The sequence below is a fragment of the Cellulomonas sp. NS3 genome (assembly GCF_024757985.1).
Lineage (GTDB): Bacteria > Actinomycetota > Actinomycetes > Actinomycetales > Cellulomonadaceae > Cellulomonas_A.
Window position 1 is genome coordinate 2506706 of the sequence record NZ_CP103289.1, and the last position, 111944, is coordinate 2618649.

The 111944-nt window shown below is 74.1% G+C and carries 108 protein-coding genes and 6 pseudogenes (1 of these 114 cut by a window edge); 62 read left to right on the forward strand and 52 right to left on the reverse strand.

The window, feature by feature from the left end:
• Positions 1-186: 186 nt before the first annotated feature.
• Positions 187-1161 (reverse strand): helix-turn-helix domain-containing protein, encoded by a 975-nt coding sequence (locus tag NXY84_RS11445; RefSeq protein ID WP_258723228.1) that lies wholly within the window; start codon positions 1159-1161, stop codon positions 187-189.
• 234 nt (positions 1162-1395) lie between these two features.
• On the opposite strand from NXY84_RS11445, the gene NXY84_RS11450 reads away from it, so the two are divergent.
• From NXY84_RS11450 to NXY84_RS11465, 4 genes are all read left to right on the forward strand, one after another.
• Positions 1396-2121 carry an alpha/beta fold hydrolase gene (locus NXY84_RS11450; RefSeq protein ID WP_258723229.1) on the forward strand — a complete coding sequence of 242 codons (726 nt, stop codon included), beginning with the start codon at positions 1396-1398 and terminating at the stop codon, positions 2119-2121.
• Between the two features lie 50 nt (positions 2122-2171).
• Positions 2172-3005, forward strand: a complete 834-nt coding sequence (locus tag NXY84_RS11455; RefSeq protein ID WP_258723230.1) for an alpha/beta fold hydrolase — start codon at positions 2172-2174, stop codon at positions 3003-3005.
• A 16-nt stretch (positions 3006-3021) separates the two neighbouring features.
• Positions 3022-3834, forward strand: coding sequence for an alpha/beta hydrolase (locus NXY84_RS11460; protein WP_258723231.1), 813 nt, complete (start codon positions 3022-3024; stop codon positions 3832-3834).
• A 1303-nt stretch (positions 3835-5137) separates the two neighbouring features.
• A complete protein-coding gene (locus tag NXY84_RS11465) occupies positions 5138-5815 on the forward strand; it encodes a hypothetical protein (protein WP_258723232.1) in 678 nt (225 codons plus the stop codon).
• Here NXY84_RS11465 and NXY84_RS11470 read toward each other — a convergent pair.
• Complete coding sequence (locus NXY84_RS11470; RefSeq protein ID WP_258723233.1) at positions 5800-5994, reverse strand: hypothetical protein; 195 nt, start codon at positions 5992-5994, stop codon at positions 5800-5802. The genes NXY84_RS11465 and NXY84_RS11470 overlap by 16 nt on opposite strands.
• Positions 5995-6101: 107 nt before the next feature.
• Between NXY84_RS11470 and NXY84_RS11475 the strand changes: the two genes are divergently transcribed.
• The 4 genes from NXY84_RS11475 to NXY84_RS11490 all read left to right on the forward strand — a co-directional run bounded on the left by NXY84_RS11475 (position 6102) and on the right by NXY84_RS11490 (position 11401).
• The gene (locus tag NXY84_RS11475) at positions 6102-6716 is read left to right on the forward strand and encodes a TetR/AcrR family transcriptional regulator (RefSeq protein WP_258723234.1); all 615 of its coding nucleotides are present in this window, start codon (positions 6102-6104) and stop codon (positions 6714-6716) included.
• 565 nt (positions 6717-7281) lie between these two features.
• Complete coding sequence (locus tag NXY84_RS11480) at positions 7282-8880, forward strand: DHA2 family efflux MFS transporter permease subunit (RefSeq protein WP_258723235.1); 1599 nt, start codon at positions 7282-7284, stop codon at positions 8878-8880.
• A complete protein-coding gene (locus NXY84_RS11485) occupies positions 8877-10220 on the forward strand; it encodes an NtaA/DmoA family FMN-dependent monooxygenase (RefSeq protein ID WP_258723236.1) in 1344 nt (447 codons plus the stop codon). The genes NXY84_RS11480 and NXY84_RS11485 overlap by 4 nt, the downstream gene beginning before the upstream one ends.
• An 80-nt stretch (positions 10221-10300) precedes the next feature.
• On the forward strand, positions 10301-11401 hold the full coding sequence (locus NXY84_RS11490; protein WP_258723237.1) for an alkene reductase: 1101 nt from the start codon (positions 10301-10303) through the stop codon (positions 11399-11401).
• Between the two features lie 221 nt (positions 11402-11622).
• Here the strand turns inward: NXY84_RS11490 and NXY84_RS11495 are convergent, their stop codons facing one another.
• Together NXY84_RS11495 and NXY84_RS11500 are read right to left on the reverse strand one after the other, a co-directional pair.
• On the reverse strand, positions 11623-11874 hold the full coding sequence (locus NXY84_RS11495; protein ID WP_258723238.1) for a hypothetical protein: 252 nt from the start codon (positions 11872-11874) through the stop codon (positions 11623-11625).
• 43 nt (positions 11875-11917) lie between these two features.
• Positions 11918-12874, reverse strand: coding sequence for an NAD(P)/FAD-dependent oxidoreductase (locus NXY84_RS11500; RefSeq protein WP_396126398.1), 957 nt, complete (start codon positions 12872-12874; stop codon positions 11918-11920).
• A 41-nt stretch (positions 12875-12915) separates the two neighbouring features.
• Here NXY84_RS11500 and NXY84_RS11505 point away from each other — a divergent pair, with 41 nt between their 5' ends.
• The 3 genes from NXY84_RS11505 (at position 12916) to NXY84_RS11515 (ending at position 14187) form a co-directional block, all read left to right on the forward strand.
• On the forward strand, positions 12916-13530 hold the full coding sequence (locus NXY84_RS11505) for a helix-turn-helix domain-containing protein (RefSeq protein WP_258723240.1): 615 nt from the start codon (positions 12916-12918) through the stop codon (positions 13528-13530).
• Between the two features lie 76 nt (positions 13531-13606).
• Positions 13607-13888 carry a hypothetical protein gene (locus NXY84_RS11510; protein WP_258723241.1) on the forward strand — a complete coding sequence of 94 codons (282 nt, stop codon included), beginning with the start codon at positions 13607-13609 and terminating at the stop codon, positions 13886-13888.
• A gap of 32 nt (positions 13889-13920) precedes the next feature.
• Positions 13921-14187, forward strand: coding sequence for a hypothetical protein (locus tag NXY84_RS11515; RefSeq protein WP_258723242.1), 267 nt, complete (start codon positions 13921-13923; stop codon positions 14185-14187).
• A gap of 13 nt (positions 14188-14200) precedes the next feature.
• Here the strand turns inward: NXY84_RS11515 and NXY84_RS11520 are convergent, their stop codons facing one another.
• From NXY84_RS11520 to NXY84_RS11540, 5 genes are all read right to left on the reverse strand, one after another.
• Positions 14201-14485 carry a hypothetical protein gene (locus NXY84_RS11520; RefSeq protein ID WP_258723243.1) on the reverse strand — a complete coding sequence of 95 codons (285 nt, stop codon included), beginning with the start codon at positions 14483-14485 and terminating at the stop codon, positions 14201-14203.
• Between the two features lie 68 nt (positions 14486-14553).
• Complete coding sequence (locus NXY84_RS11525; RefSeq protein WP_258723244.1) at positions 14554-15012, reverse strand: hypothetical protein; 459 nt, start codon at positions 15010-15012, stop codon at positions 14554-14556.
• An 868-nt stretch (positions 15013-15880) separates the two neighbouring features.
• A complete protein-coding gene (locus NXY84_RS11530; protein WP_258723245.1) occupies positions 15881-16402 on the reverse strand; it encodes a hypothetical protein in 522 nt (173 codons plus the stop codon).
• A gap of 87 nt (positions 16403-16489) precedes the next feature.
• Positions 16490-16630, reverse strand: coding sequence for a hypothetical protein (locus NXY84_RS11535; RefSeq protein ID WP_258723246.1), 141 nt, complete (start codon positions 16628-16630; stop codon positions 16490-16492).
• 1 nt (position 16631) lies between these two features.
• Entirely contained in the window at positions 16632-16895 is a 264-nt protein-coding gene (locus tag NXY84_RS11540; protein WP_258723247.1) for a glutaredoxin family protein, read from the reverse strand.
• 451 nt (positions 16896-17346) lie between these two features.
• Between NXY84_RS11540 and NXY84_RS11545 the strand changes: the two genes are divergently transcribed.
• Positions 17347-17691 carry a hypothetical protein gene (locus NXY84_RS11545; RefSeq protein WP_258723248.1) on the forward strand — a complete coding sequence of 115 codons (345 nt, stop codon included), beginning with the start codon at positions 17347-17349 and terminating at the stop codon, positions 17689-17691.
• 34 nt (positions 17692-17725) lie between these two features.
• Positions 17726-17995 (forward strand): hypothetical protein, encoded by a 270-nt coding sequence (locus NXY84_RS11550; RefSeq protein WP_258723249.1) that lies wholly within the window; start codon positions 17726-17728, stop codon positions 17993-17995.
• Positions 17996-18285: 290 nt separating this feature from the next.
• On the opposite strand, the gene NXY84_RS11555 is transcribed toward NXY84_RS11550, so the two are convergent.
• Positions 18286-18879 carry a hypothetical protein gene (locus tag NXY84_RS11555; protein WP_258723250.1) on the reverse strand — a complete coding sequence of 198 codons (594 nt, stop codon included), beginning with the start codon at positions 18877-18879 and terminating at the stop codon, positions 18286-18288.
• 137 nt (positions 18880-19016) lie between these two features.
• Positions 19017-19421: a DUF6573 family protein gene (locus NXY84_RS11560; RefSeq protein WP_258723251.1), complete on the reverse strand. Its 405-nt coding sequence runs from the start codon at positions 19419-19421 to the stop codon at positions 19017-19019.
• 366 nt (positions 19422-19787) lie between these two features.
• Between NXY84_RS11560 and NXY84_RS11565 the strand changes: the two genes are divergently transcribed.
• Positions 19788-19949: a hypothetical protein gene (locus NXY84_RS11565; RefSeq protein WP_258723252.1), complete on the forward strand. Its 162-nt coding sequence runs from the start codon at positions 19788-19790 to the stop codon at positions 19947-19949.
• A gap of 160 nt (positions 19950-20109) precedes the next feature.
• On the opposite strand, the gene NXY84_RS11570 is transcribed toward NXY84_RS11565, so the two are convergent.
• The gene (locus NXY84_RS11570) at positions 20110-21612 is read right to left on the reverse strand and encodes a ParB/RepB/Spo0J family partition protein (RefSeq protein WP_258723253.1); all 1503 of its coding nucleotides are present in this window, start codon (positions 21610-21612) and stop codon (positions 20110-20112) included.
• Between the two features lie 467 nt (positions 21613-22079).
• On the opposite strand from NXY84_RS11570, the gene NXY84_RS11575 reads away from it, so the two are divergent.
• On the forward strand, positions 22080-22505 hold the full coding sequence (locus NXY84_RS11575) for a hypothetical protein (protein ID WP_258723254.1): 426 nt from the start codon (positions 22080-22082) through the stop codon (positions 22503-22505).
• Between the two features lie 16 nt (positions 22506-22521).
• On the opposite strand, the pseudogene NXY84_RS11580 reads toward NXY84_RS11575, so the two are convergent.
• Positions 22522-23424 (reverse strand): annotated as a pseudogene (locus NXY84_RS11580) (IS5 family transposase).
• A gap of 153 nt (positions 23425-23577) precedes the next feature.
• On the opposite strand from NXY84_RS11580, the gene NXY84_RS11585 reads away from it, so the two are divergent.
• From NXY84_RS11585 to NXY84_RS11605, 5 genes and pseudogenes are all read left to right on the forward strand, one after another.
• The gene (locus NXY84_RS11585) at positions 23578-24543 is read left to right on the forward strand and encodes an IS481 family transposase (protein ID WP_258723255.1); all 966 of its coding nucleotides are present in this window, start codon (positions 23578-23580) and stop codon (positions 24541-24543) included.
• A 325-nt stretch (positions 24544-24868) separates the two neighbouring features.
• The gene (locus NXY84_RS11590; RefSeq protein ID WP_258723256.1) at positions 24869-25408 is read left to right on the forward strand and encodes a sigma-70 family RNA polymerase sigma factor; all 540 of its coding nucleotides are present in this window, start codon (positions 24869-24871) and stop codon (positions 25406-25408) included.
• On the forward strand, positions 25405-26826 hold the full coding sequence (locus NXY84_RS11595; RefSeq protein ID WP_258723257.1) for a hypothetical protein: 1422 nt from the start codon (positions 25405-25407) through the stop codon (positions 26824-26826). The genes NXY84_RS11590 and NXY84_RS11595 overlap by 4 nt, the downstream gene beginning before the upstream one ends.
• A gap of 83 nt (positions 26827-26909) precedes the next feature.
• Positions 26910-27075 (forward strand): annotated as a pseudogene (locus tag NXY84_RS11600) (integrase core domain-containing protein); the annotation flags it as partial.
• 255 nt (positions 27076-27330) lie between these two features.
• Positions 27331-28665 carry a S1 family peptidase gene (locus tag NXY84_RS11605; protein WP_258723258.1) on the forward strand — a complete coding sequence of 445 codons (1335 nt, stop codon included), beginning with the start codon at positions 27331-27333 and terminating at the stop codon, positions 28663-28665.
• Positions 28666-28705: 40 nt separating this feature from the next.
• Here the strand turns inward: NXY84_RS11605 and NXY84_RS11610 are convergent, their stop codons facing one another.
• Positions 28706-29047, reverse strand: coding sequence for a hypothetical protein (locus NXY84_RS11610; RefSeq protein WP_258723259.1), 342 nt, complete (start codon positions 29045-29047; stop codon positions 28706-28708).
• 474 nt (positions 29048-29521) lie between these two features.
• Here NXY84_RS11610 and NXY84_RS11615 point away from each other — a divergent pair, with 474 nt between their 5' ends.
• Entirely contained in the window at positions 29522-29911 is a 390-nt protein-coding gene (locus NXY84_RS11615; protein WP_258723260.1) for a hypothetical protein, read from the forward strand.
• Here NXY84_RS11615 and istB read toward each other — a convergent pair.
• The 4 genes from istB to NXY84_RS11635 all read right to left on the reverse strand — a co-directional run bounded on the left by istB (position 29901) and on the right by NXY84_RS11635 (position 33295).
• Positions 29901-30542, reverse strand: a complete 642-nt coding sequence (istB, locus tag NXY84_RS11620) for an IS21-like element helper ATPase IstB (protein WP_309484988.1) — start codon at positions 30540-30542, stop codon at positions 29901-29903. The genes NXY84_RS11615 and istB overlap by 11 nt on opposite strands.
• A complete protein-coding gene (locus NXY84_RS11625; RefSeq protein ID WP_258723261.1) occupies positions 30532-31326 on the reverse strand; it encodes a hypothetical protein in 795 nt (264 codons plus the stop codon). Before NXY84_RS11625 ends, istB begins: the two co-directional genes overlap by 11 nt.
• A gap of 121 nt (positions 31327-31447) precedes the next feature.
• Positions 31448-31684: a hypothetical protein gene (locus NXY84_RS11630; protein ID WP_258723262.1), complete on the reverse strand. Its 237-nt coding sequence runs from the start codon at positions 31682-31684 to the stop codon at positions 31448-31450.
• 180 nt (positions 31685-31864) lie between these two features.
• The gene (locus NXY84_RS11635) at positions 31865-33295 is read right to left on the reverse strand and encodes an ATP-binding protein (RefSeq protein WP_258723263.1); all 1431 of its coding nucleotides are present in this window, start codon (positions 33293-33295) and stop codon (positions 31865-31867) included.
• Between the two features lie 201 nt (positions 33296-33496).
• On the opposite strand from NXY84_RS11635, the gene NXY84_RS11640 reads away from it, so the two are divergent.
• The 3 genes from NXY84_RS11640 (at position 33497) to NXY84_RS11650 (ending at position 37940) form a co-directional block, all read left to right on the forward strand.
• Entirely contained in the window at positions 33497-35344 is a 1848-nt protein-coding gene (locus NXY84_RS11640) for a SpoIIE family protein phosphatase (RefSeq protein ID WP_258723264.1), read from the forward strand.
• Positions 35345-35626: 282 nt separating this feature from the next.
• Positions 35627-37087, forward strand: a complete 1461-nt coding sequence (locus tag NXY84_RS11645) for a glycoside-pentoside-hexuronide (GPH):cation symporter (protein ID WP_258723265.1) — start codon at positions 35627-35629, stop codon at positions 37085-37087.
• A gap of 25 nt (positions 37088-37112) precedes the next feature.
• A complete protein-coding gene (locus tag NXY84_RS11650) occupies positions 37113-37940 on the forward strand; it encodes a sugar phosphate isomerase/epimerase family protein (protein ID WP_258723266.1) in 828 nt (275 codons plus the stop codon).
• A 138-nt stretch (positions 37941-38078) separates the two neighbouring features.
• On the opposite strand, the gene NXY84_RS11655 is transcribed toward NXY84_RS11650, so the two are convergent.
• On the reverse strand, positions 38079-39251 hold the full coding sequence (locus NXY84_RS11655) for a Gfo/Idh/MocA family protein (RefSeq protein ID WP_258723267.1): 1173 nt from the start codon (positions 39249-39251) through the stop codon (positions 38079-38081).
• 293 nt (positions 39252-39544) lie between these two features.
• On the opposite strand from NXY84_RS11655, the gene NXY84_RS11660 reads away from it, so the two are divergent.
• The 9 genes from NXY84_RS11660 (at position 39545) to NXY84_RS11700 (ending at position 50576) form a co-directional block, all read left to right on the forward strand.
• Positions 39545-40645 (forward strand): Gfo/Idh/MocA family protein, encoded by a 1101-nt coding sequence (locus tag NXY84_RS11660; RefSeq protein ID WP_258727192.1) that lies wholly within the window; start codon positions 39545-39547, stop codon positions 40643-40645.
• Positions 40646-40741: 96 nt separating this feature from the next.
• Complete coding sequence (locus NXY84_RS11665) at positions 40742-41599, forward strand: sugar phosphate isomerase/epimerase family protein (protein WP_258723268.1); 858 nt, start codon at positions 40742-40744, stop codon at positions 41597-41599.
• Between the two features lie 84 nt (positions 41600-41683).
• Positions 41684-42613, forward strand: coding sequence for a threonine/serine dehydratase (locus NXY84_RS11670; protein WP_258727193.1), 930 nt, complete (start codon positions 41684-41686; stop codon positions 42611-42613).
• Positions 42614-42819: 206 nt separating this feature from the next.
• Positions 42820-43221 carry an ArsR/SmtB family transcription factor gene (locus NXY84_RS11675; protein ID WP_396126201.1) on the forward strand — a complete coding sequence of 134 codons (402 nt, stop codon included), beginning with the start codon at positions 42820-42822 and terminating at the stop codon, positions 43219-43221.
• Complete coding sequence (locus tag NXY84_RS11680) at positions 43218-43874, forward strand: cation transporter (protein WP_258723269.1); 657 nt, start codon at positions 43218-43220, stop codon at positions 43872-43874. Before NXY84_RS11675 ends, NXY84_RS11680 begins: the two co-directional genes overlap by 4 nt.
• A gap of 150 nt (positions 43875-44024) precedes the next feature.
• Positions 44025-44636, forward strand: coding sequence for a TetR/AcrR family transcriptional regulator (locus tag NXY84_RS11685; protein WP_258723270.1), 612 nt, complete (start codon positions 44025-44027; stop codon positions 44634-44636).
• A gap of 120 nt (positions 44637-44756) precedes the next feature.
• Positions 44757-45998 carry an alpha-amylase family protein gene (locus tag NXY84_RS11690; protein WP_258723271.1) on the forward strand — a complete coding sequence of 414 codons (1242 nt, stop codon included), beginning with the start codon at positions 44757-44759 and terminating at the stop codon, positions 45996-45998.
• A gap of 137 nt (positions 45999-46135) precedes the next feature.
• Complete coding sequence (locus NXY84_RS11695; protein WP_258723272.1) at positions 46136-48436, forward strand: glycoside hydrolase family 3 N-terminal domain-containing protein; 2301 nt, start codon at positions 46136-46138, stop codon at positions 48434-48436.
• A gap of 79 nt (positions 48437-48515) precedes the next feature.
• Positions 48516-50576, forward strand: a complete 2061-nt coding sequence (locus tag NXY84_RS11700) for an HD domain-containing phosphohydrolase (RefSeq protein ID WP_258723273.1) — start codon at positions 48516-48518, stop codon at positions 50574-50576.
• Between the two features lie 3 nt (positions 50577-50579).
• On the opposite strand, the gene NXY84_RS11705 is transcribed toward NXY84_RS11700, so the two are convergent.
• The 8 genes from NXY84_RS11705 to NXY84_RS11740 all read right to left on the reverse strand — a co-directional run bounded on the left by NXY84_RS11705 (position 50580) and on the right by NXY84_RS11740 (position 59806).
• Positions 50580-51248, reverse strand: a complete 669-nt coding sequence (locus NXY84_RS11705; protein WP_258723274.1) for a LutC/YkgG family protein — start codon at positions 51246-51248, stop codon at positions 50580-50582.
• Positions 51245-52807, reverse strand: a complete 1563-nt coding sequence (locus tag NXY84_RS11710; protein WP_258727195.1) for a lactate utilization protein B — start codon at positions 52805-52807, stop codon at positions 51245-51247. The genes NXY84_RS11705 and NXY84_RS11710 overlap by 4 nt, the downstream gene beginning before the upstream one ends.
• 14 nt (positions 52808-52821) lie before the next feature.
• Positions 52822-53619 (reverse strand): (Fe-S)-binding protein, encoded by a 798-nt coding sequence (locus tag NXY84_RS11715; RefSeq protein ID WP_258723275.1) that lies wholly within the window; start codon positions 53617-53619, stop codon positions 52822-52824.
• A 44-nt stretch (positions 53620-53663) separates the two neighbouring features.
• Positions 53664-53816 carry a hypothetical protein gene (locus NXY84_RS11720; protein WP_258723276.1) on the reverse strand — a complete coding sequence of 51 codons (153 nt, stop codon included), beginning with the start codon at positions 53814-53816 and terminating at the stop codon, positions 53664-53666.
• Between the two features lie 33 nt (positions 53817-53849).
• Complete coding sequence (locus tag NXY84_RS11725; RefSeq protein WP_258723277.1) at positions 53850-55337, reverse strand: rhamnulokinase; 1488 nt, start codon at positions 55335-55337, stop codon at positions 53850-53852.
• A 3-nt stretch (positions 55338-55340) separates the two neighbouring features.
• Positions 55341-57395: a bifunctional aldolase/short-chain dehydrogenase gene (locus NXY84_RS11730; protein WP_258723278.1), complete on the reverse strand. Its 2055-nt coding sequence runs from the start codon at positions 57393-57395 to the stop codon at positions 55341-55343.
• A gap of 83 nt (positions 57396-57478) precedes the next feature.
• Positions 57479-58690, reverse strand: coding sequence for an L-rhamnose isomerase (gene rhaI / locus NXY84_RS11735; protein WP_258723279.1), 1212 nt, complete (start codon positions 58688-58690; stop codon positions 57479-57481).
• Positions 58691-58774: 84 nt separating this feature from the next.
• Positions 58775-59806, reverse strand: coding sequence for a LacI family DNA-binding transcriptional regulator (locus NXY84_RS11740; RefSeq protein WP_258723280.1), 1032 nt, complete (start codon positions 59804-59806; stop codon positions 58775-58777).
• Positions 59807-60023: 217 nt separating this feature from the next.
• Here NXY84_RS11740 and NXY84_RS11745 point away from each other — a divergent pair, with 217 nt between their 5' ends.
• Complete coding sequence (locus NXY84_RS11745; RefSeq protein ID WP_258723281.1) at positions 60024-60434, forward strand: TIGR03618 family F420-dependent PPOX class oxidoreductase; 411 nt, start codon at positions 60024-60026, stop codon at positions 60432-60434.
• 139 nt (positions 60435-60573) lie between these two features.
• On the forward strand, positions 60574-61047 hold the full coding sequence (locus NXY84_RS11750; RefSeq protein WP_258723282.1) for a pyridoxamine 5'-phosphate oxidase family protein: 474 nt from the start codon (positions 60574-60576) through the stop codon (positions 61045-61047).
• An 85-nt stretch (positions 61048-61132) separates the two neighbouring features.
• Here NXY84_RS11750 and NXY84_RS11755 read toward each other — a convergent pair whose 3' ends face one another.
• The 3 genes from NXY84_RS11755 to NXY84_RS11765 are packed head-to-tail and all read right to left on the reverse strand — an operon-like array spanning position 61133 to position 63767.
• A complete protein-coding gene (locus NXY84_RS11755) occupies positions 61133-62317 on the reverse strand; it encodes an acetyl-CoA C-acetyltransferase (protein WP_258723283.1) in 1185 nt (394 codons plus the stop codon).
• Positions 62314-62982, reverse strand: coding sequence for a 3-oxoacid CoA-transferase subunit B (locus NXY84_RS11760; protein ID WP_258723284.1), 669 nt, complete (start codon positions 62980-62982; stop codon positions 62314-62316). Before NXY84_RS11760 ends, NXY84_RS11755 begins: the two co-directional genes overlap by 4 nt.
• The gene (locus NXY84_RS11765; protein ID WP_258723285.1) at positions 62979-63767 is read right to left on the reverse strand and encodes a CoA transferase subunit A; all 789 of its coding nucleotides are present in this window, start codon (positions 63765-63767) and stop codon (positions 62979-62981) included. Before NXY84_RS11765 ends, NXY84_RS11760 begins: the two co-directional genes overlap by 4 nt.
• Positions 63768-63929: 162 nt before the next feature.
• Here NXY84_RS11765 and pdhA point away from each other — a divergent pair, with 162 nt between their 5' ends.
• The 4 genes from pdhA (at position 63930) to NXY84_RS11785 (ending at position 68498) form a co-directional block, all read left to right on the forward strand.
• Positions 63930-65195 (forward strand): pyruvate dehydrogenase (acetyl-transferring) E1 component subunit alpha, encoded by a 1266-nt coding sequence (pdhA, locus tag NXY84_RS11770; protein ID WP_258723286.1) that lies wholly within the window; start codon positions 63930-63932, stop codon positions 65193-65195.
• Positions 65192-66199, forward strand: a complete 1008-nt coding sequence (locus tag NXY84_RS11775) for an alpha-ketoacid dehydrogenase subunit beta (protein WP_258723287.1) — start codon at positions 65192-65194, stop codon at positions 66197-66199. Before pdhA ends, NXY84_RS11775 begins: the two co-directional genes overlap by 4 nt.
• Before the next feature lie 22 nt (positions 66200-66221).
• On the forward strand, positions 66222-67715 hold the full coding sequence (locus NXY84_RS11780) for a dihydrolipoamide acetyltransferase family protein (RefSeq protein ID WP_258727196.1): 1494 nt from the start codon (positions 66222-66224) through the stop codon (positions 67713-67715).
• An 81-nt stretch (positions 67716-67796) separates the two neighbouring features.
• Positions 67797-68498, forward strand: a complete 702-nt coding sequence (locus NXY84_RS11785; protein WP_258723288.1) for a hypothetical protein — start codon at positions 67797-67799, stop codon at positions 68496-68498.
• A 78-nt stretch (positions 68499-68576) separates the two neighbouring features.
• Here the strand turns inward: NXY84_RS11785 and NXY84_RS11790 are convergent, their stop codons facing one another.
• On the reverse strand, positions 68577-69206 hold the full coding sequence (locus NXY84_RS11790) for a TetR/AcrR family transcriptional regulator (RefSeq protein ID WP_258723289.1): 630 nt from the start codon (positions 69204-69206) through the stop codon (positions 68577-68579).
• Positions 69207-69443: 237 nt separating this feature from the next.
• Here NXY84_RS11790 and NXY84_RS11795 point away from each other — a divergent pair, with 237 nt between their 5' ends.
• Genes NXY84_RS11795 through NXY84_RS11815 form a run of 5 tightly spaced genes read left to right on the forward strand, consistent with a single transcriptional unit; the run spans position 69444 to position 75619 of the window.
• Complete coding sequence (locus tag NXY84_RS11795; RefSeq protein WP_258723290.1) at positions 69444-71051, forward strand: carboxyl transferase domain-containing protein; 1608 nt, start codon at positions 69444-69446, stop codon at positions 71049-71051.
• A 5-nt stretch (positions 71052-71056) separates the two neighbouring features.
• Positions 71057-73144, forward strand: a complete 2088-nt coding sequence (locus tag NXY84_RS11800; RefSeq protein ID WP_258723291.1) for a biotin carboxylase N-terminal domain-containing protein — start codon at positions 71057-71059, stop codon at positions 73142-73144.
• Positions 73141-74313: an acyl-CoA dehydrogenase family protein gene (locus tag NXY84_RS11805; protein WP_258723292.1), complete on the forward strand. Its 1173-nt coding sequence runs from the start codon at positions 73141-73143 to the stop codon at positions 74311-74313. The genes NXY84_RS11800 and NXY84_RS11805 overlap by 4 nt, the downstream gene beginning before the upstream one ends.
• Positions 74313-74786 carry a MaoC family dehydratase gene (locus NXY84_RS11810; protein ID WP_258723293.1) on the forward strand — a complete coding sequence of 158 codons (474 nt, stop codon included), beginning with the start codon at positions 74313-74315 and terminating at the stop codon, positions 74784-74786. The genes NXY84_RS11805 and NXY84_RS11810 overlap by 1 nt, the downstream gene beginning before the upstream one ends.
• Entirely contained in the window at positions 74762-75619 is an 858-nt protein-coding gene (locus NXY84_RS11815) for an HpcH/HpaI aldolase/citrate lyase family protein (RefSeq protein WP_309484989.1), read from the forward strand. The genes NXY84_RS11810 and NXY84_RS11815 overlap by 25 nt, the downstream gene beginning before the upstream one ends.
• Positions 75620-75836: 217 nt before the next feature.
• Here the strand turns inward: NXY84_RS11815 and NXY84_RS11820 are convergent, their stop codons facing one another.
• Positions 75837-77225 (reverse strand): UTP--glucose-1-phosphate uridylyltransferase, encoded by a 1389-nt coding sequence (locus NXY84_RS11820; protein ID WP_258723294.1) that lies wholly within the window; start codon positions 77223-77225, stop codon positions 75837-75839.
• 197 nt (positions 77226-77422) lie between these two features.
• Between NXY84_RS11820 and NXY84_RS11825 the strand changes: the two genes are divergently transcribed.
• The 5 genes from NXY84_RS11825 to NXY84_RS11845 are packed head-to-tail and all read left to right on the forward strand — an operon-like array spanning position 77423 to position 85239.
• A complete protein-coding gene (locus NXY84_RS11825) occupies positions 77423-78751 on the forward strand; it encodes an SWIM zinc finger family protein (protein ID WP_258723295.1) in 1329 nt (442 codons plus the stop codon).
• Positions 78748-80508 (forward strand): DUF5691 domain-containing protein, encoded by a 1761-nt coding sequence (locus tag NXY84_RS11830; RefSeq protein ID WP_258723296.1) that lies wholly within the window; start codon positions 78748-78750, stop codon positions 80506-80508. Before NXY84_RS11825 ends, NXY84_RS11830 begins: the two co-directional genes overlap by 4 nt.
• Positions 80505-81629 carry an ATP-binding protein gene (locus tag NXY84_RS11835; protein ID WP_258723297.1) on the forward strand — a complete coding sequence of 375 codons (1125 nt, stop codon included), beginning with the start codon at positions 80505-80507 and terminating at the stop codon, positions 81627-81629. Before NXY84_RS11830 ends, NXY84_RS11835 begins: the two co-directional genes overlap by 4 nt.
• Complete coding sequence (locus tag NXY84_RS11840; RefSeq protein ID WP_258723298.1) at positions 81626-84034, forward strand: DUF5682 family protein; 2409 nt, start codon at positions 81626-81628, stop codon at positions 84032-84034. Before NXY84_RS11835 ends, NXY84_RS11840 begins: the two co-directional genes overlap by 4 nt.
• On the forward strand, positions 84031-85239 hold the full coding sequence (locus tag NXY84_RS11845) for a vWA domain-containing protein (protein WP_258723299.1): 1209 nt from the start codon (positions 84031-84033) through the stop codon (positions 85237-85239). The genes NXY84_RS11840 and NXY84_RS11845 overlap by 4 nt, the downstream gene beginning before the upstream one ends.
• 208 nt (positions 85240-85447) lie before the next feature.
• Here the strand turns inward: NXY84_RS11845 and NXY84_RS11850 are convergent, their stop codons facing one another.
• Positions 85448-87292 (reverse strand): S8 family serine peptidase, encoded by a 1845-nt coding sequence (locus NXY84_RS11850; RefSeq protein WP_258723300.1) that lies wholly within the window; start codon positions 87290-87292, stop codon positions 85448-85450.
• Positions 87293-87655: 363 nt separating this feature from the next.
• Between NXY84_RS11850 and NXY84_RS11855 the strand changes: the two are divergent.
• The 3 genes and pseudogenes from NXY84_RS11855 to NXY84_RS11865 all read left to right on the forward strand — a co-directional run.
• Positions 87656-88966, forward strand: a pseudogene (locus tag NXY84_RS11855) (thiamine pyrophosphate-binding protein); the annotation flags it as partial.
• Between the two features lie 86 nt (positions 88967-89052).
• Positions 89053-89457 carry a thiamine pyrophosphate-dependent enzyme gene (locus tag NXY84_RS11860; protein ID WP_258723301.1) on the forward strand — a complete coding sequence of 135 codons (405 nt, stop codon included), beginning with the start codon at positions 89053-89055 and terminating at the stop codon, positions 89455-89457.
• A gap of 57 nt (positions 89458-89514) precedes the next feature.
• The gene (locus tag NXY84_RS11865) at positions 89515-90270 is read left to right on the forward strand and encodes a ZIP family metal transporter (RefSeq protein WP_258723302.1); all 756 of its coding nucleotides are present in this window, start codon (positions 89515-89517) and stop codon (positions 90268-90270) included.
• A gap of 170 nt (positions 90271-90440) precedes the next feature.
• Here the strand turns inward: NXY84_RS11865 and NXY84_RS11870 are convergent, their stop codons facing one another.
• The 4 genes from NXY84_RS11870 to NXY84_RS11885 all read right to left on the reverse strand — a co-directional run bounded on the left by NXY84_RS11870 (position 90441) and on the right by NXY84_RS11885 (position 93415).
• Entirely contained in the window at positions 90441-90620 is a 180-nt protein-coding gene (locus NXY84_RS11870; RefSeq protein WP_258723303.1) for an Rv0909 family putative TA system antitoxin, read from the reverse strand.
• Positions 90621-90724: 104 nt separating this feature from the next.
• Positions 90725-91600 carry a DNA/RNA non-specific endonuclease gene (locus NXY84_RS11875; RefSeq protein ID WP_258723304.1) on the reverse strand — a complete coding sequence of 292 codons (876 nt, stop codon included), beginning with the start codon at positions 91598-91600 and terminating at the stop codon, positions 90725-90727.
• A 97-nt stretch (positions 91601-91697) separates the two neighbouring features.
• Entirely contained in the window at positions 91698-92495 is a 798-nt protein-coding gene (locus tag NXY84_RS11880; protein ID WP_258723305.1) for a glycosyltransferase family A protein, read from the reverse strand.
• 62 nt (positions 92496-92557) lie between these two features.
• Positions 92558-93415, reverse strand: a complete 858-nt coding sequence (locus NXY84_RS11885) for a UbiA family prenyltransferase (RefSeq protein ID WP_258723306.1) — start codon at positions 93413-93415, stop codon at positions 92558-92560.
• Between the two features lie 76 nt (positions 93416-93491).
• Here NXY84_RS11885 and NXY84_RS11890 point away from each other — a divergent pair, with 76 nt between their 5' ends.
• From NXY84_RS11890 to NXY84_RS11900, 3 genes are read left to right on the forward strand one after another with little or no spacing between them, the layout of a single operon-like run.
• Positions 93492-94598 (forward strand): type III polyketide synthase, encoded by a 1107-nt coding sequence (locus NXY84_RS11890; RefSeq protein WP_258723307.1) that lies wholly within the window; start codon positions 93492-93494, stop codon positions 94596-94598.
• The gene (locus tag NXY84_RS11895) at positions 94589-95185 is read left to right on the forward strand and encodes an isoprenylcysteine carboxyl methyltransferase family protein (RefSeq protein WP_258727198.1); all 597 of its coding nucleotides are present in this window, start codon (positions 94589-94591) and stop codon (positions 95183-95185) included. The genes NXY84_RS11890 and NXY84_RS11895 overlap by 10 nt, the downstream gene beginning before the upstream one ends.
• Entirely contained in the window at positions 95182-96225 is a 1044-nt protein-coding gene (locus tag NXY84_RS11900) for an NAD(P)/FAD-dependent oxidoreductase (protein ID WP_258723308.1), read from the forward strand. Before NXY84_RS11895 ends, NXY84_RS11900 begins: the two co-directional genes overlap by 4 nt.
• A gap of 69 nt (positions 96226-96294) precedes the next feature.
• Here the strand turns inward: NXY84_RS11900 and NXY84_RS11905 are convergent, their stop codons facing one another.
• Positions 96295-96921: a uridine kinase gene (locus NXY84_RS11905; protein WP_258723309.1), complete on the reverse strand. Its 627-nt coding sequence runs from the start codon at positions 96919-96921 to the stop codon at positions 96295-96297.
• A gap of 128 nt (positions 96922-97049) precedes the next feature.
• On the opposite strand from NXY84_RS11905, the gene NXY84_RS11910 reads away from it, so the two are divergent.
• On the forward strand, positions 97050-97634 hold the full coding sequence (locus NXY84_RS11910; protein WP_258723310.1) for a M15 family metallopeptidase: 585 nt from the start codon (positions 97050-97052) through the stop codon (positions 97632-97634).
• A gap of 164 nt (positions 97635-97798) precedes the next feature.
• Here the strand turns inward: NXY84_RS11910 and NXY84_RS11915 are convergent, their stop codons facing one another.
• Positions 97799-97993, reverse strand: coding sequence for a hypothetical protein (locus NXY84_RS11915; RefSeq protein WP_258723311.1), 195 nt, complete (start codon positions 97991-97993; stop codon positions 97799-97801).
• 51 nt (positions 97994-98044) lie between these two features.
• On the reverse strand, positions 98045-99043 hold the full coding sequence (locus NXY84_RS11920) for a DNA-3-methyladenine glycosylase family protein (protein WP_258723312.1): 999 nt from the start codon (positions 99041-99043) through the stop codon (positions 98045-98047).
• Positions 99044-99179: 136 nt separating this feature from the next.
• Here NXY84_RS11920 and NXY84_RS11925 point away from each other — a divergent pair, with 136 nt between their 5' ends.
• The 3 genes from NXY84_RS11925 (at position 99180) to NXY84_RS11935 (ending at position 100115) form a co-directional block, all read left to right on the forward strand.
• On the forward strand, positions 99180-99419 hold the full coding sequence (locus tag NXY84_RS11925; RefSeq protein ID WP_258723313.1) for a hypothetical protein: 240 nt from the start codon (positions 99180-99182) through the stop codon (positions 99417-99419).
• 59 nt (positions 99420-99478) lie between these two features.
• Positions 99479-99721, forward strand: coding sequence for a hypothetical protein (locus NXY84_RS11930; RefSeq protein WP_034625562.1), 243 nt, complete (start codon positions 99479-99481; stop codon positions 99719-99721).
• Between the two features lie 184 nt (positions 99722-99905).
• Positions 99906-100115: a hypothetical protein gene (locus tag NXY84_RS11935; RefSeq protein ID WP_258723314.1), complete on the forward strand. Its 210-nt coding sequence runs from the start codon at positions 99906-99908 to the stop codon at positions 100113-100115.
• 143 nt (positions 100116-100258) lie between these two features.
• Here NXY84_RS11935 and NXY84_RS11940 read toward each other — a convergent pair whose 3' ends face one another.
• The 8 genes and pseudogenes from NXY84_RS11940 to NXY84_RS11975 form a co-directional block, all read right to left on the reverse strand.
• Positions 100259-101287 (reverse strand): sigma-70 family RNA polymerase sigma factor, encoded by a 1029-nt coding sequence (locus tag NXY84_RS11940; protein ID WP_258723315.1) that lies wholly within the window; start codon positions 101285-101287, stop codon positions 100259-100261.
• A gap of 139 nt (positions 101288-101426) precedes the next feature.
• The gene (locus tag NXY84_RS11945; RefSeq protein ID WP_258727199.1) at positions 101427-101822 is read right to left on the reverse strand and encodes a VOC family protein; all 396 of its coding nucleotides are present in this window, start codon (positions 101820-101822) and stop codon (positions 101427-101429) included.
• 91 nt (positions 101823-101913) lie between these two features.
• Positions 101914-102318, reverse strand: a complete 405-nt coding sequence (locus tag NXY84_RS11950) for a nitroreductase family deazaflavin-dependent oxidoreductase (protein ID WP_258723317.1) — start codon at positions 102316-102318, stop codon at positions 101914-101916.
• A gap of 94 nt (positions 102319-102412) precedes the next feature.
• Positions 102413-103012, reverse strand: a complete 600-nt coding sequence (locus tag NXY84_RS11955) for a DUF2231 domain-containing protein (protein ID WP_258723318.1) — start codon at positions 103010-103012, stop codon at positions 102413-102415.
• A 1-nt stretch (position 103013) separates the two neighbouring features.
• Positions 103014-103442: a DUF4383 domain-containing protein gene (locus tag NXY84_RS11960; protein ID WP_258723319.1), complete on the reverse strand. Its 429-nt coding sequence runs from the start codon at positions 103440-103442 to the stop codon at positions 103014-103016.
• A gap of 208 nt (positions 103443-103650) precedes the next feature.
• A complete protein-coding gene (locus tag NXY84_RS11965) occupies positions 103651-104304 on the reverse strand; it encodes a DUF3618 domain-containing protein (protein WP_258723320.1) in 654 nt (217 codons plus the stop codon).
• Positions 104301-104727 (reverse strand): annotated as a pseudogene (locus tag NXY84_RS11970) (phage holin family protein). The gene NXY84_RS11965 and the pseudogene NXY84_RS11970 overlap by 4 nt, the downstream one beginning before the upstream one ends.
• Positions 104728-104798: 71 nt before the next feature.
• Positions 104799-105629: a hypothetical protein gene (locus tag NXY84_RS11975; RefSeq protein WP_258723321.1), complete on the reverse strand. Its 831-nt coding sequence runs from the start codon at positions 105627-105629 to the stop codon at positions 104799-104801.
• A 339-nt stretch (positions 105630-105968) separates the two neighbouring features.
• Here NXY84_RS11975 and nhaA point away from each other — a divergent pair, with 339 nt between their 5' ends.
• A complete protein-coding gene (gene nhaA, locus NXY84_RS11980; RefSeq protein WP_258723322.1) occupies positions 105969-107285 on the forward strand; it encodes a Na+/H+ antiporter NhaA in 1317 nt (438 codons plus the stop codon).
• A gap of 7 nt (positions 107286-107292) precedes the next feature.
• Here the strand turns inward: nhaA and NXY84_RS11985 are convergent, their stop codons facing one another.
• The 4 genes from NXY84_RS11985 to NXY84_RS21865 all read right to left on the reverse strand — a co-directional run bounded on the left by NXY84_RS11985 (position 107293) and on the right by NXY84_RS21865 (position 109909).
• Positions 107293-107685: a hypothetical protein gene (locus NXY84_RS11985; protein WP_258723323.1), complete on the reverse strand. Its 393-nt coding sequence runs from the start codon at positions 107683-107685 to the stop codon at positions 107293-107295.
• A gap of 52 nt (positions 107686-107737) precedes the next feature.
• The gene (locus NXY84_RS11990) at positions 107738-108022 is read right to left on the reverse strand and encodes a hypothetical protein (protein WP_258723324.1); all 285 of its coding nucleotides are present in this window, start codon (positions 108020-108022) and stop codon (positions 107738-107740) included.
• 918 nt (positions 108023-108940) lie between these two features.
• Complete coding sequence (locus NXY84_RS21860; RefSeq protein ID WP_396126206.1) at positions 108941-109468, reverse strand: hypothetical protein; 528 nt, start codon at positions 109466-109468, stop codon at positions 108941-108943.
• 177 nt (positions 109469-109645) lie between these two features.
• A complete protein-coding gene (locus NXY84_RS21865) occupies positions 109646-109909 on the reverse strand; it encodes a hypothetical protein (RefSeq protein ID WP_396126207.1) in 264 nt (87 codons plus the stop codon).
• A gap of 527 nt (positions 109910-110436) precedes the next feature.
• On the opposite strand from NXY84_RS21865, the pseudogene NXY84_RS12000 reads away from it, so the two are divergent.
• A pseudogene (locus tag NXY84_RS12000) lies at positions 110437-111519 on the forward strand (YihY/virulence factor BrkB family protein); the annotation flags it as partial.
• Positions 111520-111646: 127 nt separating this feature from the next.
• Positions 111647-111944, forward strand: a pseudogene (locus NXY84_RS21870) (hypothetical protein) (its annotated part continues 71 nt past the right edge of the window); the annotation flags it as partial.

A 111944-nucleotide genomic window follows, 5' to 3' on the forward strand; every position in this document is an offset into this window, starting at 1 on the left:
CGTCTCGGTTAGCGTCCGACTCCAGGACTACGTCCGCGCTGCTGGTCGCGGCGGCGCTGCTCCGCCCGCAGGAGCCTCACACCGAGCGACGACCGGTCGATCGCGAACGGCTGCCATCGGCTTCTAGCCGCGCGATGGTGAGATCGAGGGTCTCGGGCGTCGCACCGGGTCGTTTGCCCGGCGCGGTCAGGCGTCGGCAGACCCGGAGAGTGCGATACGGCGCCAGTCCCGCGGGGTGATCCCGTAGGTCGCCTTGAAGCGACGCGTGAAGTGCGCAGGGTCGCGGAATCCCCAGCGGCGGGCGATCGACGCGATCGGAACCATCACGTTCGAGGCTCGGGCGAGCTCTTCGTGCGCGCCGACCAGGCGTCGGCGGATGATCCACTGCTCCAGACTGAAGTCCGCTGAAGCACAGACTCTGAAGAGATGCCGCTCGGAGATGTTGTGCGCCCGTGCGACCGTGGCAGGAGTCAGGTCCGGTTCGCGCAGGTGCTGCTGAACGTACGCCCGAACCTGGACGAGCAGCGTCGCCGCCATCGTGCTCCGTTCGAACCGGACGTCATGCGCGGCGGACGCGAGCAGAGCACGCAGCAGTTCCACCGAGGCACTGGCGACCCCGGCGGCGGCCGGGTCGGCCGTGACCGCGTCGGTGTTGTGCGCCAACCCGAGAAGGTGCCGTTGGAACAGGCCGTACAGCGGGCTGGTCCTGAGCTGGCGGGAGGCGGTGCGGACGACGTGCGCCGGCAGCCCGACCTGCTCAGCAGGTACCGAGATGCAGAACGCCGAGCCCAGTCCCCGCCACGCGTAGTCGTACGGCTTCGTCAGGTCGACGCAGATCAGACCACCGATGCCCGCGCGAGCGTCGGGGTCGGTGTCGTCGTAGTTGATCAGAGACTGACCCGCCTCTTGGACGGCGATGGCCACCCGACCGTCCGGGTCGACCCGGAGGTGACGGCTCTCCCGGGTCATCCGCATCCCGGAGGCCTCGTTGCGCCACACGTCCAGGTCGCCCAGCCGCCACGCCTCGATACGCGTGAAGACGCGCTCCGGAGCGTCGTCGTAGCGGACCTCGCACGGAGCGGTGGTGCCCTCCAACGCGGCCGAGATCGCCGGCAGCCGTTCCATGGACGCGACGGTCCGGGTGTCCAGCAGCACCACCATGCCGCCCGCCCCTTTCCTTCGAGGCCCGCGTGGATCGCGCAGCCGTGGGCATCTTCGCGCGTCGCGGGAGTGAGCCGCCCCGCTGGCTTGACTGTGGCTGCCAACGGCAGGTCTGTCGCTGACCTGCGCGCGTCAGAAGCTCCCCGCGAGACCAGTGTGGACCCCGTCGAGGCCCGACCGGAACCGGGCCGACGCAAGCTCCGCCGGCCACACCACACCGCCCCGGGAGCAGTCATGTCCACGACCTCCACACCCACGATCGTGCTCGTCCACGGCGCCTTCGCCGATGCCGGAAGCTGGGCACCCACCACCGCGCTCCTCATCGAAGCGGGCACGGAAGTCACCGCGATCGCCAACCCCCTGCGTGGACTGCACTGCGACGCCGCGTACGTCGCCAGCGTGATCAACCAGATCCCCGGACCGGTCCTCGCCGTCGGCCACGCGTACGGCGGTTCCGTGATCACCCATGCCTGCGCCGCGACGCCCAGCGTCGTCGGTCTCGTCTACGTCGCTGCCTTCGCTCCTGACGAGGGCGAAAGGCTCATCGACGCCGTCGGCAGCTCGCACGACAGCGTCCTGACCGCAGCGCTCGTGCGAACCGAGTACCCAACCGGGGGCGGTGACGCGACGGCTGCCGAGGTGGTGATCGACCCCGAACGCTTTCATGCCGTGTTCGCCGCCGACCTGCCTCCGTTTCAGTCGGACGTGTTCGGCCACTCACAGCGTCCGGTCGCCGTTCAGTCCTTCACCGAGGAGACCGGAACGCCGGCGTGGAGGACTCTCCCCGTCTGGGCGGCGGTCCCCACCGCCGACGCCGCCGCGGGCAGCGACCTCGTCCTGTCCATGGCCCAACGCGCCGGCGCGACCATCACGGAGATCGACGGATCCCACGCCATCTCAATCTCCCAACCGGAGGCCGTCGCGGAGGTCATCCTCAGCGCCCACCGAGCAGTGAGCTGACCCACTCCGCAAACGCGGAGCGAACCACGATTCACACTCAGGAGGTGCTCATGCCTTACGTCATCGCCGATGACGGCGCGCAGATCTTCTACAAGGACTGGGGAGCCGACGGCACGCCGGTGCTACTCAGCCACGGCTGGCCGCTCAACGCGGACGCGTGGGACGCCGCAGCGCTGTTCCTCGCCGAGCACGGCCACCGGGTGATCGCCCACGACCGGCGCGGGCACGGCCGCTCCAGCCAGACCTGGGCCGGCAACGACATGGACACCTACGCCGACGACCTTGCCCGTCTGATCGACCACCTCGACCTGACAGACATCACCCTCGTCGGCCACTCGACCGGCGGCGGTGAAGCCGTGCACTACATCGGCCGGCACGGCACCGCGCGCGTGGCCGGACTCGTCCTCGTCTCGGCGGTGCCGCCCCTCATGCTCGACGGCGCGGACAACCCCGGCGGGCTTCCTCTCGGGGTGTTCGACCAGATCCGGGCGGGCGAGAACGCCGACCGCTCCCAGCTGTACCGGGACCTGGCCGACGGGCCGTTCTTCGGTCACAACCGCAACGGCGACGTCTCGCAGGGCGTCCGCGACACGTTCTGGCTCCAGTCCATGGCCAGCGGCCACCGTGGCGCCTACGAGTGCATCGCGGCGTTCTCGGCCACCGACTTCCGTCCGGACCTGGAGAAGGTCGACGTCCCGACCCTCGTGATCCACGGCTCAGACGACCAGATCGTGCCCTTTGACGTCGGCGGCAAGCGATCCGCCGCGGCGATCGTCGGCGCGACCCTGACCATCTACGAGGGCGGGGCACACGGCCTGCCCGACACCGAGCGCGACCGCCTGCACACCGACCTGCTCACCTTCATCGACTCACTGACCGCCTGAGAGAAAGGAACCGATCATGACCACCATCGTGCTCGTGCACGGCCTATGGATGACGCCCCGCAGCTGGCGCGGCTGGAAGGACCGCTACGAGGCCGCAGGCCACACCGTCCTCACGCCCGCCTACCCCGGATTCGAGATCGAGGTCGAGGCGCTGCGCGAGAACCCTGAGGTCATCGCCAAGATCACGGTGCCCGAGACCGTCGACCACCTCGCCGCGCAGATCACGGCGCTCCCCGAACCGCCGATCATCATGGGCCACTCCTTCGGCGGCACCCTGACCCAGCTCCTCCTCGCGCGCGGTCTGGGCTCGGCGGCCGTCGTCGTGGACTCCGCACCGACCGAGGGCGTCCGCGTCACCCCGCTGTCGCAGGCCAGGTCGCTGTTCCCGGCGCTGAAGAACCCCGCGAACTTCCACCGAGCCGTGGGGTTCACACCGGAGGAGTTCCACTACGCGTTCGCGAACACGCTCTCGCGCGAGGAGTCCGACGCGGTCTGGCGGGAGTTCGCCATCCCCGCGCCAGGCAACTGGGTGTGGGCCTACGGCCTGATCGCGAACTTCAAGCCGGGCAAGCAGGAGACCTGGGTGGACTACGACGCCGATCGCGCGCCGCTGCTGTTCATCGGCGGCGAGAAGGACCACATCATGCCGCCGTCGGTGAACAAGTCCAACGCCAAGCACTACGCCAAGTCCCCCGCCCTCACCGAGTACCACGAGTTCCCCGGCCGCTCGCACTGGATCTGCGCCGAGCCCGGCTGGGAAGAGGTCGCGGACTACGCCCTAGCCTGGGCGCTCGAGCACGCCCGCACAGCCCCGATCCCCGCCCCGTAGACCCGGATCCAGATCCAGATCCAGATCCACTGTCGGCCCCCGATTCGTGGAGCAGCACGCACGTGACACGAATCGGGGGCCCGGCAGTCGACGCTTGGGAGTTTCACATTCTGGCCCCGATCACCGTCGCAGCCCTCGGTCAAGAGCCCATGAGCCTGTCCGCCGCCTCGCCGGCGAACCTGTGCCGCTCTACCCGCTCGATGGAGCCGCGGGCCGCAGCGAGAACCTTGGACCTGGCACATAACTCGTGCCGCCCGGCCTGCCGCGGCCAGACGATAAGTACGCGAGTTCTAAGCACTCCAGCCGTACGGCGACCCGTCGCGCGAGCGCGCACGCTGCCACGACGCACGGGCCGCCTGGAGCGCCTCGGCCGCGCGGCGCTGGACCTCGAGGACTCAATGCGCCCGAGCCCCGCGAGAACGGTCAGGGCAGAGGAGCGCTGCTCGCTGCGCCCGCGCAGTACATGCACCTAACCTGTACGAGGATTCAAACGCAGGACGAGCCGCGTCAGTCGTCGCGCCGGCTGAGGCCCGTTCATGACTGGGGCCAGCGTCGCTGCGGTGACGCTCACCCAGGTGTTGACGGTGATCCTCCTCCGCACGCGGCGCGATAGGCCTCGGCCTCGTCGGCGCGCGTGAGTGATCGAGCGACACGGGTACCGCCCCTACCTCAACAGTCGACGCTCCGTCTGGCGCACAACCGTCGGTAGGCGGGGCACGACGTCCACATCCATCCCGCGCTGTATTCGCACGGCCGGGGCGGGACATCCTTCTGGCCCTGACTTCCGAACACCCAGCCCCGCTGCGTCCGGGCGCCGCTCGCCGCCACTTAGCGACGTCCCAGTTCCTTGGAAGCGGGACGGTCCTGCATCCCACGCAAGGAGGCCCCGCTGCACGGGGAAGAGCAGCGGGACCTCAATTGCACGCTAGACCCCGGCGCGGACGAGCCGCTCCCCCCGCGAGTGCCTCGGCTGGGACGCGCCATGCGCCGAGTTCCGGAGGCGGCCACCTAGACCCGCGTCCTCGTGACCCACGACCTCGATGGCACCGAAGGTGCCCGCACGTACGCACACTTGCGCGGCGCGGGAGGTCCGAGATCTTCCATCCTGTCCGGATCATCCCTATATCGCTACGGTCAGAGCGGACAGGGTCCAGCTGCGGACGGGGAAAGTATGACGCGCCCATAGATCTCTGCGGAGATACAGCGGGAGGTACGTCAGCGATGCGCTTTCGGCTGCGTATTCTGCGGGCTCCCTCTTTACGACTACGACCATATCATCGGCTGGGCTGAAACCCAGCAACACGTGGCAGACGAGTTGACGCTCCTCTGCAGCGAGCACCACCGCATGAAAACAAACGGCTCGATCTCCCGCGGCCAGGTCGAACAAGCAAACTTCGACCCCATCAATCGAAAGCGAGGCGTCACCAAGCCATTCGGTTTGATGTTCGGCGCAGAGGCGGCCGAGATGGTGGTCGGAACGGACACCTTTCGAGCGACGCCAGGGGAAGGTCATCTGATCCCGCTGGTGATCGACGACGAGCCGGTGATCGCCTTCGAGCGCTCGGTCGACGACGAGCTGCTGGTGCACCTCACGCTGCGCGATGCGTACAACCAACCGGTGCTCCATGTCGACAGAAACGTAATGCAGATTGTCCCGGGGATGTGGGACATCACTTTCGAAGGTCAGGCCCTAACCCTTGGAAGCGGCCCAGGGAACATCTTCCTTCGAATTCGATTCGATCCGCCGTCGCGTGTAGTGATCGACAGTGCACGCATAATGAGCAACGGCGTCCTAGTGCGAATACAGCCCAGCGGCATCACGGTTAACGGGAGTGCGGCCAGCTTCGCCGGAAATCGTTGGAGTGGAGGGCTCGGACTCACCTTCGGCCATTGCCCCAGGTTCTATAACCCGATCAATCTGCTGCGGATTGAGGTGAACCGGTACGAATGGGCGCAAGATGGCGGTCAGTTGCCCGAGTGATGGGGCCTCTGGGCGCCACGGAGGTCCGGCGGCTTCACGGCGACCGCGGACAGCGGGACGGTGCGCCCGACGACCTTGAGCTCTCCGTCGAGCGGGAGCCCGGCGACGACGACGGTGGGCCGGGTGATCGGGCCGATGACCGCGGCGCAGATGACGTCGAGCTCGCGGTGCCGCTTCACCTTGGCCCTGACCTGCACTACGCCGCACCGAGCCAGAGCCGGACGCATGGTCCCTTTGTCCTGACCGGACATGTGGACGTATCCTCCGGTTCTGATGAGGAGGTCGAATGGCGGTCCACCAAGAGGAGACGCCGCGGAAGCCACGTGCCGACGCGGAGCGCAACCGACTGCACATCCTTGACGTCGCGGAGGGCTTCTTCGCCGAGCACGGCGTGAGCGGTGCTATGCAGGACATCGCCACGCGAGCCGGCCTCGGGCCGGGCACCCTGTATCGCCACTTCCCGACACGAGAGTCTCTCCTCGCAGCACTCTTGCAGGCGCGCTGGGAGGAGCTGGACGCCCGCCGGGCCGCGATCGAGGCCGAGCAGAGCGACCCTCTCGCAGCACTGGAGCTGTGGTTGACCGCACTCGGTGACTACGTGACGGTCTTCGACGGACTGCCCGGCCCGCTCCGCGAGGCTCTCAGGGAGACCACCTCACCGCTGGCCATCACCTGCGAATGGCTCGTCGAGTTCACCGGGCAGTTCCTCTCCGCTGCGCAGGCGGCCGGGTGCGCCCGTCCGTGGGCGCGCGACCGGGACCTCGTCCTCACCGTGCTGGCCTCCGCATGGGTCAGTGATGCGCAACTGGCGGACACACGGTCCGGAGACTCCTTGCGCGCCCTCGTGCGAGAGGGATGGCACATGCCGCCCGCAACTGGGAGCTCCTCCCGGAGTTCGTGACCGGAGGGCCGGGCGAGCCCGGGACCATTCCTGCCGGGTGAGCTGCTGAGGCAGCTCCCGGACTCGGCAGTCCTGGTGGCACCTGAGCGCGACGGCCACATCGACGCACGCGACGAGGACGAGAGCCATTCCGTCGTCCAGCAACCGGTTGGCCAACCACTGGCCACGATGTGGAGCGCCCACGGCCGGCTCCACCTCACCGACGCGCGCACGAGCGCGATGAGCTGATCGCCGCCAGCTGGGTCTCCAGCGCGCGCATGAGCCGGCCTGCCTCCAAGCCTCTTCTGTTGCCTCAATCACATCCACGCGCGCGTCGTTGACGTACCGGACACCGGCTCCGTATCGTCGGCGACAGCGAACGGAGGGTGCATCCGTTTCCGAAGAACCGGGCGACGCTTTCGTGGTACCCCCCGCGAATCGACAGTGACTCGTTGCCAGCCGACGACCGTCGCGCATGCCGGGTGCCGACGTGTCCGCCGGCCCCGATCTGACCCTCCCCCGTCGACGGCCACGCGCGTCGCACTGACTGACCTTCCCCAGACCTCACGAGACGGCGAGCACGTACATGACCACCCCCTCGGTAACTGATGTCGCATCTCCGGCATCGACGACCTCCTCCGGCGACCGGCTCCCCCCGGGTGTCGCCCTGGTCATCGGGATCCTGATCGTCTCGACGTTCATCGTGTTCCTCAACGAGATGCTTCTCGGCGTCGCCCTTCCGACGCTGATCGCGGAGTTCGGAGTCAGCCCGAGCACCGGGCAGTGGGTCACGACCGGCTTCCTGCTGACCATGGCCGTGCTGATCCCGGCCAGCAGCTTCGTGATGCGACGTTTCCACCTGCGGACGATCTTCCTGGTCGCCTTGTCACTCTTCATCGTCGGGACGACGCTCGCCGCGATCGCGCCGACGTTCGGCGTCCTGGTGGTCGGCCGGGTCATCCAGGCGTCCGGCACCGCCGTCTTTCTGCCCTTGCTGATGACCACGACCCTGCGCCTGGTCCCGGCCGGTCGCCGCGGCCAGATGATGGCGATCACGACGGCCGTCCCGTCCGTGGCGCCGGCTCTCGGCCCGGCGCTGTCCGGTCTCGTGCTGTCCGCGCTGAGCTGGCGCTGGCTGTTCATCCTGATGCTGCCGATCGCCATCGTTGCCCTGGCGCTGGGGGCGTGGAAGCTGCGCAACATCACCACCCCGGAGCCGGTGACCCTGGACCTGCCGTCGCTGCTGCTGTCCGCGGTCGGGTTCGGCGGCCTGGTCTACGGACTGTCCCTGCTCGGCGAGGCGTCCTCCGGGCATGCCCCGATCTCGCCGTACCTGCCGATCGCGGTGGGCCTGGCGGGCCTGGTGGCGTTCGTTCTCCGACAGGCCCCGCTGCAGCGTCGCGACAACGCATTCCTGGACATGCGGATCTTCCTGCGGAAGTCGTTCACGCTGCCGCTCCTCATGATGGTCTTCGTCGCCGGCAACGGGATCGGCCTGCAGGTCGTGGTGCCGCTGATGCTGACCAACGTCACCGGCCTGAGCACCCTCCAGCTCGGCCTCTTCCTGATCCCGGGCGGCGCCGCGATCTCGATCATGGCGACGCTGAGCGGCCGGGTGTACGACCGCGTCGGACCGCGCCCGCTGGTGATCCCGGCTGCGATCGTCTGGTTGGTCGTCCTGTGGTTCTTCAGCCGGGTCGACGCGACCACGAGCGTGGTCACGCTGATCATCGCCTGGCTGGTGTTCACCAGCGCGATGGCCACGATGTGGGCGCCCCTCACGACGAGTGCGATGGGCGCCCTGCGCCCCGAGCTCTTCCCGCACGGCTCCGCCGCCTTCTCCACCGTCCAGCAGCTCGCCGGCGCCGGCTTCGGAGCGGTGTTCATCTCGGTCTACACCATCGGTTCCGGTGCCCGCGACGCCGGCGTGCTCGACACAGCCCAGTCCACGTCCGCCGCGAACGCCGCCTTCCTGACCGCCTTTGCCATCGGCCTGGTCGTCCTGGTGGGCGCCTTCTTCATCGGCCGGGGACAGAGTCCCGCCGACGACGGCACAGCCGTGGACGGAACGGTCGCTGCCGCGGTGAGCGTCGCCGCCCCGGTCACTGCCGCGCCGGTCAGCGGCGAGGCGGTCGCCGACGCGTCGGCCATCGAGGAAGCGGTCTGCGAGCCGGTGGCCCGATGACCGCGACGGACAAGAAGCTCATCCTGGGGATGGGCCTGATCGACGGATACGGCGGCCTCCACGGCGCCTGGCGAGCCCCGCACGTAGATCCCGGGACCTACGCCGACGTCGACGCCACTGTGCGTCATGCCCGAGCCGCCGAGCGCGGCAAGTTCGCTTTCCTCTTCGCGCCCGACTTCCCCGCCGTGCGCGGTGACGTCGAGCACTCGCCGATCAGCAACCTCATGGACCCGCTGATCCAGCTGGCCGCGGTCGCGCGCGAGACGACGAACATCGGCTTCGTCGCGACCGGGTCGACAACTTTCCAGGAACCGTTCAACACAGCACGCCAGTTCAAGGCCCTGGACGTCCTGAGTCATGGCCGCGCAGGCTGGAACGCCGTCACGACCAGCGATCCCGCCGTCGCCGCCAACTACGGACGACCCGTCGCCGACCGCGCGGAGCGCTACCAGCGCGCGCACGAGGCGATCCAGATCGTCCAGGCGCTCTGGGGCAGCTGGCAGCAGGACGCGTGGCTCAAGGACCAGGCGGCCAACCGCTTCATCGACCCGTCGAAGCTGCAGCCCATCAACCTGCAGGGCCAGTACGTCGCCTCCCGAGGCCCTCTGGCGATCCCACCGTCGGAGCAGGGTCAGCCCGTCGTGTTCACGGCCGGCGGGCCCAGCCCGCACCTTCTGTCGATCGCGGGCCGCTACGCGAACGGCTTCATCGCCGAGGTGTGGACGATCGAGGAGGCGCGCGCCCAGCGCGAGCTCGTGCGTGAAGCCGCGCGCGAAGCCGGCCGCGACCCCGACGAGATCAAGTACATCGCCGGCATCATGACGACCGTCGCGCCGACCGTGCGCGAGGGCCTCGACCGGCGCCTGAGGTACGCGGGCGACGTCATCGAGGCCCGTCTGCCCCACCTCGGCGCCATGCTCGGGATCCAGGTCCATCCCGATCGGTTCGACGAACCCCTCACGCCGGATCAGCTGGCGTCCGCGCACGCCTCACCGATGGACCCGCGCTCGTCGAACGCTCTCGCGGTGGCCCGCGAGGGGTGGTCCCCACGCGACGTCCTCGCCCATGGCGTGATCGACTTCCATCCCACGGTCGTGGGCCCGGGCAAGCTTCACGCCGACCACCTGCAGGAGTGGTTCGAGGCCGGAGCCGCCGACGGCTTCTGGGTGACACCCGACATCTACGAGGACGGCGTCGACGCATTCGTCGACGAGGTCGTCCCCATCCTGCAGGAACGCGGGATCTACCCCACCGAGTACCCCGGCACGACCCTGCGCGCGAACCTCGGCGTCCCCCACCAGTACGGACTCGACCCGCGCGTCACCCGAGCCGGGCAGTGACACAACCGCCGCCGGGTCGTGTCCCGCGCGGTGCTCGACGGCGACCATCCCCTCCCCCGAACTCGACGAACGGATCCCACGTGCCCGACCTTTTCTCCCCCCTCGTGGCCGGTGACCTCTCGCTGACCAACCGCATCGTGATGGCACCTCTGACCCGCACTCGCGCGGGCGCCGACGGCGTTCCCACCGACGTCATGGTCGAGCACTATGCGCAGCGCGCCGGCGTCGGTCTCATCGTCAGCGAGGGCACCTTCCCGAGCGCCGCGGGGAAGGGTTTCGACGGCCAGCCCGGCCTCGTCACCGCCCCACAGCTCGCCGGCTGGCGGAGGGTCACCGACGCCGTGCACGCGGAGGGAGGGCTGATCGTCGCCCAGGTCATGCACGCCGGGCGCGCCACCCATCCCGACATCACCGGACTGCCTGTCGAGGCACCGAGCGCGCTCGCCATCGACGGGGAGACCCGCGCGGCCGGCACGAAGGTGGCCTACCCCGCTCCACGCGCGCTCGACACCGACGAGCTGCCCGGCATCGTCGAGGTTTTCGTGCGCGGCTCGCAGAATGCTGTGGACGCCGGATTCGACGGTGTCGAGCTGCACGCCGCCAACGGGTACCTGCTGCACGAGTTCCTCGGTGCCACATCGAACGTGCGCACCGACGCCTACGGCGGAACTCCCGAGAATCGCATCCGGTTCGTCGTCGAGGTGGTCCAGGCCGTCGTCGCCCAGCTGGGTGCGGGCCGCGTCGGGATCCGCATCTCGCCGGAACGCAACATCCAGGGCCTGATCGAGGACGATCCGGCAGACGTCGAGGCGGTCTACGGAGGCCTGATGGATGCCCTCGCACCTCTCCGCCTGGCGTTCGTGAGCGTTCTGCACCCCGAACCTGCCGGTGCCCTGGTGCAAGGACTCCGCTCTCGATTCGGCGGAGCCTTCCTCGTGAACACCGGATTCGCGGACGCCACCACCCGCGACGAGGCGGTCGCCCTGATGGCAGACTCCCTGGCCGACGCGGTCGTGGTGGGGCGTGCCGTCATCGCGAACCCCGACCTCGTTCGCCGCTGGAGGGATGGGCTCGAGGAGAACGAGCTCGACTTCTCGACCCTCTATGCAGACGGGGCGATCGGCTACACCGACTACCCGACGCACGACCAGGCACAGGAGCAGGCCCGCGTGGCAAGTTGACCGGTCGGGCGGCTCTCGTAAGCGTCGAGCCGCTCCCCCGCGCCCGTCGCGCCAGAACCCGACCGCCCACTTGGTTTCACCCAGTCGGCCGCTCGCCCGCGCTCGACACGCACCCGGCGACGCTCGAACATCGGTTCGCTGAGGTCGATGTCCTGGTTGCCACACGTGACCTGCAGCGTCTCGTCGAGGGCGCGTCCTGGACGCGCCACAGGCATGACCTACTACCGGGTGCGGGTGAGCACGTAGACGCGGAGCCGATGCAGTTGCGGCATGAGCCCGTAGATGACGATCGGCACCGCGATTGTGGCGAGTACGAAGGTGCGCATGACAGGGGCCAGGGTCTGCAGCCAGTCGCCGAGGGCGATGTTGAGCACGGTGAGCGTGGGGAAGACGGCCAGCCAGATCATCAGCGCGAGCTGGTGTTTGGTGGGTGGTCCGGCGGACGTGGTGCGCGGTGCGGGCTGGGTGGACATGGTTCCTCCAGGGTGGTGTCGGTGGTGGGTCCGGCTCGACGGATCAGGCGACAGGGCCGCGGTGACAGGCTTCAACCGCGTCTTGCACGTCTTCCTCGACGAGGTGGGCGTTGATGGCCAGGGCCGCGGCGGACCCCTCGCCCGCAGCGGTGATGACCTGGGCGCGCGGGTTGGCGATGTTGCCGGCGACCCACACGCCGGAGACGGTCGTGTGTCCGTCGTCGTCCTTGACCGGCCAGCCCTGCTCGTCGACGCGGCAGCCGAGGCCCACGAGCAGGTCGCTGTTCGGTACGAACCGCGGGGGCACGAACAGAGCATCCCGGGGGATGACGCGGTCGCCGTCCAGCGCGATCCCTCGCAACTGGTCGTCGTGGACAACGACGTGTTGCACGTCGCCTTCGACGATCCCGACGGCGCGGGCGGTCAGCTGCGCCCGCTCCAGGTCGGTGAGCCGCCCGCGGGACGTGAAGTACACGACGTCAGGGCTCCACTGGCGCACGATCTGGGCGTAGCGGACCGCCCCGGGGGTTCCTCCCAGGACGCCGAGCTGCTTGCCTCGGACCTCGTGGCCGTGGCAGTACGGGCAGTGCAGGACGTCGCGCGCCCATCGGGCGCGCAGCCCGGCGACGTCAGGCAGGTCGTCGCGTAGACCGGTCGTGACCAGCAGGCGCCGTGCCGAGATCTGGCGGCCGTCGGCGAGCAGAACCTCGAATCCGCGGCCGTCCGTGGCGAGCCGGCTGACGGTGCCGTCCACGATCGCCCCGCCGTAGCCGGTCACCTCGGCACGGCCCATCGCCAGCAGCTCTGCGGGTGGAAGGCCTTCTCGGGACAAGAACCCGTGCATGTGGGTCGCGGGTGCGTTGCGCGGGGTTCCGGAGTCCAGCACCGTGACCCGCCGTCCCGCTCGGGACAGGACCAAGGCTGCGGACAGCCCCGCAGGACCGCCCCCGATCACGACGACGTCGACTTCGCTCATGCCATGAGCCTGATCCGATGCCATGAATGCACCAAGGTGAGTTGCCGTTCCTGGGAACTGTTTCAATGACGTCCGTGGACGCTCGGGCAAGCACGATCGCAGCCGCGATGGAACAGGTAGCGCCCAGGTTGAGGCGGCTACGGACGCTACGCGGCGTCACCCTGACGGCCCTCGCGGCCGAGACAGGAATCTCCAAGAGCACCTTGTCCCGGTTGGAGACCGGGCAGCGTCGGCCCACCCTCGAGCTCCTCCTCGCGCTGTCCCTGGCGTACCGGGTGCCGCTGGACGACCTCGTCGGCGCACCCGACGTCGCAGATCCGCGGGTCCGCCTCAGGCCCCGTCGAGTCAAGGGGCGCACCGTCATCCCGCTGTCGCGTCAGCCCGGAGCTGCCCAAGCGTGGAAGATCCTCATCCCGACGTCGAAGAGCACGCCCGAACCCCGGACCCACGACGGCCAGGAGTGGCTCTACGTCCTGTCCGGTCGTATGCGCCTCGTGCTCGGTGACCAGGACGTCGTCCTGAGCCAGGGCGAGGTGGTCCAGTTCGACACCCGAGTGCCCCACTGGTTCGGGAGCACGGGAGAGGAACCCGCTGAGGTCTTGAGCCTTTACGGCCGGCCAGGCGAGCGCATGCGTCGGCACGCGCTGGGAGAAGACCACGTCGAGGCCAACCTGAGGTAACACCGAGGGCCCGCGCGAGGACCTACGTCGGCGGCTCGAGCACGCGCTCGGGCTAACTCAGGGGAACATGTGTTCAATGGGTGAGCAAGCGGCGCTGTCGTGGAATTCAGGTGCGCCGCGCTGGCGGCTCTTGGCGAACGAGGTCGAGGTGCCGCCGGCGCGGGAGCAGCCGACCGCACCGACTCCGGTGCCGTGCGTGGCGCGGCTGGTGTGGGAGGACGACGGGCCCGAGGTCGTCGAGACCGAGGCGATCGGCTGGACCCCGGCGGCGGTGCTGGTGCGGGTCTATGACCGGCGCTGGCGCCTGGGCGGGGTGTGGGTTCCGGTCAGCGACGTGCGCCGGCGCGGCACGGGCTGAGCCGTGGACCGGTGTGCGGGATGCTGGGGCGCGTGACCAGCGACTCGACCAGGGAGCCGGACTGGTACGACCTCATCGTCACCGTGGGCGACCCCGCCGGGAAGCCGGAGCTCCTGCGCCCGCCGCGGCGGGCGCGGGTGACCACGACGAACTACCGCGGCGAGACCGTGGTGCTCGAGCGCGACGTCGTCGCTCGCGCCCCCGGGCACGTGCTCGTCGCCCAGCCCCGCGAGGGCGGGGAGCCCTGGAACGCCTGGATCCGCTCGAGCGACGCCGTCCCGCTGGACGCCGGCCGCTGAGCTCAGCGCCGCCTCAGGCGGTGGCGCAGTCCGAGCACGGGTGACGCAGCCCGACGGCGTCCTCGGTGGTGACGAGCAGCGAGGACGGGAGCGCCGCCCACCGGCTCGCGACCGCCGCGCACCAGGTGCGGTGGAACGCCACTCCCGTGCGGGTCACGTAGACCTGCCCGGGCCCGAGCCACGGAGCCCCGTCCGGGCCGCGGTGAGCGGGCTCGACGAGCTTCGCCGGGCCGAGCATCGCCGCCCGGCGCGACGCACGCTCCCGGGCGCGCGCTGTCGCTCCCCCCGGCTGCGTCATCGCGTGATCGTACGAAGCAAGCCGCGGCCCCGCCGCCCGAGCAGGGCAGCGGGCCGGACATCACGACGTCAGTCGTCGAGTGCCTCAGATGCGAAGAACTCCTCGAGCAACTCGAAGAGGACGCGGCGCGCAGCGGCGTCATCTTCGAGTTGCTCGAGGAGGACGCGGCGCGCAGCGGCGTCATCTTCGTCGTCGTAGCGCCAGTTCCGGGCGCTGGGGAGCGCGTTCTCGGGGTACAGCTCGCACAGCACGAGCCACGGCCAGCCCAGCTCAGGCCTTCCCTTGCCGCGCGCGACCAGCCAGTTCCGGAAGTTTCCGAGCCACTCTCTGTCGGCTCCCCAGGCGTACCCGCTGAGGAAGGCGCAGGTCGAGGTGTACGAGGCGTAGGGGACGAACCTGCTGATCCGTGCTCGGAGCGTGGGCGTGAAGAGTCGCAGCGGTGCAGGTGCGTCGGGCACCGACGTCGACGTCGTGGACGCCTTGATGTCGGCGCCGTCGGAGTTCGAGGTCGCGGTGAGGTCAGGCATCGGAGCCCTCCGTGAGCCAGGCGTCGAGGGTAGGTCGCGCGATGCCGGCGCGGTCGGTGATTTCGGTGAGGCTCAGGATGCGTGCGGTGTCGAGGCCGCGGACGGCCTGCCGCAGGAGGGTTTCGCTGCGGGTGGGGCCGCGGGCGGAGAGCTCGAGCAGGAGTCGGGGTCCGTGGGTGGCCTACCAGGCCGCGGCGAGGGCGGTCGGGGTGAGGGGGTGTGGTCGAGGGCGTAGTGGGCGAGGTGGGCGGTGCTGGGGATGAGCTGGCGGTTGCCGACGTGGGTGAGCCACGCGGAGACCAGGCGGGTCTGGCGGACGGCGTCGTCGTGCTCGTCGTCGGGGACGTTCTTGAGGGTGCGGCGTAGGTCGAGGGCGGCCTGCATGCGGGTGTCCCAGTCCCAGGAGTTGATCGCGGCCGTCGCGGTCGCCAGGGCGAGGGTCCAGGGCTCGGCGCGGCCGCGTTCGACCCGGTCGATCGCGCGCAGGCGCAGGAGGTGGGCGGCGTACTGGCCGGCGGAGGTGGTGCGGCGGGCGGCGGCGTACCCGGTACGGATCGGGGTCTGCCCGGCCTCGGCGGCCTCCCAGACCCCGTCGTCGTCGACGAGCGGCGCGGCCGCGGGCGCGGACCTTGGCGCCCAGGCCGAAGATCGGGATGGCCCAGGCGTTGTCGAGCGCGGGCAGCGCGGTGGTGGTGGGCATCGATGCTCCCCTGCTGGTGGCCACGTGCCGGGTCCGCCCGGGCCTCGCGCTCGAGGTTACGGGCGCGCGCCCACGCGCCTTCGGCGGCATCCACAGGGGCGTCGGGGTGCGGTCTGTCGTGCTGGTCATGGATCGGTTCTCCTCTGGGTGGCGTGGTGCTCGGGACGGTCAGGGCAGGGCGCGGCCGCCGACGGCGGGGAGGTCGTGCTGGTCTTCGTGGTCGCGGGCGGCGCGCAGCTCCCGGATGAGTCCGGCGGTGGTGCGGGGGCTCTCGGGGGCGCCGGCGAGGGTGGGCAGGTAGGTCAGGACGTCGCGGGCGCGGGCGAGCAGCTGCGGGTCGGGCCGACCGTGGGCGCGGGCGTTGATCCCGGCCACGGGGCACCGGTAGGGGTTGGCCGGCTCGGGGCCTTCTCCCCCGCCCAGGACCCAGTCGCGGTGCGCGGCGGCGGCCGCGGCGACGTCGCCGGCCACGGTCAGGGCGTGCTCGAGGATGGAGGTGACCCGGTCCTCGCCGTCGGCGGGGGCGTCGGGGTGGGTCTGGTCGTGGTCGACGATGAGCGCGGCCAGGGCGGCGCGGGACCCGAACATCCACACCGGCACGTGGGGGCGCACGATCCCAGCCGATCGGCGGGACCAGAGCATGCGGGTCAGGACCTGCTCGGCGAGCTCGCCTGCGTAGGTGGTGCACACGGGTCGACTCCCTTCGTCTCGTGGCATGCGGTGGTGGGTGGTTGCCGGCGCCCCGCCGACCTGTGACCGGCAGACGGGGGCGGGCGCTCATGTGGGGGTGTCCTGCGACGTGCTCGAGCTCGTGCGCGGTGTGGCGGGGGTGGTGGGGGTGGTGGGCAGGTACTCGATGGGTGCGTCCAGGTCGACCGGCCACCACGGCACCGGTGCGTCGACGTCGGGCTGCTGCATGTCAGGCGCTCGCCTGCTGGGCCAGGTGGTCGCGCAGGTCCCGGATCCGGTCGTCCCGGAAGCCGTCCCAGGTGCCGATGGGGGTCACGACGACGGGCATCTGCAGCGCACCGATGGCGCGCAGCTCGTCCTCGAGGGTCTGGTTGCAGGTGGTGTCGATCGCCTCGTAGTCGATCCCTGCCTTCGTCAGGGCCCGGAACGTGCCCATGCAGGCGACGCAGCCCTTGCGGGTGTAGACGGTGACCTGCGCGGTGGTGGTTCCCATGACGACTCCCCCTTGAGCTGCTGGCTGCTGCTTCGTGTGTGACCTGAGCTGCGGGAACGCGAGGTAGGCGCCCCACTTGGCCGTGCTGCCCTGCCGTCGCCGATCGTCTTTCGGCCCCTCCTGGCAATCGGAGATGAACGCCGGCATGAGCGGGTGGAGCGTCAACCCGCAGGGCGGGTGCGGCGGCGAGTTCGCACCGGGCTCAGTGAGCGCAGCGAACGCAGGTCGGGCTCGTCGCCGTGACCCGGCGGCCTCGGCCGCTTGCGTGCAGCCCGCGCCGGCGATCATGGAGAGCCAGGAGGAGCCACAGACGACCGCTTCTCCGACCGTCCGAGCCCGCCCCGGCGGGCGAGGTCCGTGTGCGGTGCGGTGCTCCGTCGCCGCGGCGCCGGAGCGAGTTCCACCCGCATATCGGCTTGTCGCCACGGTGCGCCCGGGCGAGGCTTCCCCGGTGTCTGACGCACCCGACCCTGATGACGTCATCCGCTGCGAGGTCTGCGGGACGCCCTCCGAGCCGGACGCCGACGACCCCGCGTGGCTGGACGTCGAGGTCGGCAGCCGAGCCGGGTGGTGGTACCTGGACTTCTGTTCTCGAGGGCACGCCAGTACGTGGTTCACGCAGCCCTTGCCCGAACCCGACTACCCGCACACCGACAGGCCTGACGGCCCGGCGCCCTCGACGAGCACTGACTACGGCTGGTGGGCGCTGGTCGCATCCTTCTGGGCAACGATTGCTCTGGCGTTGTTCGGGCTGTACTCGCTGGTCAGGCCGTTCTTTGTGTCGGTTTTCTCGTAGGCGTCCGCCGTGATCTGGCTCGGAGGTGAAGGCCATGAGTGAGTCCTCGCTGTATCTGGCGCCGTGGGCGACGCTTCCGGCGACCGCGCCGACCGGGCAGTGCGCGGTGACGGCGGTGTGCCGGGCGTCGTCTCGGATGGAGGCGGTCGAGTTGATGCGTGCGAAGTCGCTCGGCGGGGTGTCCACGCGTGAGGTGCAGCGCCTGTCCACGCAGCGCGAGCTCGAGCTCGACCTCCCGCTGGTCGCCCAGCGCGAGGTCGTCGTCCGCGACTGCGACTGGGGCGAATGGAGTCCGGTGCAGTAGGCGCCCTGCCGGCCCGTACCGTGGCGGGGCGACAGGTCCGGGAAGGGCCGTCCCGCACGCGGGATACCAGAGGCGAGGTACGTCCTTGCTGACCGAGCCCAGGGACTTGGGCACCGCCCCGGGAAACAGGCCAGGCCGGGGCCACGCGGGCCTGTCGCCCCGACGGTGCGCCGGCGCTGGAGCTCAGGGCCCTGCCTGCTGACCCGTTGGCCGGCTCGATGCCGGCCGGGCCGGCCCCGCGCCCGGGGTGAGCCGCCCACCCGAGCGGGTGGGCGGCCTCCCGTCGGGGCTCAGAGCAGGGCGGGCAGGATCACCCCCAGCGCGTGCGGGACGGTGAACGCCTGGCGCGCGGCGTCGGGGTGCGGGGTGTCGCGGTCGGGGTAGGTCTCGACCTGGAAGGTCGCCATCCCGTGGTGGGCCTCGACCAGGACCCGCAGCCGCCCCCGTCCGGACGGCCACCGGACGCGCACGATGTGGTGCCCGTCCTCGGTGCGGGGGGCCAGCGGCCCGACCACCCCGGCCTGGCGCAGTTGGGCGGCCAGGGTGATCGCGAACTGCGCGGCCGGGTCGGTCTGCTCCCAGATGGTCAGGTCGGTGACGGACGGCTCGACGTACCGGTGCACGTCGACCCCGGACCCGTTGACGTGGGTCCCGGCCCACTGCCCGGACTGGACCTCATACGTCAGGCCCCACGGGAAGGACGGGCGCGACTCGTCCCGGTCGATCGCCACGACCGGCGCGGCCAGGGCCAGGCAGGCGCCGCGGGCGGGGTCGGCGAACAGGGCGCGGACGTGGTCCCCGACGCGGTACGGGGGCCGCTGCGCCCGCTCGGACCCGCGTAGCTGGGCGGTGGTGGTGGGTTGGGTGTGGGCGATGATGCTCACGGGGAACCTCCAGGTTGGATGGGTGGTTTCCTCGCCCCGGCGGTGCTCCAACACCGTCGGGGCTTCTTCGTTCCGGGCCGGGTGGCCCGTCTGTGGGGTGGTCCCCGCGCCCTCTCGGGCGCAGGGACGCACCGGTGTCAGTCCTCGTGCGGGAGCCGGACCGTCAGGACGGCGTTCCCGTCGTCGCCGGGGCCGATGTGCACGTGCAAGGTCACGCGGTGCGGCTCGGTCGCGGCCGGGTCGTTCGGGACGCGCAGCACGTCGAACGCGATCCGGGTCTGCCCGAAGCCGATCCGCGCGGTGGCCGGGCGGGCCATCCACAGCACGTCCCACAGCCGCCCGGCGACGTCCTGCAGGGCGCGGTTCGTCTCGGCCCACGCGACGGTCTCGGCCCACGCGGCGGCGGTCAATGCGACGGGGAGCAGGTAGCCCGCCTCGCGGGCGGTGTCGGTGACGTCGACGAGCACCCCGTCGGCGATGGCGTCGGCGCGGGTGTAGGCGTGAATCACCTGGAAGGTCCCGGTGTCAGGGCTGTGGTTCATGGATCGGTCTCCTTGCGGGTGGTGGTGTCGGCTTGCCTGGTTGGCTGGCCGGTGAGCGCCCGTGTTCTTCGGGCCTCACCGGCAGGCGCGAGGTAGCACGACCGGCAGAGGCTCACGGCAAGGCCGTCCCGACCGGCCCCACTCCCCCACGGCTCGGTCCTTGGTGCGGAGCACCGTCCCCCACCCGCTCAGGAACTCCGGTCGGGACGGCCTTGTCGTGAGGGACGGTCGTGCTACCGGCCACCGCAACCCGCCGGGCCACACCCAGCCACCACCACGGCCGACCGCGCCGACGAGCTCGCGCGCCCGCAGGGCGCACCGCCAGGTGTCGGGGCTGCGATGCACCGGCCCCGCTACCGTGGCCACATGTTCGGGCTGGAGTGGGTCCTCGCGATGGTGCTGGGCTGGGCGATCCCGGTTGTGGCGCTTGCCTTCCTCGTCTACTGGGTCGTCCGCAAGGCGGTGCGCGACGGGATCCGCGACGCCGCCGAGGACCGGCGTCCCACTGCGCCCTCGACGACCGACTGAGCCCCTGCCCGCCGCGTGCCAACCCGGTGAGCTCCCTCGGTGAGGTCGCTCCGGAGGTGGGGACCGGGGGTCGGGTCGGGCGGCTCGATGCCGCCCGGCCCGAGCAGCACCCCCGGGGGCTGCCGCCCCCACCCGCAGGCGGGGACGGCAGCCGGTCGGGTCAGGCCGCGTCGTCCTCGGTCGGCTCGTCCTGCTCGTCGTCGGGCTCGGCGTCCTCGTGCTCGGGGTCCGAGTCGGCCACGGCGGCGGGCGGCTGGGGTTCGGTGATGACGATGTGCTCGACGTCGGACAGGCCGTAGCCCCAGGTGGCCAGGGCGGTGAAGTAGGCGCGGGACTCGGGGCTGGGGTTGCGCCAGGTGTGCACGCCGGTGCGGTGCTCGAGGGTGGCCAGAATCAGCACGAGCGCGATGTGCTGGGCGCGGGCCGGGCTCGCCTTGGCGATCGCGTCGGCCAGCGGGTCCGGCTGTCCCCAGCCGGTGGGCTGGGCGAGCCCGAGCAGGTCCCGGGCCAGGCGCAGGGCGTCGTCGTCCGGGCTGGTCCGGCGCGCCAGGGCCGCCGCGAGGAACGTCGCCCCGTCCTTCGGGGCGGTCTTGCGGGCGGCGAACGCGGTGAGCCAGTCCCGGCGGACTGTCTCGGCGGACCGCCACGCCTTGTTGTTCGCGATCAGAGTCCGCCGCTCAGCCTTCTGCTCGGCGGTCATCGGCCCACCCGTGCTGCCGCTCGTGCCGGTGTCGGTGAACCGCTCGGCGTGCCCGTGCGCGGCCGGGTCCGCGCAGCCGTGCGTGACCCGGACCTCGTGGGACCAGTAGTCCAGTCGCAGCCACGCGACCCGGCCCGGGCACGCGGCGTGGGTCTTCTCGGTCAGTGCGGTGCGCGCCTGGTCGCCGGTCGCGCACAGGTGGTGCAGCGGCCGGGCCGTGGACCCCTCGCCGCGCTCGGGCTCGTCGATCACGGCGACGCCCTGCGTGGCGAGGTCGGCGGCGACGGCCGCGAGGGCTTCGGCGTCGCGGCGCTTGTCGCGCACCTTCTGCGCCAGGTGGTCGAAGGTGCCCGGCTCCTTGACCGCCGCGACGGTCAGGGCCTTGACGGCGTCGTCATCGCCGTCGAACTCCGCGATGACCGCTGCATGGTCCAGGGTCACGTCGTATTTCGCGGTGACGGCGGCCGCGACCGGCGAGGCCGCGACCGTCAGGGCGGCGGTGACGCGGTCCTTCTTGGTGGCGGTGCGCTTGGCGATCTGCGCCGCCGAGAGCCCGAGCAGTGAGAGCTGCTGGTAGGCCGCGACCCGGTCCCGGTCGGTGACGCCACGGCGGTGGTCGTTCTCGGCCATCTGCTCGATGATCCGGCGCGCCTCGTCGGTGTCGCCGTCCACGACATACGCGGGGATCGTCGCCCGGCCGACCTCGACCGCCGCGAGGGTGCGCCGCTGCCCGGCACGCACGTGCAGCCCGTCCGCCTGGGCCTGGACCAGGACCGGGGTCAGCACCCCGAGCGTCTTGATCGAGGCGAGGAACTGCGGGTCCAGGTCCGCGTCGGTGCGGACGTTCGCCTCCAGCAGCAGCGACCGGGGGTCGACCTCGACGAGCCGCGCACCTTCCGGCGCGGGAGCGAGTGGGGTCGTCTCGTCTGTCTCAACCGCAGCAGTGGTAACAGTGGCATTCATGGTGTGGGTCTCCTTGCGGGTGGTGGTCTGGCCTGCCTGGTTGGCTGGCCGGTGAGCGCCCGTGTTCTTCGGGCCTCACCGGCAGGCGCGAGGTAGCACGCCCGGCAGAGGCTCGCGGCAAGGCCGTCCCGACCGGCCCCACTCCCCCACGGCTTGGTCCTTGGTGCGGAGCACCGTCCCCGACCACCCCGCCAGCTCCGGTCGGGACGGCCTTGTCGTGAGGGACGGTCGTGCTACCGGCCACCGCAACCCGCCGGCCCCACCCAGCGACCGCCACGGGCGACCGCGCCGACGAGCTCGCGCGCCCGCAGGGCCCACCGCCAGGTGCGGTGAACCGCGGTCTCCACCCGCTCGAGGTGAGGCGAGCGGCTAGGACGTGTCTCCTAACGGCCCGAGGCGATGGGCTGAGCGAGCGACGTTCGGTGTGGGTCAGCGTCTGATGCAGGGCGAGGCGGCATGATCAGGCCATGGGTCTGCTCACCGAGTACTTCGTCGCTTTGACGGACGATGCCGCCGCCTTGGTTCACGGGGGCTCGATCCCGCCGCACGCGGTGGACGGCGGTGGGATCGAGCCGGTCGTGCATCTGGGGACGCTCGAGGAACTGCTGACGGGCAGGACGTTCGAGGAGGTTCTCGACGACGCACCGACGTCGCCGGTCGCGGACCGTAACGGAGGTGAAGAGCTCGTTCTCCGGATCACGGACGAGCTGGCCCGGGTCCTCGCCGAAGTGAGTGACAGCCGGCTTGAAGAGGTCGTCGTCCCCTGGTCCCAGACCGAAGAGCTGGAGGGCGCCGATCCCGCAGACCTGGCCACGTTCGCCCGTGAGCTCTCCGCACTCGCGCGCCAGGCACGCGCCGACGGAGGGCACGTGTACTGCTGGTTCAGCCTGTGACAGCCGCAGCGACTGGCTAGGGCCTCGCACCCGACGGTGCGCGGAGCCAGGCCAGAATCGCGGCCAGGACGGCGCGCCGCCGCGGTAGGTCAGGGCGAGCTTGTCGTAGCGGGTGGCGAGGCCGCGCCAGTGCTTGAGGGCGTTGAAGGACCGCTCGACGACGTTGCGGCCGCGGTAGGCGTCGGGGTCATAGGTGACGGGCCGACCGCCGCGTGAGCCGCGCCTCTTGCGGTGTCCTTGCTGGTCGCGCGGTTCGGGGATGACCGCGACGATCCCACGACGGCGCAGCTCGGTGCGGATCGCCCGGGAGGAGTACGCCTTGTCCGCCAGCACCGAGTCCGGGCGCGTGCGCGGACGGCCCGGTCCGAGGCGCGGGACGCGGATCGCGTCCAGGACCGGCAGACACATCGGGGCATCGCCGCCCTGCCCCGGTCCGACCATGACGACCAGCGGGAGCCCTCGGCCGTCGACCGCGTGGTGGATCTTCGTGGACAGCCCGCCCCGGGACCGGCCGATCGCATGGTCAGCCGGCTCCGATAACTGATTCCTGTGATTCGCGCCTGCCCCCCGTGGTGCGGGGCAGGGTCGCGGCGTGCTGATGGGTCCGGTTGATCGTGGAGTCGATCGAAACCGCCCAGTCGATGTCACCGGCCGCGTCGGCCTGGGCGAGCAGCTCGGTCAGGACGTTGTCCCAGGTCCCGTCCCTGGAGAACCGGGCGTGTCGCTTCCAGACCGTCTGCCACGGCCCGAACTCCGCCGGCAGATCGCGCCAGGCGACCCCGGTCCGGTACCGGTAGACGATGCCCTCGACCACCTGCCGGTGATCGCGAAACCGGCGTCCCGGCTTGCCCACGTCCAAGGGCAGCAGCGGAGCGATCCGCTCCCACTGAGCATCGGTCAACACCGCACGACGAGACACCCGCACAGCATCCCGGCGACCGCAGCGGAGGTTGGGAGACGCGCCCTAGGTGTACTCGGCCAGGACGTTGGTGACGTGAGCGGTCGTTGACGACAGGAGAACCTCCGGCTGGGCTGTGGCTTGTCTAGGGCCCACTGCCATCCGGAGGTTCTCGTGTCCCACGCTAACGCTCGGCTGAACGTGCACGGTCGGCGCCTGTTGATCGCCCGAGTCGCGCAGGGACGCCCCGTGGCGCACGTGTGCGCCGAGCTGGGTGTCTCGCGTCAGACCGGCTACCGGTGGGTGCGTCGGTGGCGCGCCGAGGGGGACGCCGGACTGCGTGATCGCTCCAGCCGTCCCCGGCACAGCCCGACTCGCACCCGCCCGGAGGTCGAGTCGGCGATCTGCGCGTTACGCCTCAGTGAGCGCCGCGGGCCCGACCACCTCGGGCCGACGCTCGGGGTCGCGGCGCGGACGGTCTCGCGGGTCCTGCGCCGGCACGGTCTGCCACCGCTGCGCGACCTGGACCCGCTGACCGGGCAGGTGATCCGCGCGAGCAAGGCCACCGCCGTCCGCTACGAACGCGACCGCCCGGGCGAGCTGGTCCACGTCGACGTCGAGAAGCTCGGACGCATCCCCGACGGCGGCGGCTGGAAGGCATACGGACGGGTCGCCCGCGTCGCCGACCGGCACAAGGCCGTCCCGATCGGTTTCGACTACGTGCACTCGATGGTCGACGACCACTCCCGCCTGGCCTACTCCGAGGTCCTGCCCGACGAGAAAGGGGCCACCTGCGCCGCCTTCGTGACCCGCGCCGCAACCTACTTCGCCGACCACGGCATCACCCGGATCGAGCGGATCATGACCGACAACGCCTGGGCCTACCGGTGGTCCCTGCGCGCGGTCGCCGCCGACCTCGGAGCCAAGCAGGTCTTCATCCGCCCTCACTGCCCCTGGCAGAACGGCAAGGTCGAGCGCTTGAACCGCACCCTGGCCACCGAGTGGGCCTACCGCCAGGTCTTCACCAGCAACGACCAACGCGCCGCAGCCCTTGCCCCCTGGCTCGAGCACTACAACACTCGCAGGCGCCACAGCGCCCTCGGAGGACTACCGCCCATCAGCCGCCTGTCACCAACCTGACGGCGAGTACATCCAGGACGACGCCCGGCGGGATCGACATCGCGGCTGCGGCCGCGACGTCGGGAACCGGGAGGTGAGGTCGGTGCCCTGTCGCGACCACACCGAGGCGGTGTCCCCCGCCCGGAACACGGCCGCCCGGCTCGTTGACTGAACTCGTGGAGCATCCGGCGCGGCGCAGGGCCGTCGGACACTCGAGCTATCGAGCGGACAGCCTGGCTGAGGTGTCATTCCCGGACTTCACCCCGTCCGGTCGGGTCTGCCCCCAACGTTCCGAGGTAGGTGGGCGTTGTGGCTGCAGGAGTACGGATGACCTGGAAGGACGCCGGTGGCGCACTGGAGGAAGACCCTGGACCAGATGGTCCTGGAGCGACGCTCGGCGTTAATCGCCTACGGGTGCTTGTTCGTCGTAGACCGTCGCGACGCTGAGGACCTCGTGCATGAGGCGCTCGTACGCACGTTCGCGCGCCCCCGGGTGGTCACCGACGTCCACGCGGCGGAGGGCTACGTCCGGCAGGCGATCCGGACGGTTTACCTGGACCAGGCGCGACGGCGACGCACCTGGCGCGAAAAGGCTCACCTGTTCGCCGGTGAACCACCGGCCAGATCAGCTGAGGAGGCCGGAACGGCTGCGACCGACGTCGCGGCAGCGCTGGTCCTGTTGTCCCCGCGTGAGCGCGCCTGCGTGGTGCTCCGCCACTTCGACGACCTCCCGGTCTCCGAGGTCGCCGCCGCTCTGCAGATCAGCGAGGGCTCGGTGAAGCGGTACCTGGCGGACGGCACACGCAAGCTCCGCGTCACTCTGCACGACGGGGCCGGCGAGGCCACCACCGTGCACCTCAACGACACGAGAAGGAGCCGGTCGTGACCGATGACCTTGCCGCCGCGCTGCGCGGTTTCGCCGAGTCCGAGCGCCGCCTCGCGGACGCCACCGCGCCCGATCCCGGACGCGAGTCCGACGCGATCGCGCGCCGGGTGGGCCGTCGCCGCGCCTTCCGAGCCGCGTCGAGCAGCGTGGCCGCCCTCACCGTGCTGGGTGGGCTCGCCGTCGGTATTCACGCCACGAGAGGACCTGCACCCGAACCACCGGCCCGTCCACTGCCCGTGGCTACCGCCACGGCGTCGCCGACCACCTCGCCGTCCACACCGGCTCCCACTGCGTCGTCGACGCCTTCTGCCAGCTCCGCCACTCCGATGCAGACGCTCGCGCTCGAGGAAGCAGAACCGATGCCTCCCGAGATGCTGGAGACGACTGACGCGCGTTGGCGGCTCGTCACCTACATCGATCCCACCTACGTCGGCTTCGAAGGCGTCGTCGCTCCCGCCGGGTACTACCTGTGGAGCCCTGAGGGGCGTCTCTACCTCGTACCGGCGGCACCGAGCCTGCTGGGGGCTGTCATCCGCGACTGGCTCCCCGGCAGCGCGCTGGTCGTGGAAGAGTCCATGGACTCCGGGGAGACGTGGGTGACGGACCTGCTCACGGGCGATCGCGGGCCCACGCTGGGCGATGACGCGCTCTTTGCACGCGACGGGACGTCCGACGTCTTCTCGTTCGACGGCTGGGCTGGACGTCCGGAGGGCGTGAACCTTCGCCGCTCGTCCATCGACGGCGTGCCCAGCTCGCAGATCCCTGCCTTCGTCGCGCAGTACGGCGCCGAGGTTCTCCTCCCCCACCCAGACCGCACGCGGCTCCTGCTGAACGACTCCACCGGCCCCCGGGTCCTGCGCACCGACGGCCTGGCGTCCCTGGCTATGCCGTCCCCGTACCCGGGTCGACCGGCGGCGTGCCGCGCCTGGATGTGGGTGGGCGACACCGACGTGCTCCACGAGTGCGCGGAGAGCGGCGCGACCGACTTCGTCGTCGGCGAGCCGAGCGAGTTCTGGCTCGTGCCGGTCGGGCAAGGCACACCACGCCGACTCTCCGGCATGCCCGAAGCGGGGACGCTCGGCGGCGCGTGGCGAGTCGGCGACCGCACCGTCGCGGGCACCTTCGGTGTCAATGCACCGGAGGCCGCCTGGTGGGACGTGTCGAACGGCACAGCCACCCGGCTGGGCAGGGGCACCCACGACGACCTCCAGGTCGTCGACGTGCGCGGCGGCGAGCTGATCGCGACCGAGCGCCTCATCGAGCTGAGTCGCGACACCCGCATGGCCGCGCTCGTCGCTGCCGACCCCCTCACTGGGCAGAGCCGCCGGGTCCTCGAGGGTCCCCCAGGGAGCGGTCCCGCACTGCAGGTCTTCCCGCAGACACATCCTCTGGCGCCACAGACGGTGCCCGGGAATTGACCACCGGAGGGGCCGAGCCGCCGGCGGTCCCGTCGACGGCACGGACCAGGTGCAGTGCAGGAACCCGTCGAACTTCGGCTCCCAGACCGAACCGCACCATGGCCACCGAGTGGGCCTACCGCCAGGTCTTCATCAGCAACGCCGAACGCGCCGCCGCTCTTGCCCCCTGGCTCGAGCACTACCACACGTGGCAGGCGCCACAGCGTCCTCGGAGGACTACCGCCCATCAGCCGCCTGTCACCAACCTGATGGCCGAGTACAGCTAGGAGCCCCTCAGGCGACTTGCCGCGAGAGATCCGGCAGGCGGCAGGCGCGACGTCGCGTCGGCCCGGCCGTGTCTTGAGTGCCGCTGTTCACCCAATCGGCGGTGTGGGTGGTTCGTCGCGCACGAGTAACAAATGGGGCATCTCCGACGCAGTAGTTCAGGAGATGACTGGGCCAGATGCCGCGCAGGGGGCGGAGATCGAGGCTGCTCGTTCGCGCCCAAAAGTAGGAGGATCACGCATGAGGCAGACACGCCTCGCCACCGTCTCCGTTGCTTTCGCTCTTCTCATCGCTGCTGCGGCACCGATGAGCGCGAACGCGGCGACTCCTGATGACCAGCAAGGGCTGAAGGTCGAAGCGACATCACTGTCGCCTGCCGTGCCGGGCGCAGACGCGCCTGAACTGGACGAACTCGCTCTGCCGGTGATCCCGGAAGGCCTGCTTCAGGCCGCGAACGACCTCGCACTCAAGCTTGGTGACCACGCGAAGCTGGCGTCCGTTGGGGTCAGCACGGACCGCACGAAGATCGAGGTGTACTGGCACGGCAGACGGACCGCCGAGCTCAACGGAGCGGTCGCGGCAGCCAAGGCGGCCGGGGCCTCGGTGAGCATCAAGGCCAGCACCTACTCCCCTGAGGACTTGCGCACCAAGGCACAGCAGCTCGTGGCGGGTGCCGCGGGCGTCTCCGTCGCCTCAGCCGGCGTGCTCGCGGATGGTTCGGGGCTCACCGTAAGCCTCGCCCGCGCCGATTCTGGGACTCGTGTTGCCCAGCGCTCTTCCGCCAACCCGGAAGGCACTGTCTCTGCCTTCGCCGACGTCCCTGTCACCTTCAAGGACGACGCCCCGGTCACCGCTGCCGATCCCACACCGTCCCGCCAGCTCGACCTCTACCGGCTCGGAGGGGCCCGGATCTGGCGCTACAACGGGTTGGACGTGCTTGGGGCGTGCACGAGCGCGTTCGCCGTGAAGAATCCGAGCGGTGGCGCTGGGCTGCTGACTGCCGCGCACTGCGGGGGAAGTGGGAGCAGGTGGATCGCCTGGGACAAGGAGCTCGGCGGCACCACGTGGACGAACTTCGGCAACATCGTCGCGCGATCCACTCAGTACGACGGCGCCATCATCGACACCGGGTCGTCCTTCACCTACATGTGGACGAGCGGCTGGAACTCCACCGTGTACACGCCCATCAACGGGATGGTTGCGCCGCTGGTGGGCCAGGAGCTCTGCTACTCCGGCTCCTACTCCGGGCTGGTCTGCGGGAACATCGTGACGGAGAAGTACACCTACTACTCGCTCGGTGGCGACCTCACCAACATCAAGGGGATCACCACCGTCAACAACGCCGGAGTCCCTGCAGCGGGCAAGGGGGACAGCGGCGGTCCGGGGTATGTCCTGTCGAGCACAAGCACGGGCTTCAAGCGGTACGCCGCCACCGTCATCTCCGCGATCCCTCAGAACAGCCCTCCGACCTGCTCCGGTCTCCCAGGCGCTGAGGGAGGCCGCGTATGCAGCGTCACGGTGTTCAGCACCCAGGTGCTCGACATCCTGGCTGATACCGGCTGGGTGATGCAGTAGTCCGACGACGGCCCGGGAGCGTCGCCCGCTCCCGGGCCGTCTACTCCGCTGTACGGACGTCGATCGCCTCGGCGTCGATACGGCTTGCCAAGCACTCGACGAGCCGGCGCACGTCCTCGATGTCGGCGTCTGGCTTCAGGCGGCCCGATGCCCCGGTCGTGGGCATGTCGGCGCTCATGACTGAGGTCTGCACAGCCGGGTCGTCGAAGCATCCCAGGGCGGGCTCGACCTTCCCTGTGATGGACACGACCCAGGGGCCTTGGGGTGGGATCTCAACGTTCGACGCTCCACCGGGTCCGCCTGACCCGAATCCTCTTACGGCTGCTGCGCCCGCTAGCGCGACAAGTGCTGCGATCCCCAGGATGGCCCACTGCTTCTTCATCGCACTCCTCTCCTTCGCCTCGCGCGCCGATGGGGAGAGCCAGGCGGAGTGCGCCCTGCCCGCGAAGCGGTGTCCCCACGACTGCCACAGTGCCACTCGCTGCCCGGTTCATGTGTCGACTCACACGGAACTTGCACGAGAGCGGGTGACTGCGGGGGGTCGCGCGGATGGAGGGAGCGCAGCGACCGCCGCGCGAGCTCGTTCCGCCCCCGGCGGCGCAGCCGCTTGCAGGGCAGGGCGCGTAGGCGATGATGGAGCGGCGGGAGGGGGCGAACACCCGCGGGCTGCGCGGCACAGCGCACCGCGCAGCGTGGCCGTGTCAACTCGACTTGGCCCCACCGTGACGACCTGATTTGGCCCCACCTGCCGGCCGTGAGGTGGTGAACGGTCGGCTCAGGAGCCTTCGGCGCGAGCTCGCGGCCGTCGCCTACTTGGCCCCATCTCCTGCAGCAGTTGGGCGCTTATCGTGGATGCGTGAGCAGGAAGCCGGACCGCCGCAAGTCCTTCGCCGACGTGGTTCGAGAGGTGCTTGAGCAGCCGACGGTCAGCGAGCCAGAGTCTGGCGGCGTTACTGACCCCGAAGGGACGCGTTGGCGCCCGAGCAAGAGCAGCATCAGTGAAGGGCAGGCGCATGCTCTTCTGAAGCATGGGGCGCGCGTGGCCTGGGACCCTTGCGGCTGCGGTGGCTACTGCGGGTTCACCTGGTTCGGGCCGGAGGAAGCAGCCCGCTTGTTCGCCTCTGGAACGCCAACGGTCCGGAACACGAAGCGGCGACGCGGGAACATCAGCGAGTGGACGGCTGACGACGGTCGGGTCCTCGTCGTTGCGGAGGATGCGGTGCGCTGGGCAGACCTCATGGCGTAGGGGACCGCTCTGTGCCCTGCCCTGCTCGTTGTGCGCGGGCGTGGGCGAGCCGGTAGGAGATGGCGCCGGTCTCGATGATGTTGTCGCCAAAGGTGAGGCGGTCGACGATCGCGGCGCAGAGCCGGGGGTCGGTGAAGGTCTTGGTCCAGCCGGAGAAGGACTCGTTGGACGCGATCGCGACGGAGTTGGTCTCTTCGCGTTCGGTCAGGACCTGGAAGAGCAACTCGGCGCCGCGCCGGTCGAGCTCCATGTAGCCGAGCTCGTCCAGGCAGAGCAGGTCGACCCGGCCGTAGCGGGCGATGGTCTTCGACAGGACCCGCTCGTCGGCGGCCTCGACGAGCTCGTTGACGAGCTTGGCCGCCAGGACGTACTTGACCCGGTGCCCGGCCATCGCCGCGGCCGCACCGAGGCCGATGAGCAGGTGGGACTTGCCGGTGCCGGAGTCCCCGATCAGACACAGCGGTTCGCCCTTGGCGACCCAGGCGCAGGCGGCGAGCTGGGCGATGAGGGCGGGTTGGATGTGGGGGTTGGCGGTGTAGTCGAAGTCCTGCAGCCACTTCTCCCGGGGGAATCCCGCAGCGGTGATCCGTCGGGCGCAGCGGCGCCTCGCGTCCTGGGCCTCACCTGACACCTAAGCACCGCCGTTGGCCCTGAGACATGTACTCAAACCTTCGTTTAAGTGCATGCGCTCGGCGGGAGGCCAGCGAGTGCGCTGGGAGGTCGCGCGGTGCGCGCAGCAGGTGGTGGGCGCGGTCTGCGAAGTGGTCCAGGAGCGAGAGGTCGACGTCGGAGCCGCCGAAGCGTGTGTGCAGGATGCTGCTGATGTCAGACGCGGTGCTCGGACCGGGTAGCTCGAGCACGGTGTCGACCCAGGGGCCGTACTCGTCGGGCATCTCCTCGCGCCAGGCGTGCAGGCCCCGAGGGTCGACGCGCCACACCGTCTCCACGAGCTCGCTACGCACGCGCTCGGTGATCATCCGGACGCAGAGGCCGTTCACGTGCTCGGCGGCCAGAGTTCCGGCGTCCAAGGGGAGGGCGCTCGACTCGGCCTCGTCGTCGTAGCGGAGATCGATCAGATCCGAAGGGTCGTCGTCGGCATAGGTCAGGTACGCCCATCCGCCAACATCGTCGCGCCAGCGCCAGCGGTTGACCGCCCATGTGTCCCGGTCGAAGGCTGGCCCGGGAGCGACGGGCTGCCACTCGGACGTGGACAGGGTGCCGGTGTGGCAGTGAACCGCTCCGAGCGCGGCTGCTGGTTCCGGGAGCACGGGCGGTGCCCCGGGGGATGTCTCGGAGGAGGGCAGCAGCACGAGCGTGAACACCGCACCGCGGCGAGATGCCCGCGCCACCGGACCCCAAGTTGGCCGGTAGGGGCCGGACGGGATCGCGTAGAGCTCTCCCTCGTGAACGCGCATGGCACTCATCATCCGTTGACGCGGGCAGCTTGTAGGACCCGCCGGGTGTACTCAAACGATCGTTTGAGTACATGTACGCGGGCGCCGGCCGGCGACGTCAGTTCCTGCTCGAGCGGGGTCGTCAGTCCTCGCCGACGTACCGGCTCGCGAAGAACCACCGGACGCGGTCGTCGACCCCGGTGGAGGGCGAGAGGGTGCAGGCCGGGCGGACGTCGATGCGGGTGCGGACAGCGACGGCCTCACCGAGGAGAACCTCGAGCTGGAGCACGATGTCGTCGATGTCGTCGTCCCTCTCCGGCGCCGCGGGCGGCACCTGGACGACGAGGACGACGTCGTTCCCGTTGACCTCGACCCCCATCGTGCGCGTAGGTCGGGATCAGGCGCAGCGCGGCCGCGGCGCCCGCCCACGATGTGGCGGACGGCTCCGTGCAGAGACCATGGGCTTGCTGGGCGACCCGGTGATCCTCGTCACGCTGCGGGGCCTGCACGCACGCTGACCGACGTCGTGCTCCTGATGGCCCCCGCCCGGGGCGTACGGCTAGCGCCGGGGTCCGGCGTCAGCGACATCCTTCGGGAGCTCGCCCCGCTCTCCCGGGTCCCGCGGGTCGATCCACGCCAGGTACAGGGACTGGCCGGCTCCAGCGCCGACCTGCTCGATGAGGAAGTCGCACGGCAGCTCGTGGCCCGAGGCGTGCAGGACGGGCAGCTCCAGCGGCACCCCGAGCACGTGGGCTCGGCCCGTGCTGAGGTGCCGGCTGAAGCCGGCGATGTGTGCTTCGCGCAGGGACGGTGGGATGAGCGTGACGATGCGTCGCCCGACGAGGTCGTCGACGTCCCAGCCCAGGGAGGCGGCCAGCCCGGCGCTCACGGCCAGGATGCGGTTGCGGGCATCGGAGGCCACCACCCCTCGAGGGCTGGACCGGACGTGCTCGATGATCGTCGCGATCTCGGCGCTCGACCGCACGGCTTCCGCGTCGACCTCGAAACGCGTGTGCGCGCTGCCGGCCCACGGCCGCGGCGGGACCCCGCGCAGCTGGCTCTGCACCTGCTCGCACACCCAGTCCCGGACGGCGACGATCTCGGGCTGGCCGGGGAAAGCCAGGAGCGAACCGTCAGCAGCGAGCTGCTCCCCCGCGTCGAGCACGTCCTGCAGGGCGGCGGACGAGGCCGCGGCGCCCGGCAGCACCTGCAGGGTGATGTCCACGGGCGCCCGGACCTCACGCAGCGGGCTGGGGTGCCCTTCGGGGAGTGTCACCCGGCGCCCGGTGCCCCGGGGAGCCTCCTGCGCCTCGACGGCGACCAGGTCGAGGACCGCCGTACGGGCGACCTCGGCACCGGCGAAGTCGAACGTGGTCTCCGGGTGGCTCGCGCTGTACAGACGGAGCTCACGCAGGATCGCGTCGTGGTGCTCCTGGGCCGCCATCCAGAGCGTCGGCGGCACCCCTTCGAGCACGACCCGGCCGGTCGGGGGTGGTGGATCCACCGCCGGCCGGTTCGACGGGGTGCTCGGGGTGACCTCCCACTGCTCCTCCTCGAAGGCGGCGAGGACCTCCTCGAGAGTGGGCTCCGCCGCCGCGCCGGTCAGGGTGAACCAGGCGACCTTGCCGTCGTCGAGCTGGATCACGCCGCACCGGTCCGTCATGGCGGCCACCATCCCCATGCCCCGGCCCGTCGTCGCCTGGGCGCCGTAGCTCCGCTGCCTGGGTCCTGTGGGGCTGTAGTCGCGGACCTCGACACGCACGTCCTGCGGGCTCACCGCCACGGAGACCTCGATCGCCGTCTGGGCATGGAGGACCGCGTTCGTGACGAGCTCGCTCACGGCGAGCTCTGCCGCGTCGATCCAGGCGTCGTGCCCGGCACCGGCCAGGAGCTCCCGGACGAGGCGCCGAGCCGCCGCAGGCGCGTGGAGGTCGGGGTCGAGCGAGAGATCGCCCCCCGGGCGCAGCCGCAGCGGCCCGTCGTCCGTCACCGCAGCTCTCGCATCGCCGCATCGTACTCGCCGCTCGGCTCGCCACTGAGGCCCCCCGCGGGTGATCACTCAGAGACGTCCCCCCCTCGCCGACAGGTGGACCACCGGTGCGAGGAGCGAGAATGCCTGAGCGCGACGACCTTGCTCACAGCCGTCTGCCTCGTCGCCGGCGACCGCGCAGCCGAACGGGACGGAGTGCACGTGAGTGAGACCGAGGCGTCACGCGGCGTGGGGCGGACGCACGACGACGCCGAGCCCGACGGTGTCGGTCGTGACGTCGTCGTCGACCACGCCGCCGTGTTCGCACAGATCCCGACGTCCTACCTGGTGATGTCGCCGGTCGCGCCCGCCTACCGGATCCTGGACGCCAACGGGGCGTACCTCGCCAACGTCGGCCGGACGCTGGAGGAGATCGTCGGGATACCGGTGTTCGAGGCGTTCCCACCGACCGCGGAGACGCTCGACGAGCACGGCGTCCCGTGGATCCGGACCTCGTTCGACCGCGCTGTGGCGACCGGGCGCCCCGACCCCATGCCGCTCCAGAAGTACGACGTGCCCGACCCGGAGACGGGCGGGATGGTGGAGCGGTACTGGTCACTGATCAGCGTCCCGATCCTGGACGCCGCGGGCCGGGTGGTGCTCCTGGTGCAACGCGCGGAGAACGTCACCGACTTCATGCAGGAGAGCCGTCGCCACGACGTCGAACGGGCGCGTGGTGAGCACTGGGAGCGCCGTGCGACGGAGGTCGAGGCGGACCTCTTCGCGCGCGCCGAGGACCTCGCTGCCGCACTGCGCGCCAAGGACGTCGCCAGCCGGCGCCTGGCGAGCCTGGCGGACGTCAGCCTCCGGGTGGGGTCGGCGGACACGGTCGCCGAGCTGATCGACGTGGTGTTCGGGTCCGGGCTCCCTGTTCTGGACGCGAGCGGCGGTTCGATCGCGGTGCGCGCACCAGGCCGGGACGTGCTGCACCTCACCGTCACCGCCTCGCTCGGTGGTGACGTGCAGCGTGCGTTCGGGGAGCTGCCGCTGGACGGGCCGATGCCCTCCTCGATCGCGGCTCGCGGCAGCCTCGTCCTCATCCCGAACCGTGCCGCGGCTGCCGGGTACCCGGGTCTGCTCGACGCGATGGCGATGACCGTCGAGCCCACGCACGCCTGGGCGGTGCTCCCGCTCCAGATCGGTCCTCGTCTGCTCGGGTCGATCGCCGTGGCCTTCGTGAGCGAGCGGGCGTTCCCCGCCGAGGAGGTCGAGCTGCTGCGGGCGTTCGCGGCCCAGTGCGCCCAGGCGCTCGACCGGCTCCAGGTGCGCGACGCCGAGCGACACCGCGCTGCTGAGGTGCAGAGCATCGCCGAGACGCTGCAGCGTGGGCTGCTCACCTCGCCGCCCCCGAGCGACGACCTGGAGTTCGCGGTCTCGTACCAGCCCGCCCAGCGCGTCGCTCAGGTGGGTGGCGACTGGTACGACGTCTTCCACACCCCGGACGGGACGGCCCACCTCGTCATCGGAGACGTCGCCGGCCACGACCAGGACGCCGCCGCTGCGATGGCGCAGGTCCGGAACATCCTGCGCGGCATCGCCCAGACGAGGCACGAGTCGCCGGCGGTCGTCCTCGGAGCTCTCGACGACGCGCTGCACCACCTCCGGCTCGACGCGATCGCCACGCTCGTCCTGGCTCAGGTCAGGAGGTCCGGTGACGGCAGCCGGCTCCTGCTCTGGTCCAACGCCGGTCACCCACCACCCGTCCTGCAGCGCGCCGACGGGCGCGCGGTGCTGCTCGACGCGCCACCCGACCTCCTCATCGGCGCTCGACCCGGAGCAGAGCGCCACGACCACAGCATCACGCTCACGTCGGGCGACAGCCTCCTGCTCTACACCGACGGGCTCGTCGAGACGCGCGGCGGCGACCTCACCACCGACCTCGAACGCCTCGTGCGCCGCGTCGAGGAGCACGACCCCGCCCGAGGACCCCAGGCCCTGCTCGAGCACGTCGGCGCTCGCCCGGCGTCCCACGACGACGACATCGCCCTGCTCTGCGCCCGCGCCCGATGAGTGACCCGGCCGCGGCCGAGGCGATGGAGCATCGGCGCGAACCACGCACCCAGCACCCGGCGAGCCAGGGCCGCGGACCTCGCTGAACGCTGTTCCGGTCCCCGACGCGAGTCGCTCCGGACCGATGCCGAGAACGCCCAGCCTCGAGCCTGACGCCTGCGACGACGACGGCCTCTCCGGGGGGCTCCGCTGGGCCACCGACAACTTGTGGCAACTCGTTGCCGACCTCCGGCCCGAAGGCTGTGATGACGGAGCCAGACATCCACCGACGGGGAGCATCCGATGACCACAGCAATCGCCGAGCAGCAGGAGGCGGCCCGCCGCCCGCTGAAGTGGAGGGCGCTGGTCGGTTACAGCCTCGGTGACTTCGGCTGCAACCTCGCGTTCTCGCTCGGCTCGACGTTCCTGCTGTATTACTACACCGACGTGGCCGGACTGACCGCCGCCACGGTCGGGACGATGTTCTTCGTCGTGCGGCTCTGGGACGCTTTCGCCGACATCATCGCCGGTCGCGCGGTCGACCGGACGATGACGCGGTGGGGCAAGTTCCGCCCGTTCATCCTCTTCTTCGCCGTGCCGCTGCTGTTCATGAGCTTCTTGACTTTCCGCGTGCCGACCGGCCTGGACGACGTGGGGACGCTGCTCTACGTCTACCTCACCTACGCCGTCCTCGGGCTGCTGTACTCGCTGGTCAACATCCCGTACGGCTCGCTCGCCTCCGCCATGACCCAGTCGGTCCACCAGCGAGCGAAGCTGGTCGCGGCCCGCACGCTCGGCGCGGCCGCCGGCGGCGTCCTGATCAGCTACATCATCGCCCCGCAGATCTCGGCCCTGCGCGCGCAGAAGGACACGCTGTCCCCCGAGGTCTACCTCGAGCGGGCCCAGGCCATCTTCACGAACATCACCCTGCTCTTCCTGGTGCTGGGCACGATCGCGTTCGGCCTGACGTTCCTGTGGTGCCACGAGACGGTGGTCCGGCGCTCGCCCAGCGTGACCGTCAAGGAGACGTTCGCGACGCTGCGCCAGAACCGCCCGCTCGCCATTCTCTGCGGCGCCAGCTTCTTCTACCTGATGGGCTACTACACCGTCACGGGCGCCACGCTCTACTACGCGACGTACATCCTCGGTGACCCGGGGCTCGCTTTCCAGGTTGCGCTGCTCAGCACGGGTGTGCAGATCCTCATCACGCCCTTCTGCCCGAAGCTGATCGCCCGGTTCGGCAAGAAGACGCTGTTCCAGTACGCGGGCTTCCTGACGGTCGTCGGCGGTGTGGGCCTCTTCCTCACGCCGAACGGCATGATCTGGCTGGCGCTGCTCTGCCTGGGGATCAAGGGGGTGGGCTTCTCCCTGATCAACACCATGATGTTCGCCCTCGAGCCCGACACCGTCGAGTACGGCGAGTGGAAGACCGGGGTGCGGTCGGAGGGCGCGACCTACGCGATCTTCTCCTTCACCCGCAAGCTCACCCAGTCGATCGGCGGCGCCGCGACGGCGTGGGCGCTGGCGCTGGGCGGGTACGTGTCGGCGACGACCGAGGTCGCCACCCCGGACCAGCCGGAGTCGGCGCTGCTCGCGATCAAGGTGGTCTTCGGTCTGGTCCCGGCGGTCGCGGCGGTGCTCGCCATGATCGTGTTCATCACCTACCCGCTCACCGACCAGCGGTTCCGCGAGGTCCGCGACGAGTCCGAGGCACGCAAGGCCGCGCTCGACCACGCCGTGCTCGGCGACCGTGGCGCGGTCTGACCCCATCACACGAGGAGACACCACCATGTGGACCCTGTCCGGCTTCGCCGACGAGATCGACCCCGACCTGGAGACCCAGTGCGCCACGCTCGACGAGCTCGGCATCACGCACATCGAGCTCCGCAGCGCCTGGGGCACCAACGTGCTGGACCTGAGCGACGAGCAGGTCGAGGAGGCTGCCGCGATCCTGGCGGCGCACGGCCTGTCCGTGTCGTCGATCGGCTCACCGATCGGCAAGATCAACATCGAGGACGACTTCGACGCCCACCTCGTGCGGGCGGACCGGGCGCTGGCTGTGGCGCGGCGTCTCGAGGCCCCGTTCATCCGGATCTTCTCGTTCTTCCTGCGTCCCGACCAGGCGCCTGCGGACCACCGCGACGAGGTGCTCCGGCGGATGACGGCGCTCACCGAGCGGGCCGCGCCGACCGGGATCGTGCTGCTGCACGAGAACGAGAAGGACATCTACGGCGACGTCCCCGACCGTGTCCTCGACATCGTCGAGTCGGTGGGCTCACCGTCGCTCCGGCTGGCCTGGGACGCCGCGAACTACGTCCAGGTCGGTGTGACCCCGTTCACCGACGGCTACGCCCGGCTGCGCCCGTACACCGACTACGTCCAGGTCAAGGACGCGGTCCTGGCGACCGGCGACGTCGTGCCGGCCGGCGAGGGCGACGGGCAGCTGCGCGAGACGGTCCGCGCGCTGGCCGCCGACGGCTTCGACGGCTTCTTCTCGATGGAGCCGCACCTCGGCGAGTACAACGATTGGGGGGCGCTGTCCGGGCCCGACAACTTCGCCCGCGCCACGCGGGCGTTCACCGGGCTCCTCGACAGCGAGGGCATCCCGTACGCGTGATCAGCCCCCGGGACGGCACGGGTGAGGCGTCGACGCCCACCTCGACGGCCCCCGCCCAGCGGAGACGCTGGGCGGGGGCCGTTGGTCGTCTCGCGTGCCCCGCTGCCCACGCCGTGGGCTCGCCCGCACGGGCTGCGGTCAGCCCTCGCGCGCGGGGAACAGGCCCTCGGCGCGGATCCGCTCGTTGAGCAGGTCGAGGTACTGCCGCTCGTCGAAGTCGAGCGCGACCTCCTGGTCGAGCCAGCTCGACAGGTGGATCGCGTTGGCGAGCCGCACCCCGTGGATGCCGTCGGCCCCCGGCGCCACGAGCGGGGTGCCGTCGAGGACGTTCAGGGCGAAGTTCTCGAGCACGTCGGCGTGCTGCTGCCCGAAGGGCGACTCGAGCTCGATCGTCTCCTGCGTGTACAGCGTGTCGAGGTCGACCTCGCCGGTGAACAGGCGCATGACGTCGCCCATGCCCATGCCCGCGCTGAGCTCGGCCTCGGGCTTGCGCAGACGGGTCACGACGGCGCGCTTGCTGTCCTCGACGACGATCTTGCCCTGGTCGCCGAGGATCTCGAACCGGTCGGTGCCCGCGATGTCGTAGGTGCAGGTGACGAACGTGCCGGTCACGCCGTCGCCGTAGTCCACGAGCGCGGTGACCTCGTTCTCGACCGCGATGTCGCGGTTCACGCCGTAGCCGAGCTTGGCGTAGACCTTCTGCGGCACGCCGCAGATCCACTGCCACAGGTCGAGCTGGTGCGGCGCCTGGTTCACCAGGACGCCGCCGCCCTCTCCGCCCCAGGTCGCGCGCCAGGCGCTGGAGTCGTAGTAGCCCTGCGGGCGCCACCACGTGGTGATCGTCCAGTGGCTGCGCAGCACGCGCCCGATCTCACCGCTCGCGACGATCTGCTGGAGCCGCTGGTAGAGCGGGTTCATCCGCTGGTTGAACATGATGCCGAAGGTGAGCTCGGGCTTCGTCGCCGCGAGCTCGATGAGCCCGGTGGCCTGGCGCGTGTAGACGCCCGCCGGCTTCTCGACGAGCGCGTGGACGCCCTGGCTGAGGGCGGCGATCCCCATCTCCGGGTGCAGGTAGTGCGGCACGGTCGTCACGACGGCGTCGACGTCGCCCGAGGCGAGCATGGCCTGGTAGTCCTCGTGCACGGGGACGCCGGGGTATGTGGCCCGGATCTTCTCGCGCTTCGCGGGGTCCGTGTCGCAGATCGCCCCGAGCGTCATGTGCGGCACGCGGCCCTCCGTGATCAGCCCGGCGTACATGCCGCCCTGCTGGCCGAGTCCGATGATGCCGAGCCGGATGGCGCTGTCGGCCATGAGCTTCTCCTCTGCGTGCTGTCCCGGGCGAGCGTCGTCCCATCCACACAGCCCGACGATCGATCCAGCAAGCGGTTGCCTCCAGTTGCCGCTGAGCACGTCACCGCCGAGGCAACACACGGCAATCGGTTGCTGGGGCGACGAGGCGCTCCGTAGCGTCACGAGCACCGTCCTGTCGTCTCCGCTGCGGCTGCGACCCGCCCATCACGCTCCCCTGGAGGTCCGCCCATGTGGGTCCTGTCCGGTCACGCCGGCGAGATCGCTCCCGACGCCGTGCCGTCCCGGTGAGCCGGATGCGCTTCGCGCTCGTCGGGTGCGGGGTGATCGCGCCCACGCACGCCCGAGCGCTGCTCGAGCTGCCGGAGCACGCCGAGCTCGTCGCCTGCTCGGACGTGCTGCCGGAGCGGGCGCTCGCCCTGGGGCGCGAGCTCGGGATCGAGGCGCGGCCCTACGAGGACGTCCTCGCGGACCCGACGATCGACGCCGTGACCGTGTGCACGCCGAGCGGGCTGCACGCCGAGGTGGGCGTGCCCGCGCTGCTGGCCGGCAAGCACGTCGTCGTCGAGAAGCCGATGGACGTCTCGCTCGAGGCGTGCGACCGGCTGCTCACGGCTCAGGCGACCTCCGGCACGAGGCTCGCGGTGATCTCGCAGCACCGGTTCGACCCGGCGTCGCAGGCGGTCAAGGCCGCGGTCGACGCCGGGGAGCTCGGTCGGCTCGTGCTCGCGGAGGCGCGCGTGCCCTGGTACCGCACGCAGGAGTACTACGACTCCGGCGCGTGGCGTGGGACGTGGGCGATGGACGGCGGCGGCGCGCTGGTCAACCAGGGCGTGCACACGCTCGACCTGCTGCGCTGGACGTGCGGGCCGGTCCGGACGGTGTACGCCCAGGCGCGCACCGCCGCGCACGAGCGCATCGAGGTGGAGGACGTCGTGTGCGCGACCGTCACGTTCGCGAACGGTGCCGTCGGCTCCGTCGTCGCGTCGACCGCGGCCTACCCCGGGTTCCCCGCGAGCCTCGCGCTCCACGGCACGCGCGGTGGCGCCGTCATCGAGGGCGACCGCCTCGCCGTGCTGGCCACCGTCGACGGCGCCGACCGGGGTGGCGAGGCCGCGAACGCGCACGCCGTGCAGGTCGCGACGGGCGGGACCCGCGCGGCCACGAGGGCGGTCGACGAGTCCTCCCGCGCCGTGACCGCCGAGCTCCGCGCGGACGACAGCCCCGCGCCGGCCGACACCTGGGGGCGCGCGCACCGGGCGCAGCTCCTCGACCTCGTCGAGGCGGTCGAGCAGGGCCGGGCGCCTCTGGTCGACGGGCACGAGGGGCGCAGTGCCGTCGAGCTCGTCCGCGCGATCTACGACTCCGCGCGCACGGGAGAGCCGGTCACCCTCTGACTCCCCGCGTCCCCGGCCCCCACCCCGGCGGCCCCCGCGCGTGGCGGCTCGCTCGTCGAGGACCGTCCCGCACCCACCCCTCAGGAGGAGAACCTCGTGGCAACCATCGGCGTGCAGGCCAGCACGATCAAGAGCGCGTTCACCCAGCTCGGCACGTACGAGACCCTGCGGCGCGTCCGCGACCTCGGCTACCACGCCGTGGAGATCTCCCAGGTCGCGATGACCCCCGAGAACGTCGCCGCGATGCACCGCGCGCAGGACGAGCTCGGCGTCCGCATCGCCGCGCTGTCCGCGAGCCTGACGCCGCAGACGGTCGGCGCGGAGTCGCTGACGACGACGTTCGACAAGATCGTCGACGACTGCCGGACCCTTGGCACCACGATGGTGCGGATCGGGATGCTGCCGCTCGAGGCGGCGGGCTCGCTGGGGCTCGTGACCGACTTCGCGGGCCGCGCGAACGAGGCGGCCGCGCAGCTCGCGGCGGAAGGCATCGACCTCTACTACCACAACCACCACATCGAGTTCGCGAAGCTCGACGGCCGCTTCATGCTCGACGTCATCGCCGACACCGCACCGGACCTCGGGATGGAGATCGACGTGCACTGGGTCCACCGTGGCGGGCAGGACCCCGTCACGACGCTCGCCCGGCACGCGGGACGCGTGAAGCTCGTGCACCTCAAGGACTACCGGATCGGTCTGCTCCCGCCGACCGCCGCGGACCTGCTCGGCGCCGGCGACGTCGCCGGGTTCATGCGCGAGTTCCGCGAGGTGGTGCAGTTCGCGGAGGTCGGGCAGGGGAACCTGGACTGGTCGCCCATCGTGGAGCAGGCGCTGGCGAGCGGCGCGGAGTACCTGTTCGTCGAGCAGGACGACACCTACGGGCGCGACCCGTTCGAGTCCCTGCGGATGTCGCACGACCACCTGGTCGGGCTCGGGTACGCCGACCTCTTCTGAGCTGCGCGTCGCGTGCGCGCCGGCCCCGGGACCGCGACAGTGGTGCGCATGACGACGCACCCGGCCACACCCGCAGGAGGACCCGTGCTCACCCGTGACGACGTGCTCGCCGCCCAGGAGAGGATCCGCGGGCACGTCCGCCGCACGCCCGTGATCGCCGTGGACCCCGCCACCAGCAACTTGTGGCTCAAGTGCGAGTTCCTGCAGCTGGCAGGGGTGTTCAAGACGCGCGGGGCCGTCAACCGCATCCTCACCGGCCTCGAGACCGGCACCCTCGACCCCGCGATCGGCGTCGTCGCCGCGTCCGGCGGCAACGCCGGCCTCGCCCACGCCTACGCGGCCGCCCGGGTCGGGGTCGCCGCGACCGTCTTCGTCCCGCAGACCGCGCCCGCCGTCAAGGTCGCCCGGCTCCGCGAGTACGGGGCAACCGTGCGGCAGGTCGGACAGGAGTACGCCGAGGCGTACCTCGCGGCGGTCGACTTCGCCGGCACCGCGGGAGCACTGTTCTGCCACGCGTACGACCAGCCCGAGATCGCCGCCGGCGCCGGGACCATCGGCGAGGAGATCCTCACCGACGTCCCCGACGTCGACACCATCGTCGTCGCCGTCGGCGGGGGCGGGCTCTTCGCCGGCATCGCCGCCGCAGCCGAGGGCCGCGCCCGGGTCGTGGCCGTCGAACCCGAGCGCATCCCCACCCTGCACAGCGCCCTGCAGGCCGGTCAGCCGGTCGACGTCGCCGTCTCCGGCGTCGCCGCCGACTCGCTGGGCGCCCGGCGCATCGGGAGCATCGCCTTCGACGTCGCCCGACGCACCCGGCCGGTCAGCGTCCTCGTCGACGACGAGGCGATCCTGGCGGCCCGCACGGCCCTCTGGCAGGACCACCGCATGGCCGTCGAGCACGGCGCGGCCGCCGCCTACGCGGGGCTCACCAGCAACGCGTACCGGCCCGCACCGGACGAGCGGGTCGCCGTGGTGATCTGCGGCGCCAACACCGACCCCGGCACCCTCGCCTGACCGGCCCGCGCGGGAGAGAGCGGGCGGCACGCACTCCGACGCCGACTCGTCGACCGGCGGGAAGCAGCATCCCGGCCCTGGGGGTGGACGACGAACGAGGCACGCGCCGGCCGTGCGTCCTGCGTGCGGCGCGCGTCCTGCGGTGGTCGAGCCCATCGCACGTCGCCGCACGCGCACCCCCGCCACCGCTCCGCTAGCATCGCCTGATGGCGATGACAGTGGTGCTCAGCGATCCTATGCCCGTCGACGAGGCGCCCGCTCTCGCCGCGGCAGCCTGCCTCTTCCACGGGTTCAGCGACCCGTCGCGCCTGACGATCCTGCGCCACCTCGCGCTCGGCGAGCACCGGGTCGTCGACCTCACCGAGCACCTGGGACTCGCGCAGTCGACCGTGTCGAAGCACCTCGCCTGCCTGCGGGACTGCGGCCTCGTGACGTCGCGTCCGCACGGGCGGGCGTCCGCGTTCCGGCTGACGCACCCGGAGGCGCTCATGGACCTGCTCGCGTCGGCGGAACGCCTGCTCGCGCTGACCGGGGACGCCGTGGCGCTGTGCCCGACGTCCGGCGTCGGATCCACCGCGCGCGCCGGCGCCGACGGAGCATCCGCGTGAGCGGGACCCGCGAGCTCGACGCGCCGGAGGTCGAGCGGCTGACCCGGCGCGGCCTGCGGCTCGCGCAGCTGACCGTGGCCTACAACGTCGTCGAGGGCGCGGTCGCCGTCACGCTCGGTCTGGGAGCGGGGCTCGTGTCGGTCGTCGGGTTCGGCATCGACTCGGGGATCGAGTCGGTCGCGGCCGTGCTCGTCGGGCTCCGTCTCGCGGGCCGGCTCCGCCACGGGGAGCCGGACGAGCGCAAGGAGCGGCTCACCCTGCGCGCCGTCGCGGCCACGTTCTTCCTGCTCGCTGGTTACGTCACGGTCGAGGGCGTGCGGAGCCTGGTCGGCGGCGAGGCGCCCGGCACGTCCACCCCGGTCGTTCTGCTGCTGGTCGCCTCGATCGTGGTCATGCCGGTCCTCGCGGCGAAGAAGCGTCGGGTCGGCCTCGCGCTCGGCGACGACCTGATCCTCGCCGACGCCGCCGAGACCCGGATCTGCGTGCTTCTGAGCGTCTCGACGCTCGCCGGCGTGGTGCTGTACCAGCTCACGGGAGCCGCGTGGCTCGACCCGGTCGCCGCCTTCGTGATCGCCGCGTTCGCGGTCCACGAGGGCAAGGAGGCCTGGGAGGGCGAGCTCGTCCACGCGGAGGGGCACGACCACGCCGGCTGAGACCGCTCGAGCCGGTCAGCCACCGCTCGCACGGGTCGCCTACCTCGACCAGCCGCGGACCGGCCGGCGCGGGCGAGGAGCGGCGGGCTGCGACGCGCGGGCGGGCGGCCTGAGCGGACCGCTCCCGGACGCGTGGCTAGGGTGAGCCGCATGGCACGGACGGACCGGGTCCCCCGTCGGCGGCTCGACCCCGACGCCCGACGCGAGGCGATCCTGGCGGCGGCCGCCGAGGCGTTCGCGCGCGAGCCGTACCGCGACGTGACCATCGCCTCGGTCGCCCGGCTCGCGGGCGCGTCGGAGGCGCTGCTCTACCGCTACTTCGCCGGCAAGGACCAGCTGTACACCGCGGTCGTCGGTTCTGCGGTCGAGGACCTGCTCGACGCGCAGGCCGCGGCCCTCGCGGACCTGCCGGTGGGCTCCCCGGTCCGTGACCGCGTGACGGTCGCGACGACGGTGTACCTCGACCACGTCGCGCACCACCCGCAGGCGTGGGCTCTGCCGCTCAGCGGCGTCGGGAGCGAGCCGACCGCGACCGTCGAGGTCCGCACCCGCGCGCGCGAGGAGTACGTCCAGCGCCTGCGCGACCTGCTCGCCCCGAGCTCGACGGCGCGGCACGAGTACGCGCTGTGGGGGTTCTTCGGCTTCCTCGACGCCGCGTGCCTGCGGTGGGTCCGCGAGGGGTCCCCGGCCGACGGTCGTCAGCCGCTGCTGGACGCGACCGTCGGCGCGCTCGAGGGGGCGCTCGGCGACTGGGGCGCCTAGCCCGACCGCCCGGTACGGGAGCGCACGCCACCGGCGCGGCGCCGGACCGTTGCGGTGCGCTCGCGCGGTCCGGTACGGTCGGCGTGTTAGTGAATCCGATTCACTAACGGAGGAGGTCGCATGGACCGGTCCGAGCACGGCACCTGGTGGCACGTCTACCCGCTGGGCTTCACGGGCGCGCCGATCCGCACGGCGCACGACGCGCAGCCCCGGCTGGCGCGCCTGACCGCGTGGCTCGACTACGCGGTCGAGCTCGGGGTCGGCGGCCTGCTGCTCGGCCCTGTCTTCAGCTCCGAGACGCACGGGTACGACAGCGTCGACCAGTACCGCATCGACCCCCGGCTCGGTGACCTCGCCGACTTCGACGCGCTCGTGGCCGGCTGCCACGAGCGCGGCCTGCGCGTCGTGCTCGACGGGGTGTTCAACCACGTCGGCGCGGGGCACCCCTGGGTGCGCCGCGCGCTCGCGGAGGGGCCGGACGGTGAGTACGCCCGCTTCTTCCGGATCGACTGGTCCGACCCCCTCGCACCCCGGACCGCGGACTTCGAGGGCCACGCGTCGCTAGTCGCGCTCGACCACGACTCCCCCGCGGTGGCCGACTACGTCACCGACGTCATGACGACCTGGCTCGACCGGGGCGCCGACGGCTGGCGGCTCGATGCCGCGTACGCGGTCCCGCCGCGGTTCTGGGCACAGGTGCTCCCGCGCGTGCGCGCCGCGCACCCGGACGCCTGGGTCCTGGGCGAGGTCATCCACGGCGACTACGCGGCGTTCGCCGCCGCCTCCGGCATCGAGTCGATCACGCAGTACGAGCTGTGGAAGGCGATCTGGAGCAGCCTCGCCGACCGGAACTTCTTCGAGCTCGACTGGGCGCTGACGCGTCACCTGCAGCTCGCGGAGGGACAGCTGCCGGCGACGTTCGTCGGGAACCACGACGTCACGCGCATCGCGACGACGGTCGGCGCGGAGGGCGCGGTGCTCGCGCTCGTCGTGCTGATGACCGTCTCCGGCGTGCCGACCGTCTACTACGGCGACGAGCAGGCGTTCACCGGCACCAAGGAGGAGCGCCTCGGCGGAGACGACGCGGTCCGCCCGGCGATGCCGGACTCCCCGGCGGAGCTCCCGCCCGGGGGCGCGTGGATGTTCCGGGTCCACCAGCAGCTCCTCGCGCTGCGGCGCAGCCACCCGTGGCTCGTGGACGCGGTGACCACGACCACCGGGCTGACGAACACGCGCTACGCCTACACGGCTCGCGCGCGCACGGGGCCGGGTGCACTGCACGTCGAGCTCGACGTGACCGACGGCCACCACGCCGTCGTGCGCAACGCGGCGGGCGCGACGCTCTTCGCGTACGACGCCTGATCTGCCCGGCAGCGCCAGACTGGGAGGATCGACCCGAGCGCAGGGAAAAGGCTTCACTTACCAACAAGTAAGTAATAAAGTCGAGCGCCCGCGCCCGCCCGGCCGGCGACGAACCCGCACCGAACGAAGGAGCTGCCGTGACCGGCGCCCCCTACCAGGACCCGCAGCTGCCTGTCGAGCAGCGGGTCAAGGACCTCCTCGAGCGCATGACCCTGGCGGAGAAGGTCGGGCAGATGCTCCAGCTCGACGCCCAGGCGGACGTCCGGCCGCTCGTCGAGGACCTGCACGCGGGCTCGATCCTGCACGCCGCGCCCGAGCAGGTGCTGCGCGCGCACGAGCTCACCGAGGGCACGCGCCTGCGCATCCCGTTGCTCGTGGCCGAGGACTGCATCCACGGGCACTCGTTCTGGCGCGGCGCGACGATCTTCCCGACGCAGCTCGCGATGGCCGCGTCCTGGGACCCGACGCTCGTCGAGCGGGTCGCGCGGATCACCGCCGTCGAGGTCGCCGCGACCGGCATCCACTGGACCTTCTCCCCCGTGCTCTGCATCGCGCGGGACCTGCGCTGGGGACGCGTCGACGAGACGTTCGGCGAGGACCCGCTGCTCATCGGCGAGCTCGCGTCCGCGATGGTCCGCGGGTACCAGGGCGACGGGCTCGCCGACCCGACCGCGATCCTCGCGACGGCCAAGCACTTCGCGGGGTACTCCGAGACGCAGGGCGGGCGCGACGCGTCCGAGGCCGACATCTCGCGGCGCAAGCTGCGCTCGTGGTTCCTCCCGCCGTTCGAGCGCGTCGCCCGCGAGGGCTGCCGGACGTTCATGCTCGGCTACCAGACCATGGACGGCGTCCCGATCACGGTCAACGACTGGCTCCTCAGCGAGGTCCTGCGTGAGGAGTGGGGTTACACCGGAACCCTCGTGACGGATTGGGACAACGTCGGGCGGATGGTCTGGGAGCAGAAGGTCCAGCCCGACCACGCGCACGCGGCAGCCGCGGCGGTCCGGGCGGGCAACGACATGATCATGACGACGCCGCAGTTCTTCGAGGGCGCGCAGGAGGCCGTCGAGCTCGGCCTGATCGCCGAGCACGACCTCGACGCCGCCGTCGGGCGGATCCTCACCCTCAAGTTCGAGCTCGGGCTGTTCGAGGACCCGCGCCGGCCCGACCGGGCGCGCATCGCGGAGGTGGTCGGGGCCGACGAGCACACCGCCCTCAACCTCGAGGTGACCCGCCGGTCGCTCGTGCTCCTGCGCAACGACGGCGTGCTGCCGCTCGCCGGGGGCCACGCGCCGGGTGCCCCGACCGACGCCGCGGGCCGGGCCGTCGTGGACGGGCCCCCGCGCACGGTGGCCGTCGTGGGCCCGCTCGCCGACGACGCGCAGACCCAGCTCGGTGACTGGGCCGGGTCGTCCGGCCAGGCGGACTGGCTCCGCGACGGGCAGCCCCGCGAGATGATCACGACCGTCCTCGACGGCCTGCGCGCGCACGTGCCGGGCGCCTGGACGGTCACGCACGCCCCGGGCGCCGAGATCCTCAGCATCACGCCGGACCCCGAGGGACCGTTCTTCCCCGACGGCCAGCCCCGCCCGCCGCTCGTCGCACCGGCGACGCCGGACGAGCAGCTCCTCGCCGACGCCGTCGCGCTGGCCCGCGAGGCCGACTACGTCGTCGCGGTGGTCGGCGACCGCGTGGAGCTCGTCGGCGAGGGGCGCTCGACCGCGACGCTCGAGCTCGTCGGCAGCCAGGTCGCTCTCCTCGACGCGCTCGCCGCCACCGGCACCCCGCTCGTCGTGGTCCTGCTCGCCTCCAAGCCGCTCGTCCTGCCCGAGTCCGCGCTGCGCGCCGCGGCGCTCGTGTGGGTCGCCAACCCCGGGATGCAGGGCGGGCGCGCGGTCGCCGAGCTGCTGCTCGGCGTCGTCGAGCCGTCCGGTCGGCTCCCGATCTCGTTCGCGCGGCACGTCGGTCAGCAGCCGACGTACTACAACCAGATCCGGGGGCAGCACGGGACCCGCTACGCCGACCTCACGCAGCGCCCGGCGTTCGTCTTCGGCGAGGGCCTCTCATACAGCTCCGTCGAGTACGCGGGCCTGCGGCTCGACGCCGAGCAGGTCACCGCGGCGGACGTATTGCGCGGCGAGGTCACGGTGCGCAACACCGGCTCCCGGCCGGTGCGCGAGACCGTGCAGGTCTACGTGAGCGACACCGTGACGTCCGCGAGCTGGGCGGACCGCGAGCTCAAGGCGTTCACGCAGGTCGAGCTCGCGCCGGGCGAGACGCGCGCGGTCACGCTCGAGCTCCCGGTCCGGGACTGCACGATCGTCGACGCGCACGGCCGCCGGGTCGTCGAGCCGGGCGCGTTCGAGCTGCTCGTCGGGGCGTCGTCGCGCCCGGAGGACCTTCTGAGGGTCGCGTTCACCGTGCGTGCGGGCGACTGAGCCGTCGGGCGGCGGGTTCACTCGGACGGGTCGGGGGCCCGGCCTTCACCGGGTCGCCCGGCCCGCCGATGAAGGACACATGGCCGCGGGACCCACGCAGAACTACGACGACGCGACCCTCGGCAGCTGGCGACCGCACCCCGTCCTCGCCACGGTCGTGCGTGCCGCCGTCGGTCTGACGCCGCTGCTCCTCGCGCTCGCGACCGGGCTCGCCGCGCACCGCTGGCTCCCGCCCGCGCGCGTCGGGCTGCACCCGTGGCTCTGGCTGGCGGTGCAGGTCGCCTGCTCGACGGCGGTGCTCCTGGTGGTCGCGTGGGCCGTGCGCCGCCTCCTGCCGCTCGACGTCCTCCTGCGCCTGAGCCTCTTCCTGCCCGACCGTGCGGCCTCGCGGTTCGCCGTCGCCCGCCGCCGGCACTCCCCCGCGGTGCTGCACGCGCACCTCGAGGAGGGGCGCCCGCTGCTCGGCGCGGCCGACGAGGCCGCGCACGGCGCCGAGCTCCTCGACCTCGTGGCGCGCCTGCGCGCGCACGACCGGGGGACGTTCAGCCACAGCGAGCGCGTGCAGGCCCTCGCCGCGCTGATCGGGACCGAGCTGGGGCTCTCGCGGGTCGAGGCCGCGCAGCTCGGGTGGGCGGCGCTCCTGCACGACATCGGCAAGCTCGCGGTCCCGCGGGAGATCCTCACCAAGCCGGGTCGCCCGACGGACGAGGAGTGGCGGGTCGTCGCGTGCCACCCCGAGCACGGCGAGGCCCTCGCGGCGCCCCTGCAGGCGTGGCTCGGGCCCTGGGTCGACGCGGTCGGCCAGCACCACGAGCGCTGGGACGGCGCCGGGTACCCGCACGGGCTCGCGGGCGAGCAGATCAGCCTGGGCGCCCGGATCATCGCGGTCGCGGACGCGTTCGACGTGATCACCTCGGCGCGCTCCTACAAGAAGCCGCTGTCGGCGACGGCCGCGCGGACCGAGCTCGCGCGCTGCGCCGGTTCGCAGTTCGACCCCGACGTCGTCCGCGCGTTCCTCGCCGTCGGGCTCGGTCCGCTGCGGGCGGTGGCCGGGCCGGCGTCGCTCGTCGCGGCGGTGCCCGGTCTGCGGTCGATGCCGTGGCCCGACCTCGCGGGTGCGGCCTCCCGCCTCGCCGTCGGGCCGGTGGCGGGCGCCGCGTCGCTCGCCACCGGCGCCGCGCTCGTGCTCGGCGCCGTCGCCCCGGGGTCCCCGCTGCTCGCGCCGCTCGCGGCCGTGGGCACCTCGGTCGCGGCCGCGGCGCGTGCCGACGCGGCGGCGGGGCAGGCCGGCACGGCCGGAGATGTCTCCGACCCCGCGGGCGGAGGGGGCTCGGACCGCGAGGGCTCCAACACGGCGGGGGCCTTCGCCGACGGCGGTCCCGCGGGCGGCTCCCTCGCGGTCCCGTCCGACGTGGCCGCGACCGCCGGTGCGGCGTCCGGTGCGTCGTCGGCGGGCCCCGGCGCCGAGGCCGGCACCGCGCCTGCCGGGGCCCCGTCGACCGGGGCCGCGTCGCCCGCGTGCCGGCGAGCACGCGCGGGTGCCACGGACCTCCCGCTCGCGGCGCTGTCCCGCTGCCTGCTCACCGGCGACCTGCGGGGCGCGAACCTCGCGGGGGCCGACCTCAGCGGCGCGACGCTCACCGGCCTCGACCTGACGGGCGCACGCCTCAACGGTGCGAACCTGCGGGGAGCGGTCGTCTCCGGGACGACGTTCGACCGCGCCGACCTCACCGGCGCCGACCTGACCGGCGCCGTCGTGACCGCCTCGAGCTTCCGCGGGGCGACGCTCGGGCCGACGACCTTGCGCGGCGCGACCCTGCAGGACTGCGTGCTCGACCCGGGGGTCGCCGCAGGCCCCGGGGCACCCGCCGTGCCCGCACAGGCGCCGCCCGCCGCCCCGGCCGTCCCCGCTCGGGGTGCACCCGCCGCGGGCGCGCCCGCCGAGCCGGTGCCCGCGCCGGCCGCGCCCGCAGCAGGCGCTCCCGCCGCCCCGGCGGCACCGGCCGCTCCCGGTCCGGCCGCACCCGCACCACCGGCCGCCACGAGCGGCGGGCAACCCGCCGCACCCGCGACCGGGCCCGGCGGCGCCGCCTCGGGCGCAGGCTCTGCGGCGAACGGCCGGGCGAACGGCCGACCCTGACGCTCAGGGCCCGACGAGGACCACCCGCAGGTCGCGCGGGCCGTGCACGCCCTCGACGCGCACGAGCTCGATGTCGCTCGTCGCGCTCGGGCCGCTGATCCACGTCAGCGGACGCTCGGGGTGCGCCTCGAGCAGGCGGACCGCCTCCGGGACCGACCCCACGACCTGGTCCGAGCGCACGACGCACACGTGCCGGTCCGGGACGAGCGTCAGCACCCGCCGGCCCTGCCCCGGGCCGGCGTCGAGCACGATCGTGCCCGTGTCGGCGACGGCGACCCGGCAGCCCGTGACGACCGCGTCGGTGCGGTCGAGCTCGGCGGCGGCGAGCGGGCGTCCCGGCACGTCGTCGCGCACCGTGGCCCCGGTGGCGCGCACCGCGTCCGCCCACGCCTCGGGCAGCCCGTGCGGGACGGCCACCGACGCCGCACCCGCGAGCTCGCGCACGACGGTCGCCGCCACCTCCTCGGGCCGGCACCGGGTGACCCGCGCCCGGTAGTCGAGGAGCCGGTGCTCGAGCAGGTCGCACGCGGCGACGGACCCGGACGCGGTGTCGGTCGCGACCCGGTAGCCCCGCGGCACGTCGCCGGCGCCGACCGCGTCCGCGCGTCCGCCCCGGGGTCCCCGGCCGAGCGCCGCCCGCACCGCCCCGAGGACGTCCTCGCGCGCGCTCACGGCCGGCCCCGCCCGTCCGTACCCGGCGACCGCTCGCCGGACCGCGGGTCACGGCCGTCCGGCGCTGCGGGGGTGTCCCGCGTGGCCCTGCTGACCCGGGCGACCCGGGCGGCCCAGGCGCCCCGGAACGACCGCGCGGGCAGCGCCGGGAGGTCACGGCTCGCGGTCCACAGGGAGCCCGGCCACGGGAGCCGGCGCACGCGGCGCCCGCCGAGCAGCCGGCCCGCGAGCGCGGCGCCCCGCAGCGCCCAGCGGAACCGGCGGCCCGAGGACAGCACGACCGCGGCCGCGCCCATCGCGGCCCCGGCGGCGGTCGGGCGGCGCGGCCCGCCGTCGTGCAGCGCCCGGTCGCGCAGGTGCACGAGCGCCGTCGGGATGTCGATCTTGACCGGGCACGCGTCGTAGCACGCGCCGCACAGCGTGCTCGCGAACGGCAGCGACGCCGTGGCCGCGTCGGCGTCGTCGAGGCCGAGGAGCTGCGGCGTCAGGATCGCGCCGATCGGCCCCGGGTAGACCGAGCCGTACGCGTGCCCGCCCGTCCGCTCGTACACCGGGCAGACGTTGAGGCACGCCGAGCAGCGGATGCAGTGCAGCGCCTGGCGCCCCACGTCGTCCGCGAGCGCGCGCGTGCGGCCGTTGTCGAGCAGCACGAGGTGGAACTCCTGCGGGCCGTCGCCGGGTGTCACGCCGGTCCACGTCGTCGTGTACGGGTTCATGCGCTCGCCCGTGGACGAGCGCGGCAGGAGCTGGAGGAACACCTCGAGGTCCCGGAACGTCGGCAGCACCTTCTCGATGCCCATCACGGTGACGAGCGTGCGCGGCAGCGTCAGGCACATGCGGCCGTTGCCCTCGGACTCCACGACCGCGACGGTGCCGGTCTCGGCGATCGCGAGGTTCGCACCGCTGATCGCGACGTCGGCCCGCAGGAACAGCGCACGCAGGTGCTCCCGGGCCGCCATCGCGAGCGCGGCCGGCTCGTTCGTGAGGCGGTCGGGGACGCCGGGCATCTGGGACCGGAAGACGTCGCGGATCTCGTCGCGGTTGCGGTGGATCGCGGGCACGAGGATGTGCGAGGGCCGGTCCCCCGCGAGCTGCACGATGAGCTCGGCGAGGTCGGTCTCGTGCGCCGTGATCCCCTCGGCCTCGAGGTGCTCGTTGAGGCCGATCTCCTGCGTCGCCATCGACTTGACCTTGACGACCTCGCGGGCGCCCGCCGCGCGCACGAGCCCGGTCACGATGCGGTTCGCCTCCGCGGCGTCGCGCGCCCAGTGCACCGTGCCGCCGTGCGCGGTGACGTTGGCCTCGAGCTGCTCGAGCAGCTCCGGGAGCCGGTCCATCGCGTCGGCCTTGATCGCGGCGCCGGCGTCACGCAGGGCCTCCCAGTCGGGCAGCTCGGCGGTGACCGCGAGCCGCTTGTCGCGGATCGTGCGGGTCGCGCGGCGCAGGTTGGTCCGCAGCTGCGCGTCGTCGAGCGTCCCGCGGGCCGCCTCGGGGAACGTCGGGCCCCACCGGAGCGGGTCGAGCGGCTCGGCCGCGGGCTTCGGCGGGACGGCGGGCATGCCGAGGTAGGTGCTCACGAGGCGCTCCGGGCGGTCGCACGCCGCGTGCCCGGCGGGCGCCACGGGTCGTCGCGCGTCGCGGCCAGGATCTCGGCGAGGTGCACCGCCCGTGTCCCCGCACCACGCCGCGAGAGCGCGCCGTCGATGTTCATGAGGCACGACCAGTCCCCCGCGGTCACGACGTCGGCGCCGGAGGCGAGCACGGCGTCGGCCTTGTCGGCGACCATCGCCGCCGACGTGTCCGAGTTCTTGAGCGCGAACGTGCCGCCGAACCCGCAGCACTGGTCGGCGTCGGGCAGGTCGACGAGCCGGAGACCGCCGACCTGCTCGAGGAGCCGCGTGGGCCGCTCGCCGACCCGGAGCAGGCGCAGCGAGTGGCACGTCGGGTGGTAGGTCACGGTGTGCGGGAACCAGGCGCCGACGTCGGTCACGCCGAGCACGTCGACGAGCAGCTCGGACAGCTCGTACGTGCGTGCGGCGACCCGCTCGGCTGCGACGGCGAGCCGCTCGTCGCCCGCCTGCCGGGCGACGCGGGCCTGCTGGTGCCGGGTCGACCCGACGCACGAGCCCGAGGGCGCCACGACCGCGTCCCACTCCCCCTCCACGACGGGCCAGAACGCGCGCACGTGGTTGCGGACGACCGGCTCCGCCTGGCCGGGGTAGCCGGAGTTCACGTGCATCTGCCCGCAGCACGCCTGGCCGGGCGGGACGACGACCTCGTGGCCGAGGCGCTCGAGCAGGCGGACGGTCGCGGCGGCGGCGTGCGGGAACAGGCCGTCGACGAGGCACGTCGTGAACAGGGCGATGCGCATGCGGTCCCCTCCTGGGCGGTCCTCGATCGGGCGCGGTGCGCGGCTCAGCGGGCGCACAGCACGACGCGGGCCGCGCTGCGGGCTGCGGCGACCACGCGGTGCCCGAGCCCCTCGGTGTCCACCTCCATCATCGCCTCGGAGCCGGGCACGGGGAACGGCAGCGCGTGCGGACCGGGGAACGGTCGTCCGTGGGGCATGTCGGGTCCTTCGTCGGTCGGCCGGGACTGCGTTCAGCCCCGGAGGTTCTTCTCGGCACGCTCCCAGGCGGCGCGGTCGCCGGACGGCTCGTAGCGACGGACGGGCGTCGAGGCACGCACGACGGCCCGCATCGCCGCGAGGTCGTCACCGACGTCACCGGCGGCCGCGGCCTGGACGAGCAGGTTGCCGGTCGCGGTCCCCTCGGCGGGCCCCGCCTCGACGGGGAGGCCGGTCGCGTCCGCGGTGAGCCGGCACAGGAGCGTGTTGCGCGAGCCGCCGCCCACGAGGTGCACGACGGCGACGTCGCGGCCCGCGAGCTCGGCGGCCTGCCGGACCGCACGGGCGTGGGCCAGCGCGAGCGAGTCGAGGAGCACCCGCACCACCTCGGCGGGCTCCAGCGGCACGGGCTTCCCGGTGGACCGGGCGAGGTCCGCGACCCGGGCGGGCACGTCCCCCGGGGCGGCGAGCACGGGGTCGTCGACGTCGACGACGCAGCGCAGCCCGGGCACGGCCGCGGCCTGCCCGAGCAGCGCCTCGAGGTCCTGCGGGCGGCCCTGCCCGGCCCACGTCGCGAGCGCCTGCTCGAGCAGCCAGAGCCCCGGGACGTTGCGCAGGAAGCGCACGGTCCCGTGCACGCCGAGCTCGTTGGTGAAGTTCGCGGCGCGGCTCGCCTCCGTGAGCACGGGCGCATCGAGCTCGAGGCCGACGAGCGACCACGTCCCCGAGGAGATCCACGCGGCGTCCCGGCCCGCGACGGGGACGGCGGCGACCGCCGAGGCGGTGTCGTGCGAGCCCACGGCGACGACGTTCGCGCCGGCGAGGCCGAGCGCGTCGGCCGCCTCGGGGCGCAGCGCACCGATGACGGATCCCGGCGGCACGAGCCGCGGGAGCAGCGCGCGGACGTCGACGCCCGTGATCGCCGAGGCCGCGTCGGTCACCTCCGCGCTCCACGCCCGGGTCGTCACGTCGAGCAGCCCCGTCGTCGAGGCGTTGGTGAGCTCCGCGACCTGCTCACCCGTGAGCCAGGACGCGAGCAGGTCGGGGACCAGCAGCGCGCGCCGCGCGGCGGCGAGCTGCGCGGTGCCGGCCGCGGCGACGAGCTGGAACACGGTGTTGAACGGCTGGACCTGGACGCCGGTGAGCGCGTGGTGGCGCTCCGGGCTGAGGCGCTCGAACAGCCGCCCGGGGGCGCCCTCGGTGCGCGCGTCGCGGTAGTGCACCGGGTTGCCGAGCAGCGCGCCGTCGGCGTCGAGCAGCCCGTGGTCGACCGCCCAGCCGTCGATCCCGACCGACGTCACCGGGCCGAACCGCCGGGCCGCCGCCGCCAGGCCGTCCTGCACCCCCGCCCAGAGCCGAAGCACGTCCCAGTGCAGCGTCGCCCGCCCGCCCGGCCCCGGCGCGCTCACCGGCACGTTCGGGAACCGCCCGGTCTCCTCGGTCACGAGCCGGCCGGACTCGACGCGGCCCGCGATGACCCGCCCGCTCGTGGCGCCGAGGTCGACGGCGACGTAGGTGCGCACGCGTCAGCGCAGGAACGCGGCGGCGACGCCGGAGTCGACGGGCACGTGCAGCCCGGTGGTCTGCACGAGGTCCGGCCCGGTCAGCGCGAACACCGCCGCGGCGACGTGCTCGGGCAGCACCTCCTTCTTGAGGATCGTGCGCTGCGCGTAGTACTGACCCAGCTCCTCCTCCGGCACCCCGTACGTCGCGGCCCGCTGCGCGCCCCAGCCGCCGGCGAAGATCCCGGACCCCCGCACGACGCCGTCCGGGTTCACGCCGTTGACCCGGATCCCGTGCGCGCCGAGCTCGGCGGCGAGCAGCCGCACCTGGTGCGCCTGGTCGGCCTTGGTCGCCGAGTACGCGATGTTGTTCGGGCCCGCGAACAGGGAGTTCTTCGACGCGATGTAGACGACGTCGCCGCCCATCCCCTGCGCGACCATCGCCCGCGCGGCCTCCCGCGAGACGAGGAACGACCCCTTGGCCATGACGTCGTGCTGCAGGTCCCAGTCGCGGACCGTGGTCTCGAGCAGCGGCTTCGAGATCGACAGCCCGGCGTTGTTCACGACGAGGTCGACCCCGCCGAACGCGAGCGCCGCCGCGTCGACCAGCGCGCGCACGTCGTCCTCCGACGTGACGTCCGCGCGGACGGCGACGGCGACGTCGGGTCCGCCGAGCGACGCGGCGACCTCCTGGGCACCGTCGAGGTTCAGGTCGGCGACGACGACGCACGCGCCCTCGGCGGCGAGCCGCTCCGCGATCGCGCGGCCGATGCCCGAGCCGGCGCCGGTCACGAGCGCGACGCGGGCCGCGAGCGGCCGGGGCCTCGGCATGCGCTGGAGCTTGGCCTCTTCGAGCGCCCAGTACTCGATCCGGAACTTCTCCGCCTCGTCGATGGGCGCGTAGGTGCTGATCGCCTCGGCGCCGCGCATGACGTTGATCGCGTTGACGTAGAACTCCCCCGCGACGCGCGCGGTCTGCTTGTCCTTGCCGAACGAGAACATCCCGACGCCGGGCACGAGCACGATCGCCGGGTCCGCCCCGCGCATGGGCGGGCTGTCCGGCGTCGCGTGGCGCGCGTAGTACGCGGCGTAGTCCGCGCGGTAGGCCGCGTGCAGCTCCTGGAGCCGGGCGACGACGTCCTCGAGGGGCGCGTCCGCCGGCAGGTCGACGACGAGCGGCGTGACCTTGGTCCGCAGGAAGTGGTCGGGGCACGACGTCCCGAGGGCCGCGAGCGCCGCGAGCCTGTCGCGGGACAGGAAGTCGAGGACGACGTCCGAGTCCGTGAGGTGGCCGACCTGCGGGCGGTCGGTGCTCGCGAGACCGCGGACGACCGGGGCCAGGGCCGCCGCGCGGGCGCGCCGCTCGGCCTCGGGGAGCGCCTCCCGCCCGGGGACGACCGCGCCGAACGCGTGCCGGTCCTCGGCGGCCAGGCGGCGCTCGCGCTCCGCCACGAAGCCCTCGGCCGCGGCGATGATCTCGAGCGAGCGGGCCTCCGCCTCGTCGGACGTCCCGCCCCACGCGGTGATGCCGTGGCCGCCGAGGATGCAGCCGATCGCCTCGGGGTTCGCCGCCGCGATCGCCGCGATGTCGAGACCGAGCTGGAACCCGGGCCGACGCCACGGGACCCAGGCGACCCGGTCGCCGAAGATCTCGCGGGTCAGCGCCTCGCCGTCCGCCGCGGTCGCGAGCGCGATCCCGGCGTCCGGGTGCAGGTGGTCGACGTGCGCGGCGTCGAGCAGCCCGTGCATCGCGGTGTCGATCGACGGCGCCGCACCGCCCTTGCCGTGCAGGCAGTAGTCGAACGCCGCGACCATCTCGTCCTCGCGCTCGACGCCCGGGTAGACGTCCGCGAGCGCGCGCAGCCGGTCCAGGCGCAGCACGGCCAGGTTCTGCTCGGTCAGCGTGCCGAGGTCGCCGCCCGAGCCCTTGACCCACAGCAGCTCGACGTCCTCGCCGGTGACGGGGTCCGTCGCGGTGCCCTTGGCGGACGTGTTGCCGCCCGCGTAGTTGGTCGTGCGCGGGTCGGCGCCGAGGCGGTTCGACCGGGCGATGAGGTCGGCCGCAGGGGTGTGCGTCATCCGACGTGTCCTCTCGTCAGCGTGCGCGGGCGTGGTCGCCCGGCGGTTCGTGTGTGCGTGCCGTGCCATGTCGTGCGTGCGTGTCAGGCGCCCCAGCCGGCCTGCGTGCCGCCGACACGCTCGTCGGCGATCCGCGCGAGGTAGCCGCTCGCGAGGAACGCCGCCATGGGGTCGGCGGGCAGGCCGCGCTCCTCGCGCCACGCGGCGAGCGCGGGCCGGACGTCGGTGTAGAAGGCGTCCATGAACACCTGGTGGGCACCCAGCACGTCGTTCGCCTGCTGCGCCGCCGCGAGCGCCTCGCGGTCGAGCAGCAGCGCCCGGGCGGTCATCTCCTGGACGTTGAGCACCGAGCGGATCTGGCCCGGGACCTTGTCCTCGACGTTGTGGCACTGGTCGAGCATGAGCGCGACGTCGGAGCCGGGGCCGAGCCCGCCGCCGCGGACGACCTCGACGAGGATGCGGAAGAGCTGGAACGGGTCGGCGGCGCCGACGATGAGGTCGTCGTCGGCGTAGAAGCGCGAGTTGAAGTCGAACGACCCGAGCCGCCCGAGCCGCAGGAGCTGGGCGACGATGAACTCGATGTTGGTGCCGGGCGCGTGGTGGCCGGTGTCGAGGCACACGACCGCACGCTCCCCGAGCGCCGTCACCTGGGCGTACGCGGTGCCCCAGTCCGGGACGTCGGTGTGGTAGAACGCCGGCTCGAAGAACTTGTACTCGAGCACGAGCCGCTGGTCGTCGCCGACCTGCGCGTAGATCGCGGCGAGCGACTCCGCGAGGGCGTCCTGCCGCGCGCGGATGTCGTCCTGACCGGGGTAGTTCGTGCCGTCGGCGAGCCAGATCTTGAGGTCCCGGGACCCCGTCTGCGCCATGACCTCGAGGCAGTCGAGGTGGTGCTCGACCGCAGCGCGGCGGACCTCGGCGTCCCGCGACGCGAGCGAGCCGAACTTGAACCGCTCGTCCTGGAAGGTGTTCGAGTTGATCGTGCCGAGCCGGACCCCCAGGTCGTCGGCGTGCCGGCGCAGCGCCGCGTAGTCGTCGACGGCGTCCCACGGGATGTGCAGCGCCACGGTGGGGGCAAGCCCGGTGAACCGGTGGACCTGCGCGGCGTCGGCGAGCTTCTCCTGCACCGTGCGCGGGGTGCCCGGCGACGGCCAGACGCGAAAGCGCGTGCCGGAGTTGCCGAACGCCCACGAGGGCAGCTCGATCGCGAGGTCGTCGAGCGCGGCCGGGAGCGCGCCGGGCCGCGCGCCCGAGCCGGTGCCGGGGCTGCGGTCGGAGGACGGAGCAGTGGTCACAATGATCCTTCCGTTCGTCTTTGAAACGATTCATAGACTAACGCGACGCCGCCGCCACGGGCAAGGCCCGCGCCGGACGACGCGTCAGCCGGCGTGCGTGCTCGAGTCGCGCACGACGAGCTCGGGCTGGAACACGACGTCCCGCTCGGTCGCACCGTCACCCTCGAGCAGGATCGCCGCCGCGCGGTACCCCATCTCGAGCGCGGGCTGGCGCACCGACGTGAGCGGCGAGGCCAGCTCGCTCGAGATGTCGAGGTCGTCGTACCCGACGAGGGCCGTCGAGCGCAGCAGCGCCGTCCCGCCCAGCGCGCGCAGCGCCCGCTGCGCACCGATCGCCACGAGGTCGTTGACGCACAGCACCGCCTCGGGCGCCACGCCGTCACGCTCGGCGACCAGGCGGCGCATCGCCTCGTCGCCGCCGCGCGCGTCCATGCCGGAGACCGTGACCTCGCGGACCACCTCGTCCGGGTCGAGCCCCGCCCGCTCGACCGCGTCCCGCACGCCGCGCTGACGGTCGACGCACTGCCGGATCGAGTGCGGGCCGTTGAGCAGCACCAGCCGGCCGTGCCCGCGCCCGAGCAGGTGCCCGGCCGCCAGCGCGCCGCCCGCCCGGTCGTCGACAGCGACCGACGGGACGCCGGGCACCGACGACGGGTGGTCCAGGAGCACCACGCGGACCCCGCGGGCGTGCAGCTCCTCGACGGCGCGCGTGCCGGCCGACCCCGGGACCACGAGCATCCCGAGCACGCCGTGCTCCTCGAACAGCCGCAGGTAGCGCCGCTCGCGCTCGGGGTCGTCGTCCGAGCTCGCGAGCATGAGCATGTGGTCGTCGAGGCTGAGCCGGTCCTCGATCCCGCGCGCGACCTCGGTGAAGTACGGGTTGCGGATGTCGAGCACGAGCGCGCCCACGGTCGTCACGGTGCGCGAGCGGAGCTGGCGCGCGACGCCGTTCGGGACGAAGCTCAGCGCGGCGATGGCCTCCTCGACGCGCGTGCGCGTCTCCGGCTTGACCACGTCCGGGCGGTTCAGCACGTTCGAGACGGTGCCGACGGAGACGCCGGCCTCGCGCGCCACGTCCATCACGGACGCACGCCGTCGCGACGTCGGGGCAGCCATGTCCGTCCTCTCCTCCGCGTGCACGTCCGGGCCCCCGGTGCCGTGTGGCGAGGGCGTGCGCCCAGCCTAGGTGCGGGGGCCGGGCGACCCGCGGAACCCCGCGTCCCACGACACGAGACGGCACGGTACGGGGTGGGAGGGAGACCGGCGTCGGCGCATGATGAGCGGTGCCGCGTCCGACCGGCCGGCACCCCTCGACCCGACCCGGAGGTCCCCCGTGCCCCTGCCCCCGCTGCCCGACGACGTCGCCGCACTGCTCGCCCGCCCGAACCCCGCGGTCATGGCGACGGTCGCGTCCGACGGCCGACCCGTCACCGTCGCGACGTGGTACCTCGTCGAGCCGGACGGCACCGTGCTGCTCAACCTCGACGCGTCCCGCGCACGCCTCCAGCACCTGCGCACGGACCCGCGCGTCTCCCTGACCGCGCTCGACGAGTCCGGCTGGTACACGCACGTGAGCGTCCAGGGCACGGTCGTGTCGATCGAGGAGGATGCCGACCTCGTGGACATCGACCGCCTGTCGACCCACTACACCGGCAACCCGTACCCCACGCGTGACCGCGCCCGGGTCAGCGTGCGGGTCCGCGTCGACCGGTGGCACGGGTGGGGCGCCGCCAAGCAGGACTGAGGCCGCCGCACGGCGGAGCCGGCGGTCGTCGCCGGGAGTCCGACGCACCCGGCCCCGACGCTCCCCGTCCTGACCGATGAGTTCCGGCCGGACGGCGCGTCTGCCCCACGACGACGACCCCGACCCGGGAGGCAGGACCATGGCGGTCGACGACGGTGCGGACGCCGCGACGGTGGCGGACGAGGCGCGGCGGGTGCTGGCCGCGAGCGCGTACCTGACGCTCGCGACCGCCGACGCCGACGGGCGGCCGTGGGCGACGCCGGTCTGGTTCGCGTCCCGGGAGTGGGCCGAGCTCGTCTGGGTGTCGCGGCCGGGCGCCCGCCACTCCGTGAACCTCGCCGGCCGGCCCGCGGTCGGCATCGCCGTGTTCGACCCGACGGCCGCGGTCGGCACCGCGTCCGCCGTCTACGTCGAGGCGGAGGCCGCGGAGGTCGGCCCCGACGGCCGGGCCGCAGCGCTCGACGTCTACGACCGGCGCACGAGCGCGCAGGGCCTGCGGCGGTGGACCGAGCAGGACGTCACGGGCCCGGCGCAGTTCCGGCTCTACCGGGCCGTGGCGACGCACGTGTACGTCCTCGACGAGCACGACGGCCGGGTGCAGGTCGGCGCCTGACGCGGTGCCCGGTCCTCCCGGAGCCGGGCACCGAGCGCGGAAGCGGTGACCCCCGAGCGCCCGGTGCGTCCGACCCCGCTCCGGTTCACCGCCGCAGCAGGAGCGCCTCGCCCTGTCCCCCGCCGCCGCAGAGCGCGACGCCCGCACGCCCGGACCCCCGCCGCGCGAGCTCGAGCGCCGCGTGCCCGGCGAGCCGCGCACCGGACGAGCCGATGGGGTGGCCGAGGGCGATCGCCCCGCCGTGCACGTTGGTCCGCTCGTGCGGGTAGCCGAGGTCGGCGAGCGACCGGACGAGGACCGACGCGAACGCCTCGTTGATCTCCAGGAGGTCGAGGTCGCCGACGTCCCACCCGGCGCGGTCGAGGGCGGCGGCGAGCGCGGCGGACGGCTGCGAGTGCAGCGAGGTGTCGGGACCCGCGACCTGCCCGGACGCGCCGATCTCCGCGAGCCACGGCAGCCCGCGGGCCTCGGCGCGCTCCCGGCTCATGACGACCACGGCCGACGCGCCGTCCGTGAGCGGCGAGGCGTTCCCGGCGGTGATCGTGCCGTCGGACGCGAACGCCGGGGCCAGCCGGGAGAGCGTCGCCGCGGTCGTGTCGGGACGGATGCCCTCGTCGGCGGCCACCCGGACCGGGTCGCCGCGGCGCTGCGGGACGTCGACGGGCACGATCTCCTCGGCGAGGACGCCGTCCTTCGCGGCGAGCGCCGCCCGGCGGTGGCTCTCCGCCGCGACCTCGTCCTGCTCCTCGCGCGTGATCCCGAGCCGGGCGTTGCCCCGCTCGGTCGAGGCGCCCATCGACTCCTGGTCGAACGCGTCGGTGAGCCCGTCGTGCGCGAGCGAGTCGACCGCACGCACGTCGCCGAACGTCCAGCCGCGCCGCGAGCCGGGCAGCAGGTGCGGCGCCTGGCTCATCGACTCCTGCCCGCCCGCGACGACGACGTCGGCCTCGCCGAGCCGGATCGTGCGCGCGGCGTCGACGATCGCGCTGAGCCCGCTCAGGCACACCTTGTTGACGGTCGCCGCCGGGACCGACCACGGGATGCCGGCGCCGCGGGCCGCCTGACGTGCGGGGTTCTGGCCGGCACCGGCCTGCACGACCTGGCCCAGGAGGACCTGGTCGACGTCCTGGGGCGCGATCCCGGCCCGGTCGAGCGCGCCGCGGACCGCCACGGCACCGAGCTCGGCCGCGGTGAGCGTCGAGAGCCCGCCGCCCAGCCGTCCCATCGGCGTGCGGGCGAACGCCACGAGCACGACGTCCCGGCCGGTCATCGCAGCACCATCTCGGGGACGTCGCCGTCGACCGCGAGCGGCACGTCGGTCGTCGCGTCGAGGACCTCCTGGACGCTCACGCCGGGCGCGCGCTCGCGCAGCAGGAGCCCCGCCGGGGTCACGTCGATCACGGCGAGGTCGGTGATGACGCGGTCGACCACCGCGCGGCCGGTGAGCGGGAGCGTGCACGCCGGGACGAGCTTCGCCGAGCCGTCCCGCGCGGTGTGCTCCATGAGCACGACGATGCGCCGGGCTCCGTGCACGAGGTCCATGGCCCCTCCCATCCCCTTGACCATCTTCCCGGGGATCATCCAGTTGGCGATGTCCCCGCCGACCGAGACCTGCATGGCGCCGAGGATCGCGACGTCGACCTTGCCGCCGCGGATCATCGCGAAGCTCGTCGCGGAGTCGAAGAAGCTCGCGCCCGGCTCGACGGTGATGGTCTCCTTGCCGGCGTTGATGAGGTCGGGGTCGACGCCGTCCTCCGCCGGGTACGCGCCGACGCCGAGGACGCCGTTCTCGGACTGCAGCACGAGCTCGACGCCGTCGGGCACGTGGTTCGGGACGAGCGTCGGCAGCCCGATGCCGAGGTTCGCGTACGTGCCGTCGACGAGCTCCTGCGCGGCGCGCTCGGCGAGCTGGTCGCGCGTGAGCCGCCCGGTCACGACGGCCCCCCGGCGGCGACGGAGCGGACGGTGCGGCGCTCGATGCGCTTGTCGGCGGCCTGCTCGGGCGTGAGCTCGACGACGCGGTCGACGAAGATGCCGGGCAGGTGCACCGCGTCGGGGTCGATCGCCCCGACGGGGACGAGGTGCTCGACCTCGGCGAGCGCGACCCGTCCCGCCGCCGCGGCGAGCGGGTTGAAGTTGCGGGCCGAGGCGCGGAACACGAGGTTTCCCGCACGGTCGCCCTTCCAGGCCCGCACCAGCGAGAAGTCCGCGGTGATCGCCCGCTCCAGGACGTACTCGCGCTCGACGCCGCGGACCGTGAACCGGTCGACCTGCTTGGGCGGCGACGCGACGGCCACGCCGCCGTCGGGGTCGTAGCGCCACGGCAGCCCGCCCTCCGCGACCTGCGTCCCGACGCCGGTCGCGGTGTAGAACGCGGGGATGCCGCTGCCGCCCGCGCGCAGGCGCTCCGCGAGCGTGCCCTGCGGTGTCAGCTCGACCTCGAGCTCCCCCGCGAGGAACTGCCGCGCGAACTCCTTGTTCTCCCCGACGTAGGACGCGACGACGCGGCGCACGCGGTGCTGCTGGAGCAGCAGCCCCAGCCCCCAGTCGTCGACCCCGCAGTTGTTGCTCACGACCTCGAGGTCGTGCGTGCCGGCGTCCAGCAGCGCGCCGATGAGCACGCTCGGGATGCCGCAGAGCCCGAACCCCCCGACCGCGAGAGTCGCGCCGTCGGGGATGTCGGCGACCGCCTCCTGGGCGGACCGGACGACCTTGTCCATGGGCGTGCCTCCTCGCACCAGCACGTGCACGGCAGCCTCGTGAGCGACGCGCGCACCTCTTCGGAGCACCGTAACCCCGGTCGTCGTACGCTGGCAGCACATCGGGCGATGGAGCCCAGACCTCACGAGGGCGCGGGCTCCGCCGAACAAACGGAGCACACCATGTTGCGTTCAGAGCTGCGTCCAGACGTCACCCCGCACACGAGCCCCGCGAGCGCCGAGCACGTCGCGGCCCCCGGCGACGCCGTCCCCCGGCCCACGAGCCCCGCGCCCGGGCCCGCGCCCGGCCCCGGAGCGGGCCCCGCGCCGGTCCAGCTGCTCGCGCCGGACGGGACCCGCCGGACCGACCCCGAGCACGACCCGTGGGTCGCCGACCTCGACGACGACCGGCTCGTCGCGCTCTACGAGGACATGGTCGTCGTGCGCCGGCTCGACTTCGAGGCCACGGCGCTCCAGCGTCAGGGCCAGCTCGGGCTGTGGCCGCCGCTCCTGGGCCAGGAGGCCGCGCAGGTCGGCTCGGCGCGCGCGCTGAGGCCCGACGACTTCGTGTTCTCGAGCTACCGGGAGAACGCCGTCGCGTGGTGCCGCGGCGTCTCGACGACCGACCTGGTGCGTGTCTGGAAGGGCACCGCGGCGACCGGGTGGGACCCGCGCGCGGTGGGCATGGCGACCCCGACGATCATCATCGGCGCGCAGACGCTGCACGCGACGGGGTACGCGATCGGCTGCGCCAAGGACGGCGTCGACTCGGTCGCGGTCGCGTACTTCGGGGACGGCGCCACGAGCGAGGGCGACGTGCACGAGGCGATGGTCTTCGCCGCGTCGTACCGCGCGCCGGTCGTGTTCTTCTGCCAGAACAACCAGTGGGCGATCTCGGAGCCCGTCGGGCTGCAGGCGCGGCGCCCGGTCGCGGACCGCGCCCCCGGCTACGGGATCCCGAGCGTGCGCGTCGACGGCAACGACGTGCTGGCCGTGACCGCGGTGACCCGCGTCGCGCTCGACCGGGCGCGCACGGGCGGCGGACCGACGTTCGTCGAGGCCGTGACCTACCGGCGGGGACCCCACACGACGTCCGACGACCCGACGCGCTACGTCGACCCGGCGGTGCACGAGCAGTGGGTCGCGCTCGACCCGATCGCGCGCGTCGAGCGGTACCTCGCGAGCCGCGGCCGCCTGACCGACGAGCTGACCGGCGCGGTCACGGCCCGCGCCGACGCGGCGGCCGCCGAGATGCGCGCGGGCTGCCACGGGCTCGAGCCGCCGCCGCCGCTGAGCGTGTTCGACCACGTCTACACGACTCCGACGTCGTGGCTCGAGCGCCAGCGCAGCCAGTACGCCGCGTACCTCGCGATGTTCGACGAGGACAGCGCGGACGGTGCGGCCCCGGGCGGCGCGCGCGGCACGGACGCGCGCGGAGGTGACCGGTGACCGCGCTCACGCTCAGGGGCGCGCTGAACGCGGCGCTGCGACGCGCGCTCGAGGACGACCCGAAGGTCGTGCTCCTGGGCGAGGACATCGGCACCCTCGGCGGGGTCTTCCGGGTCACCGACGGCCTGCAGCGCGACTTCGGCGCCGACCGGGTCATGGACACCCCGCTCGCCGAGGCCGGCATCGTCGGGACCGCCGTCGGGCTCGCGTACCGCGGGTACCGGCCCGTGGTGGAGATCCAGTTCGACGGCTTCGTCTTCCCGGCGTTCGACCAGCTCGTCACGCAGGTCGCGCGGCTGCACCACCGCACGGGTGGCGCGATCCGGATGCCGATCACGGTCCGGATCCCCTACGGCGGCGGGATCGGCGCGGTCGAGCACCACTCGGAGTCACCCGAGGCGTACTTCGCGCACACCCCCGGCCTGCGGGTCGTGACGTGCGCGGACCCGCAGGACGCGCACACGCTGCTGCGCCAGGCGATCGCGTGCGACGATCCCGTGATCTTCTTCGAGCCCAAGCGGCGCTACTGGGTCAAGGGCGAGGTCGACGACGTGATCGACGCCTCGACCGCCCCGATGGACGCCGCGCGCGTCGTCGTGCCGGGGACCGACGTCACGCTCGTCGCGTACGGGCCGCTCGTCATGACCGCACGCGACGTCGCGCTCGCCGCCGCCGACGACGGCATCTCGGTCGAGGTGGTCGACCTGCGCTCGCTGTCCCCGATCGACCTCGCCACCGTCGAGGCGTCGGTGCGGCGGACGGGCCGGCTCGTCATCACGCACGAGGCGCAGCAGCACGGCGGCCTCGGCGCGGAGATCGCCGCGAGCATCACCGAGCGGTGCTTCTACCACCTGGAGGCTCCCCCGGTCCGGGTGACGGGCTTCGACGTCCCCTACCCCGCCGCCAAGCTCGAGGAGCACTTCCTGCCCGACCTCGACCGCATCCTCGACGCGGTCGACCGCGTGCTCGGTCGCGAGCACTCCCTGTCCGGATGGAGGGGCTGACGTGGCCATCGAGGAGTTCGCGATGCCGGACCTCGGCGAGGGGCTGACCGAGGCGGAGCTCGTGTCGTGGGAGGTCGCCGAGGGCGACACCGTCGTACTCAACCAGGTGATCGCGGAGGTCGAGACGGCCAAGGCGGCCGTGCAGCTGCCGTCGCCGTACGCGGGGGTCGTCGCGCGGCTGCTCGTCGAGCCGGGGACCACCGTCCCCGTCGGGTCGCCGATCCTCGCGGTCGACACGGCGCCGGCGGGCGGCGGTGCACCGGTGAGCGCACGGGCCGAGGCGTCGCCCGTGGCGGTGAGCGCCGCGCCCGCGTCCCCACCGGCGGCTGCGACCGCGACCGCCGAGCGCTCGCCCGCGAGCGCGCACGCCGCGTCGTCGTCCGCGAGCGCCGGAGCGCCGTCGCCAGTGGCCGCGCGCACGTCGGTGCTCGTCGGCTACGGGCCCGCGGTCGGGACGACGGACCGGCCCCGGCGCCGCCCCCGCCCGTCGCGACCCGGTCCCTCGGGCCCGCCCACCGGGCGCGGACCGGCGGACCCGCCGCCGACCGCACCGTCGCCGACGGACCACGCACGTCCCTCCGGTCAGGCCGCACCGCCCGCGGGCGGGACCGTCACCGAGAGGCCGCGCACCCACCCGCCGGTGCGCAAGCTCGCGCACGAGCTCGGCGTGGACCTGACGAGTGTCGCCGGCACCGGACCGGACGGGGTCATCACGCGCGACGACGTCCTGGCCCGCGCGCACCGGGATCCCGGCGCGGTGAGCACCGGCTCCCCGACGGACGGGCGTCGCCCACCGGACGCGCCCGTCGGGTCGCCGCGCGAGGACCGCACACCGGTGACGGGCGTCCGCCGACGCACCGCCGCCGCGATGGTCGCGAGCGCGTTCACCGCACCGCAGGCGACGGTCTTCCTCACGGTCGACGTCACCCCGACGCTCGAGCTGCTCGACGACCTGCGCCGCGACCGCGCGCTGGCGGGCCGCCGCCTCACGCTGCTCACGGTCGTCGCCAAGGCGGTGACGATCGCGGTCGCCCGCACGCCCGAGGTCAACGCGCGCTGGGACGAGGCGGCCGGCGAGATCGTGCAGCCGCACTACGTGAACCTCGGCATCGCCGCGGCGACCCCCCGGGGCCTGCTCGTGCCCAACGTCAAGGACGCCGACCGGCTGCACCTCGGCGCTCTCGCCGACGCCCTCACGGACCTCACGGAGCACGCGCGCGCGGGCACGACGCCACCGGGCGCCCTCGTCGGCGGCACGATCACGATCACCAACGTGGGCGTCTTCGGGATCGACGCGGGGACACCGATCCTCAACCCGGGCGAGTCCGCGATCCTCGCGGTGGGAGCGGTGCGGCGCCGGCCGTGGGAGCACCGGGACGCGATCGCGCTGCGCAGCGTCGTGACGCTCGCGGTCACCTTCGACCACCGGGTCGTGGACGGCGAGCAGGCGGCGCGGTTCGTGTCCGACGTCGGTGCGGTCCTCGCGAATCCCGGGTCGGCGCTCGCGATGGTGTGACACCGGGACGTCTCCCCGGGGCGGTCCGACGGGGCCGCCGAACCGCCCCGGGGAGACGTCCAGGTGCAGCACACTGTCCGGATGCCCGCGCCATCGCCGCCCGCCGGATCACTGGTCCCCGAGCACCTCCGCCTGACGACCGCCAGCCAGAGGTGGCGCCTGGCCGACCGTCACCTGCGCATCTCCGGGACGTGGCTCGGGCGGAGGGTGGCGCCGTGGCGGTGGGTGTGCGCTCTGATCCTGTGCGCATCCCTTCGAGCCGCCACCACGGCGGCGCACGGCACAGCTGCGCTGCTGCCCTTCCCGCAGAGCGTCGTCGAAGGTATGTGGAGGGGCATCGCCCGTGATCTGGCGCTCCTCGGCGCCGTCCTCGTGTTCTGCGTCGCGATCGTCGGGATGCCGGTCGGCCTGCTGGTCGCCGTGATCAGCCCTGTCCTTGTCGCGACCGGTGTCTGGGTGATCGAGAACCGACGAGTGCTCCGGCTGGCCTGGCAGTGCCGGAAGGATCAGCGCCGCGCGGTCGAGCAGCTCGTCGCGTCCGGCCACGCCGGCCCGATCGTGTGGTGCGACGTCCTGTCCGTGCAGGACCCTGACGACGCCGTGGTGCTCGGCCGGCTGTGGCTCGCGCACGCCGACTCCGCCGGGATCGCGCTCGTCACGACGGGAGTCGGCGCGCAGGTGCTCGATCCCGCCGGCGCAGCTGACTTCCGACCGGTGCGGGCGGGTGCCGACGTCCCGCTCGTGCTCCGCGTCCCGCGGTCCACCCTCGTGCCCGTGGTCTGACGGTCTCCGTCGACGCCGGTGCCGGCGTGCCCGACCCGCCGACGTGACGCGTCCCGCACCCTGCGCGCGTCGGACGTCCTACGCCGGGTGCCCGAGCGCCGCGAGCGCCATCTCGGCGAGCAGGGCCTCGACCCGTCCGCGGGGCAGCGCCCGGGCGCTGTGCGGCGTCGAGTTGAGCAGCCCGAACGTGGCGTGCGCGCGCAGCCGCAGCTCGGGGCGGTCGGCCGCCGGGTCCAGGCGTGCGAGCACGTCGACCCAGAGCTCGACGTAGCGGCGCTGCAGCGTCCGCACCGATCGGCGGTCGTGCTCCGCGAGCTGCTCGAGGTCGCGGTCCTGCACGCGGATGACGTCGGGGTCGGCGAGCGCGAACTCAACGTGGAACGCGACGAGGCCCCGGAGCGCCGCCTCGTCGTCCGCAGCCCGCTCCACGACGGCCCGGCCCCCGTCGAGCAGCTCCGCGCTGACCCCGCCGAGGAGCGACGCGAGCACGGCGTGCTTGCCCGGGAAGTGCCGGTAGACCGCGGGGCCGCTCACGCCGGCGGCGGCGCCGAGGTCCTCCATCGACACGCCCTCGAAGCCGCGGAGCGCGAACAGGCGGGCCGCCGCGGCGAGCAGAGCGGCGCGACGCTCCGCCTTGGCGCGCCCCCGGGCCGTGCCTGCCGTGCCCGTCGCGCCGGCCGTGCCCGCCACGCCGGCCGTGCCCACCACGCCCCGGCTGTCTCGCCCTGCGGCCCCGTCGCCCGGTGGGCCCGCGCCGGCGGCGCTGCCCGGACGGCTCGGCGCACCCGGGACCAGCGTGCCCGCCTCACCGCTCATTCCGCGCTCCCGCCCCGTCTCGTCCTCGCGCCCCACGCCGCGCACATCCCGGTGAACCAACACTAGCCGAACTCGGTGAATGGGTGTTCACTCGAACCCGAGACCCGCGGTCCCCGGACAGGAGCGTCGATGACGACGACCACGAGCACGGCCGACCCCGCCGCGCCGCCCACCGCCGCCCGCGAGGCCGCCCAGCGCGCGCTCGTCGACGAGCTCCGCGAGCGTTTGCGCACGGCGGCCCGCGGCGGCCCGGCGGCCTCCCGCGAGCGCCACGTCGCGCGCGGCAAGCTCCTCGCCCGGGACCGCGTCGACGCCCTCCTCGACGACGGCAGCCCGTTCCTCGAGCTCGCGCCGCTCGCCGCGCACGGGATGTACGACGACGAGGCACCCGGCGCGGGCGTCGTCGCGGGCATCGGCCTCGTGGCGGGCCGGCACGTGGTGGTGGTCGCGAACGACGCGACGGTCAAGGGCGGCACCTACTACCCGATGACGGTCAAGAAGCACCTGCGCGCTCAGGAGGTCGCGCTCGAGAACCGGCTGCCCTGCGTCTACCTCGTGGACTCGGGCGGGGCGTACCTGCCGATGCAGGACGAGGTGTTCCCGGACCGCGACCACTTCGGGCGGATCTTCTACCACCAGGCCCGGCTCTCCGCCGCGGGCGTCCCGCAGGTCGCGTGCGTCATGGGCTCGTGCACCGCGGGCGGGGCGTACGTGCCCGCGATGAGCGACGAGACGGTCATCGTCCGCGGCCAGGGCACGATCTTCCTGGGCGGCCCCCCGCTCGTGAAGGCCGCGACCGGCGAGGTCGTGACGGCCGAGGACCTCGGCGGCGGCGAGCTGCACACCCGCGTCTCCGGGGTCGCGGACCACCTCGCGGAGGACGACGCCGACGCGCTGCGGATCGTCCGGCGCATCGTCGCGACGCTCCCCGCCCCGCGCGAGCACGCCTGGGACGTGTCCGAGGTCCGCGAGCCGCTGGCCGACCCGGCCGGGCTGTACGGCGTCGTGCCGGTCGACCTCCAGGAGCCGTACGACGTGCGTGAGGTCATCGCGCGCCTCGTCGACGCGAGCGAGCTGCACGAGTTCAAGCGCGAGTACGGCACGACGCTCGTGACGGGGTTCGCCCGCCTGCACGGGCACCCGGTCGGGATCGTCGCCAACAACGGCGTGCTGTTCGGGGAGTCGGCGCTCAAGGGCGCGCACTTCGTCGAGCTGTGCGACCAGCGCGGGATCCCGCTGGTGTTCCTGCAGAACGTCGTCGGCTTCATGGTCGGCCGCGACTACGAGGCGGGCGGCATCGCCAAGCACGGCGCCAAGATGGTCGCGGCCGTCGCGACGGCGCGCGTCCCGAAGCTCACGGTGGTGATCGGCGGGTCGTTCGGCGCCGGCAACTACTCGATGTGCGGGCGCGCGTACTCCCCGCGGTTCCTCTGGATGTGGCCGGGCGCCCGGATCTCCGTGATGGGCGGGGCGCAGGCCTCGGCGGTGCTCGCGACGGTGCGGCGCGACCAGCTCGAGGCCCGCGGCGAGACGTGGTCGACCGAGGACGAGGAGCGGTTCGCCGCCCCGATCCGTGCGCAGTACGAGCGGCAGGGCTCCCCGTACTGGTCGACGGCGCGGCTGTGGGACGACGGCATCCTCGACCCCGCGGACACCCGGCGCGTGCTCGGCCTCGCGCTCGACGTGTGCCGCGGCGTCCCCCTGGAGCCGCGCGCCGCGGCCGTGTACCGGATGTGAGTGCCGTGCCCACCGCTCCCGGGACGGCGCCCGCTCCGCCGTTCCGCACCGTCCTCGTCGCGAACCGGGGCGAGATCGCGTGCCGCGTGGTCCGGACCCTGCACCGGCTCGGGATCCGCTCGGTCGCGGTGTTCAGCGACGCGGACTCCGGCGAGCCGCACGTGCGGCTCGCGGACCTCGCCGTCCGGCTCGGGCCGGCCGAGCCGCAGGCCAGCTACCTCGACGTGGACGCGGTGCTGCGCGCCGCGAAGGCGACCGGCGCGGACGCGGTGCACCCGGGGTACGGGTTCCTGTCCGAGAGCCCGGCGCTCGCGCGCGCGTGCGCCGACGCGGGGATCACCTTCGTCGGCCCGCCGGTGCACGCGCTCGAGGTCATGGGCGACAAGATCGGCGCGAAGGCGCACGTCGCCGGGCTCGGTGTCCCGGTCGTCCCGGGGACGCACGAGCCCGGGCTGTCCGACGACGAGCTCGTCGCACGCGCCGCCGACGTCGGGTACCCGCTGCTGGTCAAGCCCGCGGCGGGCGGCGGCGGCAAGGGGATGACGACCGTGCGGTCCCTCGCCGAGCTGCCGGCCGCGCTCGCCGCCGCGCGCCGGGTCGCCGCGTCGGCGTTCGGGGACGACGCGCTCCTGCTCGAGCGCCTGCTCACCGCGCCGCGCCACATCGAGGTCCAGGTGCTCGCCGACGCCCACGGCGCGGTCGTGCACCTCGGGGAGCGCGAGTGCTCGCTCCAGCGACGCCACCAGAAGGTCGTCGAGGAGTGCCCCTCACCGCTCGTGGACGCCCCGACCCGAACTCGGCTGGGCGAGGCCGCGTGCGCGGTCGCCCGCTCCGTCGGGTACGTCGGGGCCGGGACCGTCGAGCTGCTCGTCGAGGGTGACGCGGCCGAGGGCTTTTTCTTCATCGAGATGAACACGCGCCTGCAGGTCGAGCACCCGGTCACTGAGCTCGTCACCGGGGTCGACCTCGTCGAGCAGCAGCTGCGCGTCGCCGCGGGCGAGCCGCTCGGGCTGCCCCAGGACGACGTGCGGCTCACCGGCCACGCGGTCGAGGCCCGCGTCTACGCGGAGGACCCCGCGCGGGGGTTCCTGCCGACGGCCGGGCGCGTCCTCGTGCTCGACGAGCCCGCCGGCGCGGGGGTGCGGGTGGACAGCGCGCTCGCCGTCGGCGGCGAGGTGGGGTCCACCTACGACCCGATGCTGTCCAAGGTCGTCGCGTGGGGACCCGACCGCGCCACGGCGCTCGCCCGGCTCGACGCGGCCCTCGCCTCGACGACCGTGCTCGGGGTCACGACGAACATCCCGTTCCTGCGCCGGCTCGTCGCGCACCCCGAGGTCCGCGCGGGGCGCCTCGACACCGGCGTGATCGAGCGCCACCTCGACGAGCTGGGCGCACCGGTGCGCGTGCCGGACGCGGTCCTGGTCGCGGCGCTCCGGGCCACCGCCGACCGCACCGGCGCCGCCGCGACCGCGGGCTCGGCGTGGGCCCGCGACGGGTGGCGGCTGGGCGAGCCCGCCCCGACGGTGCACGTCGTCACCTCGGGGGACGGCGAGCGGACCGAGGTCGCCGTGCTCGGCCCCGCCGAGGACGCCCGCGTCCGCCTCGACGGCCGGCCGCCCGTGCACGCGCGCCTCAGCCCGGTCGACGCCACGACGGCGCAGCTCACGGTCGACGGTGTCGTCCGCACCGTGCGCGTCGCGTCCGACGGCGCGACGACGTGGGTCGGGTACGACGGTTCCGCCGTCGCGCTCCGGGTCACGGGCCGGCTCGACGCCCTCGTCGAGGCACGGGTCCACGTCGACCGTCCCGCCGGGGCCGCCGACCCGGTGGTCCGGTCCCCGATGCCCGGGACCGTCGTCGCGGTCGACGTCGCGACGGGCGACCACGTGACCGCCGGGCAGCCGCTGCTCACCGTCGAGGCGATGAAGATGGAGCACCGGCTCACGGCGACGACCGACGGCGTCGTCACCCTCCAGGCCCGACCGGCCGACCGGGTGGCGCTCGACCAGGTGCTCGCGACGATCACGCCGCACGGCACCGACCGCACCGGGCAGGACACCACCGCGCCCGCCGAGGAAGGGACCCGACCATGAGCCACGAGCTCACCGACGCCCAGCAGCGCCTCGTCGACGAGGTGCGCGACTTCGCCGACACCGTCGTCGCGCCCGCCGCGTACGAGTACGACACCAAGCGCGAGCTGCCCTACGAGATCCTCGCGCAGATGGGCGAGATGGGGCTGTTCGGGCTGCCGTTCCCGCGCGAGTACGGCGGTCAGGGGCGGGACTACCTCGACCTGTGCCTCGCCGTCGAGCAGCTCGCGCGCGTCGACCAGTCGATCGCCGTGACGCTCGAGGCGGGGGTCGGGCTCGGGGCCATGCCCGTGTGGCGCAGCGGGACGGACGCGCAGAAGAAGGAGTGGATCCCGATGCTCGCGCGCGGCGAGGCGCTCGCGGCGTTCGGCCTCACCGAGGCCGAGGCCGGCTCCGACGCCGCCGGGACCCGCACGACCGCGGTCCTGGACGACGGCGACTGGGTGATCGACGGCTCGAAGCAGTTCATCACCAACTCCGGCAGCCGGATCACGCGGCTCGTCACGGTCACCGCGGTCACGGGCGAGACGACCCGGCCCGACGGCTCGGTCCGCAAGGAGCTGAGCGCGTTCCTCGTGCCGTCCGGCACCCCGGGGCTGCACGTCGGGCCGGCCTACGACAAGGTCGGCTGGCACACGTCCGACACCCACCCGCTCGTGCTCGACCACGTGCGCGTCCCCGAGGAGAACCTGCTCGGCGAGCGCGGCCGCGGGTTCGCGAGCTTCATCCAGACCCTCGACGAGGGCCGCGTCGCCTTCGCCGCGCTGTGCACCGGCGCCGCCCAGGGCTGCCTCGAGGAGTCGATCCGCTACGCGGGGACCCGGCGGGTGTTCGGCCGGACCATCGGGGAAAACCAGCACACCCAGTTCACGATCGCCCGCATGCAGGCCCGCACGCACGCCGCCCGCCTCGCCTACCTCGACGCCGCGCACCGGATCGTCGCCGGGCGCCCGTTCAAGCTCGAGGCGAGCCTCGCCAAGCTGATCGGGAGCGAGGCGGCGATGGCCAACGCCCGGGACGCCTCGCAGATCTTCGGCGGCTACGGCTTCCTCAACGAGAACCCCGTCGCCCGGCACTACCGCGACTCCAAGGTGCTCGAGGTCGGCGAGGGCACGACGGAGGTGCAGCTCATGGTGATCGCCCGCGAGCTCGGGCTGGCGGGACGGTTCTGATGCGCGACGCCGTGCAGCGCGGCCTCTGGTACGAGGAGCTCGAGACCGACGTGCGGTACCTGCACCGCCCGGGTCGCACGATCACCGAGGCCGACAACGTCGCGTTCACGACGATGACGATGAACACCCAGCCGCTGCACCTCGACGCGGCGTGGTCGGCCGGCCAGCCGTTCGGGCGCCCGCTCGTCAACTCGATGCTCACGCTCGCGACGCTCGTGGGCAGCTCGGTCGCGCAGCTCACCCAGGGCACGCTGGTGGCGAACCTCGGGCTGACCGACGTCGACTTCCCGCACCCGCTGTTCCCGGGCGACACGCTGTACTCCGAGACGGTCGTGACCGGCAAGCGCCTGTCCGCCTCGCGCGAGGGCCAGGGCGTGGTGACCTTCGCGCACACCGGCCGCAACCAGGACGGCACCGTGGTCGCGACGGCGACGCGGACCGTGCTGCTGTGGCGCGCGAGGGCACAGCCGTGACGGCGCCCGCGCTCGGACCGGCGCTGCTGTTCTGCCCCGCGGACCGCCCGGACCGCTACGGCAAGGCCGCCGACCGCGCCGACGCCGTCGTGCTCGACCTCGAGGACGCCGTCGCGCCGTCGGCCAAGGCGGACGCGCGCGCGGCGCTGGTCGCGACGCCGCTCGACCCGGGGCGCACGGTCGTCCGGGTCAACGCCGCGGGGACCGCGGACCTCGCCGCCGACCTCGCGGCGCTGACCCGCACCGCGTACCGGACCGTCATGCTGCCCAAGACGGCGAGCGCCGCGGACCTCGACGCGCTCGCGGGGTTCGCGACGGTCGCGCTGGTCGAGACGGCCGCCGGCGTCCTGCGCGTCGCCGAGATCGCGGCCGTCCCGCACGTCGTCGCGCTGCACTGGGGCGCGGACGACCTCGTCGCCTCGCTCGGCGGGACCGCGAGCCGGCACGCGGACGGGCGCTGGCGCGACGTCGCGCGGCACGCGCGCGCGACCGTGCTGATCGCCGCGGGCGCGCACGGCAAGCCCGCCTACGACGCGGTGCACCTGGACATCGCCGACCTCGACGGCCTGGCCCGCGAGGCCGAGGACGCCGCAGCGTCGGGGTTCGCGGGCACGGCCTGCATCCACCCGAGCCAGGTCGACGTCGTCCGGGCGGCGTTCCGGCCCGACGACGCGGCCGTCGAGCGGGCCCGGCGGCTCCTCGAGGCTGCCGCGGGCGAGCACGGCGTGTTCCGGTTCGAGGGGCGGATGGTCGACGGGCCCGTCCTCGCGCACGCGCGGGAGGTGCTGCGCCGGGCGGAGGCAGGCTCTCCGCCGCGAGGCGGGCCTGCATGAGGACCGCCAAGAGGGCGCACACCGCCCGCTCAACCCGCATCTGCGTGGGTTTGGGCCCATTTGTGACGCGCGTGCGGCGGCGCGACGCTGGCTGACGGGGCACGACGTCGCCACGCCCAGGCCTGTCCGTCCCGGACACGGCGGAGGCCGGCGCCCACCGGCCGCCGGCCTCCGTGACGACGAGCCGCCCGATGACCGGGGGGCTCGGCAGCGCGCCTCAGGCGATCCCGTCGGGCCCGATCCGCGCTCCGTCCGGGACCGTCGACGGCTCCCCCGGGTCGGTCAGCCGCGCGTCACCGGTCACGACGACGTCGCGCCCGAACGTCCAGTCACCCTGCACGCGCAGCGCGGACGCACCGGCGAGGGACGGGGCGAGGGGGATGCGGTCGTCGAACGTCCCGATCGTCTTGTAGTGCGTCGGGTCGAGGTCGACGAACGGTGCGTCGACGACGGCCTCGAGCCGGTGGTCCTCGGTCGAGCGGTACACGTCCGAGCGCAGCACGAGCAGGTCGTTCGTCGTCTTGACCGGCAGGAACCGCGAGCGGTCCACCTCGAGCACGACCGCGCCGTCGAACACCTCGATCGCCGCACCCATCGCCGACTCGATCTGCACCACGGGGGTCGACGAGGAGTCGGTCGGGTCGACCGTCTTGTCGTTGCGGATGAGCGGGAGGTCGAGCACGCCCCCCGTGCGCTCGAGCTCGTCGGCCAGCGCCCGCAGGTCCAGCCACAGGTTGTTCGTGTTGAAGAACGGGTGCGTCTCGATGTCCGCGGCCGCCTCGGCGTCCTCGGGCAGGGTCTGCGCGGTCTCGCGCAGCACGATCCTGCCGTCCGCCGCCCGGACCACGAGGTGACCGCCCTTGCGGTCGGCGGGCGTCCGGCGCGCGACCTCCGCGGCGAACGGCGCGCCCGTCGAGGCGAACCAGCCGGCGATGCGCGCGTCGGGCGAGGCCCCGAGGTTGTCGGAGTTCGACACGGACGCGTACCGGTAGCCCGCGTCGAGCAGGCGCTCGAGCGTGCCCGACGCGTAGAGCGCGGTGTACAGGTCGCCGTGGCCGGGCGGGCACCACTCGAGGCTCGGGTCCGCGGGCCAGTCGACGGGCGTGAGGTCGTCCGCGCGGAGCTTGGGCTCGCGGTTCTGCAGGAAGTCGAGCGGGAGGCCGTCGACCGCGAGCGCGGTGTGCGGCGCGAGGGCCTCGATCGTGTCCTCACGCGTGCGGAAGCTGTTCATCAGGACGAGCGGGAGCCGCGCGCCGGTCGCGGCTCGTGCGGTCAGGACCTGGTGGGCGATCACGTCGAGGAACGTCTGGTCGCCGCGCACGCGCAGCAGCGACTTGGCGCGGTCCATGCCCATCGAGGTGCCGAGGCCCCCGTTGAGCTTGATCACCGCGGTCACCGCGAGGGCCTCGCGGGCCGCGTCGTCGGACACGTCGAGGTCGGACAGGTGCGGGACGTCGGTCAGCGGGCGCACGTCCTTCTCGGCGATCGCGCCGGTCTCCCCGGACTCGAGGAGACCGTAGAAGCGGGCGAAGACGTCGATCGCAGTGGGCGCCACCCCTGCGTCCGTCATCTTCTGGCGGGCCTGGTCCAATCCGTCAGCGCTCATGCTTCGAGACTAGGGGCCGGACATGTCGGTGCACACCCGGCGCCCGACCCGTGGTCCGTGGCCCCCGCACCGGCACGGCGCGGGTCCGCCGGAGCGTCGACGCACGTTCGCCGGGGCGCCCGCCGGCGTTCGGCTGCACGTCACGCCGCTCGCGCGAGCCGTCGACCCGTGTCGGACGACGTGGCTACCGTGACGCCATGCCCCCGCGCTGGACCGTCGAGCAGGCGCTCGCGCTCGCCCCCGACGCGTCCTCGGCGACCGCCGGGCGGAAGCTCGCGACGTCGGGCACGTGGACCTCCACGGGTGCCTCGCCGGGCGCCGTGTGGGGGCTGTGCGCGGGCTCGGGCACGACGCCCTACCAGACCGTCGTCGACCTCACCGAGCCCGCGTTCAGCTGCTCGTGCCCGAGCCGGAAGTTCCCGTGCAAGCACGCGCTCGCGCTGCTCCTGCGGTGGGCCGGCGGCGAGGTCGACGAGCACGGCGAGCCTGCCGACTTCGCCGCGACGTGGCTCGAGGCCCGGGCCGCGCGGGCTGCGCGCAGCGCGGGACGTGCCGAGGTCCGCGCCGACCGCGCCCCGGCGGACCCGCGTGCCGCCGGGCGGCGCGCGGAGCAGCGCGAGCAGCGCGTCTCGGCCGGCGTCGCCGAGCTCGAGCGCTGGCTGCGCGACCAGGTCCGCACCGGTGTGGCGTCGGCCGACACCGCGGGCTACGCCCTGACCGACCCCGTGGCCGCCCGGCTCGTCGACGCGCAGGCGCCCGGGCTGGCCGCGGCCGTGCGCCGGCTCGCGTCCGTCGCGGCGTCGGGCGAGGGCTGGCCCGGACGTCTCCTCGAGGAGCTCGCCCTGGTGCACCTGCTGACGACCGCGCACGGCCGGATCGACGAGCTCCCCGAGGACCTCGCGGCCACGGTGCGGACGCGCGTCGGCGCGACCGTCCGCACGGAGGACGTGCTCGCGGGGCCGCCCGTGCGGGACCGCTGGGACGTGCTGGCGCTCCGGGACTCCTCGGACGGGCGGCTCACGACCCGGCGCGTGCACCTGCGCGGGGCCACGACGGGCCGCGACGCGCTCGTGCTGTCCTTCGCCGGGCCCGGTCAGGCGCTCGACGTCTCGCTCGTGCCGGGGACGTCCCTCGATGCGGACCTGCACTTCTACCCGGGCGCGCTCCCGCTGCGTGCGGTGATCGGCGCGCGGCACGGCGAACCGGGCCCGCTGTCGGCGGTCGCGGGCAGCGGCGTGCGGGCCGCGCTCGACGCGTGGGCGCACGCGCTCGCCGCGGACCCGTGGACGAGCGACCTGCCCGTCGTGCTCGGCGACGTGCGCGTGGTCCCGGCCCCCGACGGGGCACCGGACGGCTGGCTCGTCGCGGACGCGACCGGCGACGCGCTCCCGCTCGTGCCCGCGCCCGGGCTGTGGACGGTCCTCGCCGTCGCGGGTGGTGACCCCGTGACCCTCGTCGGGGCCCTCACCCCGCGCGGGGTCCGTGCCGAGTCGGTCCTCGCCGACGGCGCACCGGTGCCGGCATGAGCACCGTCCCGCCCCGCGGCACGGCGCCCGGAAGCACCCCGCGCGGGGACGCCCGGGTCGCCGGGACCGGAGGTGCCGCGCCCGTGGAGACGCCGCCCGCCGGCCACGGGGGCCACACCGGTGCGCTGGACTGGGACGACCTCGTGACCTCCGCGCTGCTCGGGGTGGCGCGGAGGCCGGTCGACCTCGCGACCCTCCCCGGTGAGGTCGGCCGCCTCGCGGCGACGCTTCCGGGCACCGACGCCCCCGGGCGCCTGCTCCACGCCGCAGCGCTCCTGACCGCGCAGCGGCGCGCGGGCACCGGCCCGCTCCCTGCCCCGCCGCCCGTGCCCGCCGCGCCGCACGAGAGCGCGCCGGTCGCCTCGCATGCCGCCGGAGGGCGGCTCGCAGGGCTCCTCGCACGGACCGACGCGCTCGCGGAGCGGCTCGTCGACGAGTGGCTCGCCCTCGCCGCGAGCCACGGCCGGCTCGCTCCGCCCGCCCTGCTGCCGCGCCTCCTGGACTGGGCGAGCGCGCGCGGTGAGCGCGGAGAGGTCCGGCGCGACCGTGCCGAGCGCGTGGCGCCCGTGCTCGGTGAGCGCGGCCGGTGGCTCGCCGGGCACCGAGCCGAGTGGGCGGCGGTGACGCGTGACGCCTCCGGCGCGGCGCCGTCCACCCCGTCCGACGGCGCGAGCTCGGAGGCCTCGGGGCACGGCGCCGCCGGCGGCGAGGCCGTCGCCGCCGGCAGCACCGACGGGTCCACCCCCGTGGCCGGTGACGCCTGGACCCGCGGGACGGCCGCGGAGCGTCGCGACCGCCTCGTCGCCGTGCGCCGGAGCGACCCGGCTGCTGCGCGCGCCATGCTGCTCGCCGCGGGCCCGTCGACGCTCCGGGGCGAGGAGCGCGCCCAGCTCTACGGCGTCCTCGCCGACGGCCTGCAGCCCGCGGACGAGGAGCTGCTCGAGCGCGCCCTCGACGACGCCCGCCAGGACGTGCGGACCGTCGCGGCGGCGATGCTGCGGCGGCTGCCGGGCAGCGCCCAGGCCGCCCGCGCCGCGGCACGTGCCGTCCCGCTCGTGCACGTCGAGCGGCGGCGGCTGCGGCGGGTGCTCGTCGTCGACCTGCCCGAGGTCGACCCCGGGGACCGGGACGACCGGGCGCTGCCCCCGGCGCCGTCCGGCACCGGCGCGCGCGTGTGGCTCCTGCGCCACCTCGTCCTCGCCACGCCGCTGCGCGCCTGGGAGGACGCGCTCGACGCCGCGCCCGACGAGCTCGTCGCGCTCCCCGTCGCCGACGACCTGCGCGGCCAGCTGCGCGCCGGCTGGCTCGGCGCCACCCGCGACCAGGCCGACGCGCGCTGGGCCCGGGCGCTCCTGCGCGACGCCGACCACGGCGAGCGGGTCGCGCTGCTCCCGGTCCTCGGCGTCCAGGAGCGCGCGGAGCACGTCGCCGCCGCGGTCGACGCGCTCGCGCAACAGGGCGGGCGGGCGGCGCTCACGCACGTGGACGCGCTGCTGGGCACCTGCCCGCGGCCGTGGCCCCCCGTGCTCACCGCCGCGGTGCTTCGCTGGCTCGCGGGCGAGCGCTCGACGGACACGTGGCACGCCGACTGGGCGCTGCGGACGGTCGCGATGCGCCTGCCCACGGACACCGCCAGCGAGGACGCCGTGCGGGCCGCGGGGCTCGCGCGCGCCGACGACGACCCCTGGCGTGCGCGCGTCCTGACCGTCGCCGACACGCTGCACGACCGACGCCACATGACCGAGGAGCTCCGTTGACCACCACCCCTCAGGCCACGCCCGCCGACGCGGACGGCGCCGACGCGCTCCTGCGCCCGCACGCCGAGCAGGCGTTCGCCCACGAGCTCGCGGCGCTCGCCGCGCACGACGACCGGCCGCGTCCGCCCGCCTGGCTGCTCTCCCCCCGCGCCGTGGTGACGTACCTGCTCGGCGGGACGCTCGGTGACGGGACGGTGATCACCCCCAAGTACGTCGGGCCGCGCCGGCTCGTCGAGGTGGCGGTCGCCACGCTCGCGACCGACCGGGCGCTGCTCCTCCTGGGCGTCCCCGGGACGGCCAAGACGTGGGTCAGCGAGCACCTCGCGGCCGCGGTCAGCGGCCGGTCCACGCTGCTCGTCCAGGGCACCTCGGGCACCGGGGAGGACGCGATCCGGTACGGCTGGAACTACGCCCGGCTGCTCGCCGAGGGCCCGACCCCCGCCGCGCTCGTCCCCTCCCCGGTGATGACCGCGATGCGCGAGGCGAAGATCGCGCGCGTCGAGGAGCTCACCCGGATCCCGTCCGACGTCCAGGACGCGCTCATCACGGTGCTCTCGGAGAAGTCGCTCCCGGTGCCCGAGCTCGGGACGGAGGTGCAGGCAGCCAAGGGCTTCAACGTCATCGCGACCGCGAACGACCGCGACCGCGGCGTCAACGAGCTGTCCTCGGCGCTGCGCCGCCGGTTCAACACCGTCGTCCTCCCGCTGCCCGCGACCGAGCAGGAGGAGGTCGAGATCGTCACGCGGCGCGTCGCACAGCTGGGTGCGGCGCTCGAGCTGCCGCCCGTCCCGGCCGCCGCCGAGGAGATCCGCCGTGTGGTGACCGTGTTCCGGGAGCTGCGCTCGGGCCGCACCCTCGACGGGCGCACGACGCTCAAGCAGCCGTCGGGCACGCTCTCGACCGCGGAGGCCATCTCGGTCGTCACGCAGGGGCTCGCCCTGGCGGCGCACTTCGGCGACGGGACGCTCCAGCCGTCGGACATCGCCGCGGGGATCGTCGGCTCGGTCGTCAAGGACCCCGTCGCCGATCGCGCGGTGTGGTTCGAGTACCTCGAGGCGGTCGCCCGCGAGCGCGAGGGGTGGCACGACTTCTACGCCGCGTGCCGCGAGGTCAGCGGATGACCGTCGCCCCGGTCGCGGGCGCGGGCCCGACCACGGGTGCGGGGGCGGGCGCGCCCGTCGTCGAGGTCATGGGCGTGCGGCACCACGGCCCCGGCTCGGCACGTGCCGTGCGCGCGGCGCTCGACCGCCTGCAGCCGGACGTCGTGCTGGTCGAGGGCCCGGCCGACGCCGACCCGCTCGCCGCCCTCGCCGGCGACCCGGAGCTCGTGCCGCCGGTCGCGATGCTGGCGTACGCGAACGACGACCCCGCCACGGCCGTCTTCTGGCCGTACGCGGTGTTCTCCCCCGAGTGGCAGGCGCTGCACTGGGCGGCCGAGCACGGCGTGCGCGTGCGCTTCTGCGACCTGCCGTCGGGCGCGGTGCTCGGGCGGGCGACCCGGGGCGACGGGACGACCACACCGCCCGACCCGCCGGAGCTCCCCGGCGCGGCCGAGGATCCTGGCACATCCGGCACCCCCGACGCACCCGAGGACCCGGGCGCAGCAGACGCTCCCGACGCGCCCGCCCTCGCCGACGCACCCGGGCCCACGGACGAGCCCGGGGAGGACGCCGCCGCGCTGCGCCGCGACCCGCTCGCCGCGCTCGCCGCAGCAGCGGGCTACGACGACCCGGAGCGGTGGTGGGACGACGTCGTCGAGCACCGGCTCGAGTCCCCCACGCCGTTCCCGGTGCTCGCGGAGGCGATGGCCGAGCTGCGGCGGACCGCGGAGCCGCTGCCCCCCGAGCGGCAGGCGCACGAGGACCGCCGTGAGGCGTACATGCGCCAGACGCTGCGCGCGGAGCTGCGTGCGGGCGCACGGCGGGTCGCGGTCGTGTGCGGCGCGTGGCACGCCCCGGCGCTCGACGGGACGCTCCCGCCCGCTGCGGCCGACACCCGGGTGCTTCGAGGGCTGCCGCGCCGGCCGACGTCGGTCACGTGGGTGCCGTGGACGTCCTCGCGGCTCGCATCCGCTTCGGGGTACGGCGCGGGCATCACGTCCCCCGGCTGGTACCACCACCTGTTCGCGGCCCCGGACCACGTCGTCGCGCGGTGGCTCACGCGCGTCGCGGGCGTGCTGCGCGCGGAGGACCTGCCGGTCTCGTCGGCGCACGTGATCGAGGCGGTGCGGCTCGCCGAGACGCTCGCGACGCTGCGCGGGCGCCCGCTCGCCGGGCTCGACGAGGTCACGGAGGCGACGCGCGCGGTGCTGTGCGAGGGCGACGACGCGGTCCTGGCGCTCGTGACGGCCCGGCTCGTCGTCGGCGAGGCGCTCGGCACGGTCCCCGAGTCGGTGCCGACGGTCCCGCTCGCGAGCGACCTGCGCGCGACCGCCCGGCGCCTGCGGCTCAAGGTCGAGCCGCTCGCCCGCACGCTCGAGCTCGACGTCCGCGAGGACACCGACCGCGAGCGGTCCCGTCTGCTGCACCGCCTGCGCGTCCTCGGCGTCGACTGGGGGGTGCCGGCAGCCGCGACCCGGCGGAGCACGGGGACGTTCCGTGAGCCGTGGACGCTCGTGTGGCGCCCGGAGCTCGCGGTCGCGGTCGTCGAGGCCGCGCTGTGGGGCACCACGGTCGAGGCCGCGGCGGGTGCGCGGCTCGGGGCCGCGGCCGGGCAGGCGTCGCTCGCGGGGCTCACCCGGCTCGTCGAGGACGCCCTGCTGGCGGACCTGCCCGCGGCGATGACGCCGCTCCTGGCCGCGCTCGACGCGCGCGCCGCGCACGACGTCGACGTGGTGCACCTCATGACGGCGCTGCCCCCGCTGGTGCGCGCGTACCGCTACCCGGGCGTGCGCGGGGTGGACGTCGTGCAGATCGGGCGCGTCGCGGACGCGCTGCTGGTGCGGGTGTGCGCCGCGCTGCCGTCCGCCGTCACGGCGCTCGACGACGACGCGGCCCGCGAGCTGCGCACCGCGCTCGACGCCGTGCACGACGCGGTGCTGCTGCGCGAGGAGGCCGTGGGCGGCGAGCTCTGGTGGTCGGCGCTCGCGTCGCTCGCCGACCGGGACGACGTCTCCGGGGTCCTCGCGGGCCGCGCCACGCGCCTGCTACGGGACGGGGGCCGGCTCGACGACGCCCCGGTGCGGCTGGAGCGCGCGCTGTCGGTGGGTGCCCCGGCACCGGCCAAGGCCGCGTGGGTCGAGGGCTTCCTCGACGGCGGCGGGCTCCTGCTCGCGCGCGACGACGAGCTGCTCGGGGTCCTCGACGCCTGGCTCACGGGGCTCCCGGAGCGGGACTTCACGGACGTGCTCCCGCTGCTGCGCCGCACGTTCGGCGCCCTGTCGGCGCCGGAACGGCGTGCCGTCGGGCAGGCGGCGGCGCGCGGGCCCCGCACGACGCCCGACGCCGCGGCGACGACCGGCCTGGACGAGACCCGCGCGCTGCCGGCGCTGCGCACCGTCACGACGATCCTCGGAGGGCACCCGTGAGCGAGACCGGCACGACCGTCGACGAGGCCGGACGCCTGCGCCGGTGGCGCCTCGTGCTGGGCCCCGCGGGCGAGCCCTGGGGGGCTCCGCTGCGCGGGGGCGACGCGGCGATGGACGCCGCCCTGGCGGCGCTCTACGACGCCGACGACGGCTCGGCAGCACGCCCGGGTGGTGGCGGTCCGCGGGGGGCGGGGCTCGGATCGTCGGCGCCCCGCGTCGCCCGCTGGCTCGGCGACATCCGCACGTACTTCCCGAGCACCGTGGTGCAGGTCATGCAGCGCGACGCAGTCGACCGGCTGAACCTGCGCCAGCTGCTGCTCGAGCCCGAGCTGCTCGGGGCCGTCGAGCCGGACGTGAGCCTGGTCGGGACCCTGCTCTCGCTCAACCGCGTGATGCCGGAGACGACGCGGGCGACCGCGCGGCAGGTGGTCGCGTCCGTCGTCGCGGAGGTCGAGCGGCGGGTCGCCGACCGGACGCGGTCGGCCGTCGCGGGCGCGCTGGACCGGACCAGCCGCACGCACCGTCCCCACCTGCGCGACGTCGACTGGGACGCCACGATCCGTGCGAACCTGCGGCACTACCTGCCCGAGCACCGCACGGTCGTGCCGGAGCGCCTCGTGGGCCACGGCCGCCGGCGCCAGGTCGTCGCACGTGACGTCGTGCTCGCGATCGACCAGTCGGGCTCGATGGCGGAGTCGGTCGTCTACGCCTCGGTGTTCGGGGCGGTGCTCGCGTCGATGCGCGCGCTGTCGACCTCGCTCGTGGTGTTCGACACCGAGGTCGTCGACCTGACCCCCCTGCTCGCCGACCCGGTCGACGTGCTGTTCGGGACCCAGCTCGGCGGCGGGACGGACATCAACCGTGCCGTCGCGTACTGCCAGGGGCTCGTCCGCCGGCCGGCGGACACGCTGCTGGTCCTGGTCAGCGACCTGTACGAGGGCGGCGTGCGGGACGAGCTGCTGCGCCGGGTCGCGGACCTGACCGCGGCCGGCGTGCAGGTCGTCGTGCTCCTCGCCCTGTCGGACTCCGGTGCGCCGTCGTACGACCGGGAGAACGCCGCCGCCCTCGTCGAGCTCGGCGTCCCGGCGTTCGCGTGCACACCGGACGCGTTCCCCGACCTGCTCGCCGTCGCGCTCGCCCGCGGTGACGTCGGGTCGTGGGCGGAGCGGGCGTTCGCCCCGGGGGCCGCGGCGCCGCGCCGCTGACTCCCGGTCGTCCCGGCCGCACGCCTCGGCCCGGACCCGCGGGGCGTCGCCTCGGTCCGCTCGCGAGAGAGGGAGCCGGCCCCGGCCGGACGACGCGGGCGGGGGCGCCGGCGTGCGCGGCTCCAGGTGCGCACACCGGCGCCCGTCCGGGGCGACCGGGGACCTCGGTCAGGTCAGCTCAGGTCAGGTAACGTCACGTCACGTCACGTCACCAGCCGAGCTGGATCGTGTACGCGCCGGCCCCGCCGCCGTAGTAGGTGGTGCGGGCGTAGTACGTGGCCGGCGAGGTGCCGGTGTTGCGCACGGACGCGGTGTCGACCCGTCCGGCCCCGAGCCGGCTGCTGGCGAGCGCCGAGCTGCCCGACCCGTAGAGGTACAGGTCGTAGTCCGCGGCGCTCGACCCCGGGGTCAGGCGCACGGTGAGCGTCGCCCCGGCCGGGACCTGGACCGCGAAGTAGTCGGTGTCGGTGCTCGACCCCATCGTGGCCGCCAGCGTGCCCGGCGCCCCGACGGCGTTCGCGGCGCTGCGGGTGTTGTTCGGCTCGACCTCGCTCGTGCCCACCGGCGGGGTGGTCGGCGGCGGCGTCGGGTTGGTGCCACCCACGGCGGCCCGGACGGCGGCGTTCGCGTCGACCATGCCCGCGCCGCAGCTCGAGCAGGTCGCGACGAACGGGCGCGCGGTCGACTTGAGCGTGCTCTCGACCTGGTCGGGCGTGAGCGAGGGGTTCGCGGCCAGGACGAGGGCGGCCGCCGCGGCGACGTGGGGCGTCGCCATGGAGGTGCCCTGGTAGTACGCGTACGAGTCGCTGCCGGGTCCCGCCGTGCCCGTGTTGAGCGTCGAGAGGATCCCGCGGGTCTGCCCGCCGCTCATCTCGCCACCGGGCGCCGCGACGTCCACGAGCGTGCCGTAGTTCGAGTAGGACGCCCGGGCGCCCGTCGGGCCGTACGCGGCGACGGCGATGACCCCCGAGCAGTTCGCCGGGCTCGAGTTGGACACGTTGCGGTTCTCGTTGCCCGCCGCGACGACGACGACAGCGCCGTTCGCGCGCGCGGCCGTGATGGCGCGCTGGCTCGTGGTGTCGCAGGTGCCGCTGCCGCCGAGCGAGAGGTTGAGGACGCGGGCGCGGTTCTCGTTCGCCGGGACGCCGCTGACCGAGCCGCCGGACGCCCAGATCATCGCGTCGGCGATGTCCGAGGTGTAGCCGCCGCACCTCCCGAGCACGCGCAGGGGGACGATCTTGGAGGCCGGCGCGGCTCCCGCGACGCCGGCGCCGTTGCCGGCGACGGCGGAGATGGTGCCCGCGACGTGGGTCCCGTGCCAGGAGGACGTCGTCGCGCCCCGTCCAGCGACGCACTCGTTGGCTGCGGTCCAGTCACCGGGGTCGCTCGCGTCGCCGTCCCGGCCGTTGCCGTCGTTCGACACCCCGGTGTCGGTGATCAGGTCGTACCCGCCGACGACGGCCCCGGCCAGGTCCGCGTGCGGGCGGACGCCGGTGTCGATGACGGCGACGTTGACGCCCGCACCGCGGGTGACGTCCCAGGCGCCGAGCACGCCGATGCCGACGCTGCTCGTCTGGAGGCCCCACAGGTCGGACCACCGGGGGTCGTTCGGCGCGGCGGCCGAGGGCTGCAGCAGGCGGTCCGGCTCGGCGTACTCGACGCCCGCGTCCTCCGCGGCGACCTGGGCGGCGAGAGCCTCGACGTCGGCGAGCGGGAGCGGGGCGGACAGCGCCCAGACCTGGGCGCCCTGGGCGGTGTCGCGCACGTACTCGGCGGCGGCGCCGCGGGCCTCGGCGGCGCGCGCGATCCGGTCGCGGCGACCGGACTGGACGTCGTCGGTCGCGCCGGCACCCAGCGGCTGGGTGCGGTAGCGCACGATCAGCCGGTCGGTGCCGGGCACGCTCGCCGTGGCGTCCACGGACGGCGCCGACGCGTCCGGGGCGACGCCCTCGGTCGTCGCGGCGACGGCCTGCGGGGCCAGCGCCCAGGACGACGCCAGGAGCACGCCGGCGGCGAGGGCCGCCACGGGGCGCGTCGTGAAGGTGTGCTGCATCAGGGTCTGCCTCTCGGCTGCGTGGGGTGCGGACGTCGTACTGCGCGGGTCCCGACCGGTCGGGATGTCGCTCCGGTGCGACGTGCGACTCACGGTAAACATGGCCATGACTCCGGTCAAGGGCGTAAGTTACTCCGCGGTACACCGTCGACGGAGACGGCCGGGTCACCCCCGGGGAGCCCGCCGAGGACGCCTCGTGCGCGCCCACGAGCGGCTCGTCGCACGAGCCCCGCGGCGCACCCGCACGCCGACGAGCCGCCGCCCGGATGCGGCGCACAGCACGCGCCCCGACGATGGCCGGGTGCGTCAGGACACGTCGCGCACGCACCTGGGGCCGACGAGGCCCCCGCGGGAGGGGTCGACATGGCGACGGTGGCGGACGGGATCGTGGCACGGCTCGCGGAGTGGGGGGTCGAGCGCGTGTTCGGCTTCGCCGGCGACGGGATCGACCCGCTCCTCGCGGCGCTCGACCGTGCGTCGGGGTCCGTCGAGCTCGTGACCGCGCGGCACGAGGAGATGGCCGCGTTCATGGCGACCGGGCACGCGAAGTACGGCGGCGGGGTCGGCGTCTGCCTCGCGACCCAGGGCCCCGGGGCGATCCACCTCCTGACCGGGCTCTACGACGCCAAGCTCGACCGCAAGCCCGTCGTCGCGATCGTCGGGCAGGTCGTGTCCACCGCGCTCGGCAGCGGCTACCTCCAAGAGGTCGACCTCCCGACGCTGTTCAAGGACGTGTGCGGCCAGTACGTCCAGACCGTGCACGCCCCCGAGCAGCTGCCGCTCGTGCTCGACAACGCCATCCGCACCGCGCTCGCCACCTCGAGCCCCACGTGCGTGATCGTGCCGCACGACGTGCAGAAGGCGAACCTCCCGGAGGACCCGCCGCACACCCACGGCGTCGTGACGTCGTCCGCGACGTGGGCGCGTCCGCGGGTCGTCCCCGACGACGCCTCGCTGGACCGGGCCGTCGAGCTCCTCGACTCCGGCGAGCGGGTCGCGCTGCTGGTCGGGCAGGGGGCGGCCGGTGCCGCCGAGCAGGTGCAGGCCGTCGCCGAGCGGCTCGGCGCGGGGATCACGACGTCGCTGCTGGGCAAGCCGCTCCTCGACGAGGGCCTGCCGTACCACTGCGGGGTCATGGGCCACCTCGGGACGACCGCGTCCGCCGACCTCCTCGCGCGCTGCGACACGCTCCTGATCGTGGGCAGCAGCGACCCGTGGACCGAGTTCTACCCGCCGCCCGGGACCGTCCGCACCGTGCAGATCGACATCGCGGCCCGCAACCTCGGCGCGAAGTACCCCGTCGAGGTCGGTCTCGCCGGCGACGCGGCGCTCACGCTGGACCTGCTGCTCCCCCGCCTGCGCGCCCGCGAGGGCTGGCGTGCCGAGGTCGAGCGCAGCGTCGTCGCGTGGCACGAGATCGCCGAGCGGCGCGTCGCCGAGCCGGCCGACCCGCTCAACCCGCAGCTCGTGCTGCGCGCGCTCAACGACCACCTGCCGGCCGACGCGCAGGTCTCGCTCGACGTCGGCTCGGTCGTCTACTGGTACGCCCGGTTCCTCCGGCTGCCCCGGGGCGTCCCCGCCCACCTGTCGAGCACGCTCGCGTCGATGGGCTCCGCGATGCCGTACGGCATCGCCGCCAAGCTCCTGCACCCCGACCGGCCGGTCGTCGCGCTCGCGGGCGACGGCGCGATGCAGATGAACGGCCTCTCGGAGCTCATCACGGTCGCGGCGCGCTGGCGGGACTGGGCGGACCCCGCTTCGTGGTGCTCGTGCTCCACAACGGCGACCTCGCGGAGGTCTCGTGGGAGCAGCGCGAGATGGAGGGCGACCCGCGCTTCGCGACGTCCCAGACGGTGCCGCCGTTCCCCTACGCCGCCTACGCCGAGCTGCTCGGCCTCACCGGGATCCGCGTCGACGACCCCGCGGACGTCGACGCCGCGTGGCGTTCCGCGCTCGGCGCCGACCGACCGTGCCTCGTCGAGGCCGTCGTCGACCGCGACACACCGCTGCTCGCCCCGCGCCAGCCCGCGGAGAAGGTCGAGCAGATGCACCGCGGGCTCGCGCAGGAGCCCGGCGCCGGGCGGGCCGGCGACCACCTCGACCGGCAGCGCGCGCACGAGGCCGAGCACGACCCGGCGGGAGTCTCCGCGGAGAACGACGGGTGACCGCGCGGACCGCGCCGACGGCGTCGCCGCGCCCCCGCCCGGTCGGGGCGTGACAGCGTGCCCGCCTGGCTGGAGGCCGGCCTCTGGGGACTCGTCGCCGGCGGGGCGCTCCTGCTGGGTGCGCTCGTCGCCTGGCGGGTCCGGGTGCCCCAGCGTGCCGTGGCGGGCGTCATGGCCTTCGGCGCCGGGGTGCTCGTCTCGGCGCTCGCCTTCGAGCTCGTCGTGCCCGCGCAGGAGCAGGGCGGGCTCGGGCCGACCGTCGCCGGCTTCCTGGGTGGGGCTGTCACCTACGTCGCCGCGAACGAGTGGCTCGCGCGGCGCGGCGCCCGGCACCGCAAGCGCTCGACCGGGCAGCAGCCCTCGGAGCAGCAGAGCGCGGGGAGCGGCGCCGCGATCGCGGTCGGTGCGCTGCTCGACGGCGTCCCCGAGTCCGTGGTCCTCGGGCTGTCGGTGCTCGGCGGCGGGGGCGTCGGGGTCGGCGTCCTCGTCGCGGTGGCCATCTCGAACGTCCCCGAGGGGCTGTCGAGCGCGGCCGGGATGAAGCGGGCCGGCCGGGGACCGCGCTACGTGTTCGGCGTGTGGGGCGCGATCGCCGCCGCGAGCGGGCTCGCCGCCGCGCTGGGCGCCGCCGCCCTCGGCGGTGCGTCGCCGACGACGGTCGCAGTCATCACGGCGGTCGCCGCCGGCGCGATCCTCGCGATGATCGCCGACACGATGATCCCTGAGGCGTTCGAGGGCACGCACGCGCTCACGGGGCTCGTGACCGCGCTGGGCTTCGTCGCTGCCCTCGCGGTGCAGCAGCTCGGGGAGTGACCGGGCGCGCGGACGCGACGGCTCCGCGCCCGACGAGCGGACGACCGGCGGCGACGCCACGCACGGCCCGCGCCGGACGGTGGCACCTCGGCGAGGTGCCCGAGGGCGCCCCGCACGCGACAGGGCCCGACGCACGCGTCGGGCCCTGTCGTGCGGTCGTGGGTCGGGTGCTACTGCCCGAGGCGCTCGTCGGCCGCGTCGCCGGCCTTCTCGAGCTGCTCGTCGTGCTTGCCGCCCGTGGCGCTCGAGGCCGCGTCCTGGCCCTTGTCGAGCGCGGCGTCGCTCGCCTTCTCGCCCTTCTCGCTGTCGAGTGCTCCCTGCGCCTTGCCCGCCAGGTCGTCGATGCCCATGTCGGTCTCCTCACTGTCCGGGGCGCCCGTCGCGCCCTCGTCCATGCTGCGGCCGAGGAGCCGCGCACGCACCTGGGCAGGGGACGGCGGGGCGGGCGGGCGCGTCAGAGCCGGACGTCCCGGGCGCTCGCGAGCGGCACCCACCCGCTGCGCTCCGCCGGGGCGTCGTCCTGCGCCGCGACGGCCGCGAGCCGGTCCGCCGCGACGAGCGGCCCGAGGTCCAGGCGCGTGAGCTCCTCGACGTCGCGGACCGGGACCTGGAACGTCCGGAAGGGACCGAGCGGGGGCGCGTCCCCGGCGGCGAGCGCCTGCGCCGTCGCGGCGCGCAGCGCGATCTCGTCGAGCTGCGGCGTCTGGTCGAGCACGTACGCGGTGGTCGCGAGCCGCAGCGCGGTGCCGGGGTCCGCGTCGTCGGGCACGTCCGCCCAGGCCGCGACCTTCCAGAACAGGCGCGGGATCCCGATGCCGCGGTACACCGGGTCGTCCGGGTCCAGGACGGTGCCGGTCAGGACGGTGAGGCGCAGCCGGTGCACCCGGGCGTGCTCGAGCAGGTAGTCCTCGAGCCCGTTCCACAGCGCCTTCGACTGGTTGAACTCGGCGGCCTGCGGAGCGGCGTTCGGGTAGGCGAAGGTGTCGACGTTCGCGCGGCCGGCGACGGCCGGCGTGCCCCACACGGGGTCGCGGCGCCGCACGAGGTGCCCGCGGTCGAGGTCGTTGCGCGCGTAGAGCTCGGGCCCGGCCTGCTCGTCCGCGCCGACCCTCGGGTCGAGGTGCCAGTCGTCGCCGCGGCCGACGTCGAGCAGGCTCGCGCCGTCGACGTTGACGCCCGTCGCGGCCGCGAGCCGGCGGCGCGGGTCCAGCAGCACCGTGAAGTGCGTGTACGTGAGCTCGCGCAGCGGGGCGTCCGCCGGAGCGGTCGGCAGCGGCGCGCGCACGCCGAGGAAGTCGGGGTCGAAGGCGTGCTGGTCGGGCTCGCTCATGACCCGACCCCACCACGGGGCACCGACAGACGCACCTCTGCCCGCGGCAGCCGACAGCGGCGGTCGACAGCGGTGACCGACGCCGCGCACGGACGCGTCAGCCCGTGGCTCGCCGCCCGCCGGCTCTCCCGGTCTCGCCGCGCTCGGTCCCGCCCCGCCCCGGGCCGCCTCCGAGCCGCTGCGCCCAGCGCTCCCACGGCGGCTGCACGTCCCACCCGCGGCGCAGCGAGCGCCACGCGCGGTCGAACCGCCGCCGCACCTGCGCCGCGCCGTGCAGCGAGCGGCCGGAGACCCGGACCCGCAGGCGCCGGTCGTAGCGCAGGCGGGCGCCCGGGCCGAGCGCGAACGACAGGTCGACGTCGTCGTGGCTCTCGGGGTCGGCGCGGTTGACCCGCTCGCGCACGGCGACCCACGAGGTGCGCCGCAGCGCCATGTTCGAGCCCCACAGCGGCGGGTGCGCCATGGCGGCGTGCATCGCCGCGTAGTAGGTGCGCAGGTACAGCCAGCCGACGACCGTCGCCCGCCACCGCGGGACGTCGTAGAACGTCCCCGTGCCGGTGACGGCGTCGAGCGCCGGGTCGTCCTCGAAGTGCCGGGCGACCGACGCGAGCCAGTCGGGCGGGACGAGCGTGTCTGCGTCGCACCGGACGATCACGTCGCCGCGCGCCGCGTCGTACCCAGCCGCCGCTGCGGCGGGGATGCCCGGTGCGGACTCCGGGACGACGCGGGCGCCGTGCGCGACGGCGACGGCGGCGCTGTCGTCGGTCGAGCCGTTGTCGACGACGACCACCTCCCAGGCCGGGCGGGTCTGCCGGTCGAGGTGGGTGAGGCACGCGCGCAGCGCCACGGCGTCGTCCTTGACGGGGATGACGACGGACAGCGTGAGCACGGGCACGCCCCGACCCTCTCCCGACGCGCTCGTCCGCGCACGCGGGGCCACGCCGGCCGGCCCACCCCTCACGTCGCCGGACCGTCGGCGACGAGGTCGGGCGCCGCCAGCACGAGCAGAGCGACGCACACCGCGGCGACCGCCATGCTCAGCGTGAAGGGCAGCCGGCTGCGGCGGCGCGCCAGCGCCACGCCCCCGCCGAGGACCGCGAGCACGAGCGCGAGCACCCCACCGACCCACGCCGCCGTGCCCGGAGCTCCAGGTGGCGCGAGCACGACCACCCCGACCGCCGCGAGCAGCGCACCGAGCGCCACGCCCGTGGCCCGGGTCCGCCCGAGCCGGTGCGGCAGGCCGCGCACGCCGGTCGCCGCGTCGTCCTCGAGGTCGGGGAGCACGTTCGCGACGTGCGCCCCGACGCCCAGCAGCGACGCCGCGAGCACGCCCCACCCGGTCGGCACGCCCCGGCCCGGCTCCGCGAGCGCGACGAACACGAGCAGCAGGCCGAAGGAGACCGCATAGGGCGCCCAGGACCAGGCCGTGCGCTTGAGCCAGGCGTTGTACGACCACGCGCTCGCGACCGCCACGACGTGCACCGCACCGGGCACCGGCCCCGTCGCGAACGACAGCGGCACGCACACCGCGAGCGCGCCGAACGCCCAGCGGCGCAGCACGGCGGCGTCGAGGAGACCCGCGACGACGGGCTTGTCCGGTCGCGCGACGGCGAGGTCCCGCCCGGCGTCGATCCAGTCGTTCGACCAGCCGACGGAGAGCTGTCCGGCGAGCACCGCGGCGGTGACCAGCACCGTCGTGCGGACGCTCGAGCCGAGGCCCACGGCGAGCGACGCGGCGAGCACGGTGACGACCGCTGCCGGGCCCGGGTGGCATGCGAGAGCGAGGCCACGCGCGACCCGTCCCGCTCGCTGCACACCTGCTCCCTCCGCCCGGCGGCCGAGGCTAGCAACCGGACGCGCCGATCCGCCTGCCACGTGCAACGATGCCGCAATGTCCCGACTTGTCGCAGTGGCGCCCGTGGTGCCGGACCACGTGTACGCGCAAGCCGAGATCACCGCGGAGATCGGCCCGCTGCTCGCGCCGAGCCCGGCGCGGCGCGCGCTCCTCGACCGCTTCCACGGCGCCTCCGGCGTGCGCACCCGGCACTTCGCGCTGCCGCTCGAGAAGTACGCGGCGCTGACGTCGTTCGACCAGGGCAACGACCTGTTCATCAGCATCGGGGCCGAGCTCGCCGAGCGGGCGCTGCGGACCGCGCTCGACGCCGCGGGGCTCGAGCCGTCCGACGTCGACTTCGTGCTCTTCACCTCGGTGACCGGCATCTCGGCGCCCTCGATCGACTCGCTGCTCGTCGAGCGCGTGGGCCTGCGCCGGGACGTCAAGCGCCTGCCGTCGTTCGGGCTGGGGTGCGTCGCGGGGGCCGCCGGGCTGGCGCGCGTGCACGACTACCTCGTGGGTCACCCGCACGACGTCGCGGTGCTGCTCTCGGTCGAGCTGTGCTCGCTCACGATCCAGCACGGGGACGACTCGACGGCCAACCTCGTCTCGAGCGGCCTGTTCGGGGACGGTGCCGCCGCGGTCGTCATGGTCGGCGCGGAGCGGGCTCGGGAGGCCGACGCGTCCGCGGGCGGCGTGCCGGTCGGCGTCGACGTGGTCGGCACGCGCAGCGCCGTGTACGCGGACAGCGCCGCGACCCTCGGGTGGGACATCGGCGGCTCCGGGTTCCGCATCGTGCTCGGCGCAGGCCTCGCGGACGTCGTCGAGGAGCACCTCGCCGGCGACGTCGCCGCACTCCTCGACGCGCACGGGCTCGCGCACGCCGACGTCGGGTCCTGGGTGGGGCACGCCGGCGGTCCGCGCATCCTGGAGGCGGCCCAGCGCGCGCTCGGGCTCGCGGACGGCGCGCTCGACCGCAGCTGGTCCTCGCTCGCCCGGCGCGGCAACCTCTCGTCCGCGTCGGTGCTGCACGTGCTCGCCGACACCCTCGCCGACGGCGCCCCGAGCCCCGGCGAGCCCGCTGTGCTGTTCGCGTTCGGACCCGGGGTGAGCGCTGAGCTCGTCCTGCTCCGCGGCGCGGGGACGGAGAACCCATCGTGCTGACCGCCTACCTCGTCCTGCTCGGGGCCACGGCCCTCGAGCGCCTCGCCGAGCTCGTCGTCTCGACCCGCAACGCGCGCTGGTCGTTCGCGCGCGGGGGCACCGAGCACGGGCGCGGCCACTTCCCGCCGATGGTCGCGCTGCACGCGGGGCTGCTCGTCGCGTGCGCCGTCGAGGTGATCGTCGCGGACCGGCCCTTCCTGCCCCTCCTCGGCTGGACCGCCCTCGTGCTCACGCTCGCGAGCCAGGCGCTGCGCTGGTGGTGCATCACGACGCTCGGCCCGCGGTGGAACACGCGCGTCATCGTGGTGCCGGGCCTGCCCCTCGTGACGGGCGGCCCGTACCGCTGGCTGCGGCACCCGAACTACGTCGCGGTCGTCGTCGAGGGCATCGCGCTGCCGCTCGTGCACACCGCGTGGGTCACCGCGCTGGCCTTCACGGTGCTCAACGCGGTGCTGCTGCTGGGCTTCCGCATCCCGAGCGAGGAGCGCGCGCTCGGCCTGCTCGCCGCGACCCCTCCGGACGGGCCGGCCGCGACGGGCGGGCGCGCCGACGCCGACCCGGCGGCGCGCCGGCCCGGCCGCGCGTGAGCACGCCGCTCGACACCGACGTCGTGGTCGTCGGGGGCGGCCCGGTCGGGCTCGCGTGCGCGATCGAGTCGAGGCTCGCCGGCCTGGACGTCGTGGTCGTCGAGCCCCGCACCGGCTCGGTCGACAAGGCGTGCGGCGAGGGCCTCATGCCGGGCGCGCTGGCCGCGCTCGGGCGGCTCGGCGTCGACCCGCCCGGCCACCCGCTCGCGGGCATCAGCTACCGGCGGGGCGCGCACCACGCGGACCACCGGTTCCGGGGCACTCCCGGCCGTGGTGTGCGCCGCACGACCCTGCACGACGCGCTGCGCGAGCGGGCCGACGAGCTCGGTGCCCGGCGGGTCACGGCGCGCGTGGACCGCGTCGAGCAGACGCCGGACGGCGTCGAGGTCGCGGGGGTGCGCGCACGGCGGCTGCTCGCGTGCGACGGCCTGCACTCGACGGTGCGACGCCTCACGGGGCTCGAGGTGACGGCGCGACGGTCGGGCGTGCTCGCGCCGGTCCGCCGGTTCGGGCTGCGCCGGCACTTCCACGTCCGGTCCTGGACGGACCTCGTCGAGGTGCACTGGGGCCGGGCGGTCGAGGCGTACGTGACGCCGGTGAGCGACGACCTCGTCGGTGTGGCGCTGCTCGGCCCGGCGGGCGTCGACTTCGCGACCGCGCTCGCGACCTTCCCCGAGCTCGTCGCCCGGCTCGACGGGGCCGAGCCTGCGGGTCCGGTGCGCGGTGCGGGGCCGCTGCGCCAGCGCACGCTGCGGCGCACCAGCGGCGCCGTCCGGCTCGTGGGCGACGCGTCCGGGTACGTCGACGCGCTCACCGGAGAGGGGCTGCGCGTCGGCCTCGCCCAGGCCGCCGCCGCGGTCCGCCACCTCGACGACCCCGCCGCCTACGAGCGGTCGTGGGCCCAGGCGACGCGCGGCTACCGCGTCCTGACGACGGGTCTGGTGGCGTGGGCGACGTCCCCGGCGCGCGGCGCCATCGTCCCCGTCGCCCGCACCTCTCCGCGGCTCTACGGAACGATCGTCGAGGCGCTCGCGCGCTGAGCAGGGCGCACCTGCGCGCCCGTGGCACCGTCCGCGCCGCTCGCCGCCCGCTCACCCGGCACGTCCGCGTCAGCGGTGCACGAGCGCCGGGTGCCTCGGGTCGTCGACGCGCACGACGACGTCCGCGGTGCGCTCCGGGTCGCACTCCCGGACGTGGCGCGCGTACGCGGGGAGCGTCCACCGCTCCTCCGGGGGCGTGCGCCGCTCGAGGGTCGCGGGCCGCAGCGCGAGGTGCACCGTGACGTCCACGTCGAGCCCCCGGCCCGCGAGCAGCGCGCCGTCGAGCACGAGCACGGTCCCCTCGTCGGCCCGCAGGCGCCGGGCACGGGTCGACCGGTCGCGCACCGGGTCGCGCAGGCTCGGCAGGTACTCCCCCGACCCCCGCGGGCCGAGCGGTCGCAGCACCTCGCGGTCGAGCGCGCCGAGGTCCACCCAGTCGTCGTACAGCGCGAGCTCGTCCTCACGCCCGTGCTCGAGCCGGACGGACGCGGCCCGCAGGAAGTCGCGCGCCCGCACGCGCACGACGGGCCGGCCGGCGGCACGCAGCGGCTCGACCAGGGCGTCCGCGAGCGCCTCGGGCCCGGCCGGCGGCGGACCGTCCACGAGGACCCGCACGTGCGTGCCGCGCTCGCGCCGCACGAGCACGCGGACGACGTGGTCGACGAGCGCGTCAGGGGTGACCGGCTCGACGCGCACCGGTTCAGTCTGCCTCGCACGGGACACCCGCGCCGTGCGCTCCCCCGGGGCGCCTGCCCGCCCGGACCCCTCAGATGACGGGCCCTCCCGCCGATCGGGTCCCCGACCACGCCGGCACGAGGAGACGCATGGACGGCATCACCGCGATCACGCAGCGCATGGCGGCGATCCAGGCGACCGTCGCGACGCTCGCCCCGCCCGCACCGAGGCCTGCAGCCCCCTCCGCGTCCGGCGCGGCGTTCGGCGCGGTGCTCGAGCAGGCCGTCGCGCGGAGCACCCCTGCCCCCGCGGCCGCCGCCAAGCCTGCGGCCGTGTTCGTCGACGGCGTCCCCGCGGACCTCGCCGCGTACGGGAACGGCCGCATCCCGGGCGACGCGCTCGAGCCCGTGGGGTCCACGGGCCACAAGCTCTGGGCGCCGGCCGCCGGCGCGCTCGAGGACGTCCTCGCGGCCGCTGCGCGCGACGGCGTCACGATCGGCATCACCGACTCCTACCGCTCGTACGACGCGCAGGTCGACGTCGCGGAGCGCAAGGGCCTGTACTCGCAGGGCGGCCTGGCGGCGAAGCCGGGCACGAGCCCGCACGGCTGGGGCCTGGCCGTCGACCTCAAGCTCGACGCGACGGCCCAGGCGTGGATGCGCGCCAACGGTGGTCGCTTCGGCTTCGTCGAGGACACCCCGCGCGAGCCCTGGCACTGGGTCTACCGGGGCTGACCCGCCCACCGGCGAACCCGTCGACGCCGGCGTCGTCCGCCGCGCGCCCGAGCGACCGCGCTCGTCCCGCTGCGCGGGGCCCGCTCCTCGCCGCGCCCGGCGGGAGCGCGGGCGGACCCGGCGGGGACGTCCCGCCGGGTCCTGCGCAGGTGCGGCCCGGTGCGTCAGACCGTGTCGGGGTCGCGCGGGTTGAGGTTGCCCGGGTCCGCGTCGGGGTCCGTGTACTCCCCGCCCGCGTCGGACGTGTCGCGCGGGTTGAGGTTGTCCGGGTCGGTGTCCGTGTCGGTGTCCGGGTCGTACGGCTTCTCGGACTCGTTCACGGGCGTCTGGTCGCGGGTGCTCTCGGTGTTCTCGCTCATGGGCCTCACGCTGCCACCGGCGGGGTCACCCCGCATCCGATGCGGGGGCCCTCAGCCGCGACGGTGGTCCTGCACGGTGAGCCGGGGCCCGCGCCGGGGCGCGAACGCCCGGCCGGTGAGCTCGAGGAGGCGGATCACGCGGTACCGGTGCGGGCGCCAGGGGGCGAGGAGCTCGAGCATCGTCGCGTCGTCGACCCGCCGGCCCACGAGCGCCCACCCGACGCCCTTGGCCAGGTGGTAGTCCCCGACCGACACCGCGTCGGCGTCGCCGAGCGCGCGCTGCGCCACCTCGGCCGCGGTCCACACCCCCACGCCGGGGACGGCCTGGAGCCGGCGCGCCGCGTCCTCGGGCGTCATCGTCACGGCCTCCTCGAGCCGCCCGGCGACCCGGGCGCAGGCGAGGACGGTCCGCGCACGCCGGGGGTCGACGCCCGCCCGGTGGAAGTCCCACTCGGGCACGCCGAGCCAACCGTGCGCGTCGGGCACGACCCGCATGCCCGCGGGCGCCGGGCCGGGTGCGGGCTCCCCGTGCCGGTCGAGCAGCCAGCGCCACGCACTGAACGCGGTGCTCGCGATCACGCGCTGCTCGAGCACCGCCGGGACGAGCGCCTCGAGCACGCGTCCGGTGCGCGGCACGCGCAGCCCGGAGTGCCGGCGGTGGGCGTCGTGCAGGTCGGCGCGCAGCGGGCTGAACGACGACGGGTCGTCGCGGTCCCCGAGCAGCTCGGGCACCGACGCGAGCGCCTCGGCGGCCCCCGGGCCCCAGGCGGACGCGTCGACGCGGTGCGTCCCGCGCTGCACGAGGCGCAGCGTCGCGGGACCGGACGGCGGGCGGGTGGTCCGCCAGAGCGCGCCGTCGGGCGTGCGCTGCTGGGTGGGGTCGAAGCGCCCGTGCGCGAGCCGCTGGAGCGTCACGGTCAGGTCGACGGGCGTGGAGGGGCCGTAGCTCACGGTGCCCACGGCGTCGGGGCACGCGCCGTCGCGGGTGCCGACGTGTGCGCCGCCGTCGGTGCCGGCACCGGCCGACGCGGGCACCGCGGACGCGCTCATCGACCCATCGTGCCACTCGCGTCCGTCCGGGATGCCGCGCGACGCCCGCACAGCCACGATGGAGCGGTGGCCGCACGCCGTGGGCGGCCCGACGCACGCAGACCCGCCGCGGCGCACCGACGGGGAGGACGAGCACATGAGCGACCAGGGCACGGACGGCGGCACGGGCGAGCACCTGGACCCGACGCTCGGGCAGGAGACCACCCCCGAGGTGCCCTCGGGGGGCCCCGAGAGCACGGGCAGCGGCACCGACGACACCGGCGGGTCCTCGGCGGACGAGACGAGCCCCGGCTCGGACGGCGACGGCGTCGAGGCCGGCTACACCACGCCCGGCGAGCTCGTCGGCGACCCCGGTCCGGTCGAGCCGACCGACTGAGATGAGGCAGCCGGGGGGTGGTGGTTCCGCTCAGGGCGGAACAGGAGGATGATCGAGGGGTGGCCCCCCAGCAGACCGGTCCCCGCCGGCACCTCCCCAACAGTCCCTTCAACGCCGCCCGCGAACGCGCGGCAGCAGCAGCCGTCTTCGAGCGCATCCCCGTGGGCGAGCGCGTCTCGCACGAGCGGCACGGCCTCGGTCGTGTGGTTGCGCTCTCAGGCGAGAGCGACGTCATCGTCGACTTCGGCGGCGGCGACCGCCGTCGCGTCTCCCTCGCCAGCTCCAAGCTCGAGCGTCTCTGACCGACCGCGCGTCCCCCACCGCACGGCGCGTGGACCGATGAGTCCGCCGCGGACCGTCGGTCTTCCCTCCAGACCGAGCTGGAGGCGCGCATGCCCGACGAGACCGAACCGACGCGACACGCGCCTGCGGCGTGCTCGCGTGTCCGGCTGATGCTGGCTGTCGCCGCGCGCACCGTCGTGCGCGATGCGAGCGGGCTCCCGCCGGACCTCGCGAGCGTGGACGCGCTCGCGCGCGCCCCACCTCGAGGCGCTGCGCTCGGGTCGGCGCACGGTGCTGCGCGGCGCGAGCGACGACCTGGTCGAGCTGCTGCGCTTCGCGGGCCTCGTGGACGTGCTGCGCGTCGAGACGGTCGTCTCGCCGATCCGCCGCCCCGCGGGCGACGCGGCCCCCTGAGCCGTCCGGCCGCGCGGACGTGCCTGCTCAGCAGGGCGACGTGCCGGCTCTGCGGGTGGACATGCCATGCCGGGCTCAGCAGGGCGACGAGCCGGCTCCGCAGGAGGGCATGACGTGCCGGCTCAGCAGGGCGACGTGGCGGCTCAGGCGGGCGCGTCCGCCACGTCGAGGTGGTCGGGCAGCCCGAACGCCGCGAACAGCCGGGTGTCGACGAAGTTCGTGATGCTCGAGATGGAGCCGTCCCGGATCTCGAGGACGTGGATCGCCCAGGGCTCGAGCCGACCCGCGACGGCGCTCGGCTTGTACTGCGCGAACGCCGGGGAGCCGTTCGCGTCGACCTGCAGCAGCCGGGACCCTCGGCAGGCGCCGCCCGGGCCCAGGTGCCACAGCCCGATGTCGACGGGGCCGCTCAGCCACAGGGCCCACGGCGGCATCGACTGCGTCGCGTCCGCGTGCAGGAGCCGCACGAGCGCCTCGATGTCGTAGGCCTCGAACGCCGTGACGTACTGGTCGAGCAGGGCGGCGTGCTCCGGGTCCAGCGGGTCCGGGGCGCTCGACCCGCGCTCCGCCGCACCGTTCGCGAGGGTCGCCCGCGCGCGCTGGAGCGCGCTGTTCACCGACGCGACCGTCGAGCCGAGCAGCGTGGCGACCTCCTCGGCACGCCAGCGCAGCACCTCGCGCAGGATGAGCACGGCGCGCTGGCGCGGCGGCAGCTCCTGCAGCGCCGCGACGAACGCCAGCCGCACGGACTCGCGGGCGACGGCGACGTCCGCGGGGTCGCCCGAGTCGGGGAGCACCCGCTCGTCGGGTGCCGGCCCCAGCCACGTCGGGTCGCCGAGCTTCTCGCCGAGGGACGCCTCGACGGGCGGCGAGGCAGCCGGCGAGAGGTCCATGGGCAGCGCGCGCCGGCGGGTGCCGTCGAGCGAGTCGAAGCACACGTTGGTCGCGATGCGGTAGAGCCACGAGCGCAGGCTGGACCGGCCGTCGAAGCGGTCGAGCGCGCGCCACGCCCGCACCATCACCTCCTGGACGGCGTCCTCGGCGTCGTAGATCGACCCGAGCATCCGGTAGCAGAAGCCGGTGAGCTCCCGGCGGTACTGCTCGAGCTGGTCGGGCGTCGCCGCGGGGGTGCGTGCGGCGACGGGGGCGGCTGCGGGGACCAGACCGGTCACGACGGGGACCTCTCGACGTCCGGGGTGGGCGTGGTGCCCGCCGTCGGGGCGGCGGGCACCCACGACCTCACGATCCTGACAGTGCGTCCCGTCCGGCGACAACCCTCTCGGACGCGCGATCAGGTCGGGGTGCACCGCGTCAGCCCCCAGCACCGGCCGGCTCCATGAACATCGCCTCCCAGACGTGGCCGTCGGGGTCCTGGAACGAGCGCGAGTACATCCCGTCCTCCTCGATCCCCGGCGTCGACGTGCTGCCGCCCGCGGCGAGCGCCGCCTCGACGACCTCGTCGACGCGGCTCCGCGAGCCGACGGAGAACGCGACGATGACCTCGGTGGCCGTCGTCGCGTCGGCGACCGGCTTCGTCGTGAACGTCGCGAAGAACGGGTCGACGAGCAGCATCACGAAGCTCTCGGACCCGAGCACGAGGCACGCGGCCCGCTCGTCGGTGTACTGCGGGTCGAAGTCGAGCCCGAGCGCCGTGAAGAACGCCGTCGACCTGGCGAGGTCGCGGACGGGCAGGTTGACGAACACCATCGAGCGCACGCGGGACCTCCGGGACCTCTCGGCTGCTGGTGCAGGGCAGACCGGCCCCGCGACCGGAACTCATCGCCGGACCGTGCCCGGGTCAGGTGCGCGTGAGCTCGACGACCGGGATCGTGCGCGACGTCGCAGCGGCGTGCTCGCCGAAGAAGGGGTAGAGCGCGACGAGGCGCGCCCAGACGTCCGTGCGGTCGGTGCCGGCGAGCGGCGCCGCGACCGCGTCGAAGGCCTCGTCCCCGACCTCGACGCGCACGTGCGGCTCGGCGACGAGGTTCCCGTACCAGTGGGGGTGCGCGGGCGCGCCCATCGCGGACGCGACCACGAGGAGCCGGTCCCCCTCGCGGTGGAACATCATCGGCGTCGTGTGCGGTCGGCCGGAGCGCGCGCCGGTCGTGGTGAGGAGCAGCAGCCGCTCGCGGTGCATCCCCTCGACGGGGCCACCGGCCCGGAACTGCTCGACGACCCGTCTGTTCGTCTCCCGGACGTCCATCGCAGCCGCCTCGCCACCGTGTCGGGGGACCCTCAGGTCGGGTGCCCAGGCTCCGCACGCTACCCGTGTCGCCGGGCTACCCTGCGGCGGGCCGTCAGGCCTCGTGGTGGGTCGCGCCGTGCCCGGGGGGCACGAACGCGCGGTCGCGCGTCCCGGCGTTGCGGGCGATCGCCATGTGACCGCCGAGGTAGCCACCGACCCCGCTCACCGCGCCACCGGCGAGCGCGAGGAGCGACCCCGTCACCTGGCTGCCCCGGCGCCGTGCGAGCCACGAGGCGCCGTACAGGACCACCGAGACCGTGTTGGCCCCGGCGTGCACGACCCCGACCCGCTGCGTCGTGCGGTCCGCAGCCGCCCACTCGGCCCAGCCGGTGAGCACCGTCGGCACCGCGGCGAGCAGGCCGGTGCCGACGAGCGTCTGCGCCGCGCGCCCGCCCCGCACGCCCGGCGTCAGGTCGAGGACCGACGCCGACATCCACGCACCGAGCGGCACGTCGGTGAGGAACGGGTGCACGGCGTGCCCGAGACCGCGGCCGTGCAGGACCCACCGGCGGACCGGACCGCCGACGAGCCGCGCGGCGAACGGCCGCGCGGCGTCGACGGCGGCGTCGAGCGCGGTGAGCCGCTCCAGGGCGGCGGTCGCCCGGACGAGCACCGGCCGGCCCTGGAGCGCGCTGCTCCTCGCGTGGGGCATGTCAGCGCCGACCCGTGGCGTCGCGGCGCGGCCAGAGCGCGATCGCGAGGCCCGCGAGCGTGCTCGCGATGTGCAGGCCGTTGTCGGCGCCGTTGATGTTGAGGAGGTTGGCGTCGGGGTTGTTCGCGACGACCAGGCCGTAGATGCTCGTCGCGCCGTAGCCGATCGCGAGGATCCAGCCGTAGGTGCGGGCGCCCGAGTCGGTGCGCCACAGCGCCAGCCCGAGCCCGCCGATGAGCAGGTGCACGATGTTGTGCAGCGGGTTGACCGCGAAGCCGAGGAGCGTCTGGCTGTGGTCGTGCTCCGTGAAGCCGTCGAAGCCGGTCACGAAGAAGCCGAGGATCCCGATCAGCAGGTACACGGCGCCGATGAGGAGCGCGAGGGTCTGGCTGACGGTGCGGGTCCGGCGGGAGGTTGCGGGCGACGTCATGGGAGTTCTCCGTCCAGAGCTGTGCCTACGTGTCGCGCACGTGTCTCGACGCGCTTCGGGCTCCTCGCCCGGGGGCACGCCTCCGTCGGCCCCGTGCCACGGGGGCAGGGGGCCGACGGGAGCGTGAGTCCTGGTCGTCCGACGTGACGCCGGTCGACCAGTGCTGCAGGTCGATCAGTACCACAGGTCGATCAGCACCGCAGGTCGATCAGTACTGCTGGCGGGACTCCTGCACGGAGTCCTTGGCACCCTTGGCGTCCTCCGCGAGGCCCTGGGCCTGCGAGGTGCCCTCGTCCTTGAGCGTCGACGCGGCCTCGGTGGCACGGTCCTTGACGGCCTGCACCGCCTCCTGGGCCGGCTCGCGCAGGTTCTCCGCGACGTCCTGCGCAGCGAACTTGACCTCCTCGACGAGCCCCGAGGTCGAGTCCTGCACGCGGCGTGCGGCCTGCTGCTCGACGCGCGTCGAGGGCAGGAGCGAGGACGCGAGCCAGCCGATGCCGAAGGCGATCAGGCCGGCCGCGAGCGGGTTGCCCTCGGTCTGGCGACGGACGAGCTGCGGGGTGTCCCCCACGGCGTGCGCGGCGCTGGACGCGCTCGACGAGACCGACGACGTGGCGCCGTGCGCCGAGCCGCTGACGCGGTCCTTGGCGTCCTGCGCGGTGCCGGCGACCTTGTCCTTGGCGTCGTGCGCCGAGCCCATGATGCGGTCCTTGAGGCCGAGGGCCGAGCCCTTGACCTTCTCGACCTGACGGCTGGCGACCGCGCTGGGACGCACCTGCTCGCCGAACGCGTCGACGTCCTGGCTCAGCTCGGCCCGCGTGCGCTCGATGTCCGCTCGGATCTGGTCCGGGTCGTTGCTCATGCGTTCCTCTCCTCGTGTCCCTGAAGCGCGTTGGGGATCTTCTTGACGGTGTCGGCGGTCTGGGGGGCGCCCTGGATCCTCTGGAACTCCTTCTTGGCGCGCGCGGCCAGCACGGCCGCGATGATGCCCCAGAGGACGGCGACGATCGCGGCGGAGATGCCGTGGCCGATCTGGTCGCCGAGGGCCCACCACAGGGCGACGGACAGGAAGACGAGAGCCATGTGGCCGGCGACGGCCGCTCCCCGGTGGGGGGGGGGGGGGGGGGGGGGGGGGGGGGGGGGGGGGGGGGGGGGGGGGGGGGGGGGGGGCGCCCATCCCGGCGCCCTTGCCGGCCTTCTTGCCCTCCTGGGTCAGCTCCGCCTTGGCGAGCGCGACCTCCTGGCGCATGAGCGTCGAGAGGTCCTTCGTGATCTCACCGAGCATCTCGCCCAGCGACGGACCGCTGGTCGGGCCCTCGGCGGCCCGGGGGTCGATCCCGGTCCTGGGGTCCACGCTCATCGTCCGTCCTCCACCGTGACCCCGCCGAGCGGGTCACCTGCGGCCGTGCCGCCGAGACCCGTCGCCGGGGCGCCCGGGGCGCGGTGCGCGCCCGTGCCCTCGTCGACCTCCTCGGTCCCGTAGACCGGGCCCGTGCCGTACGTCGAACCGGTCGTCCCGTAGGAGCCGGTCGACGTGCCGTACGTGCCGCCGGTCGTCTCGTAGCCCGTGGTCGTGGCCGCCGTGTCGGTCAGGCCGTAGCCCGTGCCCGTCGTCGCGTACTCGGTCGTCGCCGGGTAGGGCGTCGTGGTGTCCGTGTACGAGGCGGTCCCCGTCGTCGTGTCCTTGGCCGCGTCCTTGGCACCACGCGTCAGGCGTCCGGCGAGGACACCCGCGCCGACGGCGATCGCGAGGAACGTGCCGGGGCTGCGGCGCGCGAAGGTCTTGACCTCCTCGAGGAGGTCGGCCGGCTCCCGCGCCTCGAGCCAGGACGCGACGGAGTCGGTCCGGCCGGCGACCTGCCGGGCGATGTCCGCGGCGAGCCCGCCCTCGGAGCTCTCGGCCATCGAGCCGAGGTCGCTCCCGAAGGTCCGGATGCCGCTCGCGACGCGGCTCTGCTGCGAGCTCGCCTGGTCGGCGAGCCCCGCCCGCGTCTGCCCGAAGACGTCCTTGACCTGGCTCTTTGCCTCGTGCGCGACCTCGCGGGCCTGACTCTTCGCCTCCTGCGCGAGGTGCTGCGTGCTCTCCGCGGCGCTGTGGGCGACGCCCGACGCCTCCTCGCGGACGGCCTGTGCCGTCGATCCCTGCGAGCCGTCTGCCGGCTGAGCAGTTCCGTAGTCGTTCGTCATCGTCATCCCTCCGAGTCGACGGGATCCGTCGTGTGCTGTGGGGGTTCGGAGACGTCACCGCGGTGAGCATGCGGGACACCCACCCGAACCCTCCCTGGGTGGCGCCGACGACTTGCCTGCGTCGGTGCTTCGTGCCGCCCGGTCGAACGCCGTGGGACGCCGCCCGGGGACGTTGACGACGCTATGCACACCGGCAGGTGTCCGCCACCGGAGAGCCGCCCGCGGACCCCGCACCGTCAACCCGTACGGGGCCCGGCGAGCACACGTACTGATGGGCGGCAGGTGCGCCGGGAAGTCTGGTCGGCAACGTCCTTGCCGACCCCGGCCGAGAGGTCCTCCATGACACCGCACGCCCCCGGATCGCCGCTGCTCACCCGAGGTTCGTGGGCCGAGGCGTCCCGCATCGCCGAGGTCCTGCGCAAGGAGACCGTCGGGGGTGCGCTCCTCCTGGTCGCGACCGTCGCGGCACTCGTCTGGGCGAACTCGCCCGCCGCGGGCTCCTACGCCGCGCTGCGCGACCTCGAGGTCGGACCGGAGGCGCTGCACCTGCACCTCTCGCTCGGCACGTGGGCGGCGGACGGGCTGCTCGCGATCTTCTTCTTCGTCGTGGGCCTCGAGCTCAAGCGCGAGTTCGTCGCCGGCGACCTGCGCGACCCGCGGCGGGCGGCCCTGCCGATCCTCGCCGCCGTGGGCGGGATGGTCGTGCCCGCGCTGGTGTACGTGGCGCTCAACGCCGGGACCGCCGACGGCGCGCTGCGGGGCTGGGCGATCCCGACCGCGACGGACATCGCGTTCGCGCAGCTCGCGGTCCTCGCGGTCGTGAGCACCCACCTGCCGACCGCGCTGCGCACGTTCCTCCTCACGCTCGCGGTCGTGGACGACCTGCTCGCCGTGACGGTCATCGCGGTCTTCTATACGACGGAGCTGAACGTCGGCGCGCTGCTGCTGGCCCTCGTCCCGCTCGCGCTGTTCACCGTCGCCGTGCAGCGCCGGGTCCGCTCGTGGTGGCTGCTGCTGCCGCTCGCGTTCGCCACCTGGGCGCTCATGCACGCGTCGGGCGTGCACGCGACGGTCGCAGGCGTGCTGCTCGGCTTCGCGGTCCCGGTGGTCCGCAGCCACGCGGCGGGCGGCCCCGACGCGGGGCCGGGCCTCGCCGAGCACTTCGAGCACCGCTTCCATAGGCCGCTCTCCGCCGGGTTCGCGGTGCCCGTGTTCGCGTTCTTCGCGGCCGGGTGTGCCGTGGGCGGGCTGAGCGGGCTCGTCGACTCGCTGCAGGACCGCGTCGCGCTCGGGATCGTCGCCGGGCTGGTCGTGGGCAAGACGGTCGGGATCCTCGGCACGACGTGGCTCGTCGCCAGGTTCACGCGCGCGCGGCTCGACGAGGGCCTGAGCTGGCTCGACGTGCTCGGCGTCGCGGTGCTCGGCGGCATCGGGTTCACGGTGTCGCTGCTGGTCGGCGACCTGGCGTTCGGTGCGGGCAGCGTGCGCGACGAGCACGTCAAGGTCGGCGTGCTCGCCGGCTCGGTGCTCGCCGCGCTGCTCGCGTCCGTGCTGCTGCGCGCCCGCAACCGCGCGTACCGGCGGATCCACGCGCTCGAGACCGCTGACCTCGACGCCGACGGGATCCCGGACGTGTACCAGCGCCCCGAGGGCTGAGCAGGGCCTAGGTGGCCACGAGGTCGCGCCGCCGGAACGCCGCCGCACCCGCCGCCGTCAGCGCGAGCGCGACGACCGCCATGCCGACGAGCGGCGCTGCCTCGAGCGGCGCCTCCGGGACGGCGGGGACGAGCCCGAACGGCGCCGCGTCGAGCAGGGGCTGCGGGAGGTCGAGCAGCGGGCCGTACACGCCGACGACGATCGAGGCGACGAGCACGACCCACACGCCCCAGGTCGGCGCCCCCAGCCCGTACGCGAGCACGGCGAGGCCGGCGAAGCACGCGAGGACGGGCAGGTAGGCGAGGCTCGCCAGCGCGAGCTCCCCGACCAGGCCCGGGGCGCCGAGCGATCCCGCGGCGCCGGCACCCAGCGCGAGCCCGGTGACGAGCAGCAGGAGCACCGACCCCCAGCCAGCGACGCGAGCAGGTGCTGTCCGAGCCAGGCGGTCCTGCTCACGCCGCACGCCAGGACGCCGGCCGCGCGGCCGTCGGCCTCCTCACGCCGCAGGTGGTGCACCCGAGACGACGGCGTGCACGACGACGGGCCATCGCGAAGAAGGACAGAAACGCCGAGACCGCGGCCCGCGCGAGGTCGCCGCCGCCCCCCGCGAACAGCTCCGCGAGCTCGGGCCGGGCCTCGAAGCTCGCGACCTCGCTCTCCGCGAGCGACCCGGTGAGCAGCGCGAACACCCCGAGCCCGACCGCCCCCCCGAGCAGCCCGCCGCGCCCCAGGCGCACCGCGAGCCCGAACGGCGGACACGAGCGTGGCGCGCGCGTGCGTGCGCCCCGCCCGGGTCGCGGCGAGCAGCCCGGCACCGACGTCGCGGCGGTCCGCGAGCGCGTGGGCGAGCGCGGTCAGCGCCAGCCCGAGGACGGCGCACAGCGCGAGCGGCCACCAGCGCAGGTCGACGAAGGCGCGGCTCTGCTGGACCCACCCGATCGGCGAGGCCCACGACAGGGCGCTGCCGCCCACCTCCCGCGCGTCGCCGATCCCCCGCAGCACGTACGCGAGCCCGAGCAGCGCGCCCGCCGTGCCGGACGCCACGCGCGCGTGCTGCGCGAGCTGCGCCGTGACCCCCGCGAGGGACCCGAACACCCCAGCCGACGAGCGCGATCCCGGCGCCAGACGGCGACGGAGTCGGGCGCCGCGAGCCCCGCCCCTAGCAGCGGGAGCACCACGGCCGTCCCGACCGCGACGTTCGCGACCAGGACGGCCCCGAGCGCCGCGGTCAGCGGTGCCCGGCGTCCCACCGCGACGGCCCGCACGAGATCGGCCCGGCCGACTCCTCCTCGGCCCGCGTCTGGCGGACCACCAGGAAGACCGACATGAGGGGCCGCGGCGACCGCGAGCATCCCGAGCGTCTCGTTCGCGACCATGACACCGAGCGTGTAGTCGTCGAGCCCGTACCGCGGTCCGCCGAGGAAGGCCCCGGCGGGCTCGGCCATGATCGCGGCGCGCGTCCGGCGCGACGCCGCGTCGGGGGTAGACGCTCGGGAGCGCGACGACGACGTACCCGACGAGCCCGCCGAGGCTCAGCGCCCAGACGGCGATCCGGAGCCGGTCCCGGCGCAGCGCGAACCGCAGGAGGCGTCCGGCGCCGGCCGCGGGCCGGGCCCCGGCCCGCGTCCGCGGTGCACGGCCGGCCACCGTCGCCGTCATCGCGCACCCCGCGCGGGCGCGCCGGACGTCGCGTGCGCCCCGGAGCGCGCGGGCCCGTCGCCGGCCGGCTCGTAGTGGTGCACGAACAGCTCCTCGAGGCTCGGCGGGGCCGCCTGGAGGTGGACGATGCCGGACTGCGCCAGCACCGCCAGGACGCCCCGACATCGCCCCGCCGTCGACCGCGAACTGGACCTCCTCCCCGTCGACGCGCGCGTCGTGCACAGCCCGGTGCGCCCCCGACCCGGGCCAGCACCTGCGCGGCGGGCGCCTCGCACTACGACGGTCACGTCCGTGCGGTGCAGGTGGCGCAGCTCCGCGAGCGTCCCGCTCTCGACGGCCCGGCCCGCGCGGACGAGCGTGACCCGGTCGCACAGGCGCTCGGCCTCGGCGAGGAGGTGGCTCGAGAGCAGCACGGTCGCACCCCGGGCCACGACCTCGCCGACGCACTCCTGGAACACGAGCTCCATGAGCGGGTCGAGCCCGGACGTCGGCTCGTCGAGCACGTAGAGCTCGACGTCGCTCACGAGCGCCGCGACCAGGGCGACCTCTCTGCCGGTTGCCCTTCGAGTACGCGCGCGTCTTCTTGCCGGGGTCGAGGTCGAACCGCTCGAGGAGCTCGGCGCGGCGGCTGCGGTCGACCGGCCCGCGCAGCCCCGCGAGCACGTCGATCGCCTCTCCGCCCGTCAGCGACGGCCACAGGCTCACGTCGCCCGGGACGTAGGCGAGCCGGCGGTGCAGCGTGACGGCGTCGGCCCACGGGTCGGCGCCGAGCACGCGCACGAGCCGCCGTCGGCGCGCAGGAGCCCGAGCAGGACCCGGAGGGTCGTGGACTTCCCCGCGCCGTTCGGGGGTCCCGAGGAACCCGTGCACCTCGCCACGCTCTCGACGGTCAGGTCGAGACCGTCGAGCGCCCGCACGCGGCCGAACGACTTCGTGAGCTGCTGGACGTCGATGACAGCACTCATGGCGGGTCCTCTCCCGGAGCTCAGGGGTCGGTGGTGCGGGGGTCGAGCGGCCCGTGCGGGCGAGGGAGCCGTGCGCCAGCGCGACGCGTCGCCGGGGTCCTCGGGCGGGTGCAGGCTCAGGCCGGGCAGGAGCGCCCGGGGGCCCTGGACGGTGCGGTACCGCGCGCGGGCCTGCTCGGTGGGCGGGCGTCCCGCCGCGCCTCCCGAGCCTCGCGGTCCTGCGTGCGCCGAGCGCATGCTCCAGCACCCAAACGGTCGTCCAGCACCACCGTCAAGCCGCTCTCAGCCCGCGCACAGCGCAGGTGACGCGACCCACCCTCTCGCGGGACCCGGCCGTGGAGCGGGGGACGGGTGCGCGCCGCCCGCCGCGGTTGCCGACGCCGGTCCCCCACCGCAGGATCGGTCGTACGACACCGCAGGCCCAGGACCGCGGCCGCGCGCCGTGCTCCGCCCGCGGGCGCGAGAGGAGAGCTCCGATGACCACGCAGCACGAGGGACGAGTCGCACCGGAGCGAGGGGGACGCACGATGAGCGAGCGCCGCAGCACCACGAAGGCCCAGACCGCCCCCGACCCCGAGGACCCGCGCAAGCCCGACGACCCGACGGACATGAGCAAGCCGGGGTGGAAGTACTCGCTCCGACTCCGCACGGTGACGGGAGTTCGGCCACGACCAGTGCACCGACCTGGCCGCGGCGCTCACCTACTACGGCGGTGCTCGCGATCTTCCCCGCGCTCATCGCGCTCATCTCCGTGCTCGGCGTGTTCGGGCAGGGCAAGAGCACGACCGACGCGCTCGTCGAGGTCGCCGGAGGGCTCGTGCCCCCGAGGAGACGACGAACACGATCAAGGAGGTCATCGACGGGCTGCAGACCAACCAGGGGGCCGGCCTCGGCCTGGTCCTCGGCCTCGCGCGGGTGCCCTGTGTGTCCGCCTCGGGCTACGTCGGGGCGTTCAGCCGCGCGATGAACCGGATGTACGAGATCGACGAGGGACGCCCGATCTGGAGAGCTGCGTCCCGCGATGCTGCTGGTGACGCTCATCAGCGTGATCCTCACCGCGATCGGCGCGCTCATCCTCGCGGTCAGCGGGCCCGTGGCCCAGGCGATCGGCGACGCGGTCGGGCTCGGCGACCAGGCCGTGACGATCTGGAACATCGCGAAGTGGCCGGTGCTGCTCGGGATCGTCATCGTGGTCATCGCGATCCTGTACTACGCGACCCCGAACGTCCGGCAGCCCAAGTTCCGCTGGATGAGCACGGGCGCGCTCATCGCGATCGTCGTGTGGGCGCTCGCGTCGGCCGCGTTCGGGTTCTACGTCGCGAACTTCGGCAGCTACAACAAGACGTACGGCTCTCGCTCGCGACCGTCATCATCTTCCTGCTCTGGCTGTGGATCACGAATCTCGCGCTGCTGTTCGGCGCCGAGTTCGACGCGGAGGTCGAGCGCGGGCGCGAGCTCGAGGCCGGGATCGCCGCCGAGGAGGATCGATCCAGCTGCCGCCGCGCGACACGCGGGCCAGCGACAAGAAGGCGAAGAAGGCCGAGAAGGACGTGGAGGACGGCCGCTCGCTGCGACGCCGCCGGGCCGCCGAGCTCGAGGCGGAGGGCAAGGGGCCGTCGAGCGGGGACGCCGACGGCGAGCAGGGACGCGCGGTTGGCGACACCCGCCGGGAGCGCGCCGCTGACCCCCGACCCCGGCGTGCGGCTCCTGCTGCTGCCGACACCCACCTGCCGACCCGTGCGCGCGACCTCCCGGCGGAGGTCTGGGCGGCGGTCGCCGCGGCGGACGTCGTGCTGCACGCCGGGGGACTGGTTCGACGTCACGCTCCTCGACGCGCTCGAGCAGCGCTGCGCGCGGCGGCTCGTCGGCTGCTGGGGCAACAACGACGGGCCGGCCCTGAGGGCGCGCCTGCCGAGGTCGCCCGCGTCGAGCTCGGGGGGCTGTGCGTCGGGGTCGTGCACGAGACGGGGCGCCTCGACCGGCGCGCGAGGCCCGCGCGCCGACGACGCGGCCTACCCGGACTTCGACGTGCTGG

Bases quoted from the DNA above. Each gene is read 5' to 3' on its own strand.
- NXY84_RS11710 (WP_258727195.1), bottom strand. From the start codon at position 52,807: ATGCCCGCCGTCCCGCCGAAGCCCGCGGCCGAGCCGCTCGACCCGCTC.
- NXY84_RS11955 (WP_258723318.1), bottom strand. From the start codon at position 103,012: ATGCCCCACGCGAGGAGCAGCGCGCTCCAGGGCCGGCCGGTGCTCGTC.
- NXY84_RS11890 (WP_258723307.1), top strand. From the start codon at position 93,492: ATGTCCCGACTTGTCGCAGTGGCGCCCGTGGTGCCGGACCACGTGTAC.
- NXY84_RS11485 (WP_258723236.1), top strand. From the start codon at position 8,877: ATGACCGCGACGGACAAGAAGCTCATCCTGGGGATGGGCCTGATCGAC.
- NXY84_RS11700 (WP_258723273.1), top strand. From the start codon at position 48,516: ATGGCCGCGGGACCCACGCAGAACTACGACGACGCGACCCTCGGCAGC.
- NXY84_RS11625 (WP_258723261.1), bottom strand. From the start codon at position 31,326: ATGCGCGTTCACGAGGGAGAGCTCTACGCGATCCCGTCCGGCCCCTAC.
- pdhA (WP_258723286.1), top strand. From the start codon at position 63,930: ATGTTGCGTTCAGAGCTGCGTCCAGACGTCACCCCGCACACGAGCCCC.
- NXY84_RS11810 (WP_258723293.1), top strand. From the start codon at position 74,313: ATGCGCGACGCCGTGCAGCGCGGCCTCTGGTACGAGGAGCTCGAGACC.
- NXY84_RS11765 (WP_258723285.1), bottom strand. From the start codon at position 63,767: ATGGACAAGGTCGTCCGGTCCGCCCAGGAGGCGGTCGCCGACATCCCC.
- NXY84_RS11505 (WP_258723240.1), top strand. From the start codon at position 12,916: ATGACGTCCGTGGACGCTCGGGCAAGCACGATCGCAGCCGCGATGGAA.
- NXY84_RS11525 (WP_258723244.1), bottom strand. From the start codon at position 15,012: ATGCCTGACCTCACCGCGACCTCGAACTCCGACGGCGCCGACATCAAG.
- NXY84_RS11715 (WP_258723275.1), bottom strand. From the start codon at position 53,619: ATGCGCATCGCCCTGTTCACGACGTGCCTCGTCGACGGCCTGTTCCCG.
- NXY84_RS11520 (WP_258723243.1), bottom strand. From the start codon at position 14,485: ATGACGCAGCCGGGGGGAGCGACAGCGCGCGCCCGGGAGCGTGCGTCG.
- NXY84_RS11605 (WP_258723258.1), top strand. From the start codon at position 27,331: ATGAGGCAGACACGCCTCGCCACCGTCTCCGTTGCTTTCGCTCTTCTC.
- NXY84_RS11575 (WP_258723254.1), top strand. From the start codon at position 22,080: ATGGGTCTGCTCACCGAGTACTTCGTCGCTTTGACGGACGATGCCGCC.
- NXY84_RS21865 (WP_396126207.1), bottom strand. From the start codon at position 109,909: ATGAGTGCTGTCATCGACGTCCAGCAGCTCACGAAGTCGTTCGGCCGC.
- NXY84_RS11910 (WP_258723310.1), top strand. From the start codon at position 97,050: ATGGACGGCATCACCGCGATCACGCAGCGCATGGCGGCGATCCAGGCG.
- NXY84_RS11675 (WP_396126201.1), top strand. From the start codon at position 42,820: ATGGCGATGACAGTGGTGCTCAGCGATCCTATGCCCGTCGACGAGGCG.
- NXY84_RS11730 (WP_258723278.1), bottom strand. From the start codon at position 57,395: ATGACGCACACCCCTGCGGCCGACCTCATCGCCCGGTCGAACCGCCTC.
- NXY84_RS11945 (WP_258727199.1), bottom strand. From the start codon at position 101,822: ATGGTGTTCGTCAACCTGCCCGTCCGCGACCTCGCCAGGTCGACGGCG.
- NXY84_RS11685 (WP_258723270.1), top strand. From the start codon at position 44,025: ATGGCACGGACGGACCGGGTCCCCCGTCGGCGGCTCGACCCCGACGCC.
- NXY84_RS11610 (WP_258723259.1), bottom strand. From the start codon at position 29,047: ATGAAGAAGCAGTGGGCCATCCTGGGGATCGCAGCACTTGTCGCGCTA.
- NXY84_RS11850 (WP_258723300.1), bottom strand. From the start codon at position 87,292: ATGCAGCACACCTTCACGACGCGCCCCGTGGCGGCCCTCGCCGCCGGC.
- NXY84_RS11565 (WP_258723252.1), top strand. From the start codon at position 19,788: ATGTTCGGGCTGGAGTGGGTCCTCGCGATGGTGCTGGGCTGGGCGATC.
- NXY84_RS11500 (WP_396126398.1), bottom strand. From the start codon at position 12,874: ATGGCATCGGATCAGGCTCATGGCATGAGCGAAGTCGACGTCGTCGTG.
- NXY84_RS11780 (WP_258727196.1), top strand. From the start codon at position 66,222: ATGCCGGACCTCGGCGAGGGGCTGACCGAGGCGGAGCTCGTGTCGTGG.
- NXY84_RS11455 (WP_258723230.1), top strand. From the start codon at position 2,172: ATGCCTTACGTCATCGCCGATGACGGCGCGCAGATCTTCTACAAGGAC.
- NXY84_RS11795 (WP_258723290.1), top strand. From the start codon at position 69,444: ATGACGACGACCACGAGCACGGCCGACCCCGCCGCGCCGCCCACCGCC.
- NXY84_RS11820 (WP_258723294.1), bottom strand. From the start codon at position 77,225: ATGAGCGCTGACGGATTGGACCAGGCCCGCCAGAAGATGACGGACGCA.
- NXY84_RS11870 (WP_258723303.1), bottom strand. From the start codon at position 90,620: ATGGGCATCGACGACCTGGCGGGCAAGGCGCAGGGAGCACTCGACAGC.
- NXY84_RS11920 (WP_258723312.1), bottom strand. From the start codon at position 99,043: ATGAGCGCGTCCGCGGTGCCCGCGTCGGCCGGTGCCGGCACCGACGGC.
- NXY84_RS11965 (WP_258723320.1), bottom strand. From the start codon at position 104,304: ATGAGCAACGACCCGGACCAGATCCGAGCGGACATCGAGCGCACGCGG.
- NXY84_RS11460 (WP_258723231.1), top strand. From the start codon at position 3,022: ATGACCACCATCGTGCTCGTGCACGGCCTATGGATGACGCCCCGCAGC.
- NXY84_RS11740 (WP_258723280.1), bottom strand. From the start codon at position 59,806: ATGGCTGCCCCGACGTCGCGACGGCGTGCGTCCGTGATGGACGTGGCG.
- NXY84_RS11645 (WP_258723265.1), top strand. From the start codon at position 35,627: ATGACCACAGCAATCGCCGAGCAGCAGGAGGCGGCCCGCCGCCCGCTG.
- NXY84_RS11840 (WP_258723298.1), top strand. From the start codon at position 81,626: ATGACCGTCGCCCCGGTCGCGGGCGCGGGCCCGACCACGGGTGCGGGG.
- NXY84_RS11450 (WP_258723229.1), top strand. From the start codon at position 1,396: ATGTCCACGACCTCCACACCCACGATCGTGCTCGTCCACGGCGCCTTC.
- NXY84_RS11935 (WP_258723314.1), top strand. From the start codon at position 99,906: ATGCGAGCGGGCTCCCGCCGGACCTCGCGAGCGTGGACGCGCTCGCGC.
- NXY84_RS11480 (WP_258723235.1), top strand. From the start codon at position 7,282: ATGACCACCCCCTCGGTAACTGATGTCGCATCTCCGGCATCGACGACC.
- NXY84_RS11950 (WP_258723317.1), bottom strand. From the start codon at position 102,318: ATGGACGTCCGGGAGACGAACAGACGGGTCGTCGAGCAGTTCCGGGCC.
- NXY84_RS11785 (WP_258723288.1), top strand. From the start codon at position 67,797: ATGCCCGCGCCATCGCCGCCCGCCGGATCACTGGTCCCCGAGCACCTC.
- NXY84_RS11915 (WP_258723311.1), bottom strand. From the start codon at position 97,993: ATGAGCGAGAACACCGAGAGCACCCGCGACCAGACGCCCGTGAACGAG.
- NXY84_RS11830 (WP_258723296.1), top strand. From the start codon at position 78,748: ATGAGCACCGTCCCGCCCCGCGGCACGGCGCCCGGAAGCACCCCGCGC.
- NXY84_RS11540 (WP_258723247.1), bottom strand. From the start codon at position 16,895: ATGGGAACCACCACCGCGCAGGTCACCGTCTACACCCGCAAGGGCTGC.
- NXY84_RS11535 (WP_258723246.1), bottom strand. From the start codon at position 16,630: ATGCAGCAGCCCGACGTCGACGCACCGGTGCCGTGGTGGCCGGTCGAC.
- NXY84_RS11825 (WP_258723295.1), top strand. From the start codon at position 77,423: ATGCCCCCGCGCTGGACCGTCGAGCAGGCGCTCGCGCTCGCCCCCGAC.
- NXY84_RS11750 (WP_258723282.1), top strand. From the start codon at position 60,574: ATGGCGGTCGACGACGGTGCGGACGCCGCGACGGTGGCGGACGAGGCG.
- NXY84_RS11975 (WP_258723321.1), bottom strand. From the start codon at position 105,629: ATGACGAACGACTACGGAACTGCTCAGCCGGCAGACGGCTCGCAGGGA.
- NXY84_RS11510 (WP_258723241.1), top strand. From the start codon at position 13,607: ATGGGTGAGCAAGCGGCGCTGTCGTGGAATTCAGGTGCGCCGCGCTGG.
- NXY84_RS11805 (WP_258723292.1), top strand. From the start codon at position 73,141: ATGAGCCACGAGCTCACCGACGCCCAGCAGCGCCTCGTCGACGAGGTG.
- NXY84_RS11755 (WP_258723283.1), bottom strand. From the start codon at position 62,317: ATGACCGGCCGGGACGTCGTGCTCGTGGCGTTCGCCCGCACGCCGATG.
- NXY84_RS11550 (WP_258723249.1), top strand. From the start codon at position 17,726: ATGAGTGAGTCCTCGCTGTATCTGGCGCCGTGGGCGACGCTTCCGGCG.
- NXY84_RS11960 (WP_258723319.1), bottom strand. From the start codon at position 103,442: ATGACGTCGCCCGCAACCTCCCGCCGGACCCGCACCGTCAGCCAGACC.
- NXY84_RS11495 (WP_258723238.1), bottom strand. From the start codon at position 11,874: ATGTCCACCCAGCCCGCACCGCGCACCACGTCCGCCGGACCACCCACC.
- nhaA (WP_258723322.1), top strand. From the start codon at position 105,969: ATGACACCGCACGCCCCCGGATCGCCGCTGCTCACCCGAGGTTCGTGG.
- NXY84_RS11630 (WP_258723262.1), bottom strand. From the start codon at position 31,684: ATGGGGGTCGAGGTCAACGGGAACGACGTCGTCCTCGTCGTCCAGGTG.
- NXY84_RS11445 (WP_258723228.1), bottom strand. From the start codon at position 1,161: ATGGTGGTGCTGCTGGACACCCGGACCGTCGCGTCCATGGAACGGCTG.
- NXY84_RS11655 (WP_258723267.1), bottom strand. From the start codon at position 39,251: ATGGCCGACAGCGCCATCCGGCTCGGCATCATCGGACTCGGCCAGCAG.
- NXY84_RS11720 (WP_258723276.1), bottom strand. From the start codon at position 53,816: ATGCCCCACGGACGACCGTTCCCCGGTCCGCACGCGCTGCCGTTCCCC.
- NXY84_RS11925 (WP_258723313.1), top strand. From the start codon at position 99,180: ATGAGCGACCAGGGCACGGACGGCGGCACGGGCGAGCACCTGGACCCG.
- NXY84_RS11690 (WP_258723271.1), top strand. From the start codon at position 44,757: ATGGACCGGTCCGAGCACGGCACCTGGTGGCACGTCTACCCGCTGGGC.
- NXY84_RS11660 (WP_258727192.1), top strand. From the start codon at position 39,545: ATGCGCTTCGCGCTCGTCGGGTGCGGGGTGATCGCGCCCACGCACGCC.
- NXY84_RS11560 (WP_258723251.1), bottom strand. From the start codon at position 19,421: ATGAACCACAGCCCTGACACCGGGACCTTCCAGGTGATTCACGCCTAC.
- NXY84_RS11650 (WP_258723266.1), top strand. From the start codon at position 37,113: ATGTGGACCCTGTCCGGCTTCGCCGACGAGATCGACCCCGACCTGGAG.
- NXY84_RS11570 (WP_258723253.1), bottom strand. From the start codon at position 21,612: ATGAATGCCACTGTTACCACTGCTGCGGTTGAGACAGACGAGACGACC.
- NXY84_RS11475 (WP_258723234.1), top strand. From the start codon at position 6,102: ATGGCGGTCCACCAAGAGGAGACGCCGCGGAAGCCACGTGCCGACGCG.
- NXY84_RS11875 (WP_258723304.1), bottom strand. From the start codon at position 91,600: ATGAGCGAGCCCGACCAGCACGCCTTCGACCCCGACTTCCTCGGCGTG.